This is a genomic window from Paraburkholderia sp. SSBN10T (genome assembly GCF_056619545.1).
The window spans coordinates 230,687-341,419 of the sequence record NZ_JBWQQI010000005.1 but is presented as its reverse complement, the minus strand read 5'-3'; the positions used below and the strand labels follow the sequence as shown (position 1 = coordinate 341,419).

General features: G+C 64.2%; 108 protein-coding genes and 1 pseudogene (2 of these 109 only partly in view). 64 read left to right on the top strand and 45 right to left on the bottom strand.

What is annotated here, in order from left to right:
- The 7 genes from glyA to AC1ECK_RS10665 form a co-directional block, all read left to right on the top strand.
- Nucleotides 1–418, top strand: the 3' end of a protein-coding gene (glyA, locus tag AC1ECK_RS10695; RefSeq protein ID WP_480318690.1) for a serine hydroxymethyltransferase. 830 nt of this gene lie to the left of the window's left edge; 418 of the gene's 1,248 nt are visible here — the last part of the coding sequence; its start codon lies beyond the left edge, outside the window; it ends in the stop codon at nt 416–418.
- Nucleotides 419–421: 3 nt separating this feature from the next.
- Nucleotides 422–904 (top strand): transcriptional regulator NrdR, encoded by a 483-nt coding sequence (nrdR, locus tag AC1ECK_RS10690; RefSeq protein WP_480318688.1) that lies wholly within the window; start codon nt 422–424, stop codon nt 902–904.
- A 149-nt stretch (nt 905–1,053) separates the two neighbouring features.
- A complete protein-coding gene (locus AC1ECK_RS10685; RefSeq protein WP_480318686.1) occupies nt 1,054–1,620 on the top strand; it encodes a GspH/FimT family pseudopilin in 567 nt (188 codons plus the stop codon).
- A complete protein-coding gene (locus AC1ECK_RS10680) occupies nt 1,617–2,042 on the top strand; it encodes a type IV pilus modification PilV family protein (RefSeq protein ID WP_480318684.1) in 426 nt (141 codons plus the stop codon). The genes AC1ECK_RS10685 and AC1ECK_RS10680 overlap by 4 nt, the downstream gene beginning before the upstream one ends.
- Nucleotides 2,039–2,842: a PilW family protein gene (locus AC1ECK_RS10675; RefSeq protein WP_480318682.1), complete on the top strand. Its 804-nt coding sequence runs from the start codon at nt 2,039–2,041 to the stop codon at nt 2,840–2,842. Before AC1ECK_RS10680 ends, AC1ECK_RS10675 begins: the two co-directional genes overlap by 4 nt.
- A gap of 107 nt (nt 2,843–2,949) precedes the next feature.
- Nucleotides 2,950–3,384: a hypothetical protein gene (locus tag AC1ECK_RS10670; protein WP_480318680.1), complete on the top strand. Its 435-nt coding sequence runs from the start codon at nt 2,950–2,952 to the stop codon at nt 3,382–3,384.
- Between the two features lie 11 nt (nt 3,385–3,395).
- Nucleotides 3,396–3,839: a type IV pilin protein gene (locus tag AC1ECK_RS10665; RefSeq protein ID WP_480318678.1), complete on the top strand. Its 444-nt coding sequence runs from the start codon at nt 3,396–3,398 to the stop codon at nt 3,837–3,839.
- A gap of 32 nt (nt 3,840–3,871) precedes the next feature.
- Here the strand turns inward: AC1ECK_RS10665 and AC1ECK_RS10660 are convergent, their stop codons facing one another.
- The 3 genes from AC1ECK_RS10660 to AC1ECK_RS10650 all read right to left on the bottom strand — a co-directional run bounded on the left by AC1ECK_RS10660 (nt 3,872) and on the right by AC1ECK_RS10650 (nt 5,203).
- Complete coding sequence (locus AC1ECK_RS10660; protein WP_480318676.1) at nt 3,872–4,336, bottom strand: DUF3318 domain-containing protein; 465 nt, start codon at nt 4,334–4,336, stop codon at nt 3,872–3,874.
- A 63-nt stretch (nt 4,337–4,399) separates the two neighbouring features.
- Nucleotides 4,400–4,786, bottom strand: a complete 387-nt coding sequence (locus tag AC1ECK_RS10655) for a phage holin family protein (RefSeq protein WP_480318674.1) — start codon at nt 4,784–4,786, stop codon at nt 4,400–4,402.
- A 114-nt stretch (nt 4,787–4,900) separates the two neighbouring features.
- Nucleotides 4,901–5,203, bottom strand: coding sequence for an ElaB/YgaM/YqjD family protein (locus tag AC1ECK_RS10650; RefSeq protein WP_028220165.1), 303 nt, complete (start codon nt 5,201–5,203; stop codon nt 4,901–4,903).
- A gap of 338 nt (nt 5,204–5,541) precedes the next feature.
- Between AC1ECK_RS10650 and AC1ECK_RS10645 the strand changes: the two genes are divergently transcribed.
- Nucleotides 5,542–6,180, top strand: coding sequence for a peroxiredoxin (locus AC1ECK_RS10645; RefSeq protein WP_137955928.1), 639 nt, complete (start codon nt 5,542–5,544; stop codon nt 6,178–6,180).
- Between the two features lie 138 nt (nt 6,181–6,318).
- On the opposite strand, the gene AC1ECK_RS10640 is transcribed toward AC1ECK_RS10645, so the two are convergent.
- Nucleotides 6,319–7,509, bottom strand: a complete 1,191-nt coding sequence (locus tag AC1ECK_RS10640; RefSeq protein ID WP_480318671.1) for an acyl-CoA dehydrogenase — start codon at nt 7,507–7,509, stop codon at nt 6,319–6,321.
- A gap of 103 nt (nt 7,510–7,612) precedes the next feature.
- Between AC1ECK_RS10640 and AC1ECK_RS10635 the strand changes: the two genes are divergently transcribed.
- The gene (locus tag AC1ECK_RS10635; protein ID WP_480318669.1) at nt 7,613–8,398 is read left to right on the top strand and encodes an IclR family transcriptional regulator; all 786 of its coding nucleotides are present in this window, start codon (nt 7,613–7,615) and stop codon (nt 8,396–8,398) included.
- A gap of 7 nt (nt 8,399–8,405) precedes the next feature.
- On the opposite strand, the gene AC1ECK_RS10630 is transcribed toward AC1ECK_RS10635, so the two are convergent.
- The gene (locus AC1ECK_RS10630) at nt 8,406–9,230 is read right to left on the bottom strand and encodes an EAL domain-containing protein (RefSeq protein ID WP_480318667.1); all 825 of its coding nucleotides are present in this window, start codon (nt 9,228–9,230) and stop codon (nt 8,406–8,408) included.
- A 240-nt stretch (nt 9,231–9,470) separates the two neighbouring features.
- Between AC1ECK_RS10630 and AC1ECK_RS10625 the strand changes: the two genes are divergently transcribed.
- From AC1ECK_RS10625 to fahA, 3 genes are all read left to right on the top strand, one after another.
- Nucleotides 9,471–10,826 carry an MFS transporter gene (locus AC1ECK_RS10625; protein ID WP_480318665.1) on the top strand — a complete coding sequence of 452 codons (1,356 nt, stop codon included), beginning with the start codon at nt 9,471–9,473 and terminating at the stop codon, nt 10,824–10,826.
- A gap of 63 nt (nt 10,827–10,889) precedes the next feature.
- On the top strand, nt 10,890–12,260 hold the full coding sequence (hmgA, locus tag AC1ECK_RS10620) for a homogentisate 1,2-dioxygenase (protein WP_480318664.1): 1,371 nt from the start codon (nt 10,890–10,892) through the stop codon (nt 12,258–12,260).
- Nucleotides 12,257–13,567, top strand: a complete 1,311-nt coding sequence (gene fahA / locus AC1ECK_RS10615) for a fumarylacetoacetase (protein ID WP_480318662.1) — start codon at nt 12,257–12,259, stop codon at nt 13,565–13,567. Before hmgA ends, fahA begins: the two co-directional genes overlap by 4 nt.
- Before the next feature lie 70 nt (nt 13,568–13,637).
- On the opposite strand, the gene AC1ECK_RS10610 is transcribed toward fahA, so the two are convergent.
- The 3 genes from AC1ECK_RS10610 to AC1ECK_RS10600 all read right to left on the bottom strand — a co-directional run bounded on the left by AC1ECK_RS10610 (nt 13,638) and on the right by AC1ECK_RS10600 (nt 17,052).
- Nucleotides 13,638–14,795 carry an MFS transporter gene (locus AC1ECK_RS10610; protein ID WP_480318660.1) on the bottom strand — a complete coding sequence of 386 codons (1,158 nt, stop codon included), beginning with the start codon at nt 14,793–14,795 and terminating at the stop codon, nt 13,638–13,640.
- Between the two features lie 82 nt (nt 14,796–14,877).
- Nucleotides 14,878–16,044 carry an MFS transporter gene (locus AC1ECK_RS10605; RefSeq protein WP_480318658.1) on the bottom strand — a complete coding sequence of 389 codons (1,167 nt, stop codon included), beginning with the start codon at nt 16,042–16,044 and terminating at the stop codon, nt 14,878–14,880.
- A 201-nt stretch (nt 16,045–16,245) separates the two neighbouring features.
- Nucleotides 16,246–17,052, bottom strand: coding sequence for a crotonase/enoyl-CoA hydratase family protein (locus tag AC1ECK_RS10600; protein ID WP_480318656.1), 807 nt, complete (start codon nt 17,050–17,052; stop codon nt 16,246–16,248).
- A 164-nt stretch (nt 17,053–17,216) separates the two neighbouring features.
- Here AC1ECK_RS10600 and AC1ECK_RS10595 point away from each other — a divergent pair, with 164 nt between their 5' ends.
- Entirely contained in the window at nt 17,217–17,741 is a 525-nt protein-coding gene (locus AC1ECK_RS10595; protein WP_480318654.1) for a plasmid fertility inhibition factor family protein, read from the top strand.
- A gap of 67 nt (nt 17,742–17,808) precedes the next feature.
- Here the strand turns inward: AC1ECK_RS10595 and AC1ECK_RS10590 are convergent, their stop codons facing one another.
- A complete protein-coding gene (locus AC1ECK_RS10590) occupies nt 17,809–18,807 on the bottom strand; it encodes a 2-hydroxyacid dehydrogenase (RefSeq protein ID WP_480318652.1) in 999 nt (332 codons plus the stop codon).
- A 30-nt stretch (nt 18,808–18,837) separates the two neighbouring features.
- Complete coding sequence (locus tag AC1ECK_RS10585) at nt 18,838–19,845, bottom strand: LysR family transcriptional regulator (protein ID WP_480318650.1); 1,008 nt, start codon at nt 19,843–19,845, stop codon at nt 18,838–18,840.
- Between the two features lie 566 nt (nt 19,846–20,411).
- Here AC1ECK_RS10585 and AC1ECK_RS10580 point away from each other — a divergent pair.
- From AC1ECK_RS10580 to AC1ECK_RS10565, 4 genes are all read left to right on the top strand, one after another.
- Nucleotides 20,412–20,624, top strand: coding sequence for a hypothetical protein (locus AC1ECK_RS10580; protein ID WP_480318648.1), 213 nt, complete (start codon nt 20,412–20,414; stop codon nt 20,622–20,624).
- A 25-nt stretch (nt 20,625–20,649) separates the two neighbouring features.
- A complete protein-coding gene (aspT, locus tag AC1ECK_RS10575; protein WP_480318647.1) occupies nt 20,650–22,332 on the top strand; it encodes an aspartate-alanine antiporter in 1,683 nt (560 codons plus the stop codon).
- Nucleotides 22,333–22,447: 115 nt separating this feature from the next.
- Nucleotides 22,448–24,097 (top strand): bifunctional aspartate transaminase/aspartate 4-decarboxylase, encoded by a 1,650-nt coding sequence (locus tag AC1ECK_RS10570; RefSeq protein ID WP_480318645.1) that lies wholly within the window; start codon nt 22,448–22,450, stop codon nt 24,095–24,097.
- A 228-nt stretch (nt 24,098–24,325) separates the two neighbouring features.
- Complete coding sequence (locus AC1ECK_RS10565) at nt 24,326–25,555, top strand: pyridoxal-phosphate-dependent aminotransferase family protein (protein ID WP_480318643.1); 1,230 nt, start codon at nt 24,326–24,328, stop codon at nt 25,553–25,555.
- Nucleotides 25,556–25,658: 103 nt separating this feature from the next.
- On the opposite strand, the gene AC1ECK_RS10560 is transcribed toward AC1ECK_RS10565, so the two are convergent.
- On the bottom strand, nt 25,659–26,870 hold the full coding sequence (locus tag AC1ECK_RS10560) for an MFS transporter (RefSeq protein WP_480318641.1): 1,212 nt from the start codon (nt 26,868–26,870) through the stop codon (nt 25,659–25,661).
- Between the two features lie 380 nt (nt 26,871–27,250).
- Here AC1ECK_RS10560 and xdhA point away from each other — a divergent pair, with 380 nt between their 5' ends.
- From xdhA to xdhC, 3 genes are read left to right on the top strand one after another with little or no spacing between them, the layout of a single operon-like run.
- Nucleotides 27,251–28,768, top strand: coding sequence for a xanthine dehydrogenase small subunit (xdhA, locus tag AC1ECK_RS10555; protein ID WP_480318639.1), 1,518 nt, complete (start codon nt 27,251–27,253; stop codon nt 28,766–28,768).
- 31 nt (nt 28,769–28,799) lie between these two features.
- Entirely contained in the window at nt 28,800–31,166 is a 2,367-nt protein-coding gene (gene xdhB, locus AC1ECK_RS10550) for a xanthine dehydrogenase molybdopterin binding subunit (RefSeq protein WP_480318638.1), read from the top strand.
- Nucleotides 31,167–31,199: 33 nt separating this feature from the next.
- Nucleotides 31,200–31,769 (top strand): xanthine dehydrogenase accessory protein XdhC, encoded by a 570-nt coding sequence (gene xdhC, locus AC1ECK_RS10545; protein WP_480318635.1) that lies wholly within the window; start codon nt 31,200–31,202, stop codon nt 31,767–31,769.
- Here xdhC and AC1ECK_RS10540 read toward each other — a convergent pair.
- The 3 genes from AC1ECK_RS10540 to AC1ECK_RS10530 form a co-directional block, all read right to left on the bottom strand.
- The gene (locus tag AC1ECK_RS10540) at nt 31,725–32,774 is read right to left on the bottom strand and encodes a LysR substrate-binding domain-containing protein (protein ID WP_480318634.1); all 1,050 of its coding nucleotides are present in this window, start codon (nt 32,772–32,774) and stop codon (nt 31,725–31,727) included. The genes xdhC and AC1ECK_RS10540 overlap by 45 nt on opposite strands.
- A gap of 241 nt (nt 32,775–33,015) precedes the next feature.
- Nucleotides 33,016–33,657 (bottom strand): 2-hydroxychromene-2-carboxylate isomerase, encoded by a 642-nt coding sequence (locus tag AC1ECK_RS10535; protein ID WP_480318632.1) that lies wholly within the window; start codon nt 33,655–33,657, stop codon nt 33,016–33,018.
- A 241-nt stretch (nt 33,658–33,898) separates the two neighbouring features.
- Nucleotides 33,899–35,335 carry a TAXI family TRAP transporter solute-binding subunit gene (locus tag AC1ECK_RS10530; protein ID WP_480318630.1) on the bottom strand — a complete coding sequence of 479 codons (1,437 nt, stop codon included), beginning with the start codon at nt 35,333–35,335 and terminating at the stop codon, nt 33,899–33,901.
- Nucleotides 35,336–35,977: 642 nt separating this feature from the next.
- Here AC1ECK_RS10530 and AC1ECK_RS10525 point away from each other — a divergent pair.
- Nucleotides 35,978–36,328: a BON domain-containing protein gene (locus AC1ECK_RS10525; RefSeq protein WP_480318628.1), complete on the top strand. Its 351-nt coding sequence runs from the start codon at nt 35,978–35,980 to the stop codon at nt 36,326–36,328.
- A 327-nt stretch (nt 36,329–36,655) separates the two neighbouring features.
- Entirely contained in the window at nt 36,656–36,910 is a 255-nt protein-coding gene (locus tag AC1ECK_RS10520) for a hypothetical protein (protein WP_480318626.1), read from the top strand.
- A gap of 112 nt (nt 36,911–37,022) precedes the next feature.
- On the opposite strand, the gene AC1ECK_RS10515 is transcribed toward AC1ECK_RS10520, so the two are convergent.
- Nucleotides 37,023–37,811, bottom strand: a complete 789-nt coding sequence (locus AC1ECK_RS10515) for a sulfite exporter TauE/SafE family protein (protein WP_480318624.1) — start codon at nt 37,809–37,811, stop codon at nt 37,023–37,025.
- Nucleotides 37,812–38,039: 228 nt separating this feature from the next.
- Nucleotides 38,040–38,675 carry a LysE family translocator gene (locus tag AC1ECK_RS10510; protein ID WP_480318622.1) on the bottom strand — a complete coding sequence of 212 codons (636 nt, stop codon included), beginning with the start codon at nt 38,673–38,675 and terminating at the stop codon, nt 38,040–38,042.
- An 878-nt stretch (nt 38,676–39,553) separates the two neighbouring features.
- On the opposite strand from AC1ECK_RS10510, the gene AC1ECK_RS10505 reads away from it, so the two are divergent.
- Complete coding sequence (locus AC1ECK_RS10505; RefSeq protein WP_480318620.1) at nt 39,554–40,816, top strand: hypothetical protein; 1,263 nt, start codon at nt 39,554–39,556, stop codon at nt 40,814–40,816.
- Nucleotides 40,817–40,942: 126 nt separating this feature from the next.
- Here the strand turns inward: AC1ECK_RS10505 and AC1ECK_RS10500 are convergent, their stop codons facing one another.
- From AC1ECK_RS10500 to AC1ECK_RS10490, 3 genes are all read right to left on the bottom strand, one after another.
- The gene (locus AC1ECK_RS10500) at nt 40,943–41,362 is read right to left on the bottom strand and encodes a lytic transglycosylase domain-containing protein (RefSeq protein ID WP_480318818.1); all 420 of its coding nucleotides are present in this window, start codon (nt 41,360–41,362) and stop codon (nt 40,943–40,945) included.
- Nucleotides 41,363–41,587: 225 nt separating this feature from the next.
- Nucleotides 41,588–41,932, bottom strand: a complete 345-nt coding sequence (locus AC1ECK_RS10495; RefSeq protein WP_480318618.1) for a hypothetical protein — start codon at nt 41,930–41,932, stop codon at nt 41,588–41,590.
- 13 nt (nt 41,933–41,945) lie between these two features.
- Nucleotides 41,946–42,314, bottom strand: coding sequence for a hypothetical protein (locus AC1ECK_RS10490; RefSeq protein WP_480318616.1), 369 nt, complete (start codon nt 42,312–42,314; stop codon nt 41,946–41,948).
- 306 nt (nt 42,315–42,620) lie between these two features.
- Here AC1ECK_RS10490 and AC1ECK_RS10485 point away from each other — a divergent pair, with 306 nt between their 5' ends.
- The 3 genes from AC1ECK_RS10485 to AC1ECK_RS10475 all read left to right on the top strand — a co-directional run bounded on the left by AC1ECK_RS10485 (nt 42,621) and on the right by AC1ECK_RS10475 (nt 48,324).
- Nucleotides 42,621–43,127, top strand: coding sequence for a cupin domain-containing protein (locus tag AC1ECK_RS10485; RefSeq protein WP_480318614.1), 507 nt, complete (start codon nt 42,621–42,623; stop codon nt 43,125–43,127).
- A 202-nt stretch (nt 43,128–43,329) separates the two neighbouring features.
- Nucleotides 43,330–45,393, top strand: a complete 2,064-nt coding sequence (locus AC1ECK_RS10480) for a M3 family metallopeptidase (RefSeq protein WP_480318612.1) — start codon at nt 43,330–43,332, stop codon at nt 45,391–45,393.
- A gap of 702 nt (nt 45,394–46,095) precedes the next feature.
- On the top strand, nt 46,096–48,324 hold the full coding sequence (locus tag AC1ECK_RS10475) for an NADP-dependent isocitrate dehydrogenase (protein WP_480318610.1): 2,229 nt from the start codon (nt 46,096–46,098) through the stop codon (nt 48,322–48,324).
- Nucleotides 48,325–48,626: 302 nt separating this feature from the next.
- Here AC1ECK_RS10475 and AC1ECK_RS10470 read toward each other — a convergent pair whose 3' ends face one another.
- Together AC1ECK_RS10470 and AC1ECK_RS10465 are read right to left on the bottom strand one after the other, a co-directional pair.
- Nucleotides 48,627–48,854 carry a hypothetical protein gene (locus AC1ECK_RS10470; RefSeq protein ID WP_480318608.1) on the bottom strand — a complete coding sequence of 76 codons (228 nt, stop codon included), beginning with the start codon at nt 48,852–48,854 and terminating at the stop codon, nt 48,627–48,629.
- 372 nt (nt 48,855–49,226) lie between these two features.
- Nucleotides 49,227–50,114, bottom strand: a complete 888-nt coding sequence (locus tag AC1ECK_RS10465) for a LysR substrate-binding domain-containing protein (RefSeq protein ID WP_480318606.1) — start codon at nt 50,112–50,114, stop codon at nt 49,227–49,229.
- A 102-nt stretch (nt 50,115–50,216) separates the two neighbouring features.
- Here AC1ECK_RS10465 and AC1ECK_RS10460 point away from each other — a divergent pair, with 102 nt between their 5' ends.
- On the top strand, nt 50,217–51,152 hold the full coding sequence (locus AC1ECK_RS10460) for a DMT family transporter (protein WP_480318604.1): 936 nt from the start codon (nt 50,217–50,219) through the stop codon (nt 51,150–51,152).
- A gap of 105 nt (nt 51,153–51,257) precedes the next feature.
- Here the strand turns inward: AC1ECK_RS10460 and AC1ECK_RS10455 are convergent, their stop codons facing one another.
- On the bottom strand, nt 51,258–52,478 hold the full coding sequence (locus tag AC1ECK_RS10455; RefSeq protein ID WP_480318602.1) for a lanthionine synthetase C family protein: 1,221 nt from the start codon (nt 52,476–52,478) through the stop codon (nt 51,258–51,260).
- 344 nt (nt 52,479–52,822) lie between these two features.
- Here AC1ECK_RS10455 and AC1ECK_RS10450 point away from each other — a divergent pair, with 344 nt between their 5' ends.
- The 3 genes from AC1ECK_RS10450 to AC1ECK_RS10440 all read left to right on the top strand — a co-directional run bounded on the left by AC1ECK_RS10450 (nt 52,823) and on the right by AC1ECK_RS10440 (nt 58,282).
- The gene (locus tag AC1ECK_RS10450; RefSeq protein WP_480318600.1) at nt 52,823–53,470 is read left to right on the top strand and encodes a glutathione S-transferase family protein; all 648 of its coding nucleotides are present in this window, start codon (nt 52,823–52,825) and stop codon (nt 53,468–53,470) included.
- A gap of 352 nt (nt 53,471–53,822) precedes the next feature.
- Nucleotides 53,823–56,009: a prolyl oligopeptidase family serine peptidase gene (locus tag AC1ECK_RS10445; RefSeq protein ID WP_480318599.1), complete on the top strand. Its 2,187-nt coding sequence runs from the start codon at nt 53,823–53,825 to the stop codon at nt 56,007–56,009.
- An 86-nt stretch (nt 56,010–56,095) separates the two neighbouring features.
- A complete protein-coding gene (locus AC1ECK_RS10440; protein ID WP_480318597.1) occupies nt 56,096–58,282 on the top strand; it encodes a prolyl oligopeptidase family serine peptidase in 2,187 nt (728 codons plus the stop codon).
- 171 nt (nt 58,283–58,453) lie between these two features.
- Here the strand turns inward: AC1ECK_RS10440 and mctP are convergent, their stop codons facing one another.
- Together mctP and AC1ECK_RS10430 are read right to left on the bottom strand one after the other, a co-directional pair.
- Entirely contained in the window at nt 58,454–59,929 is a 1,476-nt protein-coding gene (gene mctP, locus AC1ECK_RS10435) for a monocarboxylate uptake permease MctP (protein WP_480318595.1), read from the bottom strand.
- Nucleotides 59,926–60,123, bottom strand: coding sequence for a DUF3311 domain-containing protein (locus AC1ECK_RS10430; protein ID WP_480318593.1), 198 nt, complete (start codon nt 60,121–60,123; stop codon nt 59,926–59,928). The genes mctP and AC1ECK_RS10430 overlap by 4 nt, the downstream gene beginning before the upstream one ends.
- Nucleotides 60,124–60,371: 248 nt before the next feature.
- Here AC1ECK_RS10430 and AC1ECK_RS10425 point away from each other — a divergent pair, with 248 nt between their 5' ends.
- Together AC1ECK_RS10425 and AC1ECK_RS10420 are read left to right on the top strand one after the other, a co-directional pair.
- The gene (locus AC1ECK_RS10425; RefSeq protein WP_480318591.1) at nt 60,372–60,938 is read left to right on the top strand and encodes a GNAT family N-acetyltransferase; all 567 of its coding nucleotides are present in this window, start codon (nt 60,372–60,374) and stop codon (nt 60,936–60,938) included.
- 411 nt (nt 60,939–61,349) lie between these two features.
- Nucleotides 61,350–61,676: a hypothetical protein gene (locus AC1ECK_RS10420; protein ID WP_480318589.1), complete on the top strand. Its 327-nt coding sequence runs from the start codon at nt 61,350–61,352 to the stop codon at nt 61,674–61,676.
- Nucleotides 61,677–61,806: 130 nt separating this feature from the next.
- On the opposite strand, the gene AC1ECK_RS10415 is transcribed toward AC1ECK_RS10420, so the two are convergent.
- Nucleotides 61,807–62,841 carry a Crp/Fnr family transcriptional regulator gene (locus tag AC1ECK_RS10415; protein WP_480318587.1) on the bottom strand — a complete coding sequence of 345 codons (1,035 nt, stop codon included), beginning with the start codon at nt 62,839–62,841 and terminating at the stop codon, nt 61,807–61,809.
- A 182-nt stretch (nt 62,842–63,023) separates the two neighbouring features.
- On the opposite strand from AC1ECK_RS10415, the gene AC1ECK_RS10410 reads away from it, so the two are divergent.
- On the top strand, nt 63,024–63,410 hold the full coding sequence (locus AC1ECK_RS10410; protein ID WP_480318585.1) for a hypothetical protein: 387 nt from the start codon (nt 63,024–63,026) through the stop codon (nt 63,408–63,410).
- Nucleotides 63,411–63,536: 126 nt separating this feature from the next.
- Here AC1ECK_RS10410 and AC1ECK_RS10405 read toward each other — a convergent pair whose 3' ends face one another.
- Nucleotides 63,537–63,872 (bottom strand): transposase, encoded by a 336-nt coding sequence (locus tag AC1ECK_RS10405; RefSeq protein WP_480318583.1) that lies wholly within the window; start codon nt 63,870–63,872, stop codon nt 63,537–63,539.
- 336 nt (nt 63,873–64,208) lie between these two features.
- Between AC1ECK_RS10405 and AC1ECK_RS10400 the strand changes: the two genes are divergently transcribed.
- Both AC1ECK_RS10400 and AC1ECK_RS10395 read left to right on the top strand, forming a co-directional pair.
- Nucleotides 64,209–65,207 carry a glycosyltransferase family 9 protein gene (locus AC1ECK_RS10400; protein ID WP_480318581.1) on the top strand — a complete coding sequence of 333 codons (999 nt, stop codon included), beginning with the start codon at nt 64,209–64,211 and terminating at the stop codon, nt 65,205–65,207.
- Between the two features lie 67 nt (nt 65,208–65,274).
- Complete coding sequence (locus AC1ECK_RS10395) at nt 65,275–66,624, top strand: hypothetical protein (protein WP_480318579.1); 1,350 nt, start codon at nt 65,275–65,277, stop codon at nt 66,622–66,624.
- A 57-nt stretch (nt 66,625–66,681) separates the two neighbouring features.
- On the opposite strand, the gene AC1ECK_RS10390 is transcribed toward AC1ECK_RS10395, so the two are convergent.
- The 11 genes from AC1ECK_RS10390 to AC1ECK_RS10340 form a co-directional block, all read right to left on the bottom strand.
- Entirely contained in the window at nt 66,682–67,647 is a 966-nt protein-coding gene (locus AC1ECK_RS10390; RefSeq protein ID WP_480318577.1) for a type II secretion system F family protein, read from the bottom strand.
- Nucleotides 67,648–67,710: 63 nt separating this feature from the next.
- Nucleotides 67,711–68,688, bottom strand: coding sequence for a type II secretion system F family protein (locus AC1ECK_RS10385; protein WP_480318575.1), 978 nt, complete (start codon nt 68,686–68,688; stop codon nt 67,711–67,713).
- Nucleotides 68,689–68,737: 49 nt separating this feature from the next.
- A complete protein-coding gene (locus AC1ECK_RS10380; protein WP_480318573.1) occupies nt 68,738–70,105 on the bottom strand; it encodes a TadA family conjugal transfer-associated ATPase in 1,368 nt (455 codons plus the stop codon).
- 13 nt (nt 70,106–70,118) lie between these two features.
- A complete protein-coding gene (locus AC1ECK_RS10375) occupies nt 70,119–71,333 on the bottom strand; it encodes a CpaE/TadZ family protein (protein ID WP_480318571.1) in 1,215 nt (404 codons plus the stop codon).
- 26 nt (nt 71,334–71,359) lie between these two features.
- Nucleotides 71,360–71,674 carry a hypothetical protein gene (locus tag AC1ECK_RS10370; protein ID WP_480318569.1) on the bottom strand — a complete coding sequence of 105 codons (315 nt, stop codon included), beginning with the start codon at nt 71,672–71,674 and terminating at the stop codon, nt 71,360–71,362.
- Between the two features lie 21 nt (nt 71,675–71,695).
- The gene (locus AC1ECK_RS10365; protein ID WP_480318567.1) at nt 71,696–73,450 is read right to left on the bottom strand and encodes a type II and III secretion system protein family protein; all 1,755 of its coding nucleotides are present in this window, start codon (nt 73,448–73,450) and stop codon (nt 71,696–71,698) included.
- 116 nt (nt 73,451–73,566) lie between these two features.
- The gene (cpaB, locus tag AC1ECK_RS10360; RefSeq protein ID WP_480318565.1) at nt 73,567–74,403 is read right to left on the bottom strand and encodes a Flp pilus assembly protein CpaB; all 837 of its coding nucleotides are present in this window, start codon (nt 74,401–74,403) and stop codon (nt 73,567–73,569) included.
- A gap of 48 nt (nt 74,404–74,451) precedes the next feature.
- Nucleotides 74,452–74,997: an A24 family peptidase gene (locus AC1ECK_RS10355; RefSeq protein WP_480318563.1), complete on the bottom strand. Its 546-nt coding sequence runs from the start codon at nt 74,995–74,997 to the stop codon at nt 74,452–74,454.
- A gap of 17 nt (nt 74,998–75,014) precedes the next feature.
- Nucleotides 75,015–75,173, bottom strand: a complete 159-nt coding sequence (locus AC1ECK_RS10350; RefSeq protein ID WP_480318816.1) for a Flp family type IVb pilin — start codon at nt 75,171–75,173, stop codon at nt 75,015–75,017.
- Between the two features lie 166 nt (nt 75,174–75,339).
- Complete coding sequence (locus AC1ECK_RS10345; protein ID WP_480318561.1) at nt 75,340–75,510, bottom strand: Flp family type IVb pilin; 171 nt, start codon at nt 75,508–75,510, stop codon at nt 75,340–75,342.
- A 107-nt stretch (nt 75,511–75,617) separates the two neighbouring features.
- Nucleotides 75,618–75,878 carry a hypothetical protein gene (locus AC1ECK_RS10340; RefSeq protein ID WP_480318559.1) on the bottom strand — a complete coding sequence of 87 codons (261 nt, stop codon included), beginning with the start codon at nt 75,876–75,878 and terminating at the stop codon, nt 75,618–75,620.
- 616 nt (nt 75,879–76,494) lie between these two features.
- Between AC1ECK_RS10340 and AC1ECK_RS10335 the strand changes: the two genes are divergently transcribed.
- From AC1ECK_RS10335 to AC1ECK_RS10320, 4 genes are all read left to right on the top strand, one after another.
- Nucleotides 76,495–77,733 carry a glycosyltransferase family 87 protein gene (locus AC1ECK_RS10335; protein ID WP_480318557.1) on the top strand — a complete coding sequence of 413 codons (1,239 nt, stop codon included), beginning with the start codon at nt 76,495–76,497 and terminating at the stop codon, nt 77,731–77,733.
- Complete coding sequence (locus AC1ECK_RS10330) at nt 77,730–79,052, top strand: glycosyltransferase family 87 protein (RefSeq protein WP_480318555.1); 1,323 nt, start codon at nt 77,730–77,732, stop codon at nt 79,050–79,052. Before AC1ECK_RS10335 ends, AC1ECK_RS10330 begins: the two co-directional genes overlap by 4 nt.
- Nucleotides 79,053–79,094: 42 nt before the next feature.
- Nucleotides 79,095–80,156: a glycosyltransferase gene (locus AC1ECK_RS10325; protein WP_480318553.1), complete on the top strand. Its 1,062-nt coding sequence runs from the start codon at nt 79,095–79,097 to the stop codon at nt 80,154–80,156.
- Between the two features lie 90 nt (nt 80,157–80,246).
- The gene (locus tag AC1ECK_RS10320; protein WP_480318551.1) at nt 80,247–80,633 is read left to right on the top strand and encodes a GtrA family protein; all 387 of its coding nucleotides are present in this window, start codon (nt 80,247–80,249) and stop codon (nt 80,631–80,633) included.
- Here AC1ECK_RS10320 and AC1ECK_RS10315 read toward each other — a convergent pair.
- Both AC1ECK_RS10315 and AC1ECK_RS10310 read right to left on the bottom strand, forming a co-directional pair.
- A complete protein-coding gene (locus AC1ECK_RS10315) occupies nt 80,630–81,268 on the bottom strand; it encodes a Vgb family protein (protein WP_480318814.1) in 639 nt (212 codons plus the stop codon). The two genes, AC1ECK_RS10320 and AC1ECK_RS10315, sit on opposite strands and share 4 nt — an antisense overlap.
- Nucleotides 81,269–81,320: 52 nt before the next feature.
- Nucleotides 81,321–82,541, bottom strand: a complete 1,221-nt coding sequence (locus tag AC1ECK_RS10310) for a helix-turn-helix domain-containing protein (protein ID WP_480318549.1) — start codon at nt 82,539–82,541, stop codon at nt 81,321–81,323.
- A 130-nt stretch (nt 82,542–82,671) separates the two neighbouring features.
- Between AC1ECK_RS10310 and AC1ECK_RS10305 the strand changes: the two genes are divergently transcribed.
- On the top strand, nt 82,672–83,439 hold the full coding sequence (locus AC1ECK_RS10305) for a DUF899 domain-containing protein (RefSeq protein ID WP_480318547.1): 768 nt from the start codon (nt 82,672–82,674) through the stop codon (nt 83,437–83,439).
- A 17-nt stretch (nt 83,440–83,456) separates the two neighbouring features.
- Complete coding sequence (locus tag AC1ECK_RS10300) at nt 83,457–84,272, top strand: DUF2182 domain-containing protein (protein ID WP_480318812.1); 816 nt, start codon at nt 83,457–83,459, stop codon at nt 84,270–84,272.
- Nucleotides 84,273–84,337: 65 nt separating this feature from the next.
- Here AC1ECK_RS10300 and AC1ECK_RS10295 read toward each other — a convergent pair whose 3' ends face one another.
- The 3 genes from AC1ECK_RS10295 to AC1ECK_RS10285 all read right to left on the bottom strand — a co-directional run bounded on the left by AC1ECK_RS10295 (nt 84,338) and on the right by AC1ECK_RS10285 (nt 85,899).
- Nucleotides 84,338–84,754: an organic hydroperoxide resistance protein gene (locus AC1ECK_RS10295; protein WP_480318545.1), complete on the bottom strand. Its 417-nt coding sequence runs from the start codon at nt 84,752–84,754 to the stop codon at nt 84,338–84,340.
- A gap of 119 nt (nt 84,755–84,873) precedes the next feature.
- On the bottom strand, nt 84,874–85,110 hold the full coding sequence (locus tag AC1ECK_RS10290) for a DUF4148 domain-containing protein (RefSeq protein ID WP_480318543.1): 237 nt from the start codon (nt 85,108–85,110) through the stop codon (nt 84,874–84,876).
- 207 nt (nt 85,111–85,317) lie between these two features.
- The gene (locus AC1ECK_RS10285; RefSeq protein WP_480318541.1) at nt 85,318–85,899 is read right to left on the bottom strand and encodes a thioredoxin family protein; all 582 of its coding nucleotides are present in this window, start codon (nt 85,897–85,899) and stop codon (nt 85,318–85,320) included.
- A 248-nt stretch (nt 85,900–86,147) separates the two neighbouring features.
- Here AC1ECK_RS10285 and AC1ECK_RS10280 point away from each other — a divergent pair, with 248 nt between their 5' ends.
- The 4 genes from AC1ECK_RS10280 to AC1ECK_RS10265 all read left to right on the top strand — a co-directional run bounded on the left by AC1ECK_RS10280 (nt 86,148) and on the right by AC1ECK_RS10265 (nt 89,460).
- On the top strand, nt 86,148–86,270 hold the full coding sequence (locus AC1ECK_RS10280) for a hypothetical protein (protein WP_480318539.1): 123 nt from the start codon (nt 86,148–86,150) through the stop codon (nt 86,268–86,270).
- Between the two features lie 7 nt (nt 86,271–86,277).
- The gene (locus tag AC1ECK_RS10275; RefSeq protein WP_480318537.1) at nt 86,278–87,018 is read left to right on the top strand and encodes a response regulator; all 741 of its coding nucleotides are present in this window, start codon (nt 86,278–86,280) and stop codon (nt 87,016–87,018) included.
- Nucleotides 87,015–88,346, top strand: a complete 1,332-nt coding sequence (locus tag AC1ECK_RS10270) for a sensor histidine kinase (RefSeq protein ID WP_480318535.1) — start codon at nt 87,015–87,017, stop codon at nt 88,344–88,346. The genes AC1ECK_RS10275 and AC1ECK_RS10270 overlap by 4 nt, the downstream gene beginning before the upstream one ends.
- Before the next feature lie 70 nt (nt 88,347–88,416).
- Nucleotides 88,417–89,460 carry an alpha/beta fold hydrolase gene (locus AC1ECK_RS10265; RefSeq protein WP_480318533.1) on the top strand — a complete coding sequence of 348 codons (1,044 nt, stop codon included), beginning with the start codon at nt 88,417–88,419 and terminating at the stop codon, nt 89,458–89,460.
- A gap of 94 nt (nt 89,461–89,554) precedes the next feature.
- On the opposite strand, the gene AC1ECK_RS10260 is transcribed toward AC1ECK_RS10265, so the two are convergent.
- Nucleotides 89,555–90,457: a LysR substrate-binding domain-containing protein gene (locus AC1ECK_RS10260; RefSeq protein ID WP_480318531.1), complete on the bottom strand. Its 903-nt coding sequence runs from the start codon at nt 90,455–90,457 to the stop codon at nt 89,555–89,557.
- Nucleotides 90,458–90,596: 139 nt separating this feature from the next.
- Here AC1ECK_RS10260 and AC1ECK_RS10255 point away from each other — a divergent pair, with 139 nt between their 5' ends.
- The 4 genes from AC1ECK_RS10255 to AC1ECK_RS10240 all read left to right on the top strand — a co-directional run bounded on the left by AC1ECK_RS10255 (nt 90,597) and on the right by AC1ECK_RS10240 (nt 95,015).
- The gene (locus tag AC1ECK_RS10255) at nt 90,597–91,919 is read left to right on the top strand and encodes an NAD(P)/FAD-dependent oxidoreductase (protein ID WP_480318530.1); all 1,323 of its coding nucleotides are present in this window, start codon (nt 90,597–90,599) and stop codon (nt 91,917–91,919) included.
- A gap of 37 nt (nt 91,920–91,956) precedes the next feature.
- Entirely contained in the window at nt 91,957–92,775 is an 819-nt protein-coding gene (locus AC1ECK_RS10250) for a substrate-binding periplasmic protein (RefSeq protein WP_480318528.1), read from the top strand.
- A 69-nt stretch (nt 92,776–92,844) separates the two neighbouring features.
- Entirely contained in the window at nt 92,845–93,651 is an 807-nt protein-coding gene (locus AC1ECK_RS10245; protein WP_480318526.1) for an amino acid ABC transporter permease, read from the top strand.
- A gap of 26 nt (nt 93,652–93,677) precedes the next feature.
- Nucleotides 93,678–95,015 carry an NAD(P)/FAD-dependent oxidoreductase gene (locus tag AC1ECK_RS10240; RefSeq protein WP_480318524.1) on the top strand — a complete coding sequence of 446 codons (1,338 nt, stop codon included), beginning with the start codon at nt 93,678–93,680 and terminating at the stop codon, nt 95,013–95,015.
- 20 nt (nt 95,016–95,035) lie between these two features.
- Here the strand turns inward: AC1ECK_RS10240 and AC1ECK_RS10235 are convergent, their stop codons facing one another.
- The gene (locus tag AC1ECK_RS10235; protein ID WP_480318523.1) at nt 95,036–95,941 is read right to left on the bottom strand and encodes a LysR substrate-binding domain-containing protein; all 906 of its coding nucleotides are present in this window, start codon (nt 95,939–95,941) and stop codon (nt 95,036–95,038) included.
- Nucleotides 95,942–96,137: 196 nt separating this feature from the next.
- Between AC1ECK_RS10235 and AC1ECK_RS10230 the strand changes: the two genes are divergently transcribed.
- From AC1ECK_RS10230 to AC1ECK_RS10190, 9 genes are read left to right on the top strand one after another with little or no spacing between them, the layout of a single operon-like run.
- Nucleotides 96,138–97,187 carry an ABC transporter substrate-binding protein gene (locus AC1ECK_RS10230; RefSeq protein WP_480318521.1) on the top strand — a complete coding sequence of 350 codons (1,050 nt, stop codon included), beginning with the start codon at nt 96,138–96,140 and terminating at the stop codon, nt 97,185–97,187.
- An 11-nt stretch (nt 97,188–97,198) separates the two neighbouring features.
- Nucleotides 97,199–98,269, top strand: a complete 1,071-nt coding sequence (locus AC1ECK_RS10225) for an ABC transporter ATP-binding protein (protein WP_480318519.1) — start codon at nt 97,199–97,201, stop codon at nt 98,267–98,269.
- Nucleotides 98,262–99,182 carry an ABC transporter permease gene (locus AC1ECK_RS10220; protein WP_480318516.1) on the top strand — a complete coding sequence of 307 codons (921 nt, stop codon included), beginning with the start codon at nt 98,262–98,264 and terminating at the stop codon, nt 99,180–99,182. Before AC1ECK_RS10225 ends, AC1ECK_RS10220 begins: the two co-directional genes overlap by 8 nt.
- Before the next feature lie 4 nt (nt 99,183–99,186).
- A complete protein-coding gene (locus tag AC1ECK_RS10215; protein WP_480318514.1) occupies nt 99,187–99,981 on the top strand; it encodes an ABC transporter permease in 795 nt (264 codons plus the stop codon).
- Between the two features lie 8 nt (nt 99,982–99,989).
- Nucleotides 99,990–101,117 carry an NAD(P)/FAD-dependent oxidoreductase gene (locus AC1ECK_RS10210; protein ID WP_480318512.1) on the top strand — a complete coding sequence of 376 codons (1,128 nt, stop codon included), beginning with the start codon at nt 99,990–99,992 and terminating at the stop codon, nt 101,115–101,117.
- Nucleotides 101,107–101,466 carry a (2Fe-2S)-binding protein gene (locus AC1ECK_RS10205; RefSeq protein ID WP_480318510.1) on the top strand — a complete coding sequence of 120 codons (360 nt, stop codon included), beginning with the start codon at nt 101,107–101,109 and terminating at the stop codon, nt 101,464–101,466. Before AC1ECK_RS10210 ends, AC1ECK_RS10205 begins: the two co-directional genes overlap by 11 nt.
- The gene (locus AC1ECK_RS10200; RefSeq protein ID WP_480318508.1) at nt 101,456–102,904 is read left to right on the top strand and encodes an FAD/NAD(P)-dependent oxidoreductase; all 1,449 of its coding nucleotides are present in this window, start codon (nt 101,456–101,458) and stop codon (nt 102,902–102,904) included. The genes AC1ECK_RS10205 and AC1ECK_RS10200 overlap by 11 nt, the downstream gene beginning before the upstream one ends.
- Nucleotides 102,901–104,064 (top strand): NAD(P)/FAD-dependent oxidoreductase, encoded by a 1,164-nt coding sequence (locus AC1ECK_RS10195; RefSeq protein ID WP_480318506.1) that lies wholly within the window; start codon nt 102,901–102,903, stop codon nt 104,062–104,064. Before AC1ECK_RS10200 ends, AC1ECK_RS10195 begins: the two co-directional genes overlap by 4 nt.
- A gap of 30 nt (nt 104,065–104,094) precedes the next feature.
- The gene (locus AC1ECK_RS10190; RefSeq protein ID WP_480318504.1) at nt 104,095–104,448 is read left to right on the top strand and encodes a RidA family protein; all 354 of its coding nucleotides are present in this window, start codon (nt 104,095–104,097) and stop codon (nt 104,446–104,448) included.
- Between the two features lie 26 nt (nt 104,449–104,474).
- Here AC1ECK_RS10190 and AC1ECK_RS10185 read toward each other — a convergent pair.
- Nucleotides 104,475–104,825, bottom strand: a pseudogene (locus AC1ECK_RS10185) (IS6 family transposase); the annotation flags it as partial.
- 558 nt (nt 104,826–105,383) lie between these two features.
- Between AC1ECK_RS10185 and mdcA the strand changes: the two are divergent.
- The 6 genes from mdcA to AC1ECK_RS10155 form a co-directional block, all read left to right on the top strand.
- A complete protein-coding gene (gene mdcA, locus AC1ECK_RS10180; RefSeq protein WP_480318502.1) occupies nt 105,384–107,042 on the top strand; it encodes a malonate decarboxylase subunit alpha in 1,659 nt (552 codons plus the stop codon).
- A 5-nt stretch (nt 107,043–107,047) separates the two neighbouring features.
- Nucleotides 107,048–108,016, top strand: a complete 969-nt coding sequence (locus tag AC1ECK_RS10175; RefSeq protein WP_480318500.1) for a triphosphoribosyl-dephospho-CoA synthase — start codon at nt 107,048–107,050, stop codon at nt 108,014–108,016.
- Nucleotides 108,017–108,019: 3 nt separating this feature from the next.
- The gene (locus AC1ECK_RS10170) at nt 108,020–108,313 is read left to right on the top strand and encodes a malonate decarboxylase subunit delta (protein WP_480318498.1); all 294 of its coding nucleotides are present in this window, start codon (nt 108,020–108,022) and stop codon (nt 108,311–108,313) included.
- Nucleotides 108,310–109,176, top strand: a complete 867-nt coding sequence (locus AC1ECK_RS10165; RefSeq protein ID WP_480318496.1) for a biotin-independent malonate decarboxylase subunit beta — start codon at nt 108,310–108,312, stop codon at nt 109,174–109,176. Before AC1ECK_RS10170 ends, AC1ECK_RS10165 begins: the two co-directional genes overlap by 4 nt.
- The gene (mdcE, locus tag AC1ECK_RS10160) at nt 109,173–110,018 is read left to right on the top strand and encodes a biotin-independent malonate decarboxylase subunit gamma (protein WP_480318494.1); all 846 of its coding nucleotides are present in this window, start codon (nt 109,173–109,175) and stop codon (nt 110,016–110,018) included. Before AC1ECK_RS10165 ends, mdcE begins: the two co-directional genes overlap by 4 nt.
- A gap of 205 nt (nt 110,019–110,223) precedes the next feature.
- On the top strand, nt 110,224–110,733 hold the 5' portion of the coding sequence (locus AC1ECK_RS10155) for an AEC family transporter (RefSeq protein WP_480318492.1). It continues 447 nt past the right edge of the window; the window shows 510 of its 957 coding nt (coding positions 1–510); the start codon lies at nt 110,224–110,226; its stop codon lies beyond the right edge, outside the window.

Here is a 110,733-nt window from a genome sequence, read left to right as displayed (position 1 = left end):
GCTGTCGCCGGAATTCAAGGAATACCAGCAGAAGGTCGTGGAAAACGCCCGCGTGCTGGCTGAAACGCTCGTGAAGCGCGGTCTGCGCATCGTTTCGGGCCGGACCGAAAGCCACGTGATGCTGGTCGACCTGCGCGCCAAGCACATCACCGGCAAGGCAGCCGAAGCGGCACTGGGCGCAGCCCATATCACGGTCAACAAGAACGCCATTCCGAACGATCCGGAAAAGCCGTTTGTCACGAGCGGCGTGCGTCTCGGTTCGCCCGCCATGACCACGCGCGGGTTCGGCGTGAAGGAAGCGGAGCTGGTGGGTAACCTGATCGCCGACGTGCTGGACAACCCGGAAGACGCAGCGACGATCGAACGCGCTCGCACGCAGGTCGCCGAGTTGACCAAGCGCTTCCCGGTCTACAAGTAAGCGATGCGCTGCCCCTTCTGCCGGCATGAAGATACGCAGGTCGTGGACTCCCGCGTATCCGAAGACGGCGCCGCGATCCGGCGCCGCCGCCGCTGCCCGGCCTGCGACAAACGTTTTACGACGTATGAGCGGGTCGAGCTGGCGTTGCCGTCGGTCGTCAAGAAGGATGGCAGCCGCACCGAATTCGATCGCCGCAAGATCGTCGCGAGCATGCAACTGGCGCTGCGCAAGCGCCCGGTTGCGGCGGACGCGATCGACGCGGCCGTTGCCCGCATCGAGTACCAACTGCTGGGCAGTGGCGAGCGCGAAGTGCGCAGCGAGCGCCTCGGCGAACTCGTGATGAACGAGTTGCGCGAGCTCGACACGATTGCCTATGTGCGCTTTGCTTCGGTGTACCGGCGTTTCGAGGATGTCTCCGAATTCGAAGACGTGATCGAAGAGTTTCGCCGTGCGGCCGCACCGCCCAAGCCGTCCCGCAAGCGCTGACCGTTCGCGCATTCGCATCATCATCCCCTCTGTAGTCGTCACACCGGCATTGTTGCGGGTGACTCCGTTCGCCCGCTACCTGGCCATTCGGCCGATTGTCGCCACCCTGCCGCTTGAGTAAATTGACTGCATTCTTTTGAAGCTGAGGAATGCAGATGAAGCACGATGTCGCTTTGCCGCGCGGGTGCCGCGGCTTCACGCTGATCGAGACGTTGGTGGTGGTCGCCCTATTGGCGGTGATCGCCGTGATGGCTGCGCCATCGCTGGTTGCGTGGCACGTGCGCGACCAGGTCGACGCCCGCGCCGGAGCGCTGCTCTCGACGCTTTCCTACGCCCGCAGCGAAGCGGTCAGGCGTGGAGCGCGCGTGACGGTGTGCCGGGTGGATGCGGCTCGCCGCTGTCTGGCCTCGGGGCAAGCGTGCCGCGCTGGGGTGGCGGACTGGTCATGCGGCTGGGCGGTGATGGTCGAGCAGGCCGGCGCGCCCATGGTATTGCGTGCACAAGCTGAACTTGCGGCAGTGAGTATCGCCGGGACGCAGACGAACCTGACGTTCACGCCGCCGGCAGGGCAGTTGATCGGCAGTTTTCGCAGCTTCGATATCGCACCGCATTTTCCTTCCCGCGCGACTCAGGGTGCGCCATGGCGCCGTTGTATCCGCATAGCCGCGGGCGGGCGGCCGCGCATCGTCGAGGGCGCTTGCGGGGCGTCGTCATGAAAGCCACAAGATCCAGACAGACACGCGGTGCGTCGCTGATCGAGGTGATGCTTGCGGTTGCATTGACGGCTGTTACGGCGCTCGGCCTGATCGCTACGCAGTTGTGGATTGCTCGCGAGACCCGTGCCGCTGCGCTGCGCGAACACGCAGGTCTGCTCGCTGACGCTGTCGCCGAAAGCGCGCGTGCGCCGACCGGCGCCGAGGCCGCCTTGCGGCAGTGGAGTGTCCTCGCGGCGAGTTTGCTGCCGCAGGGTGAGGCGTCGATCAGCGAGCGGGGCGATGGAGTCTCGTTTGCCCGCGTGGTGTGGTCGGCTGTGACCACCATGCCCCTGTCGGAGCAGGTGACAGTCAAGCCCGGCTCGTGCGGTGATCTGCCTGTCGTCGCCGGATCGGCGTGCGTTGCCGTGGCGTTTGTCAAATGAAGCACGGCGTGCTTCGCCCGCGCGGCCATACCCTGGTCGAAATGGTCATTGCCTTGGCGTTGGGGCTTGTCGTGACCGTTGGCGCCGTCTCGCTGTATCGCGCGCAACGCTTGGCGTTCGGACGGGCGGGCGATACGCTTCGGATGCGCGAAGCAGGTCTGACGGCGCTCACGATGATTGGTCAGCAGATCCAGATGACGGGGTTCGTCCCGGCCGATACGCCTCAGTCGCAACAGGGGTTGACGCTGTTCGGATGTTCCTCTGCGCGGCCCGTTGGCGACGATGACAACCTCACGTGCGAAGCGCTGACAAGCCGCTCGGACGGCATCGCAATACGCTACGTTGGCGACAATGTTTCGACATGGCCATCGTCTACCGGCCAGCCGACCGATTGTCTCGGCCAGGCCGTGAGCGCCGGGACTGCGGCGTTCGGCGCGGGACGTGTGTTGATCGTCAACCGCTACTACGCGAAGCCCAGCACCTCGACAGTGGAGTCCGAGTTGTATTGCGACGGCAATGGCGGCTCTCTGCAGCCGCTGGTGGAGGGCGTGGAGCGATTGCGGTTCAAGTATTGGCTTGCCGGGGCGCAAGCCGCGCTCGACGCATCGGCCGTCGCGGCGGACGAATGGGCAAACGTGATCGCGGTGGACCTCTGCGTGCTGGTGCGCGGCGCACCGCAGGGACGGCGCTCGCGTTACGTCGATTGCGACGGCGCGACCGTAACGGGAGCGGACACGCGCTTGCGGCAGGCGTTCTGGCGGCGCGTGGCGATACGCAACAACGAGGGTGAGGCGTCATGATGACTTGCGTTCCACGGCAGCGAAATAACGCGGCGCGAGCCCCTCGAGCCTCGCGTGCCAAACCCACCCAAGGCGCAGCCCTGCCAATCGTGCTGTTGATCTCATCAATGATGCTCGTCACCTCGGCCGCCTGGTTTGAAGCCTCATTAGCGGCAGCGCGCGCCACGACCAACCTCGGCGATGCCCTGCAAGCCTTCCACGCCGCCGACTCAGCGCTGACGCTGTGCGCCCGCGCGGTCGCGGCTGATGGGGCCCCGGTGGTAGCGGCAGTCGCTGCCGAGCCGACGGGATGGAAACTCGAGCCGACGTTCGCCGCCAACGCCTTCGCGCCGGTCGCTCAGTGGCCCGGCTCGGCCGCTGCGCCGCAATGCCTCGTGGAAGCGTGGCACCTGATCGACCGTCCCGAGGCGCGGGCGTATCTACTCACGGCGCGGGGATTCGGCCGCACGCGGGAATCGCAGGCCTGGTTGCAACTGGAGTTAGTCGTGGACGGCGAGAAGACCGAGCGGCACTGGCGGCGAGTCGCCGCGCGCCCTTTTTAAAGGGCATCGGCATGAAGTCGCAACGATCAACGCAGCAGCTTGCCGGATTCACGCTCCTTGAGCTGATCATCGCGCTGGCGATCGCCGCAATACTGGTGGTGTATGCCGTGCCGTCTTATCGCGGTCACGTCGCCCGGTCGCACCGGGTCGACGCCGCGTCGGCGCTCTATCGCGCGGCACAGTTCATGGAGACAGGTGTCCCTGGAGAGGTGAGTTCGCTGCCGGCTGGACTCGATCAGGCGCCTCCGTTCGGCATACCCGTCTACCGACTGCAGGCGCTCCCCGCTGACGAAACAAACGGCGGTTATGCCGTGGAAGCGCACCCGGTGGAAACTGGGCCGATGCACGACGACCCGTGCGGCATCTTCGTACTCGACGCGACCGGTTTGCGCACGAATCGCATCGCGGACGGCGCCGCGACCGCAGGCCCGGACCTTTGCTGGAGCACAAAATGAGCAATTCCACGCAACGCAGCGGGCCGCACGGCTCAGTCCTCGCTATCGTCGTCCGGCGTATCGCTCGAAGGGCGGCGCGAGTCGTTCTTCATCTGCTGCCAGATGCGATATGCCTCCCACGCAGCCAGCCCAAGACTGCCCCACTTCAGCACCGGCTTCGCGCTTGCGGCAACGGTTGCCCGCAGCGGCTTGGCCAGCAGCAACGAGACAATCGAGCTGACCAGCGGATACTCCTTCAGCAGCGCGCCAATCCCCGCGCCGGCGGCGCTGGCTTTGCGCCAGCGCATGCCGGCGAAGGCCGGCGCGATGAATTTGAGCCAGCTAAAGTGAGTGACCGCCTGACGCAACTCGACGGTGGCCTGCGCGAGTTCCATGCGCTCCACGTCCGAGCGCATCAGCAACAACTCCTTGCGCAGGGCGCGCAGATGCGGCGCGCTCAGGTCTCGGGAGGGCGGGCGCTTGCTGCGAAAGGCGTTATCCGGGCGGGTAGAGCTCATGGTGTGTCGGCGGCAGGAGTGGTCGGGAGGGCAAGTGGCGCAAGCGGCGGGCGCGGGCCCGTATCACTGTTTGTGGAAGATCTCGCGATCCTTCTCGAACTCGGCGAGCGTTGCTTCGAACACCATCGGTGCGCTGTGCAAACCGCTGCGCGCCTTCAGCGCACAAACGACTGCCGCGATCGCGTAGACGGCGGTAATGCAGGCGAGCGACTGCCAGCGATAGGTATCCCAGAAAGCGATGGCGACGAGCGCGGTAAGCGCGATCAAGGCCATGGTGGCCAGCATCATCGCGGCAAGGCCGAGAAACAGCACGCCCAGCAGGCGCTCTTTTTCCTCGGCGAGTTCGATGCCGATCAGTTCGAGCCGCGTCTGCAGAATCGAGAACACGGAACTGAGGAGGCGGCGCAAAGGACTGGGATCCGCGCGCTTCGATTGATTGTCGATCGTCATGGCTTGAGCGCGTTGCGCGTGAGATGCGCCAGAAGAAGCAGACCGGCCAGACAGGCACCGGTCAACCCGTGTCAGCGGCATGCCGGAACAAGCCCCCGGCAATACCGGCCATTTTTACTTGCGATTGATCAGCAGGCCGACCAGGACACCGACACCCGCAGCGATGCCGATCGAGGTCCAGGGATGCTCGTGCACGTAGTCATCCGTTGCGCGGGCGGCCTTCTTGCCTTTCTCGACCACCACGACCTGCACGTCGGCGGCTTTCTCCTTGGCCTGTTTCAGGCGCGTCAGCGCCGTTTCACGCAGTTCGGAAGCGCGTTCGCCGGTGGCGCTCGCGGCCTGTTTCAGCAGGTCTTCAGCGTCCGCGAGGACGGTTTTGATATCCGACATCAATCTCTCCTTGTTGACTTCCGACATTTACAGCTCCCATCTTGGTATGGCATGCGTGAATCGTAACCAAAGAAACGTTAAGTGGCGAGCGCCGCCGATATAAGCCAGCGGGCGCATCAACCATTCCCGGCCGATTCGCTGCTGCCCGAGGGGTTCTCCAGGGCAGCCGCATGATGAACCCGGATCATGATGGAGTTGATCTGTCCCGCAAAGTTTCCTCCATTCCGGCGAAAATTACAAAAATGCATAAAGTTCTGACGCGATGTTGGTTCGTGGTGTACGCCCGCTTCCGTATGCTCTAAATTTGCGGGGTGCCGCAGGCGCGAGCCTGAACGGACCGTCCAAACACACTAAGGAGCTGCATCATGAGTCTACGTCTTGGCGATATCGCACCGGATTTCGAACAGGATTCGAGCGTTGGCCGCATCAAGTTCCACGAATGGCTGGGCGATAGCTGGGGCGTGCTGTTCTCGCATCCGGCAGACTTCACGCCTGTTTGCACGACCGAGCTTGGCTTGACGGCAAAACTCGCCGGCGAGTTCGAAAAGCGCAATGTGAAGACGATCGCCCTGTCGGTGGACAGCACGGAATCACACAAGGAATGGATCAAGGACATCAACGAAACGCAAGCCGCGAGCGTCGGTTTTCCGATTCTTGCCGACGGCGACCGCAAGGTTTCCGAGCTGTACGACATGATCCATCCGAATGCGAGCGAGACCTTCACGGTCCGCTCGCTGTTCGTCATCGACCCGAAGAAGAAGGTGCGTCTGACCATTACGTACCCGGCCAGCACGGGCCGCAACTTCGACGAAGTGCTGCGCGTGATCGACTCGCTGCAACTCACCGACAACTACCAGGTCGCCACGCCGGGCAACTGGAAGCATGGCGACGACGTGGTGATCGTACCGTCGCTGAAGGACGAGGAAGTGATCAAACAGAAATTCCCGAAGGGCTACAAGGCGCTGCGTCCGTATCTGCGCCTGACGCCGCAGCCGAACAAGTAAGCTAAAGCGCTGCAGCCATGCAAAGGCCAACCGCGTGTGGTTGGCCTTTTGCGTTTCATGGTGCGGGCGGCTACGCTGACGGCACCATGAAACGCGCTTCAAGGCACGCCGTCAGGGATGGCCGCTTAGCCGAGACGCTCAGAAGAACGCCTGAATCCCCGTTTGCGCGCGGCCGAGAATCAGCGCGTGAATATCGTGCGTGCCTTCATAGGTGTTCACGACTTCCAGATTCACCAGATGCCGCACGATGCCGAATTCGTCCGAGATGCCATTGCCGCCGAGCATGTCGCGGGCGAGCCGGGCAATGTCCAGCGCCTTGCCGCACGAGTTGCGTTTCATGATCGAGGTGATCTCGACCGCCGCCGTGCCTTCGTCCTTCATGCGACCGAGGCGCAGCACGCCTTGCAGCCCGAGCGTGATCTCGGTCTGCATGTCGGCGAGCTTCTTCTGGATCAACTGGTTGGCGGCGAGCGGCCGGCCGAACTGCTTGCGGTCCAGCACATACTGGCGTGCGGTATGCCAGCAGGCTTCGGCTGCGCCGAGCGCGCCCCAGGCGATGCCGTAGCGCGCCGAGTTCAGGCAGGTGAACGGGCCTTTGAGGCCGCTGACCTTCGGCAGCATGTTCTCCTCCGGCACGAACACTTCGTCCATCACGATCTCGCCGGTGATCGAGGCGCGCAAGCCTACCTTGCTGTGAATCGTCGGGGCGGACAGGCCTTTCCAGCCTTTCTCGAGAATGAAACCGCGAATCGTGTCCTTGCCGTTTTCCTCGAGCTTGGCCCACACGACGAACACGTCGGCGATCGGCGAGTTGGTGATCCACATCTTCGCGCCCGACAGCGAGAAGCCGCCGTCCACCTTCTTCGCCCGCGTGACCATGCTGCCCGGATCGGAGCCGTGGTTCGGCTCGGTCAGGCCGAAGCAGCCGATCCATTCACCGGTGGCGAGCTTCGGCAGGTACTTCGCCTTTTGCGCATCCGAGCCGAATTCGTAGATCGGCACCATCACCAGCGAGGACTGCACCGACATCATCGAGCGGTAGCCGGAATCGACGCGCTCCACTTCACGCGCGATCAGCCCGTAGCTGACGTAGTTCAGGCCCGGGCCGCCATATTCCTCAGGAATGGTCGGGCCGAGCAGGCCGAGCTCGCCCATTTCGCGGAAGATCTCGAGGTCGGTTTTCTCATGCCGGAACGCTTCCAGTACGCGCGGCTGCAGCCGGTCTTGCGCATAGGCCGCGGCGGCGTCGCGCACCATGCGTTCTTCTTCGGTGAGCTGCTGATCGAGCAACAGCGGATCTTCCCAGTGAAACTGCGCGGCGTCGGCCATGATGCGTATCTCCTGAATCGACTCTCGTATGACTTGAACTACTTGACTTGAATTCCGCTATGCGGAACAATGTTTTGCAAATTAGACTTGAGTGTAGCATCCCATGACGCCTGCATCTACTCCCCTCGAACCCCTGGACGAGCGCAAATTCGTGGTTGCGCTGGCCCGCGGCCTTGACCTGCTGCGCGCCTTCCGGCCCGGCGAGACCATGCTCGGCAACCGCGATTTCGTCGAACGCACGGGCTTGCCGAAGGCCACGGTCAATCGCCTGGCTTATACGCTGACGGTGCTCGGATACCTGCGTCTCGACGAGACGCTAGGCAAATATGCGCTCGACGCCGGGGTACTGTCACTCGGCTTCGCGCTGTTGTCCGGCACCGACACGCTCGACCTCGCGCGGCCGCATATGCGCGTGCTCGCCCGCGAGGTGGGGGCGGCCGTCTCGCTGGGCTGCCGGGACGGGCTCGACATGATCTATCTGGAGACGATTCGCAGCGAGACGGCGCTCACACTAGGTCTCGCCTCGGGATCGAAGCTGTCCATGCTCACCAGTTCCATGGGGCGCGCGTACCTGGCCGTGCAACCGCTCGATGTGCGCACGGCTTTGCTTGCCGAATTGAAGAAAGCCGCCGGCGACGAGGGAGCCGAGCTGGTGGCCGGCGCGGAGAAGGAAATCGAGGTGTTCGCGCGGGAGCGCTGCTGCTACTCGTTTCGCGACTGGCACGACGACGTGAACGCGGTCGCAGTACCGTTTCGCGAGCCGCGCGAGGGCCGCTGGCTGGTGCTCAGTTGCAGCGGGCCGGCGTCGTCGATGGGGGAAGAGGTGTTTCGCGAGAATGTCGGGCCGCGTTTGAAGGCGCTGGCGCGCCGTCTGGGCGATACCGGCTGAAGTTGCGTCACACCGCCCCATCGTGACTATGTGCTGCAAACAGCGGCCCCTGCACGAAGCGCACGTCGTATTGCTGCAGCAAGTCGAACTGCGTCTCGCTCGCCACGCGGTTGAAGATCAACGGAATTCGCAGGCGGTTCGCATAGCCCACTAGCGGCTTCACCATCGCATCGCGCAGCGCGAGGCCCGCATCCATCTTGATGAAGTCGAGCCGCGCCATGTCGGACACCGAGAGGATCTGGCCGGCGTTCGGCAGATTGCCGGCCACCTTGAACCCATAGCGTTGATAACTCTTGGTCAGATAACCGAGGAAGGTGCGGTGCGCCACCGCGGCGGCAGGCAATTCAATCACGATGCGCGACGGATTGAGTCCGAACGAAACCAGCACGGTCGAGAAGTGCCGGCCGTGGTCGTACTTCACGCTTTTCAGCAAGCGCTCATGGACTCGCAGGAACAGCAGTCCATGACGTTGCGCGCCGAAGAAATTGATCGCGTGGAGCGCCCGCGACATGCGGTCCAGCGCCACCAGTTGCGGGTCGTCTTCGATGCGGTCGAACGGATCGAAGGGCTCGCCGTCGAGGCGTAGCGTCACCGCCTGGAAGCCCAGTTCATCGCCGAACCGCTCGACGCTGTCCGGTGCGGAAGAGAGCGATTGGGCGAGCGCATGCACGCTGATATCGAAGATCGGCTCGTAGGCGCTGGCGAGTCCGAATCCGTCGAAGCGGGCGATGGCGCTGTCGTGATGGATGCCTTCGCCCAACGCCAGATGTTCGCCGAGAAACGGATGTTCAGCAGCGCGGGCGACGAGTTGGGGGACGGTCTGCGGGATCATGAATGAATGTCGTGGCGCGTGGTTCGCGCATCGAAGCGCGGCGTTTAGCCGCATCTATCGATGTTAGCAGTCCGCACCGCGCTTACATGAACTAATTGCTGATAACCATATCGGGGTTCGTACGGAGATCCAGGGTTAACGTTAATTTCACTATACGTAATTAGTTTTACCATTCGTAAATCGCAAAAACGACTGTGGTGGCGAATCCGTTCGCGCCGATCAGGACGAGGAGACGACTCAATGAACGCCCAACCCGGGTCTGCAAACGTGATCGAAGTCGAGCGCGTGCTGGGTGAAACGCATCACCCGGCTTTTCAGTTGCTGCTGTTGTTGCTGTGCGGCCTGTGCCTCGTGATCGACGGTTTCGACGCGCAAGCGATGGGCTACGTCGCGCCGAGCGTGATCGGTGAATGGCATGTGTCGAAGGCGGCGCTCGGCCCCGTCTTCAGTGCGAGCCTGTTCGGCATGCTGCTCGGTGCGCTGGGGTTGTCGGTGCTGGCCGACAAGATGGGCCGGCGCCCGGTGCTGATCGGCGCGACACTGTTCTTCGCGCTGGCCATGCTGGCGACGCCGTTCGTGACGACGATTCCGGCCTTGCTCACGCTGCGCTTCGTCACGGGCCTTGGGCTGGGTTGCATCATGCCGAACGCGATGGCGTTGGTCGGCGAATTCTCGAGCACCGCGCACCGCGTCAAGCGGATGATGCTGGTGTCGTGCGGCTTTACGCTCGGCGCGGCGCTGGGCGGCTTCATCAGCGCGGCGCTGATTCCGTCGTACGGCTGGCGTGCGGTGTTCTGGGTCGGCGGCACGGTGCCGCTGCTGCTTGCCTTCGCGATGCTGGCGGCGCTGCCGGAATCGCTGCAGTTTCTGGTGCTCAAGGGCCGGCATGAGCGCGCCTTGCGCTGGCTCGGCCGCTTTGACCCAAGCCTGCCAATCGGCGCGGATACGCGCCTTGTCGTGCGCGAAAAAGCCGGCGGCGGGGCGCCGGTGGCCGAGCTGTTTCGCGCCGGCCGCACGCCGGTCACGCTGATCCTCTGGGCCATCAGCTTCATGAACCTGATCGATCTGTACTTTCTCTCGAACTGGCTACCCACCGTCATGCACGAAGCCGGCTATGCGCCTGCCACGGCGGTGATCGTCGGCACCGTGCTACAGACCGGCGGCGTGGTGGGCACGCTGCTGCTGGGCTGGTTCGTCGAACGTTACGGCTTTGTGCGCGTGCTGTTCGTGTGCTTCGTGGCCGCCGCCGTGACGGTCGGCATGATCGGCACGTTTGCGCATGCACTGCCGTGGCTCCTGATCGTCGTGTTTGCCGGCGGCTTCTGCGTGGTCGGCGGCCAGCCTGCCGTGAACGCGCTCGCCGGTCATTTCTATCCGACCACGCTGCGCTCCACCGGCATCGGCTGGAGTCTCGGCATCGGCCGGATCGGCTCGGTGATTGGGCCGCTGGTCGGCGGACAACTGATTGCGCTCAACTGGTCGAACGCTTCGCTGTTTCATGCGGCCGCCGTGCCGGTGCTGTGCTCGGCGCTGCTGGTACTGGCGCTGGCCGGTGCGACCCGGCAGCGTGGCGGCATCACGGCGCAAGCGGTCTGAATACAGTCTGAGAACGGCATCAAAGCGGCCCAGCAGCGGCCGGCGTTTCAACGGAGAATCTGGATGGACACCACCACACACAAGCCCGCGAGTCCGGCAGCAGGAGATCGTGCGGACGATCGCGCGCGGCCTGACATCGAGCCCAGTTATCAATCCGGCTTCGCTAACGAGTTCGCCACGGAAGCACTGCCGGGCGCGTTGCCGCAAGGCCGCAACTCGCCGCAGCGCGCGGCATATGGTCTGTACGCCGAACAATTGTCGGGCACGGCTTTTACCGCGCCGCGCAGCCACAACCGCCGTTCCTGGCTGTACCGGATTCGTCCGGCGGCAGTGCATCAGCCGTTCACGGCGCTGCCTTCGCACCGTCTGGTGGCGAACTTCCACGAAGTGCCGCCGACCCCGCCGAACCCGTTGCGCTGGGACCCGCTGCCGATGCCGGCCGAGCCGACAGATTTCGTCGACGGCTGGGTGACGATGGCCGGCAACGGTTCGGCCGAGGCGATGAGCGGCTGCGCGATTCACCTGTATGCCGCCAACTGTTCGATGCAGGATCGTTTCTTTTACAGCGCCGATGGCGAACTGCTGATCGTGCCGCAGGAAGGCCGCCTGCATATCGCAACGGAATTAGGTCGGCTCGACGTCGAGCCGTTCGAAATCGCGGTGATTCCGCGCGGCGTGCGTTTCGCCGTCTCGCTGCCTGACGGTACGGCACGTGGCTACATCTGCGAGAACTTCGGCGCGTTGCTGCGTCTGCCGGACCTGGGGCCGATCGGGTCGAACGGCCTCGCCAATCCGCGCGATTTCCTGACGCCGCTTGCCGCGTACGAAGACCGCGAGGGCGCCTTCGAACTGGTGGCGAAGCTCAACGGCAACCTGTGGCGCGCGGACATTGGCCATTCTCCGCTCGACGTGGTCGCGTGGCACGGCAACTACGCGCCTTACAAGTACGATCTGCGGCGCTTCAACACGATCGGCTCGATCAGCTTCGATCACCCCGATCCGTCGATCTTCCTCGTGCTGCATTCGCCGAGCGATACGCCAGGCGTCGACACGATCGACTTCGTGATTTTCCCGCCACGCTGGCTGGCCGCGGAGGACACGTTCCGCCCGCCCTGGTTCCACCGCAACGTGGCGAGCGAGTTCATGGGCCTCGTACACGGCGTCTATGACGCGAAGGCCGAAGGCTTCGTGCCGGGCGGCGCCAGTCTGCACAACTGCATGACGGGCCACGGCCCGGATGCGGACACCTTCGAGAAAGCGTCGCACAGCGACACCTCGAAGCCGCACAAGGTCGGCGACACGATGGCCTTCATGTTCGAAACCCGCACCCTGATCAAGCCGACCCGCTTCGCGCTGGAAACGGCGCAACTCCAGGCGCATTACTACGAGTGCTGGCAAGGCCTCGAGAAACACTTCAACCCGGAGCAACGATGAGCGCATCGAGCGATCTTCAGGCGACACTCGACGCCTCGCGCAAAAGCTGGATCGAAGCCGCGAACGATCCCGCCTGTGATTTTCCGATCCAGAACCTGCCGTTCGGCATTTTCAGCGACGCACGCAATCCGGCGCCGCGAGTGGGTGTGGCGATCGGCGATCGCATCGCCGATCTGGCGGTGCTGCAGGCGGCCGGTCTGCTGCGCCTGGCCGGCGGGGCGGCAAGCCAGGACGTGTTCTCTCGCGACACGCTCAACGATTTCATCGCCCTTGGCCGCGAAGCGTGGCGTAGCGTGCGGGTCCAGTTGAGCAACCTGCTCGCCCGCGACACCGCCACACTGCGCGACGCCGCCGGGTTGCGCGAACGCGCGCTGATGCCGCAGGCCGACGCTACGCTGCACCTGCCGGTGCAGATTCCCAGCTACACGGATTTCTACTCGTCGAAGGAACACGCGACGAACGTGGGCTCGATGTTCCGTGATCCTAAGAATGCCTTGCTGCCGAACTGGTCCGAAATGCCGATCGGTTACAACGGCCGGGCCTCGTCGGTGGTGGTGAGCGGCACGCCGGTGCGGCGCCCGAACGGCCAGTTGAAGCTGCCCGACCAAGAGCGCCCGGTGTTCGGCGCGTGCCGCAAGCTGGATATCGAACTGGAGACCGGCTTTATCGTCGGACGCGGCAATGCGCTTGGCGAGCCGATCGCGTGCGCCGATGCCGAGGACCACATCTTCGGCATGGTGCTGCTCAACGACTGGAGCGCGCGCGACATCCAGCAGTGGGAATACGTGCCGCTCGGGCCGTTCAATTCGAAGACCTTCGCTACGACCATTTCGCCCTGGATCGTCACGCTCGATGCGCTCGAGCCGTTCCGCGTCGCGCAACCGGCGCAGGAGCCGCAGCCGCTTGCGTATCTGCGGCACGACGGTGCGCACGCATTCGATATCGCGCTGGAAGTCACACTGCGTCCGCAGCATGCGCAAGAAGCAACGACGATCGCGCGCACCAACTTCCGGCATATGTACTGGACCATGGCGCAGCAACTCGCACACCACACGGTGTCCGGCTGCAATACGCGGGTGGGCGACCTGATGGGCTCAGGGACGATCAGCGGCCCGAGCGCGGACTCCTACGGCAGCCTGCTGGAACTGACGTGGAACGGCAAGCATCCGCTGGAATTGAAGGCAGGCGGCAGCCGTGCGTTCATCGAGGACGGCGACGAACTGACGCTCGCTGGATGGTGCCAGGGTGACGGCTACCGGGTCGGCTTCGGCACCTGCGTGGGGGAGATTTTTCCGGCGCACAAGTAAGGTGGCGCAGGGGGCGCGGCTACGCGGCAGCGCGCCCTTGCTTGAGCATGCTTTTCGCGTGTGCTCATCGTCACTGCAGCGCCTGCGCCGTGCCGCGCTGCTTCTCCCACCACACCGCCGCCAGAAACGCGAGCACGCCCACCAGCAGCACGCCGATCAGCGCGTCGTTGCCGACGCTCTTCATCAGCGTTCCCGCGATCAACGGTCCGCCGAAGCTCGCCGCGCTCCACGACGCCCCCACGAGTGAACTGGCCGATACCAGCGCCACGCCGCGAAAGCGCTCGCCGCATGCCACCAGCGACAGCGTGTAGATTGATCCGGCTGCTGCACCCAGCACGAACAGCAACGGCCAGCACAGCCAGCGCGACGAGATTGCCCACGGCAGCAGCGGCAATAGCACCGCGACGACCACCGCGGCGCCGATATGCACCCGCTCGCGGCCGAGCCGGTCCGCGAGCCAGCCGATCGGAAATTGCATCGTGGTATCGCCGAGCAGCAACGCCGAGGCGAACAGCACGGCCACCTCGCCGGAGATGCCGTGCGCCATCGCAAAGAGCGGCATCAGCGACAACGCGATCGTGTCGAACAGCGCAAAGAAGCCCGTGCCGATCACGAGCGCCGGCATGAGCGGCAGTACTTGCCGCCAGCCGCCGTGAACTTCTGCTTCATCCTGGGCTGCAGGCGTCGAGCGGATCGCTGCGAGCGCCGGCAGTGCCAGCATGAAGAGCGCGCCGCACAGCAGAAAGCGCCAGGCGGTGAAGTCGTCGACCTGACTGATCAGTACCGGTCCGGCCATCTGGAACAGCGTGAAGTTGGTCGCATAGATGGCGACGACGCGGCCGCGTGTGGCATCGTCGGCGAGCTGGTTGACCCATGCTTCGCCGATCGTGAACAGCAGCATCAACGCCGCGCCGCACAAGATGCGCAGCACGCCCCAGACGACCAGGTTCGTGCTGAACTGCATGAGCGCGGTGGCAATCCCGACCACCAGCACCGCACCGACAATCACTTGCCGGCCGCCGAAGCGTGCTGCGATCCAGCCGGCCAGCGGCACCACGAGCAGACCGCCGCCGGCTTGCGCGGCGGTCAACAGGCCGACCACGTCGGTGCCGTAGCCCGCCTGCGTCAGGGCCAGCGCGGTGAGGGGAAGGGTAGCGCCGCTGCCTAGTCCGACTACCGCGACGCTAAGAATGAGTGCGAGAAAATCGCGTGTGAAGATGACTTTCATCGGGCCAGATGCTACACCGCCCGTGTGTCATGCGCATGCCGACGCAGCGACGCGGGCCGCTGCGTCAGCATGAGCGCGAGGTTCAACCGGGGACTGCGGCGCGCGGCGTGCGCCGCTCGAGCGATGCCGACCACAGCGTCAACCCGAGCGCTCCGGCGGCAGCGGCGACCCCGACCCACGGCAGCGTGGTCAGCGGCGCACCCGCGCCGATCGCCATGCCGCCGAGCCACGCACCGGTGGCGTTGCCGAGATTGAAGGCGCCCTGATTGAGCGTTGAAGCGAGGTTCGGGGCATGGCTCGCGCGGTCGACAATCAGCATCTGCAGCGGCGGCACGATGGCAAAAGCGAGCACGCCCCACGCGAAGATCGTGATCATGGCAGGCATCGCCGAGTGCATCGTACCGGCGAAGATCGTCAGGATCACCACGATGGCCAGCAGGAACGCCACCAGCGAAGGCATCAGGCGCCAGTCGGCCAGCTTGCCGCCGAGCGTGCTGCCGACCGTCAGGCCAAGGCCGAACAACAGCAGCACCAGCGTGACCGCATGCGGCGTGAAGCCGGTGACGTCTTCGAGGATCGGTGTGATGTAGGTGAAGGTGGAGAAAAGACTGGCCGATGCGAGCACGCTGATGCCGAGCACCATCAGCACCTGTGGGTTCTTCAGCACGCTGAATTCGCGCACCAGACTGGCCTTGTGCATCTCGATCTTCGCGGGCAGGCAAACCGCCAGCGCGCCGGCGGCCAACACGCCGATGCCGGTCACGGCCCAGAACGTCGCGCGCCAGCCGACCGCCTGACCGAGCGCGGTGCCGAGCGGCACGCCGAGCACATTGGCGAGCGTCAGACCGGTGAACATCAGGGCGATGGCCTGGGCACGCCGGTTCGGCGCCACCAGACCCGCTGCGACCACCGAGCCGATGCCGAAGAAGGCGCCATGGCAAAACGCCGTGACGATCCGCGCGGCCATCAGCACGCCGTAGTTGGGGGCGATAGCGCACAGCAGATTGCCGAAGATAAACACGCCGATCAGGCTCATCAGCGCCTTTTTGCGCGGCATATTGGCCACGGCGATGGCGACGATCGGCGCACCGATCGTCACGCCGAGCGCATAGGCCGACACCAGCATGCCGGCCGCCGGGATCGAGACGGTCAGATCGCGCGCCACGTCGGGCAGCAAGCCCATGATGACGAATTCAGTGGTACCGATTCCAAACGCGGCTACGGCGAGGGCAAGCAGAGGCAAAGGCATGATGGGGAGATCGGTACGAAGTCCGCGCGTGGCGCGTGGCCGGCGCGCGTTTCGGAGCGAGAGCGCGGGCGCAGGCAGGGCAAACAAGTAAGGGATTGTACCTAAGCCAAAACGCTGTTGCAGGGGAGCGGTCAGAGTGTTGTTTTTCGCTGAACGGGCCGTTGTGGCTAGTCGACGTTTGCCTTGTCTGGCCTAGTTTGACTAGGCATCAGGCATCAGTGCTCCGCCGTGGCGGCCGGCGCCCCCTGCAAACCGCAGCGCGCCCGCTACGCCTTCGGCAAAGACCGCCTGATAACCGCCCGCACCTTCGCGGCGCAATGCCTCGCGCAGATCGTCGAGCGTGCTGTTGTCGAGCGCCGAGCGGCGGTCCGCCAGCAGCGCGGCCTGCGGAAACGCCGCCAGTTCCGCGGCGAGCTGCTCGGCCGCGGGCCGCGCCGCGGCGCTCGCCACGACCCGGTTGGCCAGTCCGAACGAAAGAGCTTCCCGGGCATCGATGGCGCGCCCGGTCAGGATCAGGTCCAGCGCGCGCGACAGCCCAATCAGCCGCGGCAGCCGGATCGTCCCGCCGTCGATCAGCGGAATGCCGACCCGCCGGCAAAACACGCCCAGCACCGCATCTTCCTCGACCACCCGCAGGTCGCACATCGCGGCCAGTTCGAGGCCGCCGGCGACCGCGTAGCCGGCAATCGCGGCGATCACCGGCTTCGTGAACGCCATGCGGGTCGGCCCCATCGGTCCTGGACCGCTGCCGTCGGCGTGCAGTTCGTTGCGGCGCGCTTCGTCGCCGAGCGCGCTCAGGTCGGCGCCCGCGCAAAAGTTGCCGCCTGCGCCGAACAGGACTGCGGCGCGCCATGCCGGCTCGGCTTCGAAGCGCCGGAACGCCGCGCTCAACGCGTCGGCGGTGGGACGGTCTACGGCGTTGCGGCATGCCGGCCGTTCGAGCACGACGGTGGCAACCGCGTCGTCCGCTTCGATCCTCACATAGTCGCCGAAGTGTTCTGAAGTCATCGCTGTCTCCCTCACTGGCGGTATCCGCCCGATTGCATCGTATGCTGACTGATTAATGCTCGGCGTTGTCACATATACTTCATAGGCGAACCGTAGCGTAAGCGCTTTTTTAGCAGAGCCGGTGCCTGGGCACCGGCCAGCCGAGTCCGCATCTGTCATTGCTCATGTCATCGCCCACGCCCACTCTCGAACCTTCCATGGCCGAACCGATATGGATCGTTCCCCTGCATGATCATCCGTGGTACGACCATGTGCGCTTAAAGCGTGTGTTTGTGACCGACGCCACGCGTCATCAGGTCGTGCTGGTCGACGCCCGCAAGCTGCTCGAATGCGCGAGCCGCGACAACACCGACTATGTGCTGAAACCCGTCGCCGAATGGCATACGGGCAAGGTGCGTGGCATTCGCGAGTTTCTCGATCCGGAGAATCCACGCATCCCGCAGATGCCCTATGTGACGGTGTCGACCCGCCGCGCGCCCGGCGTGATGGGCTGGCTCAGGCTTGAGCATGAGGGCGTGGTGGCGTTCCGCAACGGCCAGCATCGGGCGCGCTATCTGGCCGAAGCCGGCGCTCAATGGTTTCCGGTGGAAGTCCACGAACGCGAGGCGGCCTTGCTGCGTGAAGTCTGCGGTGCGGCCGACGACGCGCGCACCGCGATTCGTCAGACCATGGACAGCGCCGCGCGCTAGGTCGACGCGTCGCCCGGTTTGTGCCGCTAGCCACGCGCCAGGCCGACGCGCCGCCCGGCTCATGCCGCTAGCCGCGCGCCGTGACGACGTTGCGCGGCGTGCCGGCGCGCCAGGCCGCCACGTTGCCGAGCGTCGTCAGGGCGATTTCGTTCATTGCCTCACGGGTGAAGAACGCCTGGTGAGCGGTCACGATCACGTTGGGGAACATCAGGAGCCGCGCCAGCACGTCGTCCTGCAGCGGCAGGTTCGAATGGTCCTCGAAGAACAGACCGCCTTCTTCCTCGTAGACATCGAGCCCGAGGTTGCCGAGCTGCCCGCTCTTGAGCGCGCCGATCAGCGCGTTGCTTTCGACGAGTCCGCCGCGCCCCGTATTGATCAGCATGGCGCCGCGCTTCATGCTGGCGAGCGCCGCTGCGTCGATCAGATGATAGGTGGCCGGCAGCAGCGGACAGTGCAGGCTGACGATGTCGCTCTGCGCAAGCAGCGTATCGAGCGTCACGTAGCGCGCGCCGAGCGCCAGCAGATCGTCTGCCGGCGTGCCGGGGTCGTACGCGAGCACCTGCATGCCGAAGCCCGCCATGATCCGGCCGAATACCCGGCCGATCATGCCGGTGCCGATCACGCCTACCGTCTTGCCGTGCAGATCGAAACCGAGCAGCCCATGCAGCGAAAAGTCGCCTTCGCGCGTACGCGCTGCTGCACGCGCGAGGCGCCGGTTCAGTGCAAGGATGAGGCCCACCGCGTGTTCGGCGACCGCATGCGGCGAATAGGCCGGCACCCGCACCACAGTCAGCCCCAGGCGCTGCGCGGCCGCCAGATCGACATGATTGAAGCCTGCCGAACGCAGCGCGAGCAGGCGCGTGCCGCCGGCGTGCAGCCGTTCGAGGACCGCTGCGTCGGCGCAGTCGTTGACGAACGCGCAGACCACTTCGAAGCCCTCGGCGAGGACCGCGGTGTCCGCGTCGAGGTGCGATTCCTGATAGTGCAGGTCGTATCCGTGGGTGGCGTTCGCTTCTTGAAACGTGTCGCGGTCGTACTGGCGACTGCTGAACAGGATCATGCGCATGGGTCTCTCCGCTGACGACATGCCGCTAGTTTAATCGTCGCGTGCTGCATGCAGGCTGGTGCTCCGCTCGCCTCCGAGGAGTGGCGGCAAGGTTGGCGCGGAGGTTTGCACGAGTGGCGCCGCGTCGGCGGCACTGGTTGTGGCCTGCGGAAAATGGCCAAGCGTGTGTTCGACGAACGCGCGTGTTTTTGCCGGCAGGAACTGACGGTTCGGATAGACGATCGATATCCTGACGTCGGGATCGTCCACCCTGTGATCCGCCAGCACCTGCTTCAAGGCTCCGCTCGCGAGGTCGTCCGCCACCATCTGCCAAGGCAGGATCGCAATGCCCATGCCGGCCAGCACGCCGAGCCGCACCATCGTCGCGCTGTTGACCGAATACACCGGCTGCAGCGTGATCTGCCCGGCGTGCTGTGCCGGTCCGGTGAAATGCCAGTTGGCGTCGTGCTGTTCGGTCGGCAGTCCGATGAAGTCGTGCAGCGCGAGTTGTGCCGGCGCGTGCGGCTCGCCGTGTTCGGCGAGGTACGCGGGCGCGGCGCAGACCACCAGCGAATGCGTGCCGATCGGCCTCTCGACCAGGTCGTGGCCGCGCGCCGTGGAACCGGTGACGATGCCCACGTCGTAACCTTCTTCGATCAGGTCCACGCGCCGCTCGGTCAGCGTCAGCCGTACCTTGACCTGCGGATAACGCCGGCGGAAACCGTCGAGCAAGGGCGTCAGCGAAAGCAGCGAGAGCGCGCCGGAAGCGGCGAGCCGCAGCGTGCCGCCCGGCTCGGCCTGGGGATCGCCGAGCGTGCTTTCGAGGCGGTCGAGTTCTTCGAGCAGACCGCGGCAACCTTCGAGGTAGCGCGCTCCGGCTTCGGTCAGCGCGAGATTTCGCGTCGTGCGATTGATGAGGCGGGTTTTCAGGTGGGCTTCGAGTGTGGCGATCGAACGCGTGACAAGCGCATTCGATACCGCGAGTTGCTGGGCGGCGCGGCGGAAGCTCTCAGTCTCCGCCACTCTGACGAAAATGCGCATTGCGTGAATCTGGTTCATTGGCATTCTCCTCTTGTACTTGTTGGAAAGCCGCGTGATGTTTCACATGGCGACACAACTGCCAAAGCAAGGAATTGTCCGGACCAGCGGCGTTGCAACTTCTGTTGAAAAGAATATTGACTATTATCTGGAATTACAATATTTATTGACCAAGCCTGTGGAATTGTAGATGTGGGTATTTCGCAGGTTGTCTAGCTTGTCGGAGCGGGATCGGGAATTGGCTGAATTCGCCTGATTCGAGCAGCAATTGACCTGATTTCAGCTGTCATTGACCGGCAGATCGTCAGAATAAGCGGATTTCCCAGTGGTTGGGCCACTTCACGAGGAATCGATGCATATCTCCAGTCTAGCCTGTATTGCCCGCTTTCGCCGCACTGCCGCATCGACTGTCCGGATGCCCGGCACGTCATGACGGTGCATAAATTCCTAATTGAATGACCTATGTCACGCCTGTACGGTGTTCGGCTTGTTGCGTCCATAAAGAATGCCGAGAATCGGTTTTTGTGAATTTCAGGGCGGCTTTTTTACATTTGTCATAAATCCGCGGTAAAGCGGCGAACCAGAACATGATCATTGAATTGCTGAGGGCGCAACCGGAGATCGCGCTGTTTGGAAATCTCGCTCCCGGATATTTCATTGACTCATTCAAGATCGGATCAATCCAGCCTGGCGGCGTCTGCGGCACCTTGATTGTGGCGCGCCTGTCAGGGCAAACCGGCGCATGGGCGCGCCTGCACGGGGCAGCAATGCGGCATGCCGGCCGTCAAACCAGACAGTAAGGTCATCATTCACAGCGAGGACACGATGGACTGGCTACACAACATCTTTCACAAGTCACCTGAGATAGCGTTGTTTCTCTCCCTGGCGGTGGGCTACTACGTCGGCCAGATCAATTTCGGCAAGTTCCAGCTCGGCGGGGTGGGCGGCTCGCTGCTTGCCGCAGTGGTGATCAGCCAGGCCGGTGTCACGATCGACAACGGCGTGAAGTCGGTAATGTTCGCCGTGTTCATCTACGCGGTCGGCTACGACTCGGGGCCGGGCTTCTTCAACTCGCTCAACCGCAAGACGCTGCGTGAAATCGCCATGGCGATCTTCCTTGCGGTGTCGGCGCTGGTGACGGTGGTCGTGTGTGCGAAGCTGTTCCACCTCAACAAGGGACTCGCGGCCGGGCTCGCGGGCGGTGCGCTGACCCAGTCGGCCATCATCGGCACGGCGGGCGACGCGATTGCGCGTCTCGGTCTGCCTGCCGATCAGATCAAGTCGTTGCAGTCCGACGTCGCGATCGCTTACGCGGTGACCTATGTGTTCGGCTCGCTCGGGGCGATCATCGTCTGCGTGAATGTCCTGCCCAAATTCATGGGGCAGGGCTTGCGCGAGGCGGCGCTCGAGGCGGAGAAGGAGCTGGCCGGCAATGCGCCGGCGCAGGCCCCGGGGCAGTTGTCGGCGTTGCCGGAGATGGTGGGGCGTGCATACAGGATCGATGTCAGCGCCGGGAAAACGGTCAAGGCAGTCGAGACCCTGCATCAGGACATGTTGACGATCGAGCGCATCAAGCGTGGCGGCAAGAACCTGGAGCCGGCACCCGATGTGGCGTTGCAACTCGACGATGAAGTGCTGGTGGTGGGTCGCCGCGAGGCGGTGGTCGAATTCGGCTCGAACGGCAACGAGATCGCCGACGTCGAGGGTATTGGCGCCGTGATGCAGACGCGCCAGGGCGTGTTCACGCGCAAGGGCATGAATCACACGACGATCGCCGAAGTGCGGCAGAACGTGGACCGCGATCTGCGCCACGGCGTGTATATCGAAGGCGCGACGCGCGCCGGCCAGCCGTTGCCGATCCTGCCGGAAACGAAGCTCGAACACGGCGACGTGATCACGTTCTACGGCTCGCCGAAAGATACGAAGCGTGCCGTCGATGCAGCCGGTTACGAGCTGCCGTACAGCAACAAGACCGACTTCATCTACATGGGCGTGGGCCTGGTGCTCGGTTTGCTGATCGGTCTGATCGTGCTGAACGTGGGTGGCATTCCGCTCACGCTCGGCTCGGGCGGCGGCTGCCTGCTCGCGGGCCTGCTGTTCGGCTGGATGCGCGGCAAGCATCCGATGTACGGCGTGTTGCCCTCGGCCGCTTCGCAGTTGCTGAAGGACTTCGGGCTGGCCGCATTCGTGGCGGTGGTGGGCTTGAACTCAGGCTTGCAGGCGGTGGTGACGGTCAAGCAGAGCGGCATGACGATTTTCCTGCTCGGCGTGTTCGTCACGCTGTTCCCGCTGCTCCTGACGATGCTGTTCGGCCGCTATGTGCTCGGTTACAAAAACGCCGCGCTTCTGGCCGGCGCGCTGTCCGGTTCGCGCAGCGCGAATCCGGCTTTCGGCGGTGTGCTCGACAAGGCTGAAAGCGCGGTTCCCACGGTGCCGTTCGCCATCACCTACGCGATCGCCAACGTGGCGCTGACCCTGCTCGGGCCGCTCGTCGTGGGTCTCGTGTAACGCGCTGCCCGTCCGCTCGAAACCCGGCTCTCAACTCAAATTCCTTCACGCCGGCGCTGCTGCAGGAGCGCGCCCCCAGCCGGCGTATTTCACCCTTGCAATGGAGAAACGCATCATGGCAAAAGGCAAAAGCGACAACGAACAGGCGAAGCTAGCCGCACTCAGCCCGTTCGAACTGAAGGACGAACTGATCAAGGCAGCCGGCGGCGGCGCAGTCGAGCGCGCCGCGAACGCGTCGATGCTCAACGCCGGCCGCGGCAACCCGAACTTCCTTGCGACGATTCCGCGCCACGGCTTCTGGCAACTCGGTCTGTTCGCCATGCGAGAGTCGGAGCGTTCGTTCGCATTCATGCCCGAAGGCGTGGGCGGCTTTCCGCGCCGCGAAGGGCTGACGGAACGTTTCGATCTGTTCCTGCGTGAAAACAAAGGTGTGCCAGGCATTGACTTTCTGCGTGGCGCCGTGTCGTACGTGCGCGATCAACTGGGGCTGTCGGCCGGCGACTTCCTGTACGAAATGTGCGAAGGCATCCTGGCCTCGAACTACCCTGTGCCGGACCGCATGCTGAAGCTCTCGGAGATCATCGTCGGGCAGTATCTGCGCCGCGAGATGATCGGCAAGCATCCGTTTGTCGGCGAGTTCGATATTTTCGCGGTGGAAGGCGGCACCGCGGCCATGACCTACATCTTCAATACGCTGCGCGAAAACCGGCTCATCAAGCCGGGCGATACGATCGCGCTCGGCATGCCGATCTTCACGCCGTACATCGAAATTCCGCGTCTGAACGACTATCAGCTCAATGTCGTCAATCTCGAAGCCACGGTCGAGAGCGGCTGGCAATATTCGAAGAAGGAACTCGACAAGCTGCGTGATCCGAAGGTGAAGGCGTTCTTCCTCGTCAATCCGAGCAATCCGCCTTCGGTGAAGATCGACGACGAGAGCCTTCGATACATTGCGGAGATCGTCAAGGAACGGCCGGACCTGATCCTGCTGACCGACGACGTGTACGGCACCTTCGCCGACGACTTCGTGTCGCTGTTCGCGCTCGCGCCGAAGAACACGATTCTGGTGTACTCGTACTCGAAGTACTTCGGTGCGACCGGCTGGCGTCTCGGCACGATCGCGACGCATCGCGACAACGTGCTCGACAGGCTGCTCGGCGAATTGCCAAAGGACGTGAAGAAGGAACTGCACACGCGCTACGAGTCGATCACGACGGAGCCGGACAAGCTGAAGTTCATCGACCGCCTGGTGGCGGACAGCCGCACCGTCGCGCTGAACCACACTGCGGGCCTGTCGACGCCGCAGCAGGTGCAGATGGTGCTGTTCTCGCTGTTCTCGTTGATGGATACGCCCGATGCATACAAGAACGCGTTGAAGCGCCTGATCCGCAGCCGCAAGCGGGCGCTGTACGAGGAGGTCGGCATCTCGTTCGAGGACGACGATCCGAACCAGGTCGACTACTACACGATTCTCGACATCGAGTTCCTCGGCGAGCGGATGTTCGGGCGCAAGTTCGTGGAGTGGCTGTTCAGGAACACCGAGCCGTCCGAGCTGCTGTTCCGTCTCGCGCGCGAGGCGCGGGTCGTGCTGCTGCCGGGGCGCGGCTTCGGTACGCAGCATCCGTCGGGCCGGGTGTCGCTCGCGAACCTCAACGAGTCCGACTATCGCCAGATCGGCCGCGCGATGCGCAAGCTGATCGAGGAATATGTGGACCGCTATAACCACGACACGGGCAGCAAGCTCGACAAGCATGCGGTGAAGTGAGCACATGAGCGCGGGCCGCCGGTCCGCGTGCCGCCTGTGCACGCGCGACTAGCACTGTCAAAAAACTTGCACAATCGCCCGGATCGGTGAATCATCGGGACAGCGGCCTCGCCAGCGTCACAATCGGCGAGGCCGCTTGCATCTGAGCAGCCTGATTGCCTCCATGCGTGCTTTCATGGGCACCTGTGGCCCCTGCTGCAGATTGACTTCCTCCGTACTGATCAGATCATGCCGACCACATCTTTCACACCCGTACCGTGTCCGGACGTCGAATCGCTCGACGCCATCCTCCCCGAAGAACCGCTGCTGATGATGGGCGCCGGACCCGTGCCGATTCCTGCCGCCGTCGCCAAGGCCAACACGGTCGTGATCAACCACCTGGGCGGAGCGATGGTGAAGGTGATTGGCCAGGTGAAGACGATGGCGCGCTACGTGTTCCAGACCCACTCGAAGTGGGTGCTGGGCGTGGCGGGCCCGGGCTCGGCCGCCATGGAAATGGCGATCTCCAACCTGGCCTGGACGGGTACCCGCGTGCTCAGCATCAAGAACGGCTTTTTCAGCGAGCGGATGGCGGAGATGGGCCGGCGCGTGGGCGCCGAGGTGTCGACGCTCGATGTCGCGGATCGCACGGTGGCGAGTCTCGACGAGGTGGCCGCAGCGATTCGCCGCGAGCGGCCCGAGATCGTCACGATCGTGCAGGGCGAAACCTCCAACACGGTGGTCAATCATCATTTGAAGGACATCGCGGCACTGGCGAAAGCGGCGGGCGCATTGGTGATCGTCGACGCCGTGTGCACGCTGAGCACCATGCCGCTGGAGATGGATGCGTGGGGCATCGACGCGGTGATTACCGGCGGCCAGAAAGGGCTGTCGTCGATCCCGGGTGTTTCGCTGATCGCTTTCTCGGACGCCGCGTGGGAGCGCGTGAAGGGCCGCAAGGCGCCTAACGCGCATTGGTGTCTCGATGCCTCGCTCGCGGAAAATTTCTGGCACAACGCCGGCTATCACTACACGGCGCCGGTGTCGGGTGTGCTGGCCTTGCACGAGGCGTTGCGCCTCGTCTGTGCGGAGACGCTGGAGAAGCGTTTCGCACGGCACCTGAAATGCTCGGTCGCGCTGCAGGAAGGCATCACGGCGCTCGGCTTGCAGCTTTATACGCCGGCGGCATGCCGTCTGAACTCGGTGGTCGGCATCGAGGTGCCGCACGGCCTGAGCCCGGCCGATATCTGCGGCCACATCTCGCGCCAGCACCAGGTGGAAATCTCCGGGTCGTTCGGTTTGCCGATCGTGCGCATCGGGCAGATGGGCGAGCAGTGCCGCGAACACAACCTGTTCCGTACCCTCCACGCGCTTGGGCGGACCGCGCTGGATCTCGGCGTGGCGGTCGATCTGCCGGCCGGGGTGGCTGCGCTCGAGAAGTCGCTTTCGGGCAACGCACGTAGCGCGGCGGCGCGCTAGTTGCGAAGCGCTTGAGCGTCGAGGCAGGCCGGCGCGTTATCCAGGAAGGCGCCGGCCACGCAGCCGATCGATGAAGGTGTATTGCCCGTAAGCGAACGCGCGCTCAGGTCGCTGCCGGCGCGTTGGGCACCCGCGCGTTGCGCAGATACAGCATGGTCGAAAGCGCCACGGCGGCGGCCGACGCCACGGCCGCAAACAGAAACACCGACCCATAGCCGAAGGCGCCCGCGATATAGCCGGCGAGCGGCCCGGTAATCCCCAGCGACAGGTCGAGAAACACCGAGTACGCCGACAGCGCCGCCCCGCGGCTCGCCGGCGGCACCAGTCCGACGGCTTCGACGCCGAGCGCCGGAAAAACCAGCGCAAAGCCAAAACCCGTCAACGCGGCCCCGGCCAGCGCAAAATGCGGCTCGGGCGCGAGCCATAGCATCAGCAGACCCACGCATTCGAACGAGAACGACGCAATCGCCACGCGAAAGCCGCCATAGGTCTTGATCGTGCTGGCGAACAACAGGCGCGCCCCGATAAACAGCGTGCCGAACACGGTCAGCGAGAGCGCGGCATTCGGCCAGTGCCGCGCCGCGTAGAACAGCGTGATGAAGGTTGCGATCGAACCGAAGCCGGCCGATCCGAGCGCCAGTCCGATCCCATGCGGCAGCACTCGCATGAACACGCTGCGATACGACATCCGTTCGCCGTGCACGATCGGCACTGCGGCCATCGGCCGGGCGAGGTAGTAGCCGAGCGCGGCCAGCGCGATCACCACGATGCCGAGCGCCGCATAGCCGACCGTATGGGCAATCGCCACGCCGAGCGGCGCGCCGATGGCCAGCGCGCCGTAAGTGGCGATGCCGTTCCACGAGATCACGCGCGCGTTGTGCGACACGCCGACCCGTCCGATCCCCCACAGAATCGCGCCCGTCCCGCACAGGCTCTCGCCGAAACCGAGCACCAGCCGGCTCAACACCAGCAGCGTCAGGCTGAGCGTCTGCCAGTGGGCGCTCAGCACGGCGAGCAGCAGCATCACGCCGCTGGTACCGCAGCCGATCAGGCCGATCGCCACCGTGCGTTTCGGCCCGAGCGTGTCCGCCGAGCGTCCGGCGAGGGCGCGCGAGGCGAGGGTAGCCAGGTACTGCACGCTGATCGCCGCCCCCGCGACGACCGCGCTGAAACCGAGGTCGTCATGGACGTAGCCTGGCAGCACCGCGAGCGGAATTCCGATGGTCAGGTAGCAAATAAACGTGAAAAACACGACCGGAATGATCTGCAGAGTGGTCGCGAACTCGCTGCGCGGTGTGGCTGTGTCGGCGGACATGGGGAAAACGAGACTTGAAAACGGCAGGAAGTCCTGATTCTCCCATGGAACCGATTCCTTTGCGGGAACTGCTTAAAAATTTTCGCGATGAAAATACAGTGTCGGATCGAGATGGAGACGGCGTTTTGATGCGGCGAGCATTTCCGGGGACGCGGGGATTTTCACGCGCGTGGCCAAAATAACGTATTTCATCGAAAAATACGGCGATCAAACGAGTTCTATATAAGCTCGCCTCGCGCCAGACTCCTTCATTTATCGTTTCAACGATATGTCCCGCATGTGTCCCCGGCTATGGGTTGCAAATATTGACGGTGATAGCGTTCGAACCGTCACTGCAGCATGGTCTTCACGGACCTCGCACAACCGAAGAGTAACGAAACATGACCCAGCCGATTCGCTTCTACCACCGCAACGCGATCCGCGAGATCGCCGACGCGCCCGTTACCCGCACGGTGCTCCAGTACTTGCGCGAAGATGCGCATTGCACCGGCACCAAGGAAGGGTGTGCCGAAGGCGACTGCGGTGCGTGCACGGTCGTGGTCGGCGAGCGCGACGAGGCGGGGGGCGTCAGCTTCAAGGCAGTCAACGCCTGCATCCAGTTCCTGCCCACGCTCGACGGCAAGGCGCTGTTGACGGTCGAAGACCTGCGCCAGCCGGACGGTTCGCTGCACCCGGTGCAGGAGGCGATGGTCGAATGTCACGGCTCGCAGTGCGGCTTCTGCACCCCGGGCTTCGTGATGTCGATGTGGTCGCTGTACGAAAAGCATGGCCACGAACAGCGCTGTGCCAACCGGACGGTGCCCTCGCGCGACGATATCAGCAACGCGCTGACCGGCAACCTGTGCCGCTGCACCGGCTACCGGCCGATCGTCGATGCGGCGGTGCGGATGTTCGAAGCGCCCGCGCCGAAGGCGCCGCTCGACCTGGCCGCGCTGTCGGCCAGGCTCGCGACGCTCAGGCGCGGCGAAACTTTCCACTACGAATACGCCGGCCAGCAGTTCGACGCGCCGCGCACCGTCGAGGCGCTCGCGCAGATCAAGGCCGCGCAACCGGCGACGCGCATCCTCGCCGGCAGCACCGACATCGGCTTGTGGGTCACCAAGCAGATGCGCGAACTGGGCAATATCGTCTACCTCGGCCAGATCGAAGCCTTGCAGCGCGTCGCGGTGTCGAACGACTGGATCGAGATTGGCGCGGGGGTGAGCGTCGAGACGGCCTATGCCGAACTGGCGAAGCACTATCCCGAACTCACCGAGATGTGGAAGCGCTTCGCCTCGCTGCCGATCCGCAACGCCGGCACGCTCGGCGGCAACATCGCCAACGGCTCGCCGATCGGAGATTCGATGCCGGGCCTGATCGCCCTCGGCGCGCACGTGGTGGTGCGCGGCGGCGAGATCGAGCGGGAGATGCCGCTCGAAGACCTGTACCTCGCCTACCAGAAGAAGGACATGGCCGAGCATGAGTTCGTGGTCGGCCTGAAGGTGCCGACCCGCACCGGCGCGCGCCGGAATCTGCAATTCCGCACTTACAAGCTCTCCAAGCGCTTCGACTCGGACATCTCGGCGGTCTGTGCGGCGTTCGCGTTTATCGCCGATGGCGACACGATCCGCGAGCCGCGCATTGCCTTCGGCGGCATGGCTGCAACCTCGAAGCGCGCGGCCCACGCCGAAGCGGTGCTGCGCGACGCCGAATGGCACGAAGCCACCGCGCAGGCGGCGATGATCGCGCTCGGCAACGACTACGCGCCGCTCAGTGATATGCGCGCCACCAGCAACTACCGGCTCGATGCGGCCAAGAATACGCTGTATCGCTTCTGGCTCGAAACCCGCCCGCACAATCCGCTGCCGAAGTCCGCGCTCGACGTGCGCGCGGTGGAAGCCGCCGGCGCGAACGCCTGAAGCCGTCCCACGGATACGGAGAACCACACGAATGAATCAGCAAGCAGAACCGTTCCTGAAAGACGCTCAGGATTTCGACGACTTCACTCAGGTGCATGTCTCGCGCCCGCATGAATCCGCGCACCTGCACGTGAGCGGCCGCGCGACCTACACCGACGACATTCCGGTGCTGGCCGGCACGCTGCACGCCGCGCTAGGTTTGTCGCCGAAAGCCCATGCGAAGATCGTTTCGATGTCGCTCGACAAGGTGCGCGCGACACCCGGAGTTGTCGCCATCTTCACGGCCGAAGATATTCCCGGCGTCAACGACGTGGGCCCGATCATCCACGGCGACGACCCGATTCTCGCCGACGGCGTGGTGCAGTACGTCGGCCAGCCGATCTTCATCGTGGTCGCCGTCTCGCACGAAGCGGCCCGCCTCGCGGCGCGCCGTGCCGAAGTGGTCTACGAAGAGCTGCCGGCGATTCTCACGGCGCAGCAGGCCCGCGCCGCCAACCAGCACGTGCTGCCGCCCATGAAGCTTGCGCGCGGCGATGCCGGCGCGAAGATCGCTCGCGCGGCACATCACGACGCCGGCGAAATGCTGCTCGGCGGCCAGGAACAGTTCTACCTCGAAGGGCAGATCTCGTACGCGGTGCCGAAGGACGACGACGGCATGCACGTCTACTGTTCGACCCAGCACCCGACCGAAATGCAACACCTCGTCGCCCATGCGCTGGGCGTCCCGTCGCACAGCGTGCTGGTCGAATGCCGCCGGATGGGCGGCGGCTTCGGCGGCAAGGAATCGCAGTCGGGCCTGTTCGCCTGCTGTGCCGCAATCGCTGCGTGGAAGCTGCTGTGCCCGGTGAAGCTGCGCCCGGACCGCGACGACGACATGATGGTCACGGGCAAGCGCCACGACTTCCACTACACCTACGAAGTCGGCTACGACGATCAAGGCGTGATCGACGGCGTGAGCGTCGATATGACCTCGCGCTGCGGTTTCTCCGCCGACCTGTCCGGCCCGGTGATGACGCGTGCGCTGTGCCACTTCGACAACGCGTACTGGCTGTCCGACGTGACGATCGACGGTTTCTGCGGCAAGACCAACACGCAGTCGAACACGGCGTTCCGCGGTTTCGGCGGCCCGCAAGGCGCGTTCGCGATCGAGTACATCATGGACAACATCGCACGCTCGCTCGGCGAGGATTCGCTCGACGTGCGCCGCCGCAACCTGTACGGCAAGACCGAACGGAATCAGACGCCGTACGGCCAGGTGGTCGAAGACAACGTGATCCACGAACTGATCGACGAGCTCGAAGCGACCAGCGATTACCGCGCGCGCCGCGCCGCGATCCGCGAATTCAATGCGAACAACGAAGTGCTGAAGAAGGGGCTCGCGCTCACGCCGGTGAAGTTCGGCATTGCGTTCAACGTGACGCACTTCAACCAGGCGGGCGCGCTCGTGCATATCTATACCGACGGCTCGGTTCTCGTGAACCACGGCGGCACGGAGATGGGGCAGGGGCTGAACACCAAGGTGGCCCAGGTCGTCGCGCACGAACTCGGCATCAGCTTCAACCGCGTGCGCGTCACGGCGACCGACACCAGCAAGGTGGCGAATACCTCGGCCACCGCCGCTTCGACCGGCTCCGATCTGAACGGCAAGGCCGCGCAGGACGCCGCGCGCCAGTTGCGAGAGCGCCTCGCCGCTTTCGCCGCCGAGCGTTTCGGCGCGGGGCAGGTGAGCGCGGCGGACGTGCGCTTCGCGCACGATCGCGTGCGGGTGGGCGAAGCCGTGCTGCCGTTCGAAGAGATCATCGCCAAAGCCTATCTGGCGCGCGTGCAGCTCTGGTCGGACGGCTTCTATGCGACGCCGAAGCTGTATTGGGATCAGTCGAAACTGCAGGGCCGTCCGTTCTACTATTACTCGTATGGCGCAGCGGTCTCGGAAGTCGTGATCGACACGCTGACCGGTGAAATGCGCGTGCTGCGCGCCGATGCGCTGCACGACGTGGGCGCTTCGCTGAATCCGGCTCTCGATGTCGGCCAGGTGGAAGGCGCGTTCATCCAGGGTATGGGTTGGCTGACGACCGAAGAGTTGTGGTGGAACACAGGAGGCAAGCTGATGACGCATGCGCCGTCCACCTACAAGATCCCCACTGTGAACGACACGCCGCCCGATTTCCGCGTCAGGCTCTTCAAGAACAGGAATGCCGAGGACAGCATTCACCGTTCGAAGGCCACCGGCGAGCCGCCGCTTTTGCTGCCGTTCTCGGTGTTCTTTGCGATCCGCGATGCGGTGGCGAGCGTGGGCGACTACAAGGTCAATCCGCCGCTGAACGCGCCTGCGACGAGCGAAGAGATCCTCAAGGCAGTCAGCGCGGTGCGTGCGGCTACGGCTGCGCCCCGCCAGTAACCGAAGCGGCACACCCCTACCGGAACGCTTGCGATGAACGCACCTTCTTTCGTTCAGGTCGGCCGGCGCAGCAGCCATGCTGCGTCGCGCCCGGCGCCGCTGCACATCGTGCTGTTCGGCGCTGGCCACGTCGGGCACGCGCTCGTCACGTTGCTCGGACGCCTGCCGTGCGTCGTGCAATGGGTCGACGAGCGCGACGAGCTGTTCCCCGACGAAGTCCCCGCCAACGTGCAGATCGAACCGACCGATACGCCCGAGGCGATCGTCGACGGCGCGCCTGCCGGTGCCTGTTTTCTGGTGATGACGCACAACCACGCGCTCGATTTCTCGCTTGCCGTGCGCATCATGCGGCGCCGCGATTTCACCTACTTCGGGATGATCGGCTCGAAGACCAAGCGCGTGAAATTTGAGCGGCGGCTGATCGAGCGGGGCGTCGAACCGGACCGGCTGGCGGAGATGACCTGTCCGATCGGCGTGGCCGGGATCGTCGACAAGGCGCCGCAGTCGATCGCGGTGGCCGTGTGCGCGGAGTTGCTGCAGGTGCGCTCGCGATATGCGCTACGTGCGGCGAGCGCGCCGCAGGACCTCTGCACGAGCGTCTGAGCCGTCGTCCTGGCCTTTGTGGCGGTCCGCCTTGGAGAGCGCCTGCAACGACGCAGGCAAGCGCTTCACTCGCCGCGCCTTCTGCGCCACGAGGCGCTCCGAGACCTGCGACATCAACGTGCGCAGCCAGCCAATATCGCTCGGCCGGTCCGGTTGCGGATGCCACAACTGATAGCACCTGATGCGCGGAAACGGGATCGGCACGTCCACGACCGCCAGCGGCAGCAGGCTCGCGTAGTGGCTCGCGAAGCGCCGTGTCGTCGTAAAGATCAGATCCGATTGCAGCAGCACTTGCGGCACCAGGCCGAAGTAGGGGAGCGTGGTCACGATGCGCCGCGTGGCGCCGGCGCGGGCAAAGCCGATATCGATTGCGCCGCTGCTGGCGCCGCTATACGGCGTCGGTGCGAGGTGCGGGGCCGCCAGGTAGGTTTCTCGCGTCATCGGCGCCTGCGCCAGTGGATGATCCGCACGCATCAGGCACACCACCGTATCCGAGAACAGATCGCTTTTCTCGAAGCGCGCATCGGGCTTGGGCCAGTTGCCGATCACCAGATCCAGCTCGCCGGCATCGAGCGCGGCGGCATGGTCGAGCGTGGGATTGAGCGAATCGATCTCCAGACGCGCGTGCGGGGCCGCTTCGCGGAACTCCGCGATCACGGTCGGCATGAAAAAGTCGTTCAGATAGTCGGGCGCTGCGACGCGAAAGATGCGCCGCGAGCGGCCCGGATCGAAATCGCCATGCGGCGTCGACACGAAGTCCACTTCCCGCAGGATCCGTTGCGCCGACGCCAGCAGCGAGGCGCCGTATTCGGTCGGCACCATGCCCGCTTTGCCGCGCACCAGAATCGGGTCGTTGAGCGTTTCGCGCAGCTTGCGCAGCGCCGTGCTGATGGCTGGCTGAGTCTGGTTCAGGCGCAGCGCCGCCTGCGTCACGCTGCGCTCGACGAGCAGCGTGCGCAGCACGCGCACGAGCCAGATATCGAGGGAGGCGGCGGTGTCGTCCATGGATCAGGTGGGCGGATCAGACTCAGGGATGCGCCGCCTCGCGCCGCCACCCGGACGGCTCGCGAAGCACGGCGCGAAAGTCTATAACCTTAGGCCCGTTTGCCGTGCGCCCGCCATAGCGGACGCGGTATGGCCGGCATCACAGCGCGTGCGGCGGTTGACGGCCCCCAGGCTGGCCAGCCGCCGGCACACCCGGTGTCCCGACGGATGCTGACGTTAAGCTTTCAGCGCGCTGCGCGACTCAAACCTTGAGCCCGGAAGGCAGCACGCTGATCCGCTTCACTTCCTTCGAGTCGAGCCAGTTCGGCGTGCGGGCGCAGTACAGCACCATCGGCAGGGCGTCTTCGCCCCAGAACAACTGGTCGTTGAGCCGGAAAGTGGGCACGCCGAACACGCCCAAGGCAATCGCATCGGTGGTGTTGCGGCGCAGTTGCGCCTTGACCTCTTCGCGTTCGATCAGCTCGGGACCGTCGGGCAAGCCGACCCGTTCGCACAGCGCGGCAAACCCTTCGTCGCTCGACGGATCGCGCCCCTCGCGCCAGATAAAGCGAAAGATCTCCCGCACGAAGTGGATGTCGGCCTTGGCCGCCACCGCCAGCAGCAGCGGTTTGATCGAATCGAACGGATGGGCCGGCGGCATCTTGAACGGAATGCCGAGCTGGTCCGCGCGAAACAGCGCGTGACGGTACATATACACGCGCTTGGGAGGCACGTCGTAGGCGGGGCGCTGACCCCAGTGCTGGTACAGGTCATTGAGCACAACCGGGGTGACGACGAACGGAAAGCCCGGCCACTTGTCATGTTGCTCGAGCAAGAGGTACGTGAACGGCGAGACGAAGTCGTAAAACCACAACGGTTGCGTGGCGTCGATGCCATCGGTCATAAGTGTCTCCCTGATTGCTCGGATCTGGATGGAGCGGGCGCTGCACGCGGCCGTTATCCGCGTCTGCTACGCGTGTCTGTTACACGCGTCTGCTAAACCATCCAGTCTGATGTGATCTTACGCGGAGCCGGGGCCGAGTGCAGCGGCGCCGTGTTCCAGCATGTGTCTTTCCGCACCGCGGCCGGCCGGCGGCAAGCGCGGGATACCGTGCCGCCGCCTGTTGCGCCGCTTCGTGTGCCGTCTATGCAGCTTGGGTCGGCGTGGTGGATGGCTTGTCGGAGGCGCCTGGCGCATCCTCACCGGTTTCCTGACCGGAGCGTTGCGTCGTCTCCGCCTGAGTGTCGCGCGCTTGCGAGAGCCGCTCGCGCACAAAGCCGATGTGCTCGCGCAGCACGTAGAACTGGTCGGCATAGGCGAGCGGCATTTTCAGGCCGTTGACCGATTCCTCGATCGTATCGAGCCGCTCCAGCAGCGATTGACGTTCCTCCGGGGAGGCGTCGCTGAGCGCGCCGCGCTCGATCGCGATCAGCGCGCCGTACCAGCGGTAGATACGCGATTTCACGCGCCATGCGTAGAGTGACGGCACCACCCGCAACGCCGGCACCAGCAACACGATCAGCGGCACCACGACCACCAGCAGGCGGTCGGCGAGGCTCGCGATCCAGAACGGCAGCAGGCGGTACAGGAAGCTTTTGCCCGACTTGTAGTAGCGCGCGGCGTCGTCGCTGATCGGGAAGTCGTGGGCCAGCGGCGCCGGGAATTCGCCGGCATGCTGCATGACATTGGCCTTGCCGTGCACCTCGCGGGCCGCTTCGATCAGCAGATCGGAGAGCGCCGGGTGCAGCGAGTCGCGCGCCACCAGTTCTTCGGTCGGCGCCACCATCTGGATCGGCGTCGACGGCAGGTTCTTGCCGAGATCGAAGGCGCCCATCGGCAGCTGGATCTGTGTCAGATAAGGAAAGCGGCGGGCATACGCTTCAGCCTGGGTGAAGTTGTAGAACTGCACGTTGGGGGTGCGGTACAGCTTGCCCATCACCGGCGGTTGCGCCGAATCGCCGGTCAGGAACGCGGCGTCGACCTGGCCCGAGATCAGCGCCTGGGCGGCGGCGTCGCCCGAGAGCGGCAGCAGTTTGGTGGCGCCGCTCGGCTCGATGCCGTTCGCCTTGAGCAAGGCCAGCGCTAGTTGGCGTGTGCCGCTGCCCTCCGCGCCGATCGCAAGGCGCTGGCCTTTGAACTCGGAGAGCCGGGTGACGGTGGGGCCGTGATAGAAGATCGCGAGCGGCACATAGGCCACGCTGCCGATAGACGTCAAGCCGTCCGGCACCGGGCCTTGGGCGACGCCGTCCTGGACGAAGCCCACGTCGACCTTGCTGTGCGGATCGGCGAGGCGCTTGAGGTTCTCGGCCGAACCTTCGGAGGTCAGCACGTTGAGCGTGATGCGGTTGCGCGCGAGGATTTCCTTGTACTTCTGCGCGGCATTCCAGAACGAGCTGCCCTCGGGACCGGCCGTGATGGTCAGGGTGTCGGGCGGGGCCGGCTGGATCAGGCGCACGGCGGCCCAGATGGCGGCGGCGCCGATCAGCAGGATCGGGCCGAAGGACACCGCCAGGTCACGCCAGGAGATCGCCACGAAACGGGCGACGAGGCGGGGAGGTTTGCGGCCGGTGGAAGACTTCATGGGCAGGCGTGACAACGACGATAGGGTTGGGTGACGGCGGTGAATCGCGTGACTTGTGCGCGAAGGGGGCATGGCCCGGACATGATGCGCGCATGATTCGAGGTTCGCTGCAAGGCCCGCGAGGCCCGCTGCGGCGTGCTCGCGCCGATGGTACATGAGATTGACACGGTCTCGGCAGGTGCGGTCTGGGTGTGGGGCGATAAACCCGTAACAAAACGTGAAACGCGCGTGAAACCCCTATGAAACCGGCGCGAATCGCGCATGCAAGCCGGGCGCGGCGTGCATCGAATGCGCGCGCCGTCCCGTCCAGCGCTGCGCGCCCGGCCGCCGACCGGCGTTAAACCCTTTGCGCTTCTCGCGCGTGTAGATTAAATTGTGCATCGCTGCGACGCTTCACTGTTTGCGCAGCGCGACCCGGCACGACACAGGAGAACCGGGCGCGCTGGCGGACTTCGCGGCACGCTGGCCGTCGCATCACGGATGATCGCGCGGACCGGTTTCTCTCGCCTCTCGCACTCCGTGTCGCAGCCTTGATCGGCCGTCGCCCAGCCGCGTCTTGTCGCGTGCGGTGCCACGGCTGCCGGAAGTCGTAACGAAGCCGCTTGATACATGCGGTCATAACCGAAGTAAAAAGGAGAAATCATGAAATCGGTCGATTTTCTGAAGGTGCTGGGTGGTGTGGTTGCAGTGGTGGTCGCGTGCAATACGTATGCCCAGTCAAGCGATGCAATGGCGAGCGGCGCAATGGCTGCCCCGAGCGCCAAGGCCGTCAAGAAGGAGAATCGCAAGCTGGGTCTCAAGGTGCGTGCTGCGCTCGCCAAGGCTCAGGGTATCGACGTGTCGAGCATCGCCGTGCGTGCTCGCGGCGGCGCCGTGACGCTGACGGGTTCGGTGCCTGATCAGGGCCAGATCGACAAGGCGGGCGAAGTCGCGCAAGGTGTCGCCGGCGTGACCTCGGTGTCGAACAAGCTGACGGTGGTGCTGCCGAACTGATGGATGCGGCGCGCGTAATCGTCCGGGCCAGTCTGCTCTGACGGCATAACGCGCGCCACGGCAGCCGTGGCCGGCTTGCAGGGGCGCGAGGACGCGGCAGGCGTGGACACGGTTCCTGATGATCGAAACAAGCGCCTGAGCGCAGCGCTCAGCGGCGCCCGGAACGGGTCTTGGCGAATCGCCAGGGCCCGTTTTGCTTTGGGGCGTGCCGCGGCGCGCTTGCTCGTGCGCTGTGACACACAAATTTCCCTGGTTGAGGCGTAGTGTGAAGGCTGGGATTCGGAGCAAAGCCGGAGCCAATCCGGTATGAACCCGGAGTGAACCGAAATGGACACGACCTTTCAGCGCTACACGGACCTGCCGATCAGCGATCGCGCAGCCTTCGAACTGGTGTGCGCGCGGCACGGTTTCGCGCCGGCACACTTTGAAATCACCGGATCGCCTGACCCGGACGACCTCGCGCACCACCGGCGGCTGGTGACGGTGCGGCGCGGCGGCTGGGCGCAGTCCTACCGCGCCGACGAGGCTGGTTATTGGGTGCGGGAGTTCGAAACCGATCTGACTTGCCGGTTCTTCAAGTAGGGCAGGCGCGCTGGCCTTGTGCCTGGCGCGGTCCGCATGGCCGCGGCGGCGCCATGCGTCCTAGCCCGCGGTAATGCCGGCGGGTGACCGCCAGTTGTCGCCGCCAGCCGCCTCAGGCCAGCACCAGCTTGACGCCGACGAGCGTCAGCGTGGCGGCGAGGACGTTGCGCAGCAGGGCGTCCGGAGCGCGCGCCGACAGGTAGCTGCCGATCGCAATGCCCGGCAGCGAACCGACCAGTAACGACAGCAGCATCGACCAGTCGACCGAGCCCAGCAGCCAGTGGCCCGCGCCGGCCAGCAGTGTCAGCGGCACGGCGTGCGCGATGTCCGAGCCGACGATCCGCGTAGTAGGCAGGCGCGGATACAGCAGCAACAGCACCGTCACGCCGATCGCGCCGGCGCCCACCGAAGTCAGCGACACCAGCACCCCCAGCACCGCCCCCGTCAGCACGGTCAAGCCGAGCGTGCGGCCCTGCGTCAGCGAGCTCTGCCGGCCCGCGCCGAGTTTGGCCAGTTGCGGCCGGAACACCAGGGCCAGCGCGGTGATCAGCAACGCCGCGCCGAGTACGACCTGGATCAGGCGGCTCGCGCCCGGCGTATCCATCCCATAGCGGTGCAGCAGGATCAGCGTGATGGTCGCGGCGGGCACACTGCCGGCCGCCAGCCGCAGGGTCACCTGCCAGTCCACCGAGCCCTTCAGGCCATGCACCAGCGTGCCGGTCGCCTTGGTGGCGGCGGCGTACAGCAGATCGGTGCCGACCGCGGTGGCGGGGTGCACGTTGAACAGCAGGACGAGGATAGGCGTCATCAGCGAGCCGCCGCCGACGCCGGTCAGTCCGACGAGGAAACCCACAAACAGGCCGGAAACCGAATATAGAAGATCGATATGGGGGAGTGACATGGAGCAGACCGCTGCCGGTCGTGTGAGGTTTGCGAAACGCGCCGTCTATCCCGGCGCGCCTGGTCGTGGACGGGGATCGGCGGCGCGAACGGGCGCGGCAAAGGCGCTATTGTCGCAAAACTGGGGAGGAAGCGGGTCCGGCGTTTGCGCGGGCATTCGGGCAGCCGGCGTGCGGGACCGCCCGCGCGCCGGCATCTTGCGAGGGGCCGTCATCCGCATGAACAGGCCTTAGAGCGCGCGGCGTATCTCGACGAGGCCGAACAGGGCGAGGCCCATTCCCACGCCGCGGTCGATCAGGCGGCGCAGCTTGCTGCCGAGCGCATGACGGGCCAGCGTGACGGCAGTCACGAGGCAGCACCACCAGGCGATCGAGCCGCAGAATACGCCCGACACGGTCGTCAACGCGATCGTCGTGGAGAACGCGCCGCGTGGCGCGAGGGTGGTGAAGAGCGCCGCGAACATGATGACGGTCTGCGGGTTCGTGAGCGTCAGGAGCAAGGCGCTGGCATAGGCGCGCAGCGCGCCGGCGTAGCTTTTGCGGGCGAGCGGGCTGTCGGCTGCCGCGGTGTCGGGCGGCGCCTTCTGCAGCAGCGCGCGCAAGCCGAGGTAGAGCAGGAACAGGCCGGCGGCGAAATGCAGCGGCCTGTCGTACGCGAGCATGAAGTGCGACAAGCCGACCAGCCCCAGCGCCGCGATCAGCCCGTAGACGGCGTCGCCGCTGGCAATGCCGATGCCGATCGCCAGTCCCGCCTGTGGCCCTTCCGCGAGCGTGCGGCGGATGCACAGCATCCCCATCGGTCCGACCGGCGCCGCGACCGCGAGCCCGACGCCTGCGGCGGTGAAGAAAAGGGCGGTACCCGACATGCCTGTTCCTTGTTATTCAGGGTTTCACAACGAATGAGTTCGACGCCGCCCGGCAGCCTGACCGCTCCGGTTCGCGCGTCGTCAGCATAGCCGTGTCGAAATGCGGCGGCAAATTGGGTCGGCTGGATTTGACCAACCGGGTTAGGCCAGCCAGATGGGCGGACTAGCTGCTCGCCGCACGCACCGTTAAATCGTCAGGTGCCTCGCGCCCGAGTCTCTTTTGAGCGCCCCCTGACCTGCCGCTTAAGCATCAGGCCCCCCGAGGGGGCAATCCCCCAATCCCCCAAGGGGACTTCCTGCGGGGCGGGGGACTTCCTACCGGGGCGGGAAACTTGGGGCACCCCGGCGTTTCCTTGAGAGCCTCGACTCAATGCTTCTTTTGCGTCGTCGGCGACGCCGGCGTCACCCGGATGGGAGGCGATCCCGTAGGCGAAGTAGCGGGCGTCGACTTTTTCGCCTGCTTCGGTTTCTTGACTTCGCGATTGCTGCGCATTTGACCTTTTGCCATGACAGGACTCCCCTTTTGCATGTGCGCTCGCCAGAATGTTCGAGCATTTACTCAGTGTGCGCTGATTTGTGCGCCCTGTCGCGCGCAATTGCGGCAAAAATCTCATTCCTCCGCCAATTGGCCGAAATAGCCGATTGATCTTTGTGCTTAAGCAGCCCATATTGCCCTTATCTTGCGTACGCGCAGCCAGGCGCTTCGTGACCAGAACAACGATCATCGATTACACCAGTCGTGCCAGACGCCGCGGAGTGCGGGTGCCGCACTCGAAGAGGTGCACATGCCTGTTCTCGCAACGTGATTAGCGGTTCGGCCGATGCTTAGCGACATCACTTCAGATCAGCACGATTCGACACAGTGCCGGCACTGTGGTGTGACACTAGCCGCCCGTTTGCCGTCCTGTCCTTCCTGTGGGGCGAACCAGCTCGATCCGCTCGACTGGTATCCGCCGGCCGCCGGGTCAGCCAAGGCCCGCCTTGCTCCCCCGCCCGCTTCGATTGCGCCGCAACTGGCGGCGCCCGCGGCGTGGAATACCCCGGCAGGGGTCGAGGACGATCGCTTCTATGCGAAGCACGACCCGTGGCGTGTGCCGAGGTCGTACCGTTGGGCATGGAGCGTGGCGTTGGCCGTAGCGCTGCTGACTCTCGCGCTGGCCGGTTATTTCGTGCTGCGGCCTGGCGCCGAGGTCGGCATGGCGGCACCGAAAGCGGTGTCCGGCACGGTGATGGCCCAGCGCGGCGTGCCGTCTGTCGCGGGGCCGGCGCCATCCAAGGCTGCTTCGATGCCCGCGGTGACTGAGGAGCATGCGGCGCCTGTGCCCGCTCCGGCGAGTTCGGGTTCCATGCTGGCTGCGAAACCACCCGTTGCAGCGCCGTCCGTTGCGGCAGCGCCAGTGGCGAAGCTGAATGTGCCGGTGATCAGCGTGCCAAAGGCAAGTGTGGCGGAGCCGATGGTTGCTCAGGGCGCCAGCACGTCAGCTATAGGAGCGCAGGGCGCTGCGGCACAGAGTTCGCCCGCGCCAGCCAAGGCGACTGTTCCGCAACCGATGGTTGCGCAGAGCGCCGGCACGCCGGCTACGGGAGCCCAGGGCACGGCGGCGCGGAGTTCGCCCGCACCAGCCGGCGCCGAAGCAAAGCCGCTAGCGTCGGCACGGCCATCGGCCTTGTCCACGCCTGCCGCGCCGCTATCCGCGCGGCAGGCGTGGGCACCGCCCGTTGTCGGACACGACACCAAAAGCGCGCCGGAGCCGGCGCGCCCGGACGTGTCGGCGAAACTGCAGACGAACCTGCAAATTGCCCGGGCGATGCTGCAAAAGAACGATCTCTCCGCGGCAGGCGCGCGGCTCGCCGCGGTCCTCGCGGTGCAGCCGAAGAACCGCGATGCGCTCGCCTTGCACGCGGATTTGAGCGCTCGGGAACAGCAACGCGACGTGGCGCTCGAGGTCGCACGCGGCTGCGAAAACAGTGGACGCTGGACCTGCGCGTGGCACAACGCCGGTAATGCGCTGGTGCTCGATTCGAGCAGCGCGGACGCGAGGCGCATCATCGCAAGAGCGATGTATCAGGCGCAGGCCGCCAAAGCGCCGGCGCCGCCACCAGCGGTCGATCCTCCTGCCGCCGGTCTATATCATCACTGAAGACACAAAAGGAATCCGAACCGATCGGGCCAACCCGGATGACCGCAGCGCGCGGACACCCTGCGAGTTGCCAGTGTCGCCGGGCAGCCCGCCGCCGGCCTCCGTATCGCTACCTGGCGGCAACGCCTATTGCGAAGCCGAAGCGACCTGCAATTCGCCCCACGTCACGAGGATTTTCTGAATGCTGCGGGCGTAGGCGTCGCGCAGTTTGGGCGATTCCGAATGGTAGGCCCCAATCGCGCGCCAGGTGTTGCCGTATTTCACCATCTTCTGCTTCAGCAGCCATGCCGCCACATAGATGTTCACGCACGGATCGGTGAGCGCACGGTGGGGTACGCCCTGGCGGGCCAGATCGCCGAAGTGGATCGAGTTGATCTGCAACTGGCCGACATCGACCGAGCCGTTCGCGTTGCGGTTGACCGCGGAGGCGTCGCCCTTCGACTCGAACCATGCGACGGCACGCAGGATAGACGGGTTGACGCCTTGGTAAGCGGCCGCCTGGTTAAAGCAATCTTCCGCATGCGCTGCGCCGCAGAGCAGCGCCAGCGCGAAGAATGCTGCAAAACCATGCCGCGGGGCATGGCTGCCATGACGGCGCGCGGGCGCCGCGGCGATAAGGTGTAGGTTGAACACGAGTCATGCCTCCGCGTGCTGGCGTTTTCGCGAGGACGCCCAGTCATCCATGGGCGTTCGCGGGTAAAAGGGGAACGGCGGGAACTGCCGGAACGACAGGAATTGCGGGACTTTCTGCGATAACGGGTTGGGCCTGGCTTACTTGGCCAGGGCAAGATCGAGCTGCTTTTCGATGCCGCCGAGATAGGCGCGCGATGCATCCGAGACCACCATGTGCGCGGCCGGTGTCACGAACTTGTGCTCCTGCACGCGTCCCTTCTTTTTCCTTTGCGTCGGTTTGGGCAGGGAATCGTCGTCGTCATCGCTTGCAGGCGGCAGCATGGCGAGCGTCGGCAGGGGCGGATAGACCTTGTCCGATGCGGCGGGCGTGGTGGGCATCACGAGCGCGGTCGTGACGGCCGGTTGCGTTCCGCTCGCGGGCTGGCCTGCGAACGCAGACGTAGCCAGCAGCAGGCTCGTTGCCAGTACGGGTAGGCGATACATAAACTCGGCTTCCTTATGGCGTTGGCTTGATCGACACGCTGTACGGCTGGTTCGCGCCGGCCGTCAGGTTGTCGAGGCTCAGTTTCACCGAATGTTGCGCAGGCACGCCTCGCCAGATGGCCTGGTTGAGGTACGGCAGGTCTTGCCCGAGTGCGGTCACGAGAATCGTCGTGGGCTGCTTCTGCGCCGCCGCCAGCGTCCCCACCTTGGCGAGTACGGCGGTCAGTTGCGGATCGCGTGCGCCGAGCGCATCCGGCGGAATCGTGAAGCTCAGGATGTCGGTCGAGACCGGTGGCTTCTCCGGATGCGTGGTGCTCACCGCCGGCATTTGCGCGCAGCCGGCGAGAGCGAGGAGGGCGATGATAAACAGCAACTGCTTCACAAGATGCTCCCTTAAGTGTCATCGACGCTGTGAACGCGTTTTCGGCAGGCTCGGGAGGGAACTTGATATGCAAAACGCAAACGTTTGGCAAAAAAGAAAACGTATCTCAATATTGGTCGCAAGACGTGCATCAATGGCTTTTCTGCGTCGTTCCGGAAGTGAAGTTGCCCTGCCCGATCGGGCGGTCTGGAGCCCGCTTTTCGTCTGATGATGGACGATGGCGCACTGCCCGGAAAGATCAGACAATAGCCGCCGGTCGATACACGGGATGCGACGGATTTGACTCACCTTGGGAGTGGACGGGACATGAACGACAAGGTCAAAGAGCTGGCGGCGAAGCTCATCAGAAACCTCAACGGAGCCGAGTTGCACGCCGAAGTGAGGCCGCCGTTGTACGACACGATGTGCACGCGGCTCGCGACGGGTACGGCGGCGACGAAACTCGGCGCCTCGATCGATATCGTCGCGCCGGGCAAGCGCTCGTGCCCCTATCATTTTCACTACGCGCAAGAAGAAATGTTCGTGATTCTCGAGGGTGAAGGCACCTTGCGGGTGGCGGGCGAACTGCTGCCGATTCGTAGCGGCGACGTGATCTTCATTCCGCCTGGTCCGGAGTACCCGCATCAGATCGTCAACTCTTCCGCTGCGCCGCTGAAGTACCTCTCCATCGGCACGCGCGACGATCCCGAAGTTGTCGAGTATCCCGACTCGGACAAGTACCAGGCCATCGTGCGCGGTAACGCAACGAGCCGCGTGTTCGTCGGCATTCAGCGCAAGGAAAACTCGCTCGATTACTGGGACGCCGAGCCTTGAGCGTGGCCATGCGTTGAGCCGAGTGGCAAGCGGGCGACGCCGCCCGCACCTTGGCGCGAACGCCCGGCCCATGCGTTTTGAATCGGGCGCCGTGCCGCCGTGGCCGCACGCTCAGGCCGCATCGAACCGTACCTCTATGACATTTATGTCGATACCTGCAGACGAGGAATAGAATTGGGGCCCCGCGTTAAGGAAACCACCCATGTCCCTCTCGCAAGAAGCCAATCCTCTACTCGAAGACTGGCATACACCCTACGGCTTACCGCCGTTCGATCGGATCCACCCCGAGCATTTCACCCCCGCATTCGATGCCGCGATGCTTCAGCATCGGCGCGAGATTGATGCAATTGCAACTAACCCCGAAGCACCAGACTTTGCCAACACCGTGGCGGCGCTCGATGCGTGCGGCCAGTTGCTGCGCCGCATCAAGATGCTCTTCGAGAACCTCTCGCTCAGCGAAACTTCGCCTGCTTTGCAGGCCGTCGAGCGCGAGATGGCGCCGCGTATTGCTGCGCACGAAAGCGCGGTTTACCAGAACGAAACGTTGTTCGTGCGGCTGCATGCGCTATATGAACGGCGCACCAGTCTCGGTTTGACGGCTGAACAGGTGCGTTTGCTCGAGCGCTTCCATCTGGACTTCGAACGGGCCGGCGCGACGCTCGACACGCAGGAGAAAGCCCGCTTCGCCGCGATCGTCGGGGAACTGGCGACGCTGTCCACGCAGTTCGCCCAGAACGTCCTCGCCGACGAAGCATCGTTCGCCTTGACGCTTGCCACGCCCGACGAACGTGCCGGCGTGCCGTCGTTCGTGCTCGACGCCGCCCTGCAGGCGGGCCGCGAGCGCGGGTTGCCGGAAGGCACTTACGTCATCACGTTGTCGCCGTCGCTGGCCGAACCCTTCCTGACTTTCTCCGCGCGGCGCGACCTGCGCGAGCGGGTTTGGCGCGCGCGCGGCGAACGCGGCGCGCATCCGGGCGAGCACGACAACCGCCCGGTCGCTGCGCGGATGGTGGCGTTGCGGCAGGAACAGGCGGCGCTGCTGGGCTACGCGACCTATGCCGACTACAAGCTGGCCGATCGCATGGCGCCTTCGGTCGCGGCCGTCGACGAGCTGCTGCAGCGCGCGTGGAAGCCGGCCATCGAGATGGCAAAGCATGACCGCGAACGCCTGAGCGCGCTGGCGGTGGAGCTTGGCCAGCCGACGCCGATCGCCGCCTGGGACTGGCGCTATCTGGCGGAGAAAGTGCGGCAGAAAAGCTTTGCCGTCGACGCTGCCCAGGTCAAGCCGTACTTCTCGCTCGACGCGATGCAGGCCGCGATGTTCGATTGCGCGTCGCGGCTGTTCGGTGTGCGTTTCAAGGAATGTCACGGCATTCCTCTTTATCACCCCGACGCCCGTCTGTGGGAAGTGATGGACTCCGAAGGAAAATTGATCGGCGTGTTCATCGGCGACAACTTCGCGCGCCAGACCAAACGCAGCGGCGCGTGGATGAGCATTCTGCGCTCGCAGTCGGGCCGCGACGGCGGCACCTTGCCGATCGTGCTGAACAACAATAACTTCGCGAAGGGTTCGCCGACGCTGCTGGGCTTCGACGATATCCGTACGCTGTTCCATGAGTTCGGTCATGGGTTGCACGGTCTGCTGTCGAATGTGCAATACGAGCGGCTGGCCGGCACCAACGTGCTCGCGGACTTCATGGAATTACCGTCGCAGTTGTTCGAGAACTGGGCGCAGGAGCGCGAGGTGCTGTTGCGCCACGCGCGTCACGTCGAAACCGGCGAGCCGGTTCCGGCGGAACTGCTCGAGCGCCTGGACGCGGCAAGCCGTTTCGATCAGGCCTTCACGACCGTGAAGTATGTCGGGCCCGCCTTGATCGACATGGCGCTGCATGCGCGCACCGAGAAGACGCCGGTGGATATTGCACAGTTCGAGGCGGACCAGGCTGCGAAGCTCGGCGTGCCTGAGGATATCGGCATGCGTCATTACCTGGCGCATTTTCAGCATCTGTTCTCGGGTGACGAGTACGCGGCAGGCTACTACGTCTATATGTGGGCTGAGGTGCTGGAAGCGGACGGCTATGCCGCGTTCAAGGAGGCCGGCGATCCGTTTGACCGCGCCACCGCCGAGCGTTTGCTGACGTGGATCTACAGCGTGGGCAATTCGATCGATCCGGCCACCGCCTTCAGGACCTTCCGCGGGCGCGAGCCTGCGGTCGAGCCGATGCTGGAGAAGCGCGGCTTGCTGGCTGCGCCTGCTCACGGCTGATTCTTGAAGGAGGGGAGGGACGCCAGCACCTGTCGGGCGCATGGAACCCATGCGCCCGACAGAGAGCAGCAGCGCCACGTCCCACGTTATCACGCCCTAAAGTTCCTACCTTAGCCGGACACTTCGCATCCGCACCGGGCGTTGCGCTCCATTGACTCGCGTCGTCAAAGCTGCACGGCGAAATTTGTCGTGTTCAAATTCGTACCCCATCCGCTTCGTTCAGTCCGGCCCAAGCTTGTCGCCGGCGGCAGCGGCAATGGAGCGGACCCGGATTGGCCGCGCCGTGAGCAAGGATATGTTTCAGGGCTTGACGAACTGCAGCCGTTTCCGCCGGCGCGGCTCATTGGGGTTCGGCTGGGTTCATGGTTCGGATAGCCTGGACCCACAGGCCGCGCGCCGAGCCCCGCCACACGGTGCTTTCAGCCGGCCGTGCCGGGGCAGTGACCGGCCGGGAACGGACTAAAAGCGAGCCCAAAGCGCGCCGGATCTCGGCCACGAAACCCGCCCGAATCCCGGCCCGGATGTCAAGCTCGGCGGGCGTATTATGGTAAACACGCCTATACTCACGGGCGCGTCTTAAAAGTCGTACCGGGGCCGCGCCGCAGTCCGGTGCGCATTTGTCCGCTGTTTCTTACGGTGCAACCTCGTTGGCTCAGCGCCACCAACGCTCTGTCTTTCATTTCATCACGCTAAGCATCAGATATGTCTACATCGCCGAAGATCATCTACACCCTTACCGACGAAGCGCCGGCTCTGGCAACCTACTCGCTGCTGCCCATCGTGAAGGCTTTCACGCGCTCATCGGACGTCGCCGTCGAAACGCGCGACATCTCGCTGGCCGGCCGCATCATCGCCGCGTTCCCGGATTATCTGACTGCGGAGCAAAAGGGACCTGACGATCTCGCCGAACTGGGTGCACTGACTACCCGCCCGGAAGCCAACATCATCAAGCTGCCGAACATCAGCGCCTCGGTCCCGCAACTGAAGGCCGCGATCGCCGAGCTGCGCGACCAGGGCTACAAGCTGCCGTCCTATCCGGATGTCGCGACGAGCGACGAAGAGAAAGACGTCAAGGCACGCTACGACAAGATCAAGGGCAGCGCCGTGAACCCGGTGCTGCGCGAAGGCAATTCGGACCGCCGCGCGCCGCTGTCGGTCAAGAACTACGCGCGCAAGCATCCGCACAAAATGGGTGCATGGAGTGCGGACTCGAAGTCGCATGTCGCGCACATGAGCGGCGGCGATTTCTACGGCAGCGAAAAATCCGCGCTGATCGGCGCAGCGGGCAGCGTCAAGATCGAACTGACGGCCGCCGACGGCAGCAAGACGGTCCTGAAAGAAAAGACGGCAGTGAAGGCCGGTGAAATCATCGACGCCTCGCTGCTCAGCAAGAACGCGCTGCGCAGCTTCATCGAGGCGCAGATCGCCGACGCGAAGGCCAACAACGTGCTCTTCTCGGTGCACCTGAAGGCCACCATGATGAAGGTCTCGGACCCGATCATCTTCGGTCAGGTGGTTTCCGTGTTCTATAAGGATGTCCTGACGAAGCACGCCGATGCGCTGGCGAAGGTCGGCTTCAATCCGAACAACGGTATCGGCGACCTGTACGCGCGCCTGAAGGATCTGTCGGAGCAAACGCGCGAAGCGATCGAAGCCGACATGAAGGCGCAGTACGAACAGCGCCCGCATCTGGCGATGGTCAATTCGGACAAGGGCATCACGAGCCTGCACGTGCCGAGCGACGTGATCGTCGACGCATCGATGCCTGCCATGATCCGCGAGTCCGGCAAGATGTGGGGTGCCGACGGCGCACTGCACGACGCCAAGGCGGTGATTCCGGACCGTTGCTATGCGGGCGTGTACCAGGCCGTGATCGAAGACTGCAAGCAGCATGGCGCGTTCGACCCGGTCACGATGGGCAGCGTGCCCAACGTCGGCCTGATGGCGCAAGCCGCGGAAGAATACGGTTCACACGACAAGACGTTCCAGATCAAGGCGAACGGCGTGGTCCGCGTGAGCGACGAAGCCGGCAACGTGCTGCTCGAGCAGAACGTTGAAGAAGGCGACATCTGGCGCATGTGCCAGACCAAGGATGCGCCGGTGCAGGATTGGGTCAAGCTCGCGGTGAATCGCGCCCGCGCGACCGGCACGCCGGCGGTATTCTGGCTGGACGCGGCTCGCGCGCACGATGCGCAGATCATCAAGAAGGTCGAGCAGTACCTGAAGGACCACGATACGAGCGGTCTGGATATCCGCATCATGACGCCGGTCGAAGCGACCAAGTTCTCGATCGAACGCATTCGTGCCGGCAAGGACACGATTTCGGTCACCGGCAACGTGCTGCGCGACTACCTGACCGACCTGTTCCCGATCATGGAACTGGGCACCAGCGCGAAGATGCTGTCGATCGTTCCGCTGATGGCCGGTGGCGGCATGTTCGAAACGGGCGCGGGCGGTTCGGCGCCGAAGCACGTGCAGCAACTGGTCGAAGAAGGCTTCCTGCGCTGGGACTCGCTGGGTGAATTCCTCGCGCTGGCTGCCTCGCTCGAACACCTGAGCAGCGCGTATCACAACCCGAAGGCGCAGGTGCTGGCCAAGACGCTCGACCAGGCAACCGGCAAGTTCCTCGACAACGACAAGTCGCCGGCACGCAAGGTAGGCGGTATCGACAACCGCGGCAGCCACTTCTACCTGGCGATGTACTGGGCCGAGGCGCTGGCCGCGCAAACCGAAGACGCTGCATTGCAGGCGCAGTTCGCCGGTGTGGCGAAGGCGATGGCCGACAACGAAGCGAAGATCATCGAAGAGCTGGGTGCGGCGCAAGGCAAGCCGGCGGACATCGGCGGTTACTACCGTCCGAACGTCGAGCTGACCAGCAAGGCGATGCGTCCGAGCGCCACGCTCAACAAGATCGTGGACTCGGTTGCCTAAGTTGCGGTTGAACGTAGCTGGAAGTTGCAGCTAGCGGAAGTTGAAAGCGCGGATGGCGCCCGTAGGCGCCATCGTCGCGACGGCCGGTTTGATGCCGGCCGGCAGCAAGAAGTACATTAGAAGCACATGCCGCGGGCGGGTTGCACGGTTGCGTCAATCATGACGTGCCGAGCAGTCCGCCCGTTGCATTTTTGCGGCCATATGATTGCAAACCACAGCGGATTGCAAACCACGGCGCGCAGCGGTGCAAACGCGAGCGTGTCAGGGGGCGTCGTTCGGCGTGGGTCGACCAACGTGGTCCCTCAAACGTGAACGATTTCCCACTCGGAGATTTTCTCCGGTATTTCGAGCGTCGAAGTGTCGGCTTCGGACAGATGCGGACAGCAGACGCCTCTTGCGAGGTCGTCAGCGGCCTGCTGGGCACTGGCGAATGCCCCCAGCTTCTGATTGCCGAACGATGCTTCCCAGCCGTCCTTGCCGGGCAAAATGTAGAACGATCCTTCCGTCGAACCAAAGCGAAAGCCTTCCATTTTTCCTCTCCCGATCATCATGAAAAATGCGATTCCGTGGCTGACCTGCGTACGGGACGCGGGCCGGTTCTGGAGGGATCTTTGCGGGGCGGTTGCCGTAGCCCGTTCGATTCAGCCGTCCAAAACGCCAGCTCATGTAAAAGAGTCTACGTCAGCGACGCGCCGGAAAAGCTTCGGTAGTAGGATCGCTCGATTAAAAAATTATAAATAAAATCAATAGTTTATTAAGTTTATTCCGGATTGTGGAATGTAGGACGGCATTGCGAAACGGTCGGTTTGTGCCATGCACCACGATTTTTTGTAGTGCAACGATTCATGCCACATCGTGAAATTTTGAGGGGTGGGGCCGGAAGTGCACAGGCGGACTGACGGCTACGAAGCACCACACGTTTCGAACAACCATGTCTTGAGCGTCTGCACACCAGCCTGCAATTCGCCGGTGCGGGGATGCACGAGGTAATACCCGCTGGTTAGCTGGAGCGCCAGCTCAAATGGTTCGATCAGCGAGCCGTCGGCGACTTCGGCCTGTGTCAGCAGCGGGCTGGTGAGCACCACGCCTTGCCCGCGCACGGCCGCTTCGATGGCGATCAAGGACTGATCGACATGAAGGCCGCCGATGCCGTCGATCTGCGCCTCGCTCAGTGTGCTGAACTGTTTGAGCCAGGCGTTCCAGTGCGGATGCAAGGTGTTGTGCAACAGCGTGGCGCGTTGCAGATCGTCGGGGTGTTTCAGCTTCAACTGTTTCGCGTAGGCCGGGCTGCAATAGAGATGTGCCGCATCGGCGTAGAGCAGATGGACCGAGAGTGTTGCGTCGATGCCGTTGAAATAGCGGACCGCCAGATCGACCGCATCGAATTCGAAGTCGACAAACGCGGTCGACGTGCTCAGATTCAACGCGATGCCCGGATGCGCGATCACGAAATCCGTCATGCGCGGCGCAAACCATTTGGCGGCGAAACTCGGCGACATCGAGAGCCGCACGCCGTTGTCACGGGCCTCGCGCACCCGCCGGCTGGCCTCGACGATCCGCGCGAGCGCCGGCTGGATTTGTGCGCAGTAGGCGCGGCCTTCGGCCGTCGGCGTCACCTGGCGGATCTGCCGCACGAATAGCGCAATCCCCAGCCACTCTTCCAGTTTCTGGATTTGCTGGCCAACCGCGCCGGGCGTCACGTTCAGCTCCTCGGCAGCTAAAGTAAAACTGCCGAGACGCACGGAGGCCTCAAGGGCCACCAAGGCTTTCAGGGGAGGGATGGCGCGCATGGAATAGTTTTGCTATCTCATCGACGAAATTTAATCATTTGTACCGCAGCGACGGCGCCGGGACAATCGGGACACTGAAATTGTTTTTCGAGAGCGTTCGCGATGAACCCCGCTTATCTCGCCTTCACCTTGCTCGGTTTCATCTGGGGCAGCAATTTTCTGTTCATGAAACTGGCCAGCGTCTGGATCTCTCCGGCCCAGATTGTGTTTCTGCGCGTGCTGTTCGGCTTCATTCCGCTACTTGCCATCGCGCTGGGCACGCGAGCGCTCAAATGGCGTCATCTGCGGCATGCGCCTCATTTCTTCGTGATGTCGTTGCTGGCGACCACGGTCTACTACTACGCATTTGCGAAGGGCGCGGCCTTGCTGCTCTCGAGCGTGGCCGGCATGTTGAGCGGGGCGATCCCGCTGTTCTCGTTCATTTGCGCATGGGCGTTGTTGCGCGACGAGCGTCCCAGCGGCCGCATGATCGCAGGCATGTTGTGCGGCTTTCTCGGTGTCCTGCTGATCGCTCATCCGTGGACCGGCGCGGGCGCAGGGGTCAATCTGCGCGGGGTGCTGTATATGGTCGCCGGCTCGCTGAGCGTAGGCTGCTCGTTCGCTTATGCACGCCGCTTTCTCACCGGGCTGGACCTTTCGCCGCTTGCACTCTCCACCTGGCAGATCGGCTTCGCGCTTCTCACCATCGGTTGCGTGACCGACTTTCACGGCATCGGCCGGATCGGCGCCCACCCGGGAGCGCTTGCCGGCCTCGTGCTGGGTCTCGGGCTGCTGGGGACCGGGGTGGCCTATATGCTTTACTACTTCATCGTGCAGCGGCTCGGCGCGCTTGCGGCATCGAGCGTGACCTATATCCCGCCGGTGGTGGCCTTGCTGATGGGGCTCGCGTTTGCCGGCGAGCCGTTGCGGCCGCTACATCTGCTGGCGATGGCGTGCATTCTCGGCGGGGTGTATCTGTTGCAAAGCGGGCGGCGGCCGTTGCCGGCGCGTGCCGCGCAGCCTGCTGCAAAAAGCCTTCGGGCGGATGTCAGTCCCTGATGTGGCGTCCGCCTCGATGCCGACGGCGAGCGAACCGGCGCCGTTGGTTCAGATGCCGGCAGGCTCAATCAGAGAGGGGGCGCTAGCTCGCCCGATGCGAGCATGTCACGATGCTGCGCCATAGAACACATCCAGAGTCGGGAACGCGGCCGTGCCGCGCAGGCAGTCCCATAGATAGATGGCAAAACCGGGGTCGCCGGTCCATAGCGAATAGCGCAGTTGTCCATAGGCCGCTTCATCGGCTTCGGTCTGGGCGATGCCGTGCATGGCGAAAGCCCTCGCGCGCTCGAGCCATTTGATGTCGCCGGTGCGCTGGTAGAGGACCAGAAACGCATAGCCGTTGCCGCCTGTTCCGTGACACAGGTTCGAACCCTTCGTGAGCGGTCCCGCGCTCCAGATCGCCTCGCCGCCGGCGAGCAGAAGCGGATCCAGTTCGCGGCTCGGCAGATGCGCGAGGCAGACGATGAAACCCGGCGCACCGTGGCACAACTGCATGAGCAGGCGCGGCGTACGGCCTTCGGGTGTATTGAGAAAGACGCGCCAGTTCGCTTTGCCGTTCTCGAGCGTCACGGTCCGGCGCACCGTATTGACGATGCGCTGCTCCCATTCATTCCAACTGGCCGCGTCGAGCAGATGCCGGCCGCGTATCAGCGGCAGCGCGGTGCCGACGAAGCCATGGACGCCGTCGAGGTAAGTCGACTCCGTGCCGTACATATCCTGCGTCCAGTAGTGACAAGCGTGCTGTTCCGACCACTTCAGTTCGGAGGCGAGCTGCTGCGCGGTCTGCCGAAACAGGTCGGCCCAGCGTTCGTCCTGCGTGCGTTCATGGAGCAACGACGCGGCCAGCAGCGTGCCGGGCGAACCCCACATCAGTTCGCGGGTGGGGTTGTCGAGATTGCCGCGGATCAGTTCGGCGAGACGCTCGGCGAGCGCCGCGCTCGGTGTGTGTCCGTACTCGAGCATCAGCCAGGGCGTCTCGCCCATCATCCACGAAGCGAAGAACGTGCTGTCGTTCTCTTCGAGCCAGGCGCGATTCGATTTGCTTAGGGAATCGATATGCGCCAACGGGTCGCGCTGCAGTGTTACCGCGCCGACCGCTTCGAGATAATCGAGCGCCCACACGACTCCGCATGCGCCGTGGTAAAGCGGCGTAAGCGGTGAGCGCGGCTCGTCTGCGTCGCAGTCGCGTGGATGGACTGGCCAGAGTCCGTCCGTGCCCATGCGTGCCTCGGTGTCGGCGACGATCCGGCGAATGCAATCCCTTACGCGAGTCTCGTCCCATTCCAGCGCTTGCAGTGGCTCATGACGTGCCGGCTCGAAAAGCATGGATACCTCGTGTTCGTGTGGATGGTTTGAGCGCGTCTAAATGAGGAGGGTTTTATGCGCCACGAATGGTTGCCCGCAGGCCGCTCGGAAAGTGTTCGCGTCTCACGCGCCTCAAGCCGGTAAATCCGCTGGGTGGCGCATCCGCCGGGCGGCGAACCGCTTGCGAATCGCTTCACGCTGCCCGATCATCTAGCCGATGCCGATGATGCCTCAGGATAACGGCGTTGTCGAAAGGCACATGAGCTACCACGAATCCAGGCGCGAGCGAGGAAGCTGCGCACGTTACCCAGTCCGGTGCCTTACCTCGCGGCGCTCAGCGTAAATCAAACCCACGGAGTCAAGCAATGACCTACGCGCTTTACTACTCGCCCGGTGCGGCGAGCATGGCGGTTCACTGGATGCTGATCGAAGCGCGGATTCCCTTCGAGGCACGGCTGATCGACATCAACGCGGGCGCGCAACACGACCCCGAGTATCTGCGCCTGAATCCGGCGGGACGGGTGCCGACGATGATCGTCGACGGCGCGCCGCGTCACGAATCCGCCGCCTTGCTGATGCTGCTCGCCGAGCGCCATCCGGATGCCGGTCTCGCGCCGGCGCCGGGCTCGCCGGAGCGCGCCGAGTGGCTGGAGCTGATGGTATTTTTGGCCAACACCGTTTTGCCGGCGATGCGCGACTGGTTCTATGCCGGCGAGGATGGCGACCCGGCGGGTGCGGAAGCGGTCCAGGCGCTGGCGCGGCGCCGGATCGAGCAGAGCTGGGACTACCTCGACGCATTGCTTGCCGACGGCCGCGCCTACCTGGTGGGCGGAAAACTCAGTACAGCAGATTTTCTCGCCGTGATGCTGATGCGTTGGTCGCGCAACATGCCGCGCAAGGCGACGGCCTGGCCGCACCTTGGGCCTTATATCGGCAAGCTGCGCGCCTTGCCGTCGTTTATCGAACTCAACGCGAGAGAAGGCCTGAGCGACTGGAGCAATCCGGCGGGCTAACGTCAACAGACGCTGCCGCCTCGCGAGTGCATAGGCATGCCCGTATCGAGCGGCACAAGCATGCTTATGCGCCGCGAGTGACGCGTCCGAGGAGAGGTGAATGATATCGGCTTTGCTTGAAACGCTAGGCGCGCTCGCGATCCTTGCGAGCATCGCCGTCAAGGTGAACGCATTTCGCACGGTTGCGCGCGAGAACGCTAAAGATGAGCGCTTCGTTGAGCCGTGCGAGCGCGCAAGCCAAACCCACGAGCGCTTGCGCCGCAGAAATTAGAACGCGGGATTTATGAATCCGCTAGTCGGCGAGTCTCGAGTCGCGGTAATCTTGCGGCGCCTCGTTACTCAGGAAGCACGAATGAATCCAACAAAGTCTTTCCTTGCTGTCACGCTTGCCGCCGCCTTGCTCGCCGCCTCCGCCGGCGCCCGCGCGGCCGAAGGTCCCCCGGTCGCGCCGGTGCGGCCTGTCACGGATACCTACTTCGGCACGCCGGTAGTCGACAACTACCGCTACATGGAGAACCTGAAAGATCCGCAAGTCCAGCACTGGATGAAGGTGCAGGCGCGCTACACGCGCAAGGTGCTCGATGCGATTCCGGGACGCGCCGCGCTGGCCCAGCGCATCCTCGCATTGGGCGGCAAGGACCTGCGTCGCGATCAGTTTGTGCGCCGCGGCGAAAGGCTCTTTTACGAGGTGATGGAGCCGGGCGCCAATCTTCCGAAGCTGGCGTATCGCGACGGCATCGACGGCGCGGAACACATTCTGGTGGACCCGGCGAAGCTCGCGAAGGATAGCGCGCATCATTATTCGCTCGACTGGTTTTCGCCGTCATGGGATGGCCGGTATGTGGCCTACGGCGTTTCCGAAGGCGGCTCCGAACAGAGCGTGCTGCATATCGTCGACCTGAGTACCGGCAAGCAGCTTGCCGAGAGCATCGACCGCACCTCCGATGGTGTCGTCTCCTGGCGCAACGACAACCGTTCCTTCTTCTATATGCGCTATCCGAAGACGGGCCCCGACACGCCGCCCTCGCAAACCGAGTACAACGCGGTGAGCTTCCTGCACGTGCTCGGTCAACATCCCGATGGCGCCGGGGACGGCGCGGTGTTCGGCAAGGATGTCTCCGCCAGTGTCGATGTACCCGACGGTCAAGGCGCCTACGTGTTGTTGTCGCCCGATTCGCCGTATGCGGTGGCGGTAGCGAACCACAACATGGACGACGCCCCCAATTCGTTCTACATCGTCCCGCTTGCGCAGATAAACGGCGCGCGCACGCCGTGGCAAAAAATCGTCACTCCCGCCGACGGCGTGACCGGCGTGCGTTTGCGCGGCGAGCGTCTTTACTTCATGTCGAACAAGGGCGCCTCGCGCTACCAGATTTTGTCTCTGCCGCTGGCGCATCCGGATCTCGCGCAGGCTGAGGTGGTCGTGCCCGAAGGCCCGAATGTGATCGACTCGTTCGATCTCGCGAGCGACGCGATTTATCTCGGCGAACGTGCGGGCCCGAGCTTCCAGTTGAAGCGTGTCTCGTTCGACGGCAAGGATAGCCGGACCATCGAACTGCCGTTTGCGGGCACGGTGGCGGACCTGAGCACCGATCCACGCGAGCCGGGACTGATGTTCAACCTGCAGGGCTGGGTCAAGGCGCCGCGTGAGCTGGCCTACGATCCGAAGAACAACGCCGCGGTCGATACCCGCCTGATTCCGCCGGCCAGGACCGAGTCGGACGACATCGAGGCGCACGACGAGTTCGCCACCAGCTATGACGGCACGCGCATTCCGGTGTCGATCATCGCGCAGAAGGGCGTCAAGCGCGACGGCTCGCATCCGACCATCGTGACGGGCTACGCCAGCTACGGCACCTCGGAGGACCCCTACTACGATCCGACCTTGCAGGCGTGGATCGAGCGTGGCGGCATCCTCGCGGTCTCGCATATGCGCGGCGGCGGCGAGTACGGCGATGCGTGGCACCGCGCCGGGCAGAAGCTCACGAAGATCAACACGCTGCTCGACTTCGTCGCCTCCGCGCAATACATGGTCGACCAGCGCTACACGCAACCGCAGCTTCTTGCGGCGAACAGTGCCAGCGCCGGCGGTATCGTGATGGGCGGTGCGCTGGAGATCGACCCGGGTCTGTTCCGCGTGGTCCTCGACGACGTTGGCGATTCGGATTCCTTGCGTTCGGAAACCGAACCCAATGGGCCGCCTAACGTGCCGGAATTCGGCTCCACTTCGACCGAAAGCGGCTTTCACGGCCTGTACTCGATGAGCGCGTACGCCCACGTGTATGACGGCACGCCGTATCCGGCCGTGATGTTCACGACCGGCGCCAACGATCCGCGGGTTGCCTCGTGGCACATGCTGAAGATGACGGCTCGCGTGCAGGCGGCCACCAGCAGCGGGCGGCCGGTGCTGTTGCGGGTCGACTACGACGCCGGCCACGGGATCGGCTCGAGCCTCTCGCAAGCCGCCAACGAACTCGCCGACGAGTGGTCGTTCGCGCTGTGGCAGATGGGCGAGCCGGGCTTTCAGCCGAACCATTAACGCGCGTGCCCCGCTTTATTGATCCTCTAGTCGGTTGCCCGCGAGTCGCGGTAATCTTGCGGCGCCTCGTTCCTTTGGAAGCTCGAATGAAACCAACCCAGTCTTTCCTTGCCGTAACGTTCGCCGCTGCCTTGCTTGCCGCCTCCGCTGCGGCGCAGGCGATGCAAGGGCAACCGGTGGCGCCGGTGCGCCCGGTGACGGATACCTACTTCGGTACGCCGGTAGTCGACAACTACCGTTACATGGAGAACCTGAAGGATCCGGAAGTCCAGACCTGGATGAAAGATCAGGCCGCCTATACCCGCAAGGTGCTCGACACCATTCCCGGCCGCACCGAGTTGGCGCAGAAAATCGAAGGCCTGATGGGCGGCGATCTGCATCGCGACGGGTTCGAACGCCGCGGCGACCGGCTCTTCTACGAAGTGCGGGAGCCGGGCGCCAATCTGCCCAAGCTCGCTTATCGCGACGGCTTCAATGGCGAGGAACACATTCTGGTCGACCCGGCCAAGCTTGCCAAAGACAGCGCGCATCACTTCGCGCTCGACTGGTTCTCGCCGTCGGGGGACGGCCGTTATGTGGCCTACGGTATCTCCGAAGGCGGCTCGGAAAAGAGCGTGCTGCATGTGATCGATCTGCAGAGCGGCAGCGATCTGGCCGAGACCATCGACCGCGCGGAGGACTGCGTCGTCTCCTGGCGCAACGACAACCGCTCGTTCTTCTATCTGCGCTATCCGAAGCCCGGCCCCGACACGCCGCCGTCGAAGATGCTGTACAACGCCGCGACGTACCTCCACGTGCTCGGCGAGAACACCAGCGGCGACGGCGACGAGGCCGTGTTCGGCCACGGTGTGTCGCCGAAGCTCGATGTGGCCGAAGGCCAGGGCACCTATGTGCTGCTGTCGCCCGATTCGCCGTACGCCGTGGCGGTGGTGAATCACAACATGGACAACAATCCCAACATCTTCTACGTCGCGCGACTCGATCAGATCCATGGCGCCGACACGCCCTGGCAAAAGATTGCCGCGACCGAAGACGGCGTGACCGACGTGCGTCTACATGGCGACCGGCTGTATCTGCTGTCGGAGAAGGGCGCTGCACACTTCCAGATTCTCTCGATGCCGGCCGCGCATCCCGATCTCGCGCATGCCGACGTGGTCGTGCCCGAAGGCCCGAACGTGATCGACGCCTTCGCTTTGGGCAGCGATGCGATGTACATCAGCGAGCGCGCAGGGGCGAGCTTCCAGTTGAAGCAGGTCTCGTTCGACGGCAAGGAAACACAGACGGTCGATCTGCCGTTCGCGGGCACGGTGGACAGCTTGACGACGGACCCGCGCCAGCCGGGTGTGATGTTCGGCATGCAGGGCTGGGTGAAGGCGCCGCGTGAATTCGCCTACGACCCGAAGACCAAGGTGGCGAGCGACACCGGCCTGATTCCGCCGTCGAAGACGGAGTCCGGCGATATCGAGGCGCACGACGAGTTCGCCACCAGTTATGACGGCACGCGCGTTCCGGTGTCGATCATCGCGCAGAAGGGCATCAAGCGCGACGGCTCGCATCCGACCATCGTGTTCGGCTACGGCAGCTATGGCGTGTCGATGGACCCGGTGTACCGTCCGCAATGGAACGCGTGGCTCGATCACGGCGGCATCATCGTGGTGTCGCATATGCGCGGCGGCGGCGAGTACGGCGACGCCTGGCACCGTGCGGGTCAGAAGCTCACCAAGATCAATACGATGCTCGACTTCAACGCCAGCGCGCAGTACATGATCGATCAGCACTACACGCAGTCGAAGTATCTGGCGGCGAACAGCGCCAGCGCCGGCGGCATCGTGATGGGCGGCGCGATGGAGATCAACCCGGGCCTGTTCCGGGTGGTGATGGACGACGTGGGCCTGTCCGATGCCTTGCGCTTCGAAACGGAGCCGAACGGGCCGCCGAACGTGCCGGAAATGGGTTCGTCGTCGGATGAGGCCGGTTTTCATGGTCTCTATGCGATGAGTGCCTATGCGCATATCCACGACGACATGCCTTACCCGGCGATTATCTTCACGACCGGTGCGAACGATCCGCGTGTCTCGTCATGGCATATGCTGAAGATGGCGGCGCGGATGCAGTCGGCCACCAGCAGCGGGCGTCCGGTGCTATTGCGCATCGACTTCGACGCGGGCCACGGGATGGGTTCGAGCATGTCGCAGCGCGCCAACATGCTGGCCGACGAGTGGGCGTTCGCACTCTGGCAGATGGGCGAGCCGGGGTTCCAGCAGACGCATTGAGCGGGAGGTGACGGGGTTGCCCTGCGGGAGAAGCTGGAGGGCAACCTGCAACGTCGCTTCAGGCTAAATCCGGACGGGCCCGCTTTGCGCGGGCCGGTTCGGTGTCGAGAAGGTCTCGGGCAGTTCTGAAGTAGATATCAGGCGGGTGGCAGGCACCCGCCCAAACGGACGTTAAACGCTCGCGCGCCTGGGCGTCACCACCGACACCACGAACGTCACGACAATATTCGCCGCCAGCGCGATCAGGCCGATATACAGCGGATAGGTCGCATCGCCCAGATGCACCGCGAACACCGGCTTCAGGCCTTGCGAAATCGCCAGCCCGGACCCCAGCACGATCCCCACCAGCCAGCCGAGGAACAGCCCCGGCGTATTCAGGCGCCGCGTGTACAGCGAGAACACGATGGCCGGGAAAATCTGCAGAATCCACACGCCGCCAAGCAACTGAAGATCGATCGCATACTGCGTGGGCAGGAACACGATAAACAGCAGCGCGCCGAACTTCACCACCAGCGAGGCGATTTTCGCCGTCGAGGCTTCCGCGCTCGACGACATGTCCGGCGAGACGATCGGACGCCACAGATTGCGTGTGAACAGATTGGCCGCGCCGATCGACATGATGGCCGCCGGCACCAGCGCGCTGATCGCAATCGCCGCCGCGGCAAAGCCGACGAACCACGACGGGAACAGCGTACCGAACAGCGCCGGCACGACGTCGGAAGCCGACTTCACATGCACGCCGGCTGCAATCGCCATATAGCCGAGCAGCGCGATCAGGCCCAGCAGCAACGTGTACGCCGGCAGGAAGATCGCGTTCTTGCGCACCGTCGCAGCGGAGGACGACGACAACACCGCCGTCATCGTGTGCGGATACATGAACGCCGCCAGCGCCGAGCCGAGTGCCAGCGACGCATACGCCGTGAACTGCGTCGGCTTCAGAATGATGCCGGTTGCGCCGCCCTTTGCCTTGAAGTAATGATCGGCCACATCGAACACCTGGCCATAGCCGCCAAGTTTTGATGGAATCAGCCAGATTGCCGCGATCACGACAATGTAGATCATGATGTCCTTGACGAAGGCGATCATCGCCGGCGCGCGCAGGCCGCTCGTGTAGGTGTAGAGCGCGAGGATCACGAAGGCGACGACCAGCGGCAGTTCGCCGCTTACACCCAGCCCCTTGATGACCACCTGCATGCCTACCAGTTGCAGCGCGATATACGGCATGGTCGCGACGATGCCGGTCAGCGCCACCGCGCCCGGGAACCATTTGCCGCCGTACTCGCCCTTCACATAGTCGGCTGCCGTAATGTGATTTTTGGCATGTGCGATCTGCCACAGCTTCGGCATCACGGCAAACACGAACGGATAGACGATGATCGTATAAGGCAGCGCGAAGAAGCCATACGCGCCCACCGAATACACCAGCGCCGGCACCGCGATCACGGTATAGGCGGTGTAGAAGTCGCCACCCACGAGGAACCACGAGATGATCACGCCGAACTGCCGGCCACCGAGACCCCACTCGTGCAACTGCGTGAGGTCGCCGCGCTTCCAGCGTGCGGCGAAGAAACCCACTACGGTGACCAGCAGGAAGAAGAAAATGAAAATCGCCATCGCGACCGGGTTGACTGGAATCGCGTCGCTCATTTGAGACCCCGGTACACAATGTAGATCAGCAGGGAGGTGAGCGGCACCCACAGGAACTGATACCAGTAGAAGAACGGAAAGCCGGCGAACGACGGACGCGTGTCGTTATAGAACGGCAGCCAGAGCAGCGCGATATACGGAATCAGCAAGATGAGCCATAGCCAGGAACGGCCGGCTGGAGCGGTAGTTTCCAAGAGATCCCCTAGATTGTGTGTGTTGGAACGGAGCGTCGGGTGCTGTCGCGCCGCCGCGGGACTTGTCATGCGTCTGTATCGGCGGCGTCAGCGCGCATTATCCAGGAATTTTTCGGGCGATGCTCGTAGCCGGGCAACGGCGCCGGGATGGCGGTGCTGGCGTGCCGGGGCATTGAGCCGGTATATTCGCCGGATCAATCGCGTGATCCTTGCCGCTTGTCTCGCTACCTGAACTCGTCAAACAACAGATGCAACCGATTCTTCTCGATGTGCCGGACAGCTTCCACACCGAGCGTCTGACGCTCCGTAGTCCGCGGCCGGGCGACGGTCAGGCGGTTTTCGAAGCTGTGGTCGACTCGCTGGCTGAACTGAGGCAGTTTCCGGCCTCGCTGCCGTGGGCGGTCTACGAGCCATCGGTCGAGGGTTCGGAAGCGTTTGCGCGCACCGGCTTCACGAATTTTGCGGCGCGCCGCGACTTCCCGTTCCTTATGCTGTTGCGCGGCACGCAGACGGTGGTCGGCTGCGGGGGCATCCACCATCCGCGCTGGGCGGTTCCCGCTTTCGAAGCGGGATGGTGGGGCCGCACGCCGTATCTCGGTCAGGGCTTGATCAGCGAGGCTGTCGAGGCGCTGTTGGGATTCGCCTTCGCGTCGCTCGGCGCGCGCCGCGTAGAGGCGTTCACCGACGATCTCAACGAACCCGCCTGGCGCCTGTGCGAGCGGCTCGGCATGGCTCACGAGGGCACGCTTTGCAATGAGCGGATTGCGCCGGACGGACAGCTTCGCAACACGCGCGTCTATGCGCGAACCCGCTGACTGGTCTGACAAGGGCGGAGCGCCATCGGGCTATTTATTGCCCGCATAAACCGAGCTTCGTGCCGTGTGCGGAATCAGGGTGCAAGAGGGTATCGGCGCTGCGTTTAAACAGGCAGAATAATTGGGCAACACAGGCCTGTGGCATGTCCCAACGAGGCAACCTTAAGGCGAGCTTAAGTCGGTGACAAAACGACACAAATATAGACGAACGATCCACAGATCGTCGGGGTCATTGAGTTTACGATGCGTGCTTAGCGGCACTGTACTTTGCGCTCTTGTTGCGCTTCCTGTTTGCAAAGCGTAAGAAACTGCGCCTGACTGTATCCCGGGCCGTACCGAATGACATGCGCATGTAATTAGGCATGCATATAAAGCGAACTCGATGTGTCTGCAATCATTTGAGGATTGGATGTGAGCTTGAACCTGCCGTCCAACGGTCCAGCGTACGTCTCTCGCGAAGTCCGCCAGGGTGTGCCGCTGAGCTATGTCAGCGAAAAGTTGTCGCACGCGATCATCGATACGCATGCGGTCGGTGTGGCGCATCCCGAAGCGCGCAAGCGCCTCGCTCACGTCATGTATTCGCAAACCAAGGCGTTCCTCGCGTTGCACAACGTGTTGGGCGCAGCGGATGCGCCGGGTTTGCCCGAGCTTCTGCTGGATATGGAGCGCCACGAGCTGAATAGCTGGATTGCCGAGGTCGTCAAGCATGGCGACCTGCTGGGCACCGGCGACGCTTGACCCTCCTGCGGTTCCGCCAGCGTTTCCCCTCCCTGCCGTTCGAGGCGACGTGCACACGGCGGCGTGCACACGTCGCGTTCTGCGGCCGCGGACCTTTCCCCTTCGTGCCGCGCGCTTTTCAACCCGCCTCTCAACCCATCAGAAAACGGCTAAACAGGCGGTCGCAGTCACGTCTGACGATGCCATAGCATTCGCAGGCGTGGCGCTCGAGCGGCGCCCGGTCGAGTACTTCGATCACGCCCCTGCGGTATCGGATGACGGCAGCACGTTGCAGATCGCGGATGACTTCGGCGATGCTGGCTCGTCGCATCCCCAGCAGGTTCGCGATCGACTCCTGCATCACATGAACCTCGTTCGAGTCGATCTGGTCGAGGATCAGCAGCAGCCAGCGGCAAAGCTGCTGCGCGACTGAATGGTGGCGGCTACAGACAGCGGTCTGCGCAATCTGCGTAAGCAGCGTGTGGATGTAGCTCAGGAACAGGCGCTGGACCGCGCCACCGCGGGCGAATTCCTCGCGCACCACTTCGCTGTCGAGCCGGTAGGCGCGGCCAGCGCTTTGGACGATCGCGCGGCTCGGCACGGTGTCGCCACCCATGAACATGGCAATGCCGAGCAGGCCTTCTTTGCCGATCACCGCGATTTCGGCCGACGCGCCATCCTCGAGGACGCGCAACATCGACAGGACCGCCGTGGTGGGCAGATAGAGATGGCTCAGCAGGTCACCCGCCTCATAGACCACATGTCCCAAGGGCAGGGAAACCGGCACAAGGTGGGGAGCCAGACGGGCCCGGTCGACTGCGGGCAAGGCTGCGAGCAGCCGGTTGTCCGCCGCTGAAGGCGGTTGCGCCTCAGACTCTACGCACGCATCCTCTCCCTGCTCGGCCAGGCTCGCCCCTCGGGCGACCCGCTCGGCGAGCAGCAGATGCTGCGCAATCTGCTCATCGCGGCTTTTTTCCGGCAGCAGGCTCAGGACGGCCGCGCGCATATCGGCCTGGCCGAGTACGTCGAGCAGCTTGAGTTTGGTGAGCGTTCCCAGATCGCTCTTGCCCGTGCGCCACGCCGAAATCTGTGCCCGGGTCAGACCGAGGCTGTCTGCCAGTTGGGCGTCGCTACCGAACCGGCCCTTCGTCTTGACTTCGTCGAATAGGGCGTTCCAATCATTCATTGTGATCGATAGCTAAAAACGGTGTCAAATTCACTTGACGACCATTGGGCTGAATGAAAGAATCAAAAACTGCCTGAATTTGTCAAATTCATTCGACATTTATAGCATAGCTGCGCATCTCTAGCGGGGCGTTCGCAGGCCGATCCATTTCCACTGGCCCCTATGCTGACGAGGCCTGCTATATGAGCGGAACTTCTTTTATTCGCCTACCCATCGCGCTGCATACGCGCGAACCGATTGTCGCCGCTTCCGGCCCTCTGGACGATGAACAATTTGCGGTCCAGCAAATTGAGTTCATCAAGCTGCTGTTCGGCTACATCGCGTATCTGCGCGAGCATTCCCGTGAAACGCCGGTCGCCGATGCGTTCCTCTCCACGTTCGTCAATCTGCTGGAAACGATGGAGGCGAATGCGCCCGGAGAGGCATGTGGTTGCGTGCTGAAACTCCAGCAGATCATCGGCGTCGTTTTCCCGGGCGCGGCGGCAGGCGGTTCGTCCGTCAGCCATGCGGCGCGCGAGCCGGCCGCCGTGGAAAGAAGCGGGGATTCGGGCGAGCGCGCAGCGCAATAGTTTGAAAAGCAGCACCGCAGCGGTGCTCGCCTGCCGGTTATATCGTATTTGATAGGGATTCCGTAGCAAACGAGGCGGCTCGCTTCGCGCGGCAAGCGCGCTTTCGAGCTACGCCGAAGACGCGCATCAAGCACACCTTTGCGCATCGTCGAGCGCGCCCGCGAGCAGGTCTTTGACCCGCGCGAGCAGCCCGTCGCGCCGCCAGGCGACGTATTTCGCGTAGCAGGTCTGGGCGGGAGGATAGGTGCAGGGCAGCCGGTGCCATTTGTTGCCGTTCGCCTCGACCCACAGGATGGCGTCGAGAATCTCGCGATCGGGGCGGCGAGGGCGTCCGCGCTTGATATCGTGATTCGAAAAGAGGTGCTGGATGCGAAACCACTCGTGATCCGAGAGGCGCACTGGTTCAGGTAGCGTGGACCAAAATGATACGGCAGATGCGCCGTCTGGAGCCGGCATAGCCATAAGATCTTCCCGCAACAATATAATTAATATTACTGAATGACTGCGCGGGTGTTGCGCAGTTCGCCTTACTCTCATCAGGCCGCTTCATTCTTTCAGTGAGACGGCTGCGCAGTCAAGTGAATTTGACGGCATGGATGAACTCAATGTGCACCATGGCGATGCATGCGCAACCGTTCACCAGGCTGAAAACGTTTGCATTCAGTAAACGTCTGTAAACGAACCTGTAACTCTAATAATACGCACCGGTTCTAGACTGCTGCTGGTTCGGAGCGCAGTCGTTGGGTTCCGGACGGGCAAGCGTTCTCCCATCAGTAGGCGCGTCATCCGGATTGACCCATGTGGCCGGCCGTTCAGCCAATTTCCCGCGTAGCGCTGATTCTTTCGCCAGCAATCGGTGATTCGCTGCTGATGATGACGGTCGCGCGAAATCTTCGGCATCATGGCATCGAGGTCACCGTATTCGGTCGGCAGATCCGCTCCCTGCGCGACTGGTTTCCGGGTATCGATACGCAGGATGATCTGGGGGCCGGCCGTCCGGCGGCCGGCGATCCGGGGGCCGGTCACCCGGGGGCCATCCATCCGGCGGTCGACTTCACAACAGCCGGCGTCCCGGCGCCTGCCGATCTTACACCGAGGCTGTCCGGCTTCGACTACGTGCTGCAGATGCATCGGAACAAGCCGTTCGTCGGCCTCGAACACTGCCATCCGCGCGTGATATTTCTCGATCACCTGTGCCGGGCCCGCTCACCGGAGTCGATGGCAGACCGACTGGCCCGCTTCTGCCGCAACGACCTGGGCCTCGCGAGCGTACACAAGAGCAACGGCATGACCGCGCCGGCCGGCCTGCAGCACCGCAAATACCCGTTGCGCGTAGCGATTCACCCCACCGCCAGCACGGCCGACAAATGCTGGCTGGCCTCTCGCTTCATCCGGCTTGCCCTGAAGCTGCGCGAACTGGGCTTCAGTCCGGAGTTCGTCGTCGCTCCGCAGGAGCGAGCCGACTGGCTTCACATCGAACGTCTCGGGCTTGCACTGCCCGATCTCGGTTCCCTCGATAACGTGGCCTCGTGGATCTTCGAGTCGGGCTGGTTCATCGGCAACGATTCCGGTATCGGCCATCTGGCGTCGAGCCTGGATATTCCGACGCTGTCGCTGTTCATGCGCCGCGGGTTGGCCCACACCTGGCGGCCCGGCTGGGGCGCGGGGCAAGTGCTGATCGGCAGCACCTATCTGCCAACCGGGTTCCTCAAAGAGCGCTACTGGAAGTACATGTTGTCCGTCAGGCAGGTCTCCCGCGCGTTCGAGCAACTGCGCACCACCTTGCACTTCGCATGAGATCCGCGCCGAACACCTGGTGGGTGCGGCGCTGCACGCGTCCTTCATTCATTCTTGTGCCGCTTCCATGAATTCAAAACGCCAGGCCGTCTTTCTCCACACCGGCTACAGGACGGCGGGGACATGGCTATGGTCGTGCTTTCGCAAGCTCGACGAGGTCGCCGCCTACTACGAGCCGTTGCACGAAATGCTGGCGACGATCGATCCGCTCAAGCTCGCGAGCAGCACCGCCGACAGTTGGCGCTCCGGTCACCCGGCGCTCGAAGCGCCGTACTTCGCCGAATTTGCTCACATGCTCGAACCAGGCGTGGGCGGTATTGCCGGCTATGAGGCGGAGTTTTCGATCGACCGCTTCGACAGTCACGCGCCGCCGGCCGCCGACCGCCTTGAGCGCTACCTGCGCGGCTTGCTGGACGCCGCGCACCGGCAAGACCGCGTGCCCGTGCTGAAATTCTGCCGCTCGCTCGGGCGGCTGGCGTGGTTTCGCGCCACCTTTCCGGATGCCGTGCATATCGTGGTCGAGAAAAACCCGATTTCGCAATGGCAGTCCTGCTGGCAACTGTTTGCGGCACACCGGAATGCGCATTTTGTTGCTGTACCGTTCGTGGTGCTGGCGATGAACCGCCATGTGCCGCTGGTCCAGCAGACGATGGAGGCGTTGCAGGTCGCATTGCCGGCGCCGCTCGCGGACGCAGGCGCCGGGGCGCAGATGCTGGAGTCGTACCTGACGTTCTACAAGGCGCACGTCGCGACGATCCCGCCGTTGCAAGCGTACCGGGCGTTTCTGGCGCACTGGCTGCTGACGCTCCGGGACGCGGCAACCCATGCCGACGCCCTGTTCGACTGCGATCTGGCGCGCCATTCTCCAGCGTATCTCGAAGGCGCCGAGCGTTGGATCCACGAACTGACCGGTCTGCGTCCTTCGTTCGGCAGCGCGCACCGCGAAGCCGCCGCTGAACGCCACTATGGTTTCGCGCCGCTGGAGGGCTTGCAGGTGCACCTCGAAGCGCTGCGGGTGGCGCGTACGCTCGCGGCCGGCGGTGGCGTCGAGCCGGACGCCCTGGTGCTGTGGACCAGCAAGCTGGCGCAGGCCACCCAGGTGATGGCGTTCGGCGACGCGGCGAACTGGCCGCAGCCGCAGGTCCCGGCCGGCCGCGCTGCACGGATGGTGGATGTGGCGCTGATCGACGGCGAGGGCATCGACGCGGTTCTACATGCCGAGCTGGCAGCGACGCGGGCCGCGCTGGCCGAGGTTAAGGACGAACTGGCGCGCGTCCACGGTTCGCCGCTGTGGCGCCTGATGACGCGGGTTCGCACGCTGCGCGCCCCGAAACTGTTCCGCCGCGCTCGCCGCGGCGCGAGGCTGTCTGCGGGCAAGGCTCAGAAAGCGCAGCCGATGGCTGAGCCACGCCGCTGACCCGCCAAACCACCCAGTCATGCTCTGACGATTCCGTCTTATAGACCCGCCGTGTCCTCACGCCCCCGCCATGCCAGGCAGCAGGACCCGGTAGATATGAATGAAGGCCGGCCCAAGCAGCACCACCAGCAGCGCCGGAAAAATGCAGAACATCAGCGGAAACAACAGCTTCAGTCCGATCTTCGCGGCCTGTTCTTCGGCCCGCATGCGCCGCTGCGTGCGCAGCGTGTCGGACAGCACGCGCAGCGAATCGCCAATGCTGGTGCCGAAGCGGTCGGCCTGGATCAGCAGCGTGCAGAACGAGTCGATATCGTCGACGCCGGTGCGCAAGGAGAAATTGCGCAGCGCCTTGTCCTTGGTGAAACCCGAGCGCATCTCGAGCAGCATCAGGTCCAGTTCGCTCGCGACCACTGGGCTGCTGATGCGGATTTCGCCTGATACCTTCAGCAGCGCCGCATCGAGACTCAGCCCCGCTTCGACGCACACGGTCAGCAGATCGAGCGCATCGGGAAAGTCTTCGAACAGCTTGCGCTTGCGCCACGCGATCCGGCGTCCCAGTACCACGTTCGGCAGGTAGTAGCCGATGCCGCCCAACGTAACCAGCACCAGCGAGAGTTCGTAGGTGTCCCGCGCGGCCGGGGTGTGCAGCAGCCACAGCAGCGCGGTGAGCGGCATGAAGATGGCCAGCGCGGTCTTTGCGGCGAAGTAAATGGGCGCCGCGCCCGGCGAGCGCCAGCCCGCGTTCATCAGGCGCACGCGCAGCGACGAGCGTTCCCAGCCTTCCTTCGGGATCGACAGCCGGGAGATCGGCCGCGAGATGTCGGCGAGCTTTTCGAGCCACTCACTGCCGTTCTGCTCGCCTTGCGGGACCGCCGCAGGCGCCGCATTGACGCCGCCCGCCTGCTCGATCCGCTGACGCATGTCGCGCGGCGCAAACGCATGCATCGCGCCGAACGCCGTGGCGAACACAATGGCGAATACGCCTAGCAGGATCAGCAGGTGCATCGTATCTGGCGTTTGCATGGCAACCTCTTATTATCAATGTTGAGCAGTGCGATATTGACGGCGAGTAGGGATGGCGCGGCGTTACACGCGCATCTTGACGATGCGGCGCATCCAGAACACGCCGAACATCATCGAGCTGAGCACGGTCCAGAGCAGTTTCAGGCCGTCCGGGTCCTGCCACAGCACGTCGAGGAAGCCGGGATTGATCGTCACCATCACGGCGGCGGTGCCGAACGGCAACAGTCCCAGGATCCACGCGGACATCTTCCCCTCGGCCGACAGCACGCGAACCTTGTCGAACAGCTTGAAGCGCTCGCGGATCAACGAGGCAATGTCGTCGAGCAGCTCGGCGAGATTGCCGCCGGTCTCGCGCTGGATCAGCACGGCGATTACCAGATAGCGCAAGTCGCGAATCGGCACACGGGTGGCGAGATTCATCAGCGCCTCGTTGAGCGAGATGCCGTAGTTGATCTCGTCGAACGTGATGCGGAATTCGCCGCTCATCGGCTCGGCGAACTCGGTGCCCACCATGTCGAGCGCGCCGCTGAACGCATGTCCTGAACGCAGCGCGCGGGCCAGCATGTCGCACACGTCCGGAAACTGGCGGTCGAGTTTGCGCAGGCGCCGCGCACGGCGATAGCGCACGTACAGCAGCGGCAGAACGGCGCTCGGCAGGGCTGCGGCGAGCAAGGGCAAGAGCGGCAGGCGCGCGAACAGCAGGAGCGCCAGCGCGAGCGGCGGCATGACTGCGCAGGTGCCTAACAGGCGCGCCACGGTCCACGACATGCCGGACTGCTGCAGAAACAGGTCGATTGCGTGCACGCGCGGCAGATACAGCAAGCCTTTGCCGAGCAGCGACGATTCGCTCAGCAGGCGCTCCTTGAGGATCGTGAAGCGCTTGCTGTCGAGTTGGCCACCGGCCGAGACCGCGCGGATACGCGATTCGACCCGCCGGGCCGCGGGGCCGTGACGGCTGTTCCACCATTCGTACACGCCTTCGACCGACAGCACGACAGCGGCGAACAGAAGCACGATGGCTGCATAGAAGATTGGGGCCATGCCAGTCTCCAGAGACTAAGGTTGCGGGCGGGCGAACCGCCCGCGCGGTTCAGGCGGTTTCGAACTGACGCGTCGGGTCATAGACGCGCTCGGGCAGCGCGACGCCGAACGCCTGCAGGCGCTCCGCGAACTTCGGCCGCACCCCGGTCGCGCAGAAGTGGCCGCGCACGTTGCCGTCCGAATCGACGCCGGCGCGCCGGAAGGTGAAGATCTCCTGCATGTTGATCATGTCGCCCTCCATGCCGGTCAGCTCGGAGATGCTGACGATCTTGCGGCGGCCGTCGGTCAGGCGCGTGGCCTGCACGATGACCGAGATCGCCGAGGAAATCTGCTGACGCATCGTCCTGGTCGGCAGCGACAGACCGCCCAGGCTGATCATGTTTTCGAGGCGTGTGAGCGCGTCGCGCGGCGTGTTCGCGTGAATCGTCGCAAGCGAACCTTCGTGGCCCGTGTTCATGGCATTGAGCATGTCGAGTGCTTCGTCGCCGCGCACTTCGCCGAGAATGATCCGGTCGGGGCGCATGCGCAGCGCGTTGCGCACCAGCGTGCGCTGCGTGATTTCACCGCGCCCTTCGATATTGGGCGGCCGGGTTTCGAGGCGCAGCACGTGTTCCTGGCGCAGTTGCAGCTCGGCGGCGTCTTCGATCGTGACGATACGTTCGCTGGCCGGAATGAAGCCCGACAGGATGTTCAGCAGCGTGGTCTTGCCGCTGCCGGTGCCGCCCGAGATGAGGATGTTGATCTTGGCGCGCGCGAGGCCGTCGAGCACTTCCGCCATCGGCGGCGTGAGCGTCTGCAGTTCGATCAGGTCGGACACCTGCAGCGGATTGACCGCGAAGCGCCGGATCGACAGCAGCGGCCCGTCGATGGCCGACGGCGGGATGATCGCGTTGACGCGCGAACCGTCGGGCAGGCGTGCGTCGACCATCGGGCACGATTCGTCGATGCGCCGGCCGACCCGCGAGACGATTTTTTCGATCACCTTCATCAGGTGGGCGTCGTCGTAGAACGTCACCTCGGTGCGCTCCAGACGTCCCTTGCGTTCGACATAGGTATGCTGGTACGTGTTGACCAGAATGTCGGAGACGGTCGGGTCGCGCAGCAGCAGTTCGAGCGGACCGAAGCCGAACATTTCGTCGTGCACATCGATCACGAGCTGCTTGCGTTCGAGATCGTTGGCCGGCGCCTTCTGATCGTCGAGGATCCGTCCGATCAGCGCGGCGATTTCCTGGCGCACCTGGTCGGGCGGCAGGCGCGACAGCCGTTCGAGTTCGACGCGTTCCAGCACCGCCAGATGGATCTCGCGTTTGAGCTTCTGGTAGGCCGCCCGCACCATCGCGCCCGGCGTGCCGCCCGCCTCGGAGCGCTCGAAGAAGGGCTGCACGCGTTGGGCTGAGATCTGCTCACGAAGCGACATGATGTTTCCCCTGTTAGTCCAAGTGCATTTCAAGTTTCGGCGCCGCCGGACGGCCGAGCATCCTGGCGAACAGCGACTCGCCCTTGGCGCGCGCGGGTCCGGACGCACCGGTCCGGGCGGCGATGTTGGCGGCGAGCGTCTGCAAGCTGCGCGATGCGCCGCTCTTATGACCCGTCTTCGAGATCGGCAAGCCCTGGTTGATCGCCTCGGCGACCGCGGCGGCATCTTCCGGTATCACCTGATACGGGCGCATGCCGAGCACCTGCTCCATTGCCGCGCGGGCGCGTTCTTCGTGACGCGCATAGCGATTGAGCAGCAACCGCGTGCGCTCGGCGGGATAGCCGAGCGAGCCGAGAATTTCCTGCAGGCGGCGGCCGGCGCGCACGTGCGGCATGCTCGCCTGCAGCACGATGTGGATCTGGTTGCTGCGATCGAGCGCGAGCATCGAGATCGGATTGAGCGTCTGGCCCAGGTCGAAGATCACGAAGTCGTAGCGCGGCGCGGCGACGCCGAGAATCCATTCGAGCCGCTCTTCCTTGATCTCGGCCGCCTTCACCGGATCGCCGGCGCCGGCCAGGATATGGAAGGTGTCGCTGACGTGCAGCACGCTGGCGTCGAAGAACGCATGGTCCATGCGCTCGATCTGCGAGCACAGTTGCGGCAGCGTCGACGGCGGTGTTTCGTTCGTCACGAGGAACGCGGCGTCGGCGAAGAGCTGGTTGAGGTCGATCATCAGCACGCGTTTTTTCTGCTTGTCGGCGATCGTGTCCGCCACGTTGGCGGCAATGAAGCTGGTGCCGACGCCGCCCTTGCACGAGATGAACGAGACGATTTCGGTGGTGTGCGTGTGAGTCTGCAGGCACTGGGCTTCTAGGCGCGCTAGCGCATCGGCGAGCGCGCGGCGCTCGAGCGGCCAGTTGAGCACGTCGCGAAAGCCCGCGCGCATCGCCGCGATCAGGCTTTGCGGCGACCCGTCCGGCGTCAGCAGGATGCAGGAGAGGCGCTTGTGCTTCTGGCACAACTGCGCCACCACCGGCAACTCTGCCTCCTCGCTCGAGGCGGCGTCGACGAGCAGCACATCGAAGGCGTCGAGACTGTCGCCGCGCTCCAGCAGCAGCGACGGGATATCGGTCGTGCGGGTGGTGCGGTAGTCGCCGCATTCGGCGAGCACGTGCACGACCTGAGACAGGCGCGTCGCGTTTTTCGAGGTGATGAGAATGTCGATCATGATCGTCTGCGCCCCGCTGTCGAGGGTTATTGACCGCTGCCGCCACTGCCGCCGCCGGTGCTCACGCCGATCACGAACGGGTTGACGGTGACAACGGGCTGGGTGAACGACTTGTCGTACTGGGTCATCGCCGAGGCGGCGGCTTTGCCGTCGATGCCGTCAACCGAGTGCGCATGCTGGGCCGCCTGCGGATCGATGATCTGCGCCTGCATGGCGGTTCTTTCGGCCTCGCCGAAATGCGCATCCCAGATCGGCGAGCTGGACATGCAGCCGCCGAGTGCGATGAACGCCGTGACGCTCAGTGCGGCGCGCGCCGCGAAGAGAAGGGTTGCGAGTTTCATGAGATTCCCCTGTTCATCACATCAATGGTCGAGCGCGCTGTGGGCGCTGCTCGCGTTGGCAAGGTCCTGCTGGGCGTCGTGCGGGTTGGGCAGCGCCTCGCTTGTGCTCAGCGGCACTTGCGGTGCGGGAGCTGGTGCCGGCACAGGCGCCGCAACCGGACCAGGCGCTGCTGCAGGCGTCGCCGGGTTGCCAGTCGCAGGCGTGCCCGTCCCTGACCTGGGCGCACCCCCGCGGCCTTCCATGTCGCCGGTCGCATAGATGTCGACGTCCTTCGGTTGCGTGAAGCTGTCGGTGGGCAGCGGCACGTTGGCGGTGCGCTGCGGCCGGACGAGGTGCGGCGTGATGATGAACACCAGCTCCGTGCGGTTCTGCTGGAACGAGGTGCTGCGAAACAGCGCGCCGAGCACGGGTATCTCGCCGATTCCCGGCAGCGCCTTGAGCGCGCCGGTGACGTTGTTGCTGATCAGCCCGCCGATCGCGAAGCTTTCGCCGTCGTTCATCTGCACGGTAGTGGACGCCCGCCGCGTGGTGATGAGCGGCAGGATCGTCGAGCCCACGTTGGTCGCGCTGAGCGTGACGCCGGTCGGCGAGAGTTCCGACACTTCCGGGGCGACCTTCAGGTTGATGCGGCCGTTGCCCAGCACCGTTGGGGTGAATTTGAGGCCTACCCCGAAGTCTTCCTGTTGCAGCACGATCGAGGTCGTGCTCGTGCTGCTGCTTTGCGGCACCGGAATGAACACTTCGCCGCCGGCGAGGAAGGTGGCCTCCTGGCCGCTGATCGTCACCAGGTTCGGTTCGGCGAGGATCTTCACGAGGTCGTCGGTCTTCTGTGCGTCGACCGAGACCTGGAACGGCAGCTTGTTGCTCTTGTTGACCGCGATGCCGCTCGAGACGCCCGCGAGCAGGCTGCTCACCAGCGCGCCGGTCCACGACCCGAAGCCGCCCTGGATGTTCACCGACGCGCCCAACTGGTTCATCAGCGTCTTGTCGACTTCCGCCACTTTCACTTCGAGCATGACCTGCTGCGGCGAATCCACGCTCATCATGTTGAGCACGCCGCCACCCTTGGCGGCGCCGTCCGCGCTGGTGTGACTGCTGTAGACGGTGGCGATTTCGACTGCTTCCGCGGCCGCCTGAGCGCTCGACACATGCCCCGCCAGCACGAGGTTGTCGGCGGCGGTGGAGACACGAATGCCGCGTTCTTCGGGCATCAGTTGCGCAAGCGATGCCTGCAGGCCGCCCGAGTCCACATTGACGACGACGTCGATGATCTGGCATGCGCCGCTGCGGCCCTGCACGATCATGTTGGTGGTGCCGACCGATTCGCCCAGCACGTAGAGCGTTTGCGGCGAGACCATGGTGGCCTGGGCGATGGCGGGGTTGCCGAGCGTGCGGTTGCGCACGGGTTCGTCGACCGGCACGAGGGTGGATTTGCCGACCGGCACGAACACGGTGCTTTCGCCGCGAACCGAGCCGGTGCAGTTGGGGCCGTGCAGCGGTCCGGTGGGCACTGCGGCCGCAGCAGCGGCGGCGCTGCCGGATGCGGGCGCCATGCTGATGGTCATCTGCAGCGGCTCGCGGCCCATCGGCACGGCAGCGCTGGCGCTTGCCCTGGCGGGTGTGCCGTTGTCCGGAGCGTGCTGCGCGAGTGCGGTCTGAGCGAGTGCGATCTGGCCGAGCAGCAGGCCGGTGCCTAGCCACGCGACCCATACCGCGCAGCTCGCCTTCGTGCGTCGCGGCGCCGGGCCGGACGGGAAATCAGGTTTCGTAGTCATGTTGTGGTGCCCCCGTTGCTGGATCCTGTAGATCGCGTTCGTTGTCTGGTGTGGGTCTGGGTATCGTGTGCAGCGCCATGGCCGGGTGGTCTCATGCTCCGGCTACGCCGCTGCCGTCAAAAGCATTCCTGGCTGCCGTTCACGCCCGACAGCACGCCGATGCAGTCGCGCTTGACCGGCGCCCGGCTCACATACTTCACGCGAGTGGGCTGGGGTGCGGCGACAGGAGCGGAAACTGCCACGGGAGCGGAGGCGCCGAGCAAGGTCATCTTGGTGGCGCCGGCCGTGGCGAGCGTGTCGACGTCCACCTGGTTGCGCAGCACCAGCGACAGCGTGCCGACACTGCGCGCGAGGTCGAGCTTCTCGGCCTGATCGGGCGTGACCTCGAGCGTGACGGCGTTGACCACCTTGGGCGCCGTGTCGTCGCGATTGACCTGTTGAGCCACCGCCAGCACGAGGATCTTTTCCAGCACGATCTTCGAAATGCTTTGCTGCGTGTCGCTCTTGCTGGTGGGCTCCTGCGTATTGACGATCACGTCGACGTAGTTGCCTGGGAGTGCGAAGCCGGCTACGCCGACCACGTCGTTGACGCGCACCGTAATGGCGCGGCGTCCTTCGCCGATCACGGCGGACAGGCCGCCCTTCGTGCCGACCGGCGCGAGCTTCGATTCGAGCACCGGTTCGCCACGCTGCAGGCTGGCTCGCAGCACGCGGCCGTCGAGCGTCTTCGGGTCGTTGAAGGCGCCGGGCGGGATGCTGTCGGTCGGCCAGTTGACCGTGTGGACCATGGTGCCGCTGAGCGGCTCGCCGAGGCTGATGTCGTCGGAGGCGACCGCCACCTGGGTGACTGCGCCCGACGAGGTTTGCACGAGCCACCGCGAAGCGAATACCACGGCGGCGAGGCCCGCCAGCATGGCAACCGCCAGCATGACGAATGCACGACTGTTTTTCATGACGTTACTCCCCGTAAAACGAGTGAAAGGCCGGCAGGCGCGATGTGCTCATGTCAGGTTCGCGAACAGCACGCCCAGGGTTCCTGCGGCAATCGCCACTCCATAGGGCAGCGAGCCAACCGACGCGGGTGGCGCTGGCTTGTCCGTGCCGGCGTTCGCGCCGCGCTGGGTGGCGCCCGCCACCATGCACCGCAGGTTGCCGAGCAACTGTCCGATGCGGCGCCGGCGCGCAGTCAGCGCCAGTGCCCAGATGCCACCGATCACGAAGGTGGCGAGTGCGATCTCGACGGTGGGCCACACGCCCAGCCACGCGCCGATCATCATCAACAGCTTGACGTCGCCGGCAGCCATGCCGCGCAGCAGATAAAACGGCAGCAATACGGCAAAGCCGGTGAGTGCGCCGGCAAGCCACGTCGTGCTGCCGGCGAGCGGTCCATGCAGCCAGCCCTGCACCAGCAGCGCGGCGACGAGCCCCGCAGCGATGATGGGGTTGGGGATGCGCCGGCTCACGATGTCCGTGCTCGCGGTGACGATGACGAGCAGCACCACGCAGGCGGGTATCGGGTGAGGCGGGAGCGGAAAGCCTGGCATCATGAACCTCGTTGGGTGGTTCAGATCGACGCTGCAACGTCGCTGAACAGCAAATTCAGATTGGTGCCGACCGTGCCAACGGCGCCGACGATGACGAGCGCAATCAGGGCGGCGAGCAGCGCGTACTCGATGGCCGTGACGCCGCTTTCACCGTCGAGAAAAATGTGAATCTTCGCGATGGCGCGGGAAAAACGGCTCGGTGCGACCGGCTGCGACGCAACGAGTTGGGAAAAGGAACGAGCTGTATTCACGATTGACTCCTCGATGTCGGGCCGGCGTGGCCCCACCTTCAGAAACAGGGCGGACGGACGACGGGTGCCGCGTGGTCGTCCGCCGCCAGGACGTTCAAACCGAAGCGGCGATGTCGCTGAACACCGTGTTCAGGTTCGTGCCGAGCGTCTTCACCGAACCCATGATCACGATGGCGATCAGCGCTGCGATGAGGCCGTACTCGATGGCGGTGACGCCGTCTTCGTCGCGGAGGAAATGCTTGGCTTGCGTGAGGATGTTTTGCATGACAATCTCCAAAAGGACTACTACATATATAACCCTGTGCCGGAATTGGCCTTAGGGAAGGGACTACAGGTACAGCAAGGTGGTACTGCGGGAAAAAACGGAGCGGTCTAGCCGCCGTGCCGAGGCGGATCAATATCCGCGTCTGCATCGGTGTCGGTATCGACTGATAAGGAAAGCCGCCGGCAGGCAGCTTCGCCGGCGAGAGTCCTGGCGACAGCGTCGCGGTAGCCGGGCCATGCCGGCAGTGAAACGAAGGCGGCGCGGCTGGCCGGCTCGCCGGAATGCTTCGATGCGGCAGCGAGCGGCTTCCAGTTCAGCGGCTCTTGCCGGGGGCGTGCGGTAATACGCCCGGATGCATGGTTTTTCATGTTCGATCCCCGTGTTCTGCTGCTTATCTATGGCAAGGAGTCTGGTCGGAACTCCTGTGCGCGGCGTCCTGTTTGTGTCTGGACGGTATGTCTTCGTCTGCCGCGCTCACTCCTACGCAAGGCATGGGCCAGCTCGAGCAAAACCGCGTCAATGCTGGGCTCGCGCTTTGCACGCGGTCTGTGGCGCGTGGCCGGTGTCCGGTCTGTCGCAACCTTGAGACGAACCGGGGCGGGCGGCGGGCCTGTCAACCTCCCGCAAAGGCCCGTGCAGCCTTGCTGTCGGCTTCGGCCCAGGGACTTTCCATGAGGGCGGCGCGGCGCCGCTTTCGCGAGAAATCGGCGCAATTGAAACGGCCCGTTTGCACAACGTGTTGCAGGTGTGAGGCAGGCTGTGTGCGATAGGCCACACAAAGCGGGCATTTCGGGCAGTGCGAGGCAGTGCAAGGGCCGACCATCGCCCTCGCCGCGAAATGCGGGACTTGAAACTTGGATTGTTTTCCTACAACAATGAATCGACCAGCAACGCGACGTATCGATCGCATGCTTAGGAATCGAAACAAAAAGATAGATGTCGAAAACGCCGGCTGACCTCCGGCGCAGACATAAGGCGGGGATGATGGAAAGTCTGGTTCGGGGAGTGCGCCGCGCAGAGCGCCGCATATATGACTGGGTGACACGCGACCGGCTAGTCGTGTATAGCGGCTTCGCGCTTCTGATCGAAGCGGCGATCCTCGTCTTGTGGGCATGGAGCAGCCACGGCTTCACCGATGGCAGCTACCGGCCCGGCACCGACTACTCTGTCTTCTGGGTCGCCTCGCACGTGATGCTGCACGGCGTGCCGGTGCAGGTCTACGATTACGTCGCGTTCGGCAAATTCGAGCGGCTGCTGCTGGACGGCTATCAGCACGGCGGCTTTCTGCCGTGGCTGTATCCGCCGATGTTCCTGTTGCTCGTCACACCGCTCGCGCTGCTGCCGTTCTGGCCGGCGTTCTTTGTGTTCGTGGCGGCGAGCGTGGCGCTCTTTTGCTTTGGCGTGTTGCGCGTCTCGGGCCTCGATAAGGTGCTGGGCAACGCGAAGCTGGCAGGTTTCGTCGTGGCGACGTTTCCTTGCGTATTCGTGTGTGCGACGTTTGGCCAGAACTCGCTGCTGACTGCAGCATTGGCCGCCTTCTCGGTTCGCTGGGTAGATCGCCATCCGCTGCGCGCAGGCCTGTGTATCGGCCTGCTGGTCGCCAAGCCCCAGATGGCGCTGCTGTTTCCGTTGGTGCTGATTGCGGCGCGGGCCTGGCGTGTGATGGCGGTGGCCGCGCTCACCGCGATGCTATTCACGCTGCTCAGCGTGCTGGTATGCGGCCCGCAGTCGCTGCATCTGTTCCTCGCCGCCGCGAACCTGGCGCGCGGCGTCACGCTGGAGACCGGCGTGCGCTTCTGGCTCGCTTCGCCCACACCGTTCGCCGTGTTCCGGCTCGCTGGCCTCGATCTGACGCCTGCCTATCTCGCTCAGGCGGGCGTGGCGCTGGTTGCGGCAGCGGCCGCCTATGACGTATGGCGCCGCACCTCGGACAGCGGCGCGCGTGCCGCGATTCTGGCGGTGGCGACGCTCATTGCCAATCCCTATGTCTGGCACTACGAACTGGCGTGGCTCGGTATCGCGCTTGCCTTTCTGGCCGCAGCCGGATTGCGCCGCGGCTGGTTGCGCGGCGAGCAGACCGTGCTCGTGTTCGCGTGGCTTCTGCCGCTTTACGAATTCTTCAACCGCGTGATGCATGGGCCGCAGATCGGACCGGTCGTGCTGTTGCTGATGGTGCTGATGATCGTGCAACGCGTACGCAGCGACGCAGGGAGTGCGCAATGAACCCGATCTCGTCGAACGCGGTACGGCTTGCCCGGCGCCGGGCACCGGGAGCTTGCCGGGCGGCCCGCGCTGCCCATGCCATGCATGGGCAGCATTGGCTCAACGGCGAGCGGCTGCGGACCTACGCGCTGGTGGCGCTGGCCTGTTATGGACTGTTCTTCGCCGTGTATCTGTACCGTACCGAGTGGCAGCACCGGCCCGACTTCGGGCCGTTGGCGCTGGATTTTCTGCCGTTCTGGAGTGCTTCGTTTCTCGCGCTGCATCGCCATGCGATCGATGCGTATAACCTCGCGGCGCTGACCGCCGTGGAGACCGATGCCATCTCGCGCTCCCCCGGGATCCTGCCGTGGCTCTATCCGCCCACTTTCCTGCTGGTCGTGTATCCGCTGGCGCTATTGCCGTTCAGGATTGCAGCGGCGGTCTTCCTCGGCGGCACGCTGGGGCTCTTCGTCGGCGTGATGCGCGCGATCGTGCCGGGCCGGCAAACCGTGCTGCTGGCACTCGCCTTTCCGGGGGCGGCGCTGGTGCTGGTGTGCGGGCAAAACGGCTTGCTGACCGCCTCGCTCGTGGGGCTGGGTCTGGTCTTGCTGAGGCGCCGTCCTGTGCTGGCCGGCATATGCTTTGGATTGCTATGCATCAAGCCGCATCTGGCCGTGCTGCTGCCGCTTGCGCTGCTCTGTTCGCGCTCGTGGCGCGCGCTGGGTGTGATGGCGCTGACCGCGGCGACGCTGCTCGCGGTGTCCGTGCTGCTGTTCGGCACGGGAACGCTACTGGCGTTTCTTCATAACGCGGGGTTTATCAGCGGCCTCGTCGAGTCCGGCCGGGCGGCGCTCGCGCGCATTCCCACCGTGTTCGCGATGGCCACGCTGGCGCATGTGCCCCGAACATGGGCCTACGCCGCGCAGGGCGCCTCGGCATTGATCGCAGCGGCAGCGGTCTGCCATGCCTGGGGGCGCGATTGTCCATACGCGCTGCGCGCCGCCGTGCTGGTGTGCGCCAGTCTGCTCGTCAGCCCCTATCTGTTCGACTACGACCTGGCCTGGCTCGGTGTGCTGATCGCGTGGTACGCGCGGCACGGTCTTGCTCGCGGCTGGAAGCGCTATGAGCGTGAGTGGCTGGTGGGGTTGTGGTTCGCACCCATCGCGGGCGTCCTCGTGGTGGCGCAACTGAAGTTCCAGTTCATGCCGGTCGTCATGGCGACGACGTTGTGGATGCTGACGCGGCGGATCGTGCAGGCGCGGCAGGAGCCTGTCGTGCTGCAGGACGATAACGGGGAAGCGTGCGTGGCGTGGGCGACGCAGCGTGCCGCGCGCAGGTAAGCGCGGATCAAAACAATCAAATCAAAAGTGAAGGGGAGCAACATGTCTCAACATAACAGTAGAAATCTGGTTTCGCTGGTCGTGCCGTTCTACAACGAAGGGGACGCGGTCAGCCATTTCTTTGCGCAGATCGTTCCGGTGCTCGAGGCAATCGAAGGGATTCGCTTCGAGATCGTCTGCGTGAACGACGGCAGCAAGGACACCACGCTCGAGAAGCTCATCGCAGTCAGCGTGAAGGACGCGCGCGTGCGGGTGGTGGATCTGACGCGCAACTTCGGCAAGGAGGCCGCGTTGACCGCGGGTCTCGACGAAGCGCTCGGCGATGCGGTGATCCCGATCGATGCCGACCTGCAGGATCCGCCGAGCCTGATTCCGGTGATGATCGAACACTGGCGGGCAGGCGCCGAGGTGGTCGCCGCGAAGCGCAGCAACCGCGCCTGCGATTCGTTCGCGAAGCGGACCGCCGCCGCGCTGTACTACCGCGTCCACAATGCGCTCTCCGATCTGAAGGTGCCGGAGAACGTGGGTGACTTCCGGCTGATGGACCGCGTGGTGGTCAATGCGCTGAAGCGCTTGCCGGAGCGCCGCCGCTTCATGAAGGGGCTGTTCGCGTGGGTGGGCTACCGGACCGTGATTGTCGAGTATCAACGCGAGGCACGCAGCGCCGGACATTCGAAGTTCTCTGGCTGGCGGCTGTGGAATTTCGCGCTCGAAGGCATTACCAGTTTCAGTACGGTGCCGCTGCGCTGCTGGACCTACATTGGTCTCGTGATCGCGGCTTTCGCGTTCGTGTACGGCGGCTTCATGATCGGACGCACGCTGCTGTTCGGCAATCCCGTGCCGGGCTATGCATCGCTGTTGTGCGCGCTGTTGTTCATGGGCGGTATCGAGCTGATCGGCATCGGCGTGGTGGGCGAATATATCGGGCGCATCTACCACGAGTCGAAGGGGCGGCCGGTGTATCTGGTGCGGCGCCGCTATCAGGCGCGCAGCAAGGTGAGCGCGCTGCCTATGCGTGAAGCCGTGGCGCATGCTGCCGCGCCGTTGCGCTTCGAACATCCGCGCAAGCGTACGGCGCAGCGGATGCGGGTGGCGGCGCGCTAGGGGCGTCGTGTGGGATGCGTGCGTCAAGTGACAGGTGAGGCCGGCGGCGCAGCGTGGGCTGAGCCAGCCGGCGGGGAAAGGAGAGTCAGGATGAAAGAGCAATCTGACTGGGTGAAGCTGTTCCGCTTTGGTGTGTCCGGCTTGCTGGCAACGGGTATCCATCTCGGGGTGGTGATCGCGTTGATGGTAGGCGCGGGTCTGTCTTCGAGCTGGGCGAACTCGGCGGCGTTTGTTTGCGCAACGATCGGCTCGTATCTTCTGCACACGCTGTGGAGTTTCTCGAGTTCGCTGCGCCTGAGCAATATCGGACGCTTTCTGGTGGTGTCGCTGGGCGGCGTGCTGATTACCTGGGTGCTGTCGCATCTGATGCAGGTAGCGGGCGCCTCGTCGTGGCTGGGGACCGCGCTGGTGATGAGCGTGGTGCCGCCGTATACGTTTGTGGCGCATCGGCGGTGGACCTATCGTTCAGCGCATTAGCCGTGCCCCGGCCGCCGGACGGCGCGCAATTTCCCGCTGCTGCCGCCGCCGCAGAAGAACTGATCGGCGCCATCGGATTCGAGTCCCGATACGCCGACCCCGGCCGGCATATCGAGCTGCTCCAGCACCTCGCCGGTGTGCGGGTCGATTCGTCTCAGGTCGCTCTCGTCGCCTTCCCAGGTGCCGTGCCAAAGCTCGCCGTCGACCCACGTGACGCCGGTGACGAACCGGTTGGATTCGATGGTGCGCAGAATGGCCCCAGTGTGCGGATCGACCTGATGAATTTTCCGCTCCCGGTACTGCCCGACCCAGAGCGTTCCCTCGGCCCACGCTAGCCCCGAGTCGGCCCCGCCGCCAGGGGCCGGGATGGTGGCGAGCACCTGGCCGGTTTGCGGATCGAGTTTCTGGATGCGGTCTTCGACGATCTGAAACAGGTGCTGGCCGTCGAAGGCTGTGCCGGCGTGCCCGGCCACATCGATCGAGCGCACCGTCTTGCCGCTCGCGGGATCCATGGCGCTCAGTGTTTCGCCGGTGGCAAACCAGACCTGCGCGCCGTCGTAGGTGACGCCGTGCACGCTGTCGACGCCCGGGAAGGGACCATATTCACGGATGATTTTCGCTGCCGATCGTTTCATGATTTCCTCTGGTCCCGTAGATACAAAGCGATGATATTGGGTGGATTCCATCCTACTCGGACGGCAGGGGAGCGGGGAGTAACAAGGTCGTCGTGAAACCCGCCACGGGTGGCGTCATCCAGCGCCGCGCGCGGCCGCGGCCGAACGGCTGTACCTTGCCGGCAGCCGCCAGCGCGTCGAGCGCCCGCTGCACACTGCGCTGGCTGGCGCCGAGCGCCAGCGCAAGACCGGAACTGGACCACGACTCGCCGTCGGCAAGGAAGGCGAGCACGGCCGCATGCTTTTCTTCGACAGGCCGCGCCAGCACGACCACCTCGCTCGTGCCATGCGGCTGCAGTGCAAAGCCCTGCTTCGTCGCAGTGATATCCGCTACCGCCCGCAACACGGTGCGCAGCCGTCCGGCTTCGACGCGCAAGCGGGCGCGGTGCGATTCGTCGGCGTGCTTCGCGCGGAAGGCGCGCGCGACGAGCGTGTCCCGTGGCACGTCCGCGGGCCACGCTTCGGCCAGTGTGCGCAAGAGGGTGAACAACACCGGACGGCGTGCGAGCGAAACGACAGCTCCGGCCTTGCTTACTGAATAACGGCAGGCGTCGATGACGAGCGCCTTCGATGCCAGTAACGCTTCCACTTCGTCGAGCAGCAGGAGCCGTTCCTCGCCTCGCGCAATCAGGCGGGCTGCGGGTGTATTCAGGATGTGCGACGCGCTGCTGACCTCCGCGCTCAACGCGGGAATCCCGGCGCGGCGCGCGGCGTGTCCGGCGCGGGCGAGGGCGGCGCGCGCCGTCTGGGTGTGGAGACGGCGTATGGCGAGTCCCGCCACGACGAGCTCGTGGGCGGCTCGCAGGGCGGGCGGAAAGGGCGCGGGATCGAAGCCGGCGAGCAGGCGTTCGGCTGCGCCGAGGTGTCCGATCAGCAGCAGGCGCCGCATCTCGAGATAGCGCGCATGAGCGGCGTTCACCTGGTCGCCGTGTGCTTCGAGGGTTGCGCGGGCTGTACTCAGCGCTTTGGCCGGCCAGCCGAGGTCGCGCGAGACAAGGGCGATTTCGGCCTCGGCGACGACACATCGTGCGCGTGCCACCGCCTCCCTGGGACCGAAGGCGCGCGCCGCGCTGCGCACCAGCTCCCTGGCCCGCACGAGGTCGCCAAGCTGGGCCATGGCGATGCCGCGTAGCGCGAGCGCCGCCGCGTCGTCGCGCAAGGCGACCCGGTTCAGGGCGCCAAGCGGATCACCCGCCGCGAGCGCACGGGCCGCGGCTGTGACTAGCGAGTCCATGGTCTATGCGAATCCCGCCACACTTGTCACTCCCGCCGTTGGGTGTCCGGAACTAATCTACCACGACCAATCACCCGTCCGTCGTATCGCCCGGTGAGCGAGCGATGCAGGACACCTAATGGAGGCGAACATGACTACGACACACAACACCGGAACGCGCGAAGCGTGGCTGGCCGCGCGGCTCGAACTGCTCGAGGCGGAGAAGGCATTGACGCGGCGCAGCGACGAAGTGGCGCAACAGCGCCAGGCGCTGCCGTGGGTTCGTATCGACAAGGATTACCGGTTCGAGACCGGGCAAGGCAGCGCAACGTTGGCCGAACTGTTCCAGGGACGCTCGCAACTGCTCGTCTACCACTTCATGTTCGGGCCCGACTACAAGGCGGGGTGCCCGTCGTGTTCCTCGATCGCAGACGGGTTCAATGGCATCTTTATTCATCTGGCGAATCACGATGTGACGTTGACGGCGGTGTCGCGGGCGCCGTTGGCGAAACTGCAGGAATACCAACGGCGCATGGGATGGACGTTTCCCTGGGCATCGTCGTACGGCAGCGATTTCAACTTCGACTTCAATATCTCGTTCACGGAGGCGCAGCAGCGCGAGGGCGAAGTCGAATACAACTATCAGCGCGGCCGCCATGCGATGGACGCGCTTCCGGCACCCGAGCCGGTTGCCCAGTTCGCCGCGACCTGTGGAACCGATCCGCAGACGTACGCGCGCGACCGGCCAGGCTTGAGCGCGTTCGTGCTCGAGGATGGCGTGGTTTATCACACGTATTCCGCCTATGCGCGCGGCGTGGATGGAATCTGGGGCATGTATCAGTGGCTCGACCGGGCGCCCAAGGGGCGCAACGAGTCGGGCATCTGGTGGAAGCGCCACGACGAGTACAGTGCGCGTTGAGGTGCGACGTGAGTGCGATGCGCGTAGCCTCGCGGCGGGAGATCTCGCGGTATGGGGTCTCCCAGCCTGGATTCCTCAGCGTTGCCGGGCTGGTCCTCGCGGCCAGCGTGGTGGCGACGGTTGCCTGGTGCTCGTCCATGTCGGCGATGGGCGGAACGCCGATGCCCGGCGGCTGGGTGATCTCTGCCGCATGGAGGCCGATGTGCGGGCGGACCTGGGCGAGCGTGGCCGCGTCGTTCGTTGGGATGTGCGTGGTGATGATGGTGGCGATGATGATGCCGTCGCTTGTACCGGCGTTGTGGCGTTACCGCAGGGTTGTCGCGGATAGGGCTGGCGAAGTGCGTCTCGGGTGTCCGACCTTGCTGGTCGGCTTGGGGTATTTCTTTGTGTGGACTCTCGCAGGCTTGGTCGCATTTGTACTGGGCGCCATGCTGACGGGGCTTGAAATGCGACTGCCGGCGTTGGCGCGCGCCGTGCCGCTTGCGGGCGGTTTGGTTGTCCTCGGCGCTGGAGCGCTCCAGTTCACCAGGTGGAAGGTGCGCGCTCTGGCGTGCTGTCGTGAGGCGCCGGGCGGAGGCGTGTTGCTAGGCCGCATGGCGTCGGCATGGCGATACGGTTTGCGCCTCGGGCTCCATTGCAGCTATGCCTGTGTTGGCCTGACGGCGACGCTGCTGGTCCTCGGAGTGATGGACCTGCGCGTCATGGTGGGGGTGGCGGCAGGTATCACCGCCGAGCGTCTTTTGCCGGATGGGGAGCGGGGCGCGCGCTTCGTTGGAATTGTTCTCGTCGGGCTCGCCGTGCTGCTGATTGCCCAGGCAGTCGAGCGAGCATGACAACGGCAGCGCGATGTCACGCGCCATGCGAGCCGACACTCGACGCACGGCGCGCACTGCTCGCTTCAGACGAGCGTGATCGAAACGCCGATGTTGCCGCGCGTCGCCTTCGAGTACGGACAGGTCTGGTGTGCCGACTCGGTCAACGTCTTGGCGATTTCGCGATCCAGGCCCGGCAGGCTCACGTTCAGGCGGGCCTGCAGGAAGTAGGCGCCATCGGTGGTGCCCAGGTCCACTTCTGCGTCGACGGCGGTGTCGGCCGGCAGCTTGACGTTCAGGCTGGCTGCCGCGTGCCCCATGGCGCCGATGAAGCAGGCCGACCAGCCGGCCGCCAGCATCTGTTCCGGATTCGTGCCCGCGCCTGCCGAGCCGGGAGCCGAGAGCTTGACGTCAAGCCGGCCGTCGGAGCTGCGCGCTGCGCCGTTGCGTCCACCGGTGGTATGGGTCTTGCCCGTGTACAGCACTTTTTCGAGTTGAGTCATGATGTCATCCTTCGATAGTTCAGTTTCGGAAGATCTGTTCGTCGAAACGAAACGATCTTTAATCAGGAGGATTGCTTACCGTATTGAAATCAGGAAGCAATCCGGCGGCGGTTAGGCGATCAACCGCCCCGATACAGCTTGCTCAAGTAAGCGATCTGACCGTCCTGCTCGGCTTGCACCAGTTCATGGCGCACCTCTGCGCGAGTTTTCTGCGTTGCGCCGGTCTGGTCCGGGCTCCATTGCTGGACCAGTGCGCCGCCGGATTGAGCAGCAGTCGTTGCCGGGGCATCGGAGGCGTGGGCAAAGCCAGCCGTGGCGAATGCAGCGAAGGCAAAAGCGATCATTGAGGTTTTCATCTCGTTCTCCGTGAAGCAAAAAATTAAAAGAAGGCGTCGGGGTATCGGGGGCAATGCAAGCCATTCAATCAGGCTCTGCGGTGTGGCTTGCCTCTGTCATCCGGCGTTGATGCATTTAAACCGGCGAACGTATCTGGCTTGTGTCGAAAAGTCGGGCGATTGCAATGTTGTGTATCGCTTCGAGGTCCAGATACGTTGCGATACAAATCACGGGTTTTCAGCGAGCAAGGCCTTGATCTTTGCCTCGGTCTGGTCGTAGTCGCCTTCGCCGAAGTGCGTGTAGACCACGTGCCCCTTCTTGTCGACCAGATAGAACGCGGGCCAATACTGGTTGTTGTAGGCGCTCCAGGTGGCATAACGGTTGTCCTGTGCGACCGGGAAGGTAATGTCGAAACGCCTGATCGCCGCCTTGACGTTGTCCGTGTTGCGCTCGAATGGAAACTCGGGGGTGTGGACCCCGACCACCGCCAGGCCCTGGTCCTTGTATTTCTGATTCCAGGTCTTGACGTAGGGCAGCACGTGGATGCAATTGATGCAGGTGTAGGTCCAGAAGTCGACGAGTACGACCTTGCCCCGCAACTGCTGCATGGTGAGGGGATCGCTATTGAGCCACTTATCGATGCCGGTAAATTCCGGCGCGGTGCTGCTGCTGTTGGCCGGGTTTGCAACGGGAGTGGTGGCAGCGCCGGCCGCAGGCGTTGCCACGAGAGCGGCGGTTGCCGCAACGCCGCCAGCCAGGGCTGTAGCGCACAGGGCCACGGTGGTGGCGGTCTTGAGTCGGGAGAGCATGTCAGAGTCCTTTCAGGTAGGGGCGCCGGGCGGGGAGTCCGTTGTTCGGCATGACCGTATTGGAACGCCCGTTCGTATCTGGCTTGTGTCGTGGAAGCGGCCCGGGTGCAATGTTTTGTGTCCTCGGAGCGGCCAGATACACTGAGATACAAAGCGCGGCGCGGATCAGGCTATAAAGCAGCCATTGATATCGCGGAGAGCGCTATGAGTACCGAACTGCTGCAAGTCCTGTCCGTCGTGAGGGACGCATGAGACGGCTCCTCGCCATCCTCGCCTTTCTCGCCGGCGGACTGGCAGCGGAAATGGCGCACTCCGTGAACTGTTCGCTGGTCAACGTGAACCGGGTGCGTGTGAATCGCCGGAAGGACTGAGCCAACGATGGAAAACACCGACCACGTGCTGATCGTCGATGACGATCGCGGCATCCGTGAACTGCTTGCCACCTATCTCGAGAAGAACGGCATGCGCGTCTCGCTGGCCGCCAACGGCCGCCAGATGCGCAGCGTCCTCGAGCAAGGCGTGCCGGACCTGATCGTGCTCGACCTGATGTTGCCGGGCGAGGACGGCCTCGTGCTGTGCCGGGAATTGCGCGCCGGCAAGTTCCGCACGGTGCCGGTCCTGATGCTGACCGCCCGCAGCGAGGAGACGGATCGCATCGTCGGGCTGGAAATGGGCGCGGACGACTACCTCGCCAAGCCGTTTGCCGTGCGCGAACTGCTGGCGCGCATCCGCTCCGTGTTGCGCCGCACACGGATGCTGCCGCCCGGCATGCAGGTGACGGAAACCGCGCCGATGATCGGCTTCGGCGACTGGCGGCTCGACACCACCGCGCGCCATCTGCTCGACGCCGAGGGCACGATGGTGGCCCTGAGCGGCGCGGAGTACCGCTTGCTGCGCGTGTTCCTCGATCATCCGCAACGCGTGCTCACGCGCGATCAGTTGCTCAATCTGACCCAGGGCCGTCAGGCCGATCCGTTCGACCGCTCGATCGATCTGCTGGTGAGCCGCTTGCGGCAGCGCCTGCAGGACGTGGCGCGCGAGCCTCGTTACATCAAGACGCTGCGTAGTGAAGGCTATGTATTTTCCGCGGCCGTGACCATGATCGAAGGCAATCCATGAAGCTGAATGCGTTACTGCATGGGCCGCGCACGCTGTTCGCGAGGCTTGCCCTGATTCTGTTTGTCAGCCTTGCGCTGGTGCAAACGCTGTCGGTCTGGCTCACCATGACCGAACGGGACCAGACCATGACCAACGTGATGATGGGTTACATCCAGCGCGAGGTCACCAGCTCCGTTGCGCTGCTCGATCATTTGTCGCCGGACGAACGCGCCGAATGGTTGCCAAGGCTGGCGCGGCGCACTTACACGTTCAATCTGGGGCCCGGAGTCGCGGGTGCGCCTCCCGATGCGAAGCTCTCGGAGCGAGTGGCGCAATCCATCGCGGACGGCATCGGCAAGCGCTATCCGCTCACGGCCAACGCGGTGCCGGGTGACCCGGATCGCCTGCAGGTGCATCTGCAGTTGAGCGACGGCACGCCGCTGACGATCGACTACCACGCCATGCCGGGCGCGCCGCTGTCGCCCTGGTTGGCGTGGGTGCTGGTGCTGCAACTGGTGGTGCTGGCTGCGTGCTGCTGGCTGGCGGTACGGTTGGCGACACGCCCGTTGAGCCAGTTGGCGCGAGCAGCCGATACTTTGGGCCCGGACCTGAAGGCGGAGCGTCTGGCCGAAGACGGACCGGATGAGGTGGCGCGCGCGGCGCGGGCCTTCAACGCCATGCAGGATCGCATCCGGATGTACATGACCGAGCGCTTGCAGATTCTCGCGGCGATTTCGCACGATCTGCAAACGCCGATTACGCGCATGCGTTTGCGCCTCGACGTGATGGACGACAACGCGCAGGGGGCCAAGCTGCAGCAGGATTTGCAGGAAATGGAAACCATGGTCAAGGAAGGCGTCACGTATGCGCGCACCATGCACGGCGCCAGCGAGGCGCCGCTGCGTATCGACCCGGATGCGCTTTTCGACAGCCTCGTGTTCGACTACGTGGATGCCGGCAAGGAGGTTTCGCTGCACGGGAGAATCGACACTGCGCTGGTGACGCGCCCTCAGGCCCTGCGCCGGATCGTGGGCAATCTCGTCGACAACGCGCTGAAGTTCGGCGGGGCGGCCGAGATCCAGGTCGCCGCCGCGCACGACGGACAGGTAACAGTCAGCGTGCTCGATCGCGGGCCAGGCATTCCGGCTGAGTCGCTGGAAGCGGTGTTCGAGCCGTTTTACCGATTGGAAGGATCGCGCAATCGAGGAACGGGCGGCACGGGCCTGGGCCTCGCGATCGCCCGGCAACTTGCCTTGGCGATGGACGCGACGCTGTCGCTGCATAACCGGCCTGGCGGAGGGCTGGAAGCCCGGCTTGTGCTGAAAGGCGTTAGCCAGACCTTAGCCTGAGTAGCTGTTTCAGGAGTATGCGCGAATTCAACCCTACGATTGTGTGATTAATTTTTGAGGAGAACTACCCATGTCGGATCAGATAAACATTCGCCGCCGCCGTCTGCTTGGCACTACAGTGGCCGGTCTTGGTTTGCTGGAGTTGGGCTTGAGCGGACTCGCCCATGCGCAATCGAATGCCGCGACGGCAAGCACGCAGTCTGCAACGCGCATGGCTTCGTTCGATACCATTCGCCAGATCGACGCCGGCGCACTCAGCATCGGCTATGCGGAAGCCGGTCCGCAGAACGGGCCCGTTGTCATCCTGCTGCACGGATGGCCATACGATATCTACAGCTTCGCCGAGGTGACGCCTTTGCTTGCGTCCGCCGGCTATCGGGTCATCGTGCCGTATCTGCGCGGCTATGGCTCGACGCGGTTCCTGTCTGCGGATACGCCGCGCAACGGGCAGCAGGCGGTGGTCGCGGTCGACATCATCGCGTTGATGGACGCCTTGAAAATCGACCAGGCGATTTTCGGCGCTTTCGATTGGGGCGCGCGCACTGCCAATATCATTGCCGCGCTGTGGCCGCAGCGGTGCAAGGCGATGGTGTCGGTGAGCGGTTATCTGATCGGCAGCCAGCAGGCCAACAAGGCGCCGCTGCCGCCAAAGGCCGAACTGGCGTGGTGGTATCAGTTCTATTTCGCCACGGAGCGTGGCGCTGCCGGCTACGAAGCGAACCGCCACGACTTCAACAAACTGATCTGGCATACCGCGTCGCCGAAATGGAATTTCGACGACGCGACGTACGAACGCTCGGCTCAGTCGTTCAACAATCCCGATCACGTCGCGGTGGTGATTCACAACTACCGCTGGCGGCTGGGGCTGGCCAAGGGCGAGCCGCAATACGACGCGCTTGAAGCACGTCTGGCGACGGCGCCGGCCATCTCGGTTCCGACCATCACCATGGAGGGCGACGCCAACGGCGCACCGCATCCGGAGCCGGCCGCCTATGCGAAGAAGTTCACCGGCAAGTATCAACATCGGAACATCGATGGCGGCATCGGACATAACCTGCCGCAGGAAGCGCCGAAGGCATTCGCGGACGCCATTGTCGATGTGACTCGTCTTTAAACGGGCAGGGGACGGGAGGGGCCGTGAAATCCAGTGGTGCGAACTGCTTTCGCCGCAAGCGCTCCGTGACCGTAGTGGCCATCTCGCTGCCAGATTATTTCGCCCAGTGTTTTGCTTCAAGCGCCATGATGTCGTTGGCGATCTCGAGAAAACTGTCGACGATCGGCGTCGTATATTGGTGCTGAGGGCACACGGTAAAGCCACGAAACACGATGTCCGGTGAAAACGGCCGGAACTGGATCTTGTTGGGATTGGCATCGAAAGTCGCCAGCGGATTCACAATACCGACGCCCAACCCACGAGAGACGATCGCGCAAATGGTCGCGCCGTATGGCGTCTCGATCGCCGGCACCTGATTGACTTCGGCCTGACGCAACACGCGATCCAGCGACGAACGCGTGTCGTCGGCGTACGACGGCAGGATCAGCTTTTCGCCGCGCAGATCGCGCGCGTGGATCCGTTTGCGCGCCGCCAGCCGGTGTCCGGCCGGCAACGCGCAAACGCCGGGCAGCCGGTATAGCTCGGCGCTGGTTACACCGAACGCATCGGGCGTCGTCGTGGCGAAGCCGATATCGCAATAGGCCGACGAAGCCCAGCGCTGGATGGTGCCTTCGCTGCGCATTTCCAGCGATATCGCGATGCGCGGATAAGCGGCAAGAAAGCGCTCGATCACCATCGGCACGAACGACAACGCCAGCACCGGCGCCGCGACGAGCCGCAAACGGCCACTGCCGAACTGGCGGATTTCACGTGCGGAGTGCGCGAGCTTTTCGAGGCCGACGAAACTCCGGTCCACTTCACGATAGAACGCGCTGCCGGCGTCGGTGGCCTGAATGCGCCCGCCGTTGCGCGTGAACAGCGCCAGTCCCGTCGACGTCTCCAGCTCCGCAATCAACCGGCTGATGCTCGGCTGCGAGGTGCCGAGTTCCTCGGCGGCAGCGGTCATCGAGCCGCGCAACATGACCAGCCGGAACGCTTCGATTTGCCGTTGATTCATCCACTCGCCTCGTGTGCTCTCGTTGCTCCGCTTGTCAGCTTGCCATATCAAAATTGAATGGTAGGCGTTTTTGGACGTATTTGACCGGATGGACGACGAAAACCTAGACTGGCTCGCATCCTGTCGCCGGCGGTGCACGATGCGTTCCGATACCCTGCTGTTTCACGACGATTTTCGCGTGGCCCCTTATTGGTGGGATGCCGCGCCGCCCGAGACGGTGCGCGATGCATTGCCCTCCGGGGTCGATGTGGTGATCGTCGGCAGCGGCTATTGCGGCTTGTCGGCGGCCGCGGAAGCCGCGCGGCTCGGCGCGCGCGTGGCCGTGCTCGATGCCGCGGAGATCGGTGCGGGCGGCAGCACGCGCAGCGGCGGCATGGTGTCGAGCGGACAGAAGCTCGCGCTGACCAATGCGATCCGTGGGGTGCCGGCAGAGCGTCTGGAGCGGTTGATGCGCGAATCGATGGCGAGCTTCGACTTTCTGAAGCGCCTTGTCGCCGACGAATCGCTCGACGCCGATCTGCAGATCACCGGTCGTTTCTTTGGCGCATTCACCCCGCGGCACTTCGAACGTTTGCGGCGCCAGGGCGATCTGTTGCGCGACAAGACCGGCGTAACGGTGCGTGTCGTGCCGCGCGCGGACCAACACGCGGTGATCGGCTCCGACTATTACTACGGCGGAATTCTCGTCGACGAATACGGCGGCCTGCATACGGCCAAATATCATCGGGCGTTGCGCGATCTCGTCCGGCGGCGCGGCGCGACCTTGCATTCGCATGCGGGAGTCGAACGGATCGAACGCAATGGTGCGGGCTTCAGGGTGCACGCAACGCGCGGCAAGATCGACGCGAAGCACGTGCTGGTCGCGACCAACGGCTATACCGGACGGCTGCTGCCGTTCTTCTCGCGGCGTGTGCTGCCGGTGGCGAGCTACCAGATTGCGACGGAGCCGCTGCCGCCGGGACTGATGGCCGTGCTCAATCCCGGGCGGCGGATGATCAGCGATTCGAAGCGCAATCTGTTCTACACCAGGCCGTCGCCCGACGGCACGCGCATGCTGTTCGGCTCGCGCCCGGCGATCCGCGAAGTGAGCGAGCGTGAAGCCGCGCGGATGCTGCACGCGAAGATGATCGAGCTATGGCCCGCATTGCGCGACGTGCGCATCACGCACGCGTGGAAGGGTTATGTCGCGATGACGGGCGACAAGCTCGCGCATATCGGCGCCCAGGACGGCATTCATTACGCGCTGGGTTGCAACGGCAACGGCGTCGCGCTGATGAGCTATCTGGGCGCGCGGGTCGCGAAGCATATGCTCGGCCTCGACGCCGTGCCCGGCGCTTTCGGCGAGGGCGCGTTTCCGCTCAGCGTGGCCGGCATGGCGAGCCGCCTGAGCGTGCCGGTCGGCACGGCACTGTATACGTTCGACGATCTCTGGAGCGGCCGCGTGCGCGCCGCGCTTTCCTGACGTTTTCATCGCAGGTCCTTTCGACGGAGCAACCATCATGCGTTTTCGCCATTTTCTCAGCCTCATTGCGGTTGTCGTGCCCCTGTCGCTCGGGTTGGCGGGCAACGCGCGCGCCGATGACGTCGGCACGCTGACGCCCGGCAAGCTGGTCGCCGGCGTGGACGCGAACAACAAACCGTATTCGTATATCGACAACGGCAAGATGACGGGCTTCGACGTCGAATTGCTGCGCGCCATTGCGGCGAAGCTCGGCCTCAGCACCGAGTTCCGCGCCCAGGATTTCAGCGGCTTGCTGCCCAGCGTGGCGAACCAGCAGATCGATCTCGCCGCCGGGTCGATTTCGATCACGAAGGAACGCCTGAAGATGGTCGATTTTTCGGAGGGCTATCTAACGGGCCTGCTGAGCGTCGCAACGCTGCCGGACAGCACGATCACGAGCGATCCGTCGTCGGTAAAGGGCAAGCGGATCGGCGTCGTGCAGGGCACCATCGAAGACACCTATTCGGACAGCTACCTGCCGGGCGCGCAGATCGTGCGCTTTCCGAACCTGAACGCGGGCTTCCTGTCGCTGCGCTCGAAATACGTCGACGGCTACTTCGTGGATAAAACGCTCGTAGAAGGCTTGCAGGGCAAGTATCCGCAAATGAACATCGCGGACAAGCTCGATATCTCCGCCGTCAATCTGCCAGCCGGCTTCCCGGTGCACAAGGGCAACACGAAGCTCGAGGCGGCGCTGAACAAGAGCATCGGCGAATTGGTTGCGGACGGGACCTGGCTAAAGCTGTACCTGCAATTTCATCCGGGCTATCCTAAGCCCGCTGATCTGCCGCCTTACGCGATGAAGTCCGGTAGCTGATCGGAGCCGGCCGCTAGCCGCTCGTCGAGCGGTGGCAGAATCCGCCGCCGCTCAACCCAGGAGCGCACCATGAATGCTTTCGTGCAGAACTTTCTCGACTGGCCGCTGCTGATCTCGTCGATGCCGTCGCTGCTGGGCACCGGCCTCGTCAACACGCTGGTGCTGTCGGTGTTTTCGACCGTGCTGGGGATCGTCGCGGGCATGGTGCTGGCCTTGATGGCAGTGTCGCATACGCGTTGGCTGATGCTGCCCGCGCAGGTATTCGTCGACGTGTTTCGCGGCCTGCCGGCCGCGCTCGTGATCCTGCTGGTCGGCCAGGGTCTCGCGCCGGTGGGACTGGCGATCTTCGGGCCCAATCCTTATCCGCTGGCCATCGTCGCACTTGGGCTGATTTCGTCCGCGTATATCGCGGAGATTTTCCGCTCCGGCATTCAAAGTGTGGGACGCGGGCAACTGTCCGCGTGTCAGGCGCTCGGCATGACGTACTGGAGCAGCATGCGCCATGTGATCGTGCCGCAAGGCGTGCGGCGCATCTTGCCGGCGCTTGCGAACCAGTTCATTTCGATCGTCAAGGATTCGAGCCTCGTCTATTTTCTCGGCCTTCTGACTTCGCAACGCGATCTGTTCACGATCGGCCAGAACACGTCGGTCAACACAGCGAACCTGTCGCCGCTGGTGGCGGCGGGTGTCGTGTATCTGCTGCTGACCGTGCCGCTCACGCATGCGATCAATCACATCGACCGCTGGACCAACCGTCATGCGAATCCGTCGCGCGGCGGCTCCAAAGCGCTTTGGGCGCGCCGGCAACGCAGGGCACAGGTTTCGGCCAGTTCGGGCGCCTCGGTCAGGACCGGCATTGCCGATCAACATAACTAGTCTTCACAGGCAGGACGCGAGACACAATGGGACCTAAAGTAGAGACCGTCGCTGACGACACCACCTTGCCCGAGCAAGTCGACGTCGTCGTCATCGGCGGTGGCATTATCGGTGTGAGCACCGCCCTTTATCTGAGCGAGAAAGGCGCGCGGGTCGCGCTCTGCGAGAAAGGCCACATTGCGGGCGAGCAGTCGAGCCGCAACTGGGGCTGGGTACGCGTCACGCACCGCGACATGCGCGAGTTTCAGCTCAGCATCGAAAGCCTGAAGCTGTGGCGGAAGATGGATGCGGCGCTGGGCATCGACACCGGTTTCAATCAGTGCGGCATCCTTTACATGACCGACGAAGACGCGACGATGGACAATCATCGCGTGTGGCTGGAGAAGGCGCGCAACCTCGCCGGCGACGCATTCGATACGCGTGAGATCGACGGGCGCTCCGTTGCCGAGCTGCTGCCCGGCGCGACGAAAGCGTTCAAAGGCGGACTCTACACACCAGGCGACGGACGCGCCGAACCGCAAAAAGCCGCACCGGCGATCGCGAATGCGTTGCGCAAACGCGGCGTCAAGATTCTGACGCCATGTGCCGCACGCGGCGTCGAAACGAGCGCGGGGCGCGTCAGCGCCGTCGTCACCGAGCACGGCACGATCCGCTGCAATAGCGTCGTGGTCGCGGGTGGCGCCTGGTCGCGGCTCTTTTGCGGCAACCTCGACATCGACGTGCCGCAACTGCTGGTCAAGGCTTCGGTGCTGCGCACCGAGCCGCTCGACGGTGGGCCGACCGTTAGCGCGAGCAACAAGAAGTTCGCGTTTCGCAAGCGTGCTGACGGCGGCTATACGGTCGCATTCGGCTTTCGCACCTATAGCGATCTCACACCGGATTCGTTTCGCCTGTTCTTCAAATATTTCGAAGCGCTGAAGAGCCAGTTGGGTTCGCTGCGTGTCGGTATCGGTGCGCGCTTCTTCGATGAGTTGCGCCGTCCGCGTCACTGGGCGCTCGACCAACCAACCGCCTTCGAACAGGTGCGTACGCTCGATCCCGAGCCGATTACCCGTTACACCGACGCCGGCTTGCGCGAGTTCACCAAGGTGTTCCCACATCTGGCGCACGCGCGCATCGCGCAGCGCTGGGCCGGCTACATGGATGTCACGCCGGACGCGATTCCGGTGATTTCCGCTGTCGATAGCGTTCCAGGTCTCTTTATCGGCACGGGTTTCTCGGGGCACGGATTCGGCATCGGCCCGGCGGCCGGCAAGCTGATGGCGGATCTGGTGACCAACGACACGCCGCTCGTCGATCCACATGCGTTTCGCCTCAGCCGTTTCAGTGACGGTACGAAGATCGTGATCGACGCCGGCTTCTGAGGTCGAGGCGTGAACAGACGCTAGAGCAATGCATCCCGCGGCAACTGTGCGTGCGCAAACGCGCGCACGTGTGTCACGAACTTCTTCACCAGCAACGAAGGTGGTCGTTGTGACGGCAACAGTACGGAGAAGTCCGTCCCGATCACCGGTTCGAAGCGCCGGAACACGATATCCGTGCCGCGATATTCGAGCGCCGCGACCGGATCGATAATCGCGACCCCCATCCCCGCGGCGACAAAGGAACAGATGCCCGCGGACGTCTGCGTTTCCACCATCAGCTTGCGCTCGACGCCATGCGAGGCGAACAGCGCATCGATCTCATAGCGCGATTGCAGACCCCGCCAATGCGACACGAATGCCTCGTTGCGCAAGTCTTCGGGCACCAGGGTCGTTTTCGCGGCGAGCGGATGAGCTGCCGGCAGTGCGCAGACCATGCGGGTCGACATCAGTAGTTCGCCGTGCGCACTTGGCGTACTCAACGCGAGAATCACGAAACCGACGTCGCAACGATGTTCGACCACCATGTCGAGCACGGCTTGCGACGCATGCGCCGCGAGCGAAATTTCCACCCCTGTATGCAACGCGCTGAATTCAGCAATCGCGCGCGGCAGAAACGACAGCGCGAGCGCCGGCGCACTCGCTATCTGCAGCATGCCGCGCTGCGACGCGCGAATCTCCAGCGCGGCGCGCTCGATCCGCTCCACGCCGACCAGCGAACGCTGCACCTCCTCGTGCAACGCAAAGGCTTCCGGCGTCGGCTGCAAACGACCGTGCGCGCGGTCGAACAGCGCAAACCCGGCGCTTTCTTCCAGGTCGCTGATGAGCCGCGTCACGGCGGGTTGCGACACGTGCAGCATCTGCGCCGCGCGCGTGACGGTACGGCACACCATGACTGCATTGAACGCTTCCAACTGGCGGATCTTCATGAGGGGCTGCCGCTCGCTCAAAATGTATAAGTGAATGTTATACGACACAGAAAAAATTCGATTTCCTGCTGCTTTTTTTTCTCAATAAGCTGGCTCGATTGCTGGCTGGCTAGCGTATTCGCGACACGGCAGGGCGATAACTGAGTGCTTTCCCTGATTGAGTTGCCGCGCTACGGGCGCTGCTGAGGAGAAAAAGATGGCTACACGTTTGAAGTGGGTGCTGGCTGCAGTCGGTGGTTTGGTCGCCGCTTGCGCGCTGCCCGCGCTGCCCGCGCTGGCGACGCCGACGCTGTATCTCGGCTCGTACGGCGGTTCCACGCAGGACCTGTTCGAGAAGAAGATCATCCCGGCATTCGAAGCCAATCACGACGTCAAGATCGTCTACGTACCCGGCAACTCGACCGATACGCTCGCCAAGCTGCAGGCGCAAAAGTCCAGGGAAGAACTCAACGTCGTCTTGCTGGACGACGGCCCGATGTATCAGGCCACGCAATTCGGCTTCTGCGACAAGCTGCAGGATGCACCGGTCTACAAGGATCTTTACGACATCGCCAGGATGAACGCAAATGCAACGTCGCTGGGCGTGGTCGCGACCGGCCTCGTCTACAACACGGAGGCCTTCAAGAAAGCCGGCCTGCCGAAGCCGGACTCGTGGGAAGTGCTGACCGACAAACGCCTGCGCCAGAAAATCGCGATTCCGCCGATCAACAACACCTACGGGCTGCACACCTTGCTGACCTACGCACGTTTGCGCAAAGGCAGCGATCACGATATCGATCCGGGCATGACGGCGCTCGCGAAGGAGGTCGGTCCGAACGTGCTGGCATGGGAACCCTCGCCGGGCAAGATGACGGAGATGTTCCAGGACGGCGACATTACCCTTGCCGTATGGGGCAGTGGCCGCGTCGCGGCGCTGAAAGCCACTGGCTTTCCTGTCGAATTCGTCTATCCGAAAGAAGGCGCCCCCGCGATGTTTATCGCGGCATGCCCCGTCGTACATAACGATGTCGCCGAGCTTTCGCAGCAGTTCATCCAGTTCCTGCTGACGCCGCAGGTGCAGGCATGGCTCGCCGAAGGGCAAGGCTGGGGTCCGGTCAACAAGAACACCAAGCTCACGCCGCAGATTGCCGCGACCGTGCCGTACACGCCGGAGCAGATCGACAAGCTCGTGAAGACCGACTGGACTTACGTCAACGAGAAGCGCGCCGACTGGACCAATCGCTGGAACCGCACCGTCGAACGCTAGGGCACGACACCATGAGCTTCCTCACCCTGGACGGCCTCGGTAAGGCCTACGGCGAATTCAATGCGGTGGACAGCATCAATCTGTCGATCGAGCGTGGTGAATTCGTCTCGCTGCTCGGCCCGTCGGGTTGCGGCAAGACCACCACGCTGCAGATGGTCGCGGGCTTTGTCGACCCGACCCGCGGCCGCATCCTGCTGAACGGCGCCGATATCACGCGTGAGCGGCCGGAAAAGCGCGGCATGGGCATCGTGTTCCAGAGCTACGCGCTGTTTCCTCACATGACGGTGGGCAACAACGTCGGCTTCGGTCTGGACATGCGCAACGTGACGCGCGGCGAACGCGCCACGCGCATCGCCGAAGTGCTCGAAATGGTGCGGCTCACCGGTCTCGACAAGCGCTATCCGCGCGAATTGTCCGGCGGGCAGCGCCAGCGCGTCGCGATTGCCCGTGCACTGGCGATCCGGCCGCAGGTGCTGCTGCTCGACGAACCGATGTCGAACCTCGACGCCAAGCTGCGCGAAGACATGCATGTGGAATTGCGCGCAATCCAGAAGAAGCTCGGCATTACGACGATCCTCGTCACGCACGATCAGGTCGAAGCGATGACGATGAGCGACCGCATCGCGGTCATGCATGGCGGCCGCATTGTACAGACCGGCTCGCCATTCGATGCGTACGAGAAGCCGGAGTCGGTATTCGCGTCGGGCTTTCTCGGCAAGACGAATGCGTTGCGCGGCACAGTCGAGCAGATGAACGACCGTTGCGCGGTGGTGCGGGTCGGCGCCAGCGTGATGAAGGTGCCGCATGGCGGCCGCCGCTTCGAGGGCGAGGTGCAGCTTTATGTGCGGCCCGAACGCGTGGCGCTCACCGGTTCGTCCACCGCGGATGCGACGTTGCAAGGCCGCGTGACGACGTGTCTGTTCCTCGGCAACCACTGGATGCTGCAGATCGAAACGCCGCTCGGCATGGTGCGCGCGAGCTTGCCGAATCTCGGCACGGTGCCGCCACGCGAAGGTGAAACGGTGGGCGTGCACTGGTCCGACGACGCCGTGCGTATCCTCGCGGAGACCGCCCATGGCTGATTCTTCGGATTCCCCACTTCCCACGCCGGTTCAGGCCGCGCCGCACTCACACGCGGGGCGGGCCAATGCTGCGCCATGGTTGCTTGCCGGTCCCGCTTTGCTGTTGTTCTGCGGACTGCTGCTTGTGCCATTGCTGTTGACGGCCGTGCTGTCGTTCCATGCGTTCGACGGTACGCAAGGCGTGTTGCCGACCTTCACGCTGTCGAACTACGTGGAAGTGCTGAGCGACGGCTACTACCACGAGATTTTTCTGCGCACGGGCGGCATGGCGCTCGCGGTGACGCTGCTGTGCGTGGTGCTCGGCGTGCCGGAAACCATCATCCTCGCGCGGATGAAAAGCCCATGGCGCTCGATGTTCCTGATTGTGATCCTGGGGCCGCTGCTGATTTCAGTGGTGGTGCGCACACTCGGCTGGGCGATCCTGCTCGGCAATAACGGCCTGCTTAACAACGCGCTGCAGGCGCTCGGCATCACCAGCGAACCGGTCAAGCTGGTGTTCACGATGACCGGCGTGATCATTGGCCTCACACACGTGCTGGTACCGTTCATGGTGATCGCCGTGTGGGCCACGCTGCAAAAGCTCGATCTGCAAGTCGAAAATGCTGCGCGATCGTTGGGGGCGCAACCGTTCGCGGTGTTTCGCCGTGTGGTGTTGCCGCAGTTGCTGCCGGGCGTGCTGTCCGGCTCGATCATCGTGTTTGCGCTGGCGGCGTCCGCGTTCGCTACGCCCGCTCTGCTAGGCGGCCGTCGCCTGAAAGTTGCAGCCACCGCAGCCTACGACGAGTTCCTCAATACGCTGAACTGGCCGCTCGGTGCGACCGTTGCGGTGCTGCTGCTGATTGCGAATATCGTCATTATTCTCGGCTGCAACCGTTGGATCGAGCGGCGCTTCCGTGCGGTTTTCGAGGGCTGATGCGATGCGCAAAAACAACTGGCTCGCGCTCTGTTATCACACGCTGTTCGTGCTCTTCATCGTCGCGCCGCTGCTGGTGGTGATCGCCGTGTCGTTCACGGATAAGGGCTACATTTCGATGCCCACCACGGGGTTGTCGCTGCGCTGGTTCCGCGCGATCGCCGATGCGCCGGATATCGTCGACGCATTCTGGCTCTCGCTGCGTCTCGGTCTCGCTTCGGCAACCATTGCCGTGCTGTTCGCGGTGCCGAGTGCGCTGGCATTGACGCGCTATCGCTTCCCTGGGCGTGGGGCCGTGTCGGCATTCTTCCTGTCGCCGCTGATGATTCCGAACGTGGTGCTCGGTGTGGCGTTCCTGCGCTTCTTCACGACGGTGGGCCTGTCAGGCTCGTTCTTCTGGCTGACGCTCACGCATGTGACGGTGATCTTTCCATACGCGCTGCGTCTCACGCTGGCCGCGGCCACCGGTCTCGATCGCGACGCGGAACGTGCGGCGCTCTCGCTCGGTGCGAAACGCTTCACCGCTTTTCGCCGCGTGATTCTGCCGATGATCCTTCCTGGCGTCGCGGCCGGCTGGATGCTCGCTTTCATCCAGAGCTTCGACGAACTGACGATGACGGTGTTCGTTGCGACACCCGGCACCACGACGCTGCCGGTGGCGATGTACAACCAGATCGCGCAAACTATCGATCCACTTGTCGCCTCGGTGTCGACTGTGCTGATCGTCGGCACCGCGCTTCTGATGGTGCTGATGGACCGCATTGTGGGCCTCGATCGCGTGCTGATCGGCAAAAACTGAAACAGACAATGAACTCTTCCGATGTACTCGTGATTGGCGGCGGCCTGGTCGGTGCGTCCGTCGCCTATGGACTTGCCCGCGAAGGGCTGAAGGTCGGCGTGCTGGACGAGGGCGACGACGCGTTCCGCGCTTCACGCGGCAACTTCGGCCTCGTCTGGGTACAGGGCAAGGGCTACGGCATGTCGCCGTACGCAACGTGGACGCGCGGCTCTGCGACGCGCTGGCCGACCCTGCGCGAAGCCCTGCTCAACGAAGCCGATATCGACGTGCAACTGCAGCAACCCGGCGGTTTCCATTTCTGCTTCAGCGAAACGGAATGGCAGGAACGCGCGGCGCGTCTGCAAGCGATCCGCGACGATCTGAACGGTGACTATCCGTTCGAGATGATCGCTCACGCAGAATTGAAACGCCGCTTGCCGGGCATTGGCCCGCAGGTGCTCGGCGCGAGCTATTCGCCGATGGATGGCCACGTCAATCCACTCAAGTTGCTGCGCGCGCTGCATACAGCCTGTGCCAGGCGAGGCGTGCAGATGACCTCCGGTGTGCGGGCGCAGCGTATCGAATGCGACGGCAGCGGCTTCGTGGTCGAAGCCGGCGGGCAGCGTTTTCATGCGGGACGTGTGGTGCTCGCCGCAGGCCTCGGCAATCGGGCGCTGGCGCAGCAGGTGGGCATTCAGGCGCCGGTCGCGCCGAACCGCGGGCAGGTGCTGATCGCCGAGCGGGTCGCGCATTTCCTCGATTTCCCCACCACCTATGTGCGGCAGACCGATGAGGGGACCGTGCAGATCGGCGATTCGATGGAAGACGTCGGCTTCAACGACGGCGTGACCGCTGATGTCGTGAGCCACATCGCATGGCGCGCCGTGCGCAGTTTTCCCGCGCTGGGCGAAGTGAAGCTGGTGCGCGCATGGGGTGCATTGCGCGTGCTGAGTCCCGATGGTTTTCCGATCTATCAGCAGTCCTCCGCTTGCCCGGGCGCGTATGTCGTGACGTGCCATAGCGGCGTCACACTCGCGGCTGCGCATGCATTGCGTGTCGCGCCGTGGATTGCGAAGGACCTCGTGCCGGCCGGCATCGAACATTTCTCCGGCGAGCGCTTCTTGCAGACCGACAAGGTATTTACACATGGTCACTGACAGTCTTTTCAACGTGCTGCCCCGGCAGGTCCAGGACGACGCAAGCGGCACCGTCACCATCTCGTTCGATGGAACGGCGCTACGTGTACCGCAGGGCGTGAGTGTTGCCGCGGCCTTGCTCGCAGCCGGGATCGAACGCTTCCGCACGACGCCGGTGAGTGGCGCGGCACGCGCGCCGTATTGCATGATGGGTGTGTGCTTCGAGTGCCTCGTCGAAATCGACGGCGTGGCGAACCGGCAGAGCTGCCTCGTGCCGGTAGCCGAAGGCATGGCCGTCCGTTCGCAATCCGGCATGCGCGAATTGAACAGCTTCGTTAGCTTCGCAGGAGACGCGCACGATGAACGCTAATCACGTGGACCTGGTGATCGTCGGGGCGGGGCCGGCCGGCATGGCCGCCGCAACCGTCGCGGCGCAACGCGGCTTGAGCGTGACCGTGCTCGACGAGCAGGCCACGCCCGGCGGGCAAATCTATCGCGCAATCACGCAGACCAGTGCGCGTCGTCTGGAGATTCTCGGCCCGGACTATGCCGCGGGCGGCGAACTGGCGCGCGCCTTCGCCGCGAGCGGTGCGAAACACGAACGCGGTGCCTCGGTCTGGCAGGTGACGGCGGAACGGAGTGTCGATTATGTGCAGGACGGCGTGGTGAAATCGCTGCAAGCCGGCTCGATCATCCTGTGCAGCGGCGCGATGGAGCGGCCGTTTCCGATTCCGGGCTGGACCCTGCCGGGCGTGATGACGGCCGGCGCCGCGCAGATCCTGCTGAAGAGCGCCGAAGTGGTGCCGTCGCAGCCGGTCGTGCTGGCGGGCTGCGGACCGCTGCTGTATCTGCTCGGCTGGCAGTATCTGCGCGCGGGCGTGCCGATTCGCGCGATCGTCGATACGACCGCGAGCGCCGACTATCGCCGTGCGCTCGCGCATCTGGGCGGCGCACTCAGAGGTTGGCGGCAGCTCGCGAAAGGGCTGAAACTGATGCGCGCGTTGAAACGCGCCGGCGTGCCGTTTCATCAGGGCGCAACGAACCTCTCGCTCGAGGGCACGGACGCGGTGGCCGCGATCCGTTTTACTGTCGAAGGCAACGCGCAACGTATTCCCGCTGAGGTCGTGCTGCTGCATCAGGGCGTCGTGCCGAATACGCAGATTAGCTGGTCGTTGCGCGCGCAACATAGGTGGGACGATGCCCAGTTGTGCTGGGTTCCCGTTACCGACGCATGGGGCGAACTCGACGTGTCCGGTATCTACGTCGCGGGCGACAGCCGCGGCATCGGCGGTGCGCAAGCCGCCGCGGAGCAGGGGCGGCTCGCGGCGCTGGAGATCGTGCATCGGGCCGGTCGGATCGACCGCGCGACGCGTGACTCGCTGGCCGTTCCAATCAAACGGGTGCTGCGCGAGATGTTGCAGATCCGCCCGTTTCTCGATGCACTCTACCGGCCGAAGGACGCCAATCGTGTCCCTGCCGACGAGGTCACGATTTGCCGCTGCGAAGAGGTGACCGCAGGACAGTTGCGCGGCTTCGTGAAGCTCGGCTGTCTCGGTCCGAACCAGGCGAAGTCGTTCGGCCGCTGCGGCATGGGACCGTGTCAGGGTCGCCTTTGCGGACTGACCGTAACCGAGGTGATTGCGGATGCGCGGGGCGTGTCGCCGGCCGAAGTCGGTTATTACCGTGTGCGTCCGCCGATCAAGCCAGTCACGCTCGCCGAACTCGCGGCTGCGCATGAAGCGGCGCTGCAACGCGCTGCCCAGCCGGTCGAGACGTCTGCCGAAGCCCACGACACCCCAGCGCGATGAACAGCGCGAGCGGAGTTGCGGGTGCCGATGTCGTGGTGATCGGCGGTGGCCTGCATGGCTTGTCGAGCGCGCTGCATCTGGCGCGGCGCGGTGCCAGCGTGGTCGTGCTGGAACGCGACGTGTGCGGGCGCCATGCCTCGGGCGTGAATGCCGGTGGCGTGCGCACGCTCGGACGCCACGACGCGGAGATTGCGCTTTCGCTGGCGTCGCGCGATTTGTGGTTCGGGTTAGCGGAACTGGTCGGCGACGACGCCGGTTTCGTCCCGTCCGGTCAGTTGAAAGTGGCCGAGAGCGAGGCAGAGCTTGCGACGTGTCGTGCACGGGTTGCGCATCTGCAAACGCTCGGCTTTACGCACGAAGTCATGGTCGATGCTTCCGTCGTTCGGGACCTCGTGCCGAGTTTGGCGCGGCACGTCGTGGGCGGCGTATGGGTCGAGCACGACGGCCACGCATTGCCGTTTCGCGCGGTCACGGCGTTTCGGCTCGCGGCGCAACAGGCCGGTGTCGAGATCCATGAACAATGCGCGGTGCGCGGTATCACACGCCGCGATGGACAGTGGGATATCGAAGCGACAACCGGACGGTGGCGCGCGCCGCACGTCGTCAACGCGGCAGGTGCGTGGGCCGGTGAACTCGCGCGGCAAGCGGGCGAGCCGGTGCCGGTCGAGCCGCGCGGCTTGATGCTGATGGTCACGCAGGCTGTCGCGCCGTTCGTCAAACCCGTGCTCGGCGCAACGGGACGCCCGCTGTCGTTCAAACAGTTCAGCAATGGCACGGTCGTGATCGGCGGCGCGCTCGAATGTACCGCCGATATGACAGCAGGGCAGTGCGTGCTCGATTTTCCGCAGTTGGGCAAAAGCGCGCGGACAGTCACCGACCTGTTCCCGCACTTGCGGCATGTCGTGGTCAACCGTGCGTGGGCCGGTATCGAAGGTTTCATGCCCGATGGCATTCCGGTGATTTCCCGCAGCGGCACGCATGACGGTCTGGTGCACGCGTTCGGTTTCTCCGCGCATGGGTTCGAGCTTGGACCGATTGTCGGCAGCGTGGTGGCCGAGCTGGTGTGCGATGGACGCAGTACGCACGACATCGAGGCATTCCGGATTGGGCGTTTTGCATCCGCGGCGCGTAGTCAAGGCGAAGCACAGCAGGCTTCATAGCGTTTTCTCACAACCTTAAAGACACAGACAATGAGCGATATTCAACGTTTCGAAACCAATCCGCGCCTCTCGCGCATCGTGATTCACAACGGCATCGTGTACCTCGCGGGGCTGACGGCGACCTCGCGCGACGGTGATGCGAAGGCGCAAACCGAGGAGATCCTGAGCAAACTGGACGGGCATCTGAAAACGGCAGGCACCGATAAGACGCGACTGTTGTCCGTGCAGATCTGGGTGGCCGATATGGCTCGCGACTTCGGTCCGATGAATGCCGCATGGGAAGCCTGGGTGCCTCGCGATGCGGCACCGGCGCGCGCGACTTGCGAGGCTGCGTTGGCGGCGCCGGAGATTCGCGTTGAGGTGATAGTGACCGCTGCGCTGTAAGCGGGTAGCTGCGCGTTCATCTGATTGATGAAGACGTGCTTCACATGAGCGGGCTCAGAAATGTCAGCCTTCGTCGCCGGATAGCTGCGCAACCAGTCGGTCACGATGCCGCGCGGCACCGGGTTTGAGCGAAGTACCCGGCGCAGGACGCGCTTTGCCGCGTCCTTGTCGTGCCGCTTTGGCACACTGGGCGAATGTAGCGCCGAACCTGCCGCACCAGCAACGGATTGTTTCGTATGTGACCACGACACCCCGTTCGAGCAACAGCTCCTCAATGTCGCGCAGGCTCAGGCTGAACCGGAATACCACCGAATCGCGCCGCTGATGACGACCGCAGGGAAGCGGTGACTGTGATAAAGCGATTTCGTTTTCTTCATCGCTTCATTCTACCGCTGATGCCCCTTCAACCCGATAGAGCCTTGAAGACAGCAGTGAAGTCGTGCGTATAAGAATTCATGCACCGATTGGTTTTTTATTGATGTTTTGCACAATAGATATTTCTCGATTTTTCTCACATTCGTCATCGAATTGACGCGGAAGGTAAGGGAATCCAGTCGACCGTCCGTGGCGCTTCATTGCAGAATCAATCGATGGTTTCCGATATCCATCGTCTTTAATTTATTTCAATAATTGAAATAATAATCATTGAATTTCCAGAAAAGATATGGAATTGACTTGAGTCAATACCCTGTGGGCCAGCGCGAATACATTCGTGACGAAGGGTGGAACGAAGTTGCATCTGTATCGTCGGCGCCGACGAAGGCACGCCGATCTGTCTGACCACAGGCTCGCGTTCATTGCGCAATCCGCGGTGCGGTTGCCGCAGCCGGGGCATCGGTCCCTGAACGTCCTCGTTGCCGGTGCGGCGAGCCGTTCTACCCGGCATTGCGCTGCGTGCGTTCGCGCCGGCGAAATCTCCTTTATGAGGATCGACAATGACGGCAAGTGAAGACTTATCCGCGCAGCCACATTCCTGGTTCAGGCTCAGGGACGGCAAGCTGGCGCGGCTCGAGGCGGCGCAGCCTTTCGCAAATGGCAAGGTGATCGATCGAAGCCATATCGTCGAGGCCCTGCAGGCGATCATCAAACCCGGGGACCGCGTGGCCCTCGAAGGCGACAACCAGAAGCAGGCGGACTTTCTTTCCCGGGCGCTCGCCGAAGTGGATCCGTCGCGGATCCATGATATCCATCTGCTGATCTCGACCATCAGCCGCGCCGAGCACCTCGACATCTTCGAGACGGGCATCGCGCGCAAGCTCGACTTTTCGTACGCGGGGCCGCAGAGCCTGCGCGTCGCGCAACTGCTGGAAGACGGCAAGCTGGAAGTCGGTGCGATCTATACGTATATCGAACTCTATGCGCGGATGTTCATTGATCTGACACCGAACGTCGCGCTCGTCTGCGCGGTCCAGGCCGATCGCGAAGGCAATCTGTATACGGGGCCCAACACCGAGGACACGCCGACGATCGTCGAGGCAGCCGCATTCCGGCACGGCGTGGTGATCGCCCAGGTCAATGAGATCGTCGATACGCTTCCGCGCGTCGATATCCCGTCTTCATGGGTCGATTTCGTCGTCGAGGCTGACCGGCCGTTCGCGATCGAACCACTCTTCACGCGCGACCCACGGCACATCGACGAGCTGCAGATTCTGATGGCAATGATGGTGATTCGCGGAATCTACGAGCGGCACGGCGTGAGCGCCTTGAATCACGGTATTGGCTTCGACACGGCCGCCGTCGAGCTTCTGTTGCCCACCTATGGGGAAGCGCTCGGTCTGAAGGGAAAGATCTGCCGCAACTGGGCGCTCAATCCCCATCCGACGTTGATTCCCGCGATCGAAAGCGGCTGGGTCGAGAGCATCCATTCGTTTGGCAGCGAGGTCGGCATGGAGGAATACATTCGTGCCCGCTCCGATATCTACTTCGTGGGCCACGACGGCAGCCTGCGCTCGAACCGGGTGCTATGCCAGCTCGCCGGCCAGTACGGCGTAGACCTTTTCATCGGCTCCACGCTGCAGATGGACGCCGACGCCAATTCGTCGACCGTCACGCTCGGGCGGCTTGCCGGGTTCGGCGGTGCGCCGAACATGGGACACGATCCCCACGGCCGGCGTCATAGCAGCAAGCCTTGGCTCGAGATGATCACTTCGCAGGCGCCGGTCGTGCGCGGCCACAAGCTCGTCGTGCAGACGGTCGAAACGTTCAGACCGGGTGGCGTACCGTCATTCGTCGAGCGTCTCGACGCGATCGAAGTGGGCAAGCGCAGCGGCATGGCGGTGGCGCCCGTGATGATCTATGGCGATGACGTCACGCACGTCGTCACCGAAGAGGGGATCGCTTACGTCTACAAGGTGCAGGGCGAGGAGCGGCGCGCCGCCATCGCGGCCGTCGCCGGCGCGACGGAGATCGGCCGCAGCGCCGAAGCGGGCCGCACCGCGGAGCTGCGCAGCCGCGGGATCGTCGCCTATCCGGAGGATCTTGGCGTCAGGCGCATCGATGCGAAGCGCTCGCTGCTTGCCGCACGCAGCATCGAAGATCTGGTGGCCTGGTCCGGAGGGCTCTATGCTCCGCCCGCACGCTTTCGCAACTGGTGATCGCCATGGACTTCGGCATTCACCGGCAGGAACCGATGACCGGCTTCCATGCATCAGGGTCCGGGGGACTTTCCGATACGGCGGACATGACGCGCTCGCGGCGTCCACACAAGGAGGCGGGCGTAGACCTGGCGTGCCAGCTGGCCGATGCGGCCGTGCAGGCGCTGCTCGACGAGGCGGAGCTGACACCCAAGCCAGCGCTCGTGGATCGCAGGGGCCGCGGCGCCCATACCGACCTCGATCTCTGCGTCATGCGGCGCTCGGCACACTCGTTGCGTCCTGGCTTTACCGCAATGGCGCACGCGGCGGCTTCGAGCCTGCCGAAGCGCCATCTGCGTGAAACACTCGGACGGATCGGCCGTGAGGCCGAACAGACGATGCTCGCGGTGACGGACGGCAGCAATGCGCATCGCGGTGCGATCTGGGTGATCGGTCTGCTGGTGGCGGGCACGGCGCGCGCGCGTGAGCGCAGCGCGGATGTGATTGCCGCAGAGGCCGCGGGCATCGCGCGCCAGCGGGACCGTTTCGTGCCCGCAGTGGTGTCGAATGGCCAGCATGTCAGCCGCCGCTATGGCGTGCGAGGGGCGCGCGGCGAGGCCGAGGACGGTTTTCCGCACGTCGTTTCGGTTGCCTTGCCGGCGCTTCGGGCGGCCCGGGGCGAGGGGCGCAGCGAAGACGCGGCCCGGCTCGATGCGCTCCTGTCGATCATGGCCTTGCTCGACGATACGTGCCTGTTGCATCGCGGCGGCATCGAGGCGCTATCCGCCGCCAAGCGCGGTGCGAGTGAAGTCATGGCCGCTGGCGGCAGCGGAACGTCCGCCGGACTGTGTCGGCTGGCGGCGCTCGATGCCGATCTGCTCACACGCAACGCGTCGCCTGGCGGGGCAGCCGATCTGCTCGCAGCCGCGCTGTTTCTTGACCATATCGAACGGGATGAGCGCTTGTCGATTCCCGTTCAACCAAGGAGTCGATGATCAATGGAAACCCTTCGATATGAGTATCCGGTTTCGAAGCCGGTCAAGCGTCGTGCCCACGTGGGCGTGGTTGGTTCGGGCGACCTTGAAGTGCTGATCGAGCCGGTGGACGGCAATACCGCACAGGTGGTGATCAATACCAGCGTCGACGGATTCGGGCGGGTATGGAAGACCGTCGTCGACCGCTTTTTCACGCGTTTTGACGGCCGTGTGGCGATTGAAATCAACGATTTCGGCGCGACACCGGGTGTCGTATTGCTGCGCCTGGAACAGGCTGTCGAGGAGTTGGAGCAATGAATGCACAGACTGATTGGAAGCGCTTTCTGGCGCGCAGAAGTTTCATCGAACTCGATGCGCGCGAGCGGACGATTGCGCTGCTGGACGCCGGCTCATTCCGCGAGATCGTCGGTCCGTTCGACCGGCTCAAGTCGCCGTGGCTGCCGATTCAGGGCATCGTGGCACAGGCAGACGACGGCGTCGTGATTGCGCGCGGAACGATCGACGGCGAGCCCGCCGTGGTTGCCGCGATCGAGAGCGCATACCAGGGCGGCAGTATGGGCGAGGTGTCGGGCGCGAAGATCGCCGGGGCGCTGGAGCTGGCACTGCGCGATAACGAAAACGGCATCCGGACCCGTGCGGTGCTGTTGCTGGAAACCGGTGGCGTGCGCCTGCAGGAGGCCAACCTCGGACTTGCTGCCATCGCTGAAATTCACGCGGCGATCGTCGCGTTGCGGCGCCACGTGCCGGTGGTAGGCGTGATTGGCGGAATGGTGGGCTGTTTCGGCGGAATGTCGCTTGCGGCCGCGCTGTGCAGCTATCTGATCGTTACGCGCGAAGCGCGTCTCGGCATGAACGGACCCGAGGTGATCGAGCAGGAAGCGGGTATCGAGGAAATCGATTCGTCCGACAGGGCACTGATCTGGAGTTTGATCGGCGGCGAGCAGCGGGCGCGGCTCGGCATGGTCGATGCGCTCGTCGAAGACGATGCCACGCAGATAGCGAAGCAGGTCCGCGCGACGTTCGCGCTAGGTATTCCCAAGGTGCATCGCTGCGAAGCGCTGGATACCTACCTGCCGCGCATCGGCGAAGTGGACACCAGCAAACAGCTTACAGGCGTCGAGCTTGCGACGCTTTGGGGAAACAAAGGAGATTCGAAATGAGCGATGCTCTCACGATGTCCGCCGGTCCTCATGCGAGCCGCGGGCGCGTATGGTTGCATGCATTGACGGGGCAGGAGGGGCAGGGATTCGGCCAGAGCCGCTCAGTGTTGTTCGCCGATGCGCCGCTCGGCGATAGGGATGCACGCTTTATCGCCGTGGTGCCCGACCCGGCGAACCGGTTTCCCCGTGCGCGCCAGGGTGAGGTCGGACTCGAGCAGGGCTGGGCGCTGGCAAACATCGTTCGGCAGACGATCGATGCGCATCGCGGCGGCGACGAACAGCGCCGTCCTATCGTCGCCGTGGTCGATGTTGTCGGCCAGGCTTATGGACGGCGTGAGGAACTGATGGGTATTCACATGGCCTGTGCCGCAGCGGCCAACGCTTATGCGCAGGCCCGGCTGGCGGGTCACCCGGTCATCGCGCTGATTGTCGGGCACGCCATGTCGGGCGCCTTTCTCGCACACGGCTACCAGGCGAACCGCATCGTCGCGCTGGATGCGCCCGACGTGCTGATCCACGCCATGGGACAGGCTGCCGCGGCCCGCATCACACGCCGCACGGTCGAACAGCTTGTCGAACTGGGCAATCGCATCCCGCCGATGTCGTACGACATCCGTCACTACGCGAAGCTTGGGTTGCTCGACAACCTGATCGAGGGTGTCGATGCGAACGCGCCGGATGCCGCCGCCGTGCAACAGGTACGCAAGGTGCTGGCCGGCACGCTTGACTCCATCCGGGAGGATGGCGTGCGCGATCTGTCGGCCCGCTACCGCTCGAAGGAGGCGCAGACGATGCGTGCGGCCTCGATCGAAGTACGCAAGCGCCTCGCGGAGCAATGGTAAGCGGCGACAAGGCAAAGACGTAGGACAGGGGCAGGTTCGCAAGGGCGCAGGGGCGGCTTTTCCGCTTGCGGCCAGGTTTGCCGGGCGGATTCCAGCCAGGCAGTAGCGCAAGGGTGGCCGAACCACGAAGGTGGTGAGCGACGTCTGCCGGGGCACGCTGCCTTGAGTCCCACCATATTTAACCAGCATCCATCAAGAGAAGAACATGTTCAACCTTATCGTTACCGCGCTGCTACCGGTCTTTCTGGTGCTCGCGCTGGGCTATTTCGCCGGCAGGCGCAAGCTCGTAGACAACCAGAATGTGTCGAGTCTCAATGTCCTGCTCATGCAGTTCGCGCTGCCGCTGACCTTGTTCATCTCGATCGCAAAGACACCGCAGTCGGTCATCATGCAGAATGGCCAACTGGCGCTTCTGCTCGCGTTGGGCCTCGTCATCGTGTATGCGATCGTCGGGTGGATGCACCGGAGGATCTTCGGCCTGTCGTTGTCTGACGCGGCGGTGCAGACGCTGACGATCGCGTTCCCGAATTTCGCGTCGATCGGCTTGCCGCTGGTGCTGCCGATCTTCGGGCAACAGGCGTCATTGTCGGTTGCGATCGCGATCGCAGTCGGCTCGGTCACCATCTCGCCAATGACGCTTGCGTTACTCGATCTGGACAAGGCGCGCCAGACGGATGCCGGTCATTCGGTATCCGCCGCACGCCAGTTCCTGATC

Coding starts and splice junctions, on each gene's coding strand:
- nrdR (WP_480318688.1), top strand. CDS start 422: ATGCGCTGCCCCTTCTGCCGGCATGAAGATACGCAGGTCGTGGACTCC.
- AC1ECK_RS10685 (WP_480318686.1), top strand. CDS start 1,054: ATGCAGATGAAGCACGATGTCGCTTTGCCGCGCGGGTGCCGCGGCTTC.
- AC1ECK_RS10680 (WP_480318684.1), top strand. CDS start 1,617: ATGAAAGCCACAAGATCCAGACAGACACGCGGTGCGTCGCTGATCGAG.
- AC1ECK_RS10675 (WP_480318682.1), top strand. CDS start 2,039: ATGAAGCACGGCGTGCTTCGCCCGCGCGGCCATACCCTGGTCGAAATG.
- AC1ECK_RS10670 (WP_480318680.1), top strand. CDS start 2,950: ATGATGCTCGTCACCTCGGCCGCCTGGTTTGAAGCCTCATTAGCGGCA.
- AC1ECK_RS10665 (WP_480318678.1), top strand. CDS start 3,396: ATGAAGTCGCAACGATCAACGCAGCAGCTTGCCGGATTCACGCTCCTT.
- AC1ECK_RS10660 (WP_480318676.1), bottom strand. CDS start 4,336: ATGAGCTCTACCCGCCCGGATAACGCCTTTCGCAGCAAGCGCCCGCCC.
- AC1ECK_RS10655 (WP_480318674.1), bottom strand. CDS start 4,786: ATGACGATCGACAATCAATCGAAGCGCGCGGATCCCAGTCCTTTGCGC.
- AC1ECK_RS10650 (WP_028220165.1), bottom strand. CDS start 5,203: ATGTCGGAAGTCAACAAGGAGAGATTGATGTCGGATATCAAAACCGTC.
- AC1ECK_RS10645 (WP_137955928.1), top strand. CDS start 5,542: ATGAGTCTACGTCTTGGCGATATCGCACCGGATTTCGAACAGGATTCG.
- AC1ECK_RS10640 (WP_480318671.1), bottom strand. CDS start 7,509: ATGGCCGACGCCGCGCAGTTTCACTGGGAAGATCCGCTGTTGCTCGAT.
- AC1ECK_RS10635 (WP_480318669.1), top strand. CDS start 7,613: ATGACGCCTGCATCTACTCCCCTCGAACCCCTGGACGAGCGCAAATTC.
- AC1ECK_RS10630 (WP_480318667.1), bottom strand. CDS start 9,230: ATGATCCCGCAGACCGTCCCCCAACTCGTCGCCCGCGCTGCTGAACAT.
- AC1ECK_RS10625 (WP_480318665.1), top strand. CDS start 9,471: ATGAACGCCCAACCCGGGTCTGCAAACGTGATCGAAGTCGAGCGCGTG.
- hmgA (WP_480318664.1), top strand. CDS start 10,890: ATGGACACCACCACACACAAGCCCGCGAGTCCGGCAGCAGGAGATCGT.
- fahA (WP_480318662.1), top strand. CDS start 12,257: ATGAGCGCATCGAGCGATCTTCAGGCGACACTCGACGCCTCGCGCAAA.
- AC1ECK_RS10610 (WP_480318660.1), bottom strand. CDS start 14,795: ATGAAAGTCATCTTCACACGCGATTTTCTCGCACTCATTCTTAGCGTC.
- AC1ECK_RS10605 (WP_480318658.1), bottom strand. CDS start 16,044: ATGCCTTTGCCTCTGCTTGCCCTCGCCGTAGCCGCGTTTGGAATCGGT.
- AC1ECK_RS10600 (WP_480318656.1), bottom strand. CDS start 17,052: ATGACTTCAGAACACTTCGGCGACTATGTGAGGATCGAAGCGGACGAC.
- AC1ECK_RS10595 (WP_480318654.1), top strand. CDS start 17,217: ATGTCATCGCCCACGCCCACTCTCGAACCTTCCATGGCCGAACCGATA.
- AC1ECK_RS10590 (WP_480318652.1), bottom strand. CDS start 18,807: ATGCGCATGATCCTGTTCAGCAGTCGCCAGTACGACCGCGACACGTTT.
- AC1ECK_RS10585 (WP_480318650.1), bottom strand. CDS start 19,845: ATGAACCAGATTCACGCAATGCGCATTTTCGTCAGAGTGGCGGAGACT.
- AC1ECK_RS10580 (WP_480318648.1), top strand. CDS start 20,412: ATGATCATTGAATTGCTGAGGGCGCAACCGGAGATCGCGCTGTTTGGA.
- aspT (WP_480318647.1), top strand. CDS start 20,650: ATGGACTGGCTACACAACATCTTTCACAAGTCACCTGAGATAGCGTTG.
- AC1ECK_RS10570 (WP_480318645.1), top strand. CDS start 22,448: ATGGCAAAAGGCAAAAGCGACAACGAACAGGCGAAGCTAGCCGCACTC.
- AC1ECK_RS10565 (WP_480318643.1), top strand. CDS start 24,326: ATGCCGACCACATCTTTCACACCCGTACCGTGTCCGGACGTCGAATCG.
- AC1ECK_RS10560 (WP_480318641.1), bottom strand. CDS start 26,870: ATGTCCGCCGACACAGCCACACCGCGCAGCGAGTTCGCGACCACTCTG.
- xdhA (WP_480318639.1), top strand. CDS start 27,251: ATGACCCAGCCGATTCGCTTCTACCACCGCAACGCGATCCGCGAGATC.
- xdhB (WP_480318638.1), top strand. CDS start 28,800: ATGAATCAGCAAGCAGAACCGTTCCTGAAAGACGCTCAGGATTTCGAC.
- xdhC (WP_480318635.1), top strand. CDS start 31,200: ATGAACGCACCTTCTTTCGTTCAGGTCGGCCGGCGCAGCAGCCATGCT.
- AC1ECK_RS10540 (WP_480318634.1), bottom strand. CDS start 32,774: ATGGACGACACCGCCGCCTCCCTCGATATCTGGCTCGTGCGCGTGCTG.
- AC1ECK_RS10535 (WP_480318632.1), bottom strand. CDS start 33,657: ATGACCGATGGCATCGACGCCACGCAACCGTTGTGGTTTTACGACTTC.
- AC1ECK_RS10530 (WP_480318630.1), bottom strand. CDS start 35,335: ATGAAGTCTTCCACCGGCCGCAAACCTCCCCGCCTCGTCGCCCGTTTC.
- AC1ECK_RS10525 (WP_480318628.1), top strand. CDS start 35,978: ATGAAATCGGTCGATTTTCTGAAGGTGCTGGGTGGTGTGGTTGCAGTG.
- AC1ECK_RS10520 (WP_480318626.1), top strand. CDS start 36,656: ATGGACACGACCTTTCAGCGCTACACGGACCTGCCGATCAGCGATCGC.
- AC1ECK_RS10515 (WP_480318624.1), bottom strand. CDS start 37,811: ATGTCACTCCCCCATATCGATCTTCTATATTCGGTTTCCGGCCTGTTT.
- AC1ECK_RS10510 (WP_480318622.1), bottom strand. CDS start 38,675: ATGTCGGGTACCGCCCTTTTCTTCACCGCCGCAGGCGTCGGGCTCGCG.
- AC1ECK_RS10495 (WP_480318618.1), bottom strand. CDS start 41,932: ATGTATCGCCTACCCGTACTGGCAACGAGCCTGCTGCTGGCTACGTCT.
- AC1ECK_RS10485 (WP_480318614.1), top strand. CDS start 42,621: ATGAACGACAAGGTCAAAGAGCTGGCGGCGAAGCTCATCAGAAACCTC.
- AC1ECK_RS10480 (WP_480318612.1), top strand. CDS start 43,330: ATGTCCCTCTCGCAAGAAGCCAATCCTCTACTCGAAGACTGGCATACA.
- AC1ECK_RS10475 (WP_480318610.1), top strand. CDS start 46,096: ATGTCTACATCGCCGAAGATCATCTACACCCTTACCGACGAAGCGCCG.
- AC1ECK_RS10470 (WP_480318608.1), bottom strand. CDS start 48,854: ATGGAAGGCTTTCGCTTTGGTTCGACGGAAGGATCGTTCTACATTTTG.
- AC1ECK_RS10465 (WP_480318606.1), bottom strand. CDS start 50,114: ATGCGCGCCATCCCTCCCCTGAAAGCCTTGGTGGCCCTTGAGGCCTCC.
- AC1ECK_RS10460 (WP_480318604.1), top strand. CDS start 50,217: ATGAACCCCGCTTATCTCGCCTTCACCTTGCTCGGTTTCATCTGGGGC.
- AC1ECK_RS10455 (WP_480318602.1), bottom strand. CDS start 52,478: ATGCTTTTCGAGCCGGCACGTCATGAGCCACTGCAAGCGCTGGAATGG.
- AC1ECK_RS10450 (WP_480318600.1), top strand. CDS start 52,823: ATGACCTACGCGCTTTACTACTCGCCCGGTGCGGCGAGCATGGCGGTT.
- AC1ECK_RS10445 (WP_480318599.1), top strand. CDS start 53,823: ATGAATCCAACAAAGTCTTTCCTTGCTGTCACGCTTGCCGCCGCCTTG.
- AC1ECK_RS10440 (WP_480318597.1), top strand. CDS start 56,096: ATGAAACCAACCCAGTCTTTCCTTGCCGTAACGTTCGCCGCTGCCTTG.
- mctP (WP_480318595.1), bottom strand. CDS start 59,929: ATGAGCGACGCGATTCCAGTCAACCCGGTCGCGATGGCGATTTTCATT.
- AC1ECK_RS10425 (WP_480318591.1), top strand. CDS start 60,372: ATGCAACCGATTCTTCTCGATGTGCCGGACAGCTTCCACACCGAGCGT.
- AC1ECK_RS10415 (WP_480318587.1), bottom strand. CDS start 62,841: ATGAATGATTGGAACGCCCTATTCGACGAAGTCAAGACGAAGGGCCGG.
- AC1ECK_RS10410 (WP_480318585.1), top strand. CDS start 63,024: ATGAGCGGAACTTCTTTTATTCGCCTACCCATCGCGCTGCATACGCGC.
- AC1ECK_RS10405 (WP_480318583.1), bottom strand. CDS start 63,872: ATGGCTATGCCGGCTCCAGACGGCGCATCTGCCGTATCATTTTGGTCC.
- AC1ECK_RS10400 (WP_480318581.1), top strand. CDS start 64,209: ATGTGGCCGGCCGTTCAGCCAATTTCCCGCGTAGCGCTGATTCTTTCG.
- AC1ECK_RS10395 (WP_480318579.1), top strand. CDS start 65,275: ATGAATTCAAAACGCCAGGCCGTCTTTCTCCACACCGGCTACAGGACG.
- AC1ECK_RS10390 (WP_480318577.1), bottom strand. CDS start 67,647: ATGCAAACGCCAGATACGATGCACCTGCTGATCCTGCTAGGCGTATTC.
- AC1ECK_RS10385 (WP_480318575.1), bottom strand. CDS start 68,688: ATGGCCCCAATCTTCTATGCAGCCATCGTGCTTCTGTTCGCCGCTGTC.
- AC1ECK_RS10380 (WP_480318573.1), bottom strand. CDS start 70,105: ATGTCGCTTCGTGAGCAGATCTCAGCCCAACGCGTGCAGCCCTTCTTC.
- AC1ECK_RS10375 (WP_480318571.1), bottom strand. CDS start 71,333: ATGATCGACATTCTCATCACCTCGAAAAACGCGACGCGCCTGTCTCAG.
- AC1ECK_RS10370 (WP_480318569.1), bottom strand. CDS start 71,674: ATGAAACTCGCAACCCTTCTCTTCGCGGCGCGCGCCGCACTGAGCGTC.
- AC1ECK_RS10365 (WP_480318567.1), bottom strand. CDS start 73,450: ATGACTACGAAACCTGATTTCCCGTCCGGCCCGGCGCCGCGACGCACG.
- cpaB (WP_480318565.1), bottom strand. CDS start 74,403: ATGAAAAACAGTCGTGCATTCGTCATGCTGGCGGTTGCCATGCTGGCG.
- AC1ECK_RS10355 (WP_480318563.1), bottom strand. CDS start 74,997: ATGATGCCAGGCTTTCCGCTCCCGCCTCACCCGATACCCGCCTGCGTG.
- AC1ECK_RS10345 (WP_480318561.1), bottom strand. CDS start 75,510: ATGCAAAACATCCTCACGCAAGCCAAGCATTTCCTCCGCGACGAAGAC.
- AC1ECK_RS10340 (WP_480318559.1), bottom strand. CDS start 75,878: ATGAAAAACCATGCATCCGGGCGTATTACCGCACGCCCCCGGCAAGAG.
- AC1ECK_RS10335 (WP_480318557.1), top strand. CDS start 76,495: ATGGAAAGTCTGGTTCGGGGAGTGCGCCGCGCAGAGCGCCGCATATAT.
- AC1ECK_RS10330 (WP_480318555.1), top strand. CDS start 77,730: ATGAACCCGATCTCGTCGAACGCGGTACGGCTTGCCCGGCGCCGGGCA.
- AC1ECK_RS10325 (WP_480318553.1), top strand. CDS start 79,095: ATGTCTCAACATAACAGTAGAAATCTGGTTTCGCTGGTCGTGCCGTTC.
- AC1ECK_RS10320 (WP_480318551.1), top strand. CDS start 80,247: ATGAAAGAGCAATCTGACTGGGTGAAGCTGTTCCGCTTTGGTGTGTCC.
- AC1ECK_RS10315 (WP_480318814.1), bottom strand. CDS start 81,268: ATGAAACGATCGGCAGCGAAAATCATCCGTGAATATGGTCCCTTCCCG.
- AC1ECK_RS10310 (WP_480318549.1), bottom strand. CDS start 82,541: ATGGACTCGCTAGTCACAGCCGCGGCCCGTGCGCTCGCGGCGGGTGAT.
- AC1ECK_RS10305 (WP_480318547.1), top strand. CDS start 82,672: ATGACTACGACACACAACACCGGAACGCGCGAAGCGTGGCTGGCCGCG.
- AC1ECK_RS10300 (WP_480318812.1), top strand. CDS start 83,457: ATGCGCGTAGCCTCGCGGCGGGAGATCTCGCGGTATGGGGTCTCCCAG.
- AC1ECK_RS10295 (WP_480318545.1), bottom strand. CDS start 84,754: ATGACTCAACTCGAAAAAGTGCTGTACACGGGCAAGACCCATACCACC.
- AC1ECK_RS10290 (WP_480318543.1), bottom strand. CDS start 85,110: ATGAAAACCTCAATGATCGCTTTTGCCTTCGCTGCATTCGCCACGGCT.
- AC1ECK_RS10285 (WP_480318541.1), bottom strand. CDS start 85,899: ATGCTCTCCCGACTCAAGACCGCCACCACCGTGGCCCTGTGCGCTACA.
- AC1ECK_RS10280 (WP_480318539.1), top strand. CDS start 86,148: ATGAGACGGCTCCTCGCCATCCTCGCCTTTCTCGCCGGCGGACTGGCA.
- AC1ECK_RS10275 (WP_480318537.1), top strand. CDS start 86,278: ATGGAAAACACCGACCACGTGCTGATCGTCGATGACGATCGCGGCATC.
- AC1ECK_RS10270 (WP_480318535.1), top strand. CDS start 87,015: ATGAAGCTGAATGCGTTACTGCATGGGCCGCGCACGCTGTTCGCGAGG.
- AC1ECK_RS10265 (WP_480318533.1), top strand. CDS start 88,417: ATGTCGGATCAGATAAACATTCGCCGCCGCCGTCTGCTTGGCACTACA.
- AC1ECK_RS10260 (WP_480318531.1), bottom strand. CDS start 90,457: ATGAATCAACGGCAAATCGAAGCGTTCCGGCTGGTCATGTTGCGCGGC.
- AC1ECK_RS10255 (WP_480318530.1), top strand. CDS start 90,597: ATGCGTTCCGATACCCTGCTGTTTCACGACGATTTTCGCGTGGCCCCT.
- AC1ECK_RS10250 (WP_480318528.1), top strand. CDS start 91,957: ATGCGTTTTCGCCATTTTCTCAGCCTCATTGCGGTTGTCGTGCCCCTG.
- AC1ECK_RS10245 (WP_480318526.1), top strand. CDS start 92,845: ATGAATGCTTTCGTGCAGAACTTTCTCGACTGGCCGCTGCTGATCTCG.
- AC1ECK_RS10240 (WP_480318524.1), top strand. CDS start 93,678: ATGGGACCTAAAGTAGAGACCGTCGCTGACGACACCACCTTGCCCGAG.
- AC1ECK_RS10235 (WP_480318523.1), bottom strand. CDS start 95,941: ATGAAGATCCGCCAGTTGGAAGCGTTCAATGCAGTCATGGTGTGCCGT.
- AC1ECK_RS10230 (WP_480318521.1), top strand. CDS start 96,138: ATGGCTACACGTTTGAAGTGGGTGCTGGCTGCAGTCGGTGGTTTGGTC.
- AC1ECK_RS10225 (WP_480318519.1), top strand. CDS start 97,199: ATGAGCTTCCTCACCCTGGACGGCCTCGGTAAGGCCTACGGCGAATTC.
- AC1ECK_RS10220 (WP_480318516.1), top strand. CDS start 98,262: ATGGCTGATTCTTCGGATTCCCCACTTCCCACGCCGGTTCAGGCCGCG.
- AC1ECK_RS10215 (WP_480318514.1), top strand. CDS start 99,187: ATGCGCAAAAACAACTGGCTCGCGCTCTGTTATCACACGCTGTTCGTG.
- AC1ECK_RS10210 (WP_480318512.1), top strand. CDS start 99,990: ATGAACTCTTCCGATGTACTCGTGATTGGCGGCGGCCTGGTCGGTGCG.
- AC1ECK_RS10205 (WP_480318510.1), top strand. CDS start 101,107: ATGGTCACTGACAGTCTTTTCAACGTGCTGCCCCGGCAGGTCCAGGAC.
- AC1ECK_RS10200 (WP_480318508.1), top strand. CDS start 101,456: ATGAACGCTAATCACGTGGACCTGGTGATCGTCGGGGCGGGGCCGGCC.
- AC1ECK_RS10195 (WP_480318506.1), top strand. CDS start 102,901: ATGAACAGCGCGAGCGGAGTTGCGGGTGCCGATGTCGTGGTGATCGGC.
- AC1ECK_RS10190 (WP_480318504.1), top strand. CDS start 104,095: ATGAGCGATATTCAACGTTTCGAAACCAATCCGCGCCTCTCGCGCATC.
- mdcA (WP_480318502.1), top strand. CDS start 105,384: ATGACGGCAAGTGAAGACTTATCCGCGCAGCCACATTCCTGGTTCAGG.
- AC1ECK_RS10175 (WP_480318500.1), top strand. CDS start 107,048: ATGGACTTCGGCATTCACCGGCAGGAACCGATGACCGGCTTCCATGCA.
- AC1ECK_RS10170 (WP_480318498.1), top strand. CDS start 108,020: ATGGAAACCCTTCGATATGAGTATCCGGTTTCGAAGCCGGTCAAGCGT.
- AC1ECK_RS10165 (WP_480318496.1), top strand. CDS start 108,310: ATGAATGCACAGACTGATTGGAAGCGCTTTCTGGCGCGCAGAAGTTTC.
- mdcE (WP_480318494.1), top strand. CDS start 109,173: ATGAGCGATGCTCTCACGATGTCCGCCGGTCCTCATGCGAGCCGCGGG.